This window comes from Microbacterium oleivorans NBRC 103075 (assembly GCF_001552475.1).
GTDB classification, from domain to species: Bacteria; Actinomycetota; Actinomycetes; order Actinomycetales; family Microbacteriaceae; genus Microbacterium; species Microbacterium oleivorans.
On the sequence record NZ_BCRG01000010.1, the window covers coordinates 1 to 113,398 of the forward strand.

The window sequence follows — 113,398 nt, forward strand, 5'->3', positions numbered from 1 at the left end:
CGCGAACGAGGTTCGACCTATCCCCGCGATGAGAGCGAGAAGGGCGCCGAGGGATCCCGCTGCGGCGCCGATCCGGACGAGTGGCGCGCCGGCATCCCACCCCGCGGCGAGCACGACGTCGACGAGGGGCGCGGGGGAGGCGGCGAGACCGTCGGGGCCGAGGGTGCGGAGCGCGACGACACCGATGACGGCATAGACGATGAGCGCTCCGGTGAAGGCGAGGATGATCGCGCGGGGGATGGTTCGCGCGGGGTCGCGCACCTCCTCTCCGAGCGTCGCGATGCGGGCATAGCCGGCGAAGGCGAAGAACAGCAGCCCTGCCGCTTGGAGGATGCCGACAGGCCCCGCGCCGAGAACGCCGTCGCTCCACGTCGCGGTCCCGGCGCGGGGGGCGGCGAATCCCACGACGGCGACGACGGCGAGCACCACGAGGACGATGGCGATGAGGACACGGGCGAGCTGAGCCGTACGGGTGATGCCGAAGAGGTTGACGGCGCCGAGGGCGAGGGCTGCCGCTGCGGCGAGCGGTCGCTCCCATCCGGCGGGAGCGACGTAGGCGGCGAAGGTGAGAGCCATCGCCGCGCAGCTCGCTGTCTTTCCGATCACGAAGCCCCATCCCGCGAGGAATCCCCACCACGGGCCGAGCTCGGCGCGGCCGTAGGCATACACACCGCCGGATGTCGGATGAACCGCGGCGAGCTGCGCCGTGGAGGTGGCATTGCCGAATGCCACGACGGCTGCGATCCCGAGCCCGAAGAGCAGGCCCGTCCCCGCGGCCTGCGCAGCGGGCGCGAAAGCCGCGAAGACGCCGGCGCCGATCATCGCACCGAGACCGATCACGACGGCGTCGCCGAGGCCGAGTCGGCGGGCGAGGGTGGGGATGGACACGGCGAGAGCGTACCCAACTCGTCGAAACACTCCGATAGTTATAGTTGCACTATAATTAGTGCATGTTGATCCGCGTCGACCCTCAGAGCACGGTGCCCCTGTTCGCGCAGATCGCCGACGCGCTGCGTACCGAGATCACTGGTGGTCGGCTTGTGGCCGGCGAGCGGATTCCGTCGGCGAGAGAAGTTGCCGAGGCGCTCCAGGTGAACCTCCACACCGTGCTCCACGCCTACCAGGACCTCCGTGATGAAGGCTTGATCGACCTCCGCCGCGGTCGTGGCGCCGTCGTCACCTCGACCGGTGCCGCTCTCGCCGGGCTGCAGGCGGAGATCACCGCCCTCGTCGACAAAGCACGATCCCTGGGCGTCTCGCCCGACACCCTGTCCGCTCTCGTCAAGGAGGCCGCTCGTGATCACTGACACCCCCGCCGTCGTCCGTCGCCAATTCACCCTCACCGCGCTCGTGCTCCCGGCGATCGTGTCGCTCGTGTCCTTGATCGTGCAGGGAATCCTCCTGCCGCAGCTCCCCGAGACCATCGCGACCCACTGGGCGTGGAACGGAACGCCCGACGGTGTCGGCCCCGCGTGGACGATGCTGCTCACGACTCTCCTCATCGGCCTCGGCATCCCGGCAGCGATCTTCGCAATGGGCCGCAGCGGCCTCCGCCGCGGTGATCACGGTGCGGGGTACCGATCGCTCGGAGCCGTCGCACTCTCGGTCGCCGTCCTCATCGGCGGGCTCGGCGTGGCGACCCTCGGCATCCAGCTCGGCCGGACGGACGCCGCGGCCACCCTGCCCCCGCTCCTTCTGCCGGGCGTGCTCGTCGCCGCGCTCGCCGCCGGCATCGTGGGGTGGATGCTGCAGCCGCACGTGCCGTGGCAGCCCACCGCGTCGAGCAGCTCCGCCGACGTCCCCGTGCGACCGGGGGAGCGCGTCGTCTGGCTTCAGGGCGTCTCCCTCGCTCGCGGCGGCATCGTCGTCTTGTCGATCGCCCTGATGATCGGCGTGGCCGTCGGCGTTCCCGTCGTCCTCCTCGCCGACCCGGCAGCCTCGTGGGTCTCGCTCGGCGTCGTTGTCCTGCTGGTGATGATCCTCGTGACGACTGTCCGCTTCCACATCCGGGTCGACCCCGACGGGCTGACCGCCGTGTCGGCCGTGGGGTGGCCGCGCATCCACGTCCCCATCGCGGACGTCGCCGCCGCAGAGGTCGTGGAGGTTTCGCCGATGGGGGAGTTCGGGGGATGGGGCATCCGCTGGTCCTCGCAGGGAAAAGGGCTCGTGCTCCGGACCGGCGAAGGCGTGCGCGTCCAACGTCGCGACGGGCGCACGCTCACCGTGACGGTCGACGACGCGGCCACGGCCGCGGGACTCCTCAATGCCTACGCGTCGTTGACGCCCGGACCGCGGCGCGATTGAGTGGCCGCATGGCTCATCCCGCACCGCACGAACCGACCTCCGACCGGTGGAGCGCCGTCGACGCGTACCTGACGAGCACCCTCGTCACCCACGACGACGCCCTCACCGCGTCGATCGACTCGCTCACGGAAGAGGGGATGCCGGAGATCGAGGTGTCCCCGCTGACGGGCAAGCTCCTGCACCTGCTGGCGCGGCTGGCCGGTGCGCACCGTGTTCTGGAGATCGGCACGCTAGGTGCGTACTCCACCATCTGGCTCGCCCGCGCCCTTCCCGACGGTGGTCGCGTCGTGACGATCGAGGCCGAGCCCCACAACGCGGCCGTCGCGCGTCGGAACCTCGAGCGCGCCGGCGTCGCCGATCGGGTGGAGGTGCGCGAGGGGCGCGGTGAGGACGTGCTCCCGACCCTGTCGGGCACGGAGCCCTTCGACTTCGTCTTCATCGACGCCGACAAGGAGTCGAACACCCTCTACCTCGACTGGGCCGCCCGCCTCGGCAGGCCCGGCACCGTCGTCGTCGTCGACAACATCGTCCGGTCGGGTCACGTCGTGGAGACGGATGCCGGAGCCCAGATCGACGGTGTCCGTGCGGGGCTCGAGATGCTCCAGGGCGACCCGCGGTTCGACGCGACGGCGCTGCAGACGCTCGACCGCAAGGGCTGGGACGGCATCGCGATCGCGCTTCTCGTGTGACGCCCGGTCCTGTGCGGCATCCCTCGCCTCACTAGACTCGACCACGGACCGACGACGCTCCCGTTCCATCCTCCACAAGCAAGGAGAAACCCCCGTGGCATTGATCGATGCAGTAGGCGCACGCGAGATCCTGGATTCGCGCGGCAACCCGACCGTCGAGGTGGAGGTCCTGCTCGACGACGGGATCGTCCAGCGCGCAGCCGTTCCCTCCGGCGCCTCCACCGGCGCCTTCGAGGCGTACGAGCTCCGCGACGGCGACAAGAACCGCTACGGCGGCAAGGGCGTGCTGAAGGCCGTCAACGCCGTCATCGACGAGCTGGGACCTGCGATCGAGGGCATTGATGCCAGCGAGCAGCGCGTCATCGACGAGATCCTCATCGCGACCGACGGCACCGAGAACAAGTCGCGCACCGGCGCGAACGCCATTCTCGGCGTCTCGCTCGCCGTCGCGAAGGCCGCCGCTGACAGCGCCGACCTGCCGCTCTACCGTTACCTCGGCGGCCCGAACGCACGCGTTCTGCCCGTGCCGCTGTTCAACGTCATCAACGGCGGCTCGCACGCCGACAACGGCATCGACATGCAGGAGTTCTTCCTTGCGCCCATCGGCGCCGAGTCGTTCTCCGAGTCGCTTCGCTGGGGTGCCGAGGTCTACCAGGTCCTGAAGAAGGAACTGCAGGCGGCCGGTTACGCGACCGGCCTGGGCGACGAGGGCGGCTTCGCCCCCGACCTCCCCAGCAACCGGGAGGGCCTCGACTTCCTGGTGAAGGCGATCGAGAAGGCCGGGTTCACCCCGGGCTCGGAGATCGCCCTCGGTCTCGATGTCGCCGCCACCGAGTTCTTCAACGACGGTGTCTACCGCCTCGAGAACAAGGACTGGACCGCCGAGCAGCTCGTCGACTACTACGCCGACCTCGTCGACTCGTTCCCGATCGTCACGATCGAGGACGCCCTGGCGGAGGACGACTGGGACAACTGGACCGCCCTCACGGAGCGCCTCGGCAAGAAGGTGCAGCTCGTCGGCGACGACCTGTTCGTCACCAACCCGCAGCGCCTGTCCGACGGCATCAAGCGGGGCGCGGCGAACTCGCTCCTCGTCAAGGTGAACCAGATCGGCACGCTCAGCGAGACGCTCGACGCGATCGAGGTCGCGCACCGCGCCGGCTACACCACGATGCTCTCGCACCGTTCGGGCGAGACCGAAGACACCACGATCGCCGACCTCGCGGTCGCGGTGAACTCGGGGCAGATCAAGTCGGGCGCGCCCGCTCGCAGCGAGCGCGTCGCGAAGTACAATCAGCTTCTGCGCATCGAGGAAGACCTCGGCGAAGCCGCGGAGTTCATCGGCGCTGCTGCCTTCCCGCGCTTCAGCGCCTGACACAGCAAGAACGCGTCAGCACGGAGATCTAACGAGAGGGGGAGCCATGGACAGACCATCGGCTCCCCCTTCTCGTGTGTCCCGATCTCCTCGTCGCGACGGATCGGCTCCGCGGGCAGGCCGCCGTGTCGACGTGCGCGACTGGGTCGGCGGCATCCGGATGTCGGGGTTCATGGCGATCATGCTCGGTCTCGTCATCCTCGCCGCACTCGTCCTCGTTCCGACGATCGGCACCTACGTCGACCAGCGCCAGCAGATCGCGGCGTTGAAGCACGACGTGCAGGCGACAGAGGACGACATCTCGCAGCTCACGACCGAGCGCGAGCGGTGGCGGGATGAGGCGTACATCGTCGCCCAAGCACGCGAGCGCCTGTACTACCGCCGCCCCGGCGAAGTGGTCTACCTCGTCGCCGACGACCGCCCGTCGGACGCGATCGAGCCGCAGCAGCGCCCCGTCAGCGGGAGCGTCCAGGAGACGCACCGCGACTGGATGACGCAGTTCCTCCGCTCGGTGACCGAGGCGGGACTCGCCAAGACCGTCGCCCCGGGCTGACGCCCAGCCCCCGCGCACATCGCCGGGTACCCTTGAGCGGTGCCCCATCCGACACTCTCGCCCGCGTCAGCCGCCGATCACGACACCATGCGCGAGCAGCTCGGTCGGCCCATGCGCGGCGTCGTCGGCATCGCGGCGCGTTGCGTCTGCGGGAACCCGACGGTCGTGGCGACCGAGCCGCGCCTGCCCGACGGCACCCCGTTCCCGACGTTCTACTATCTGACGCATCCCGGCGCGACAGCCGCCATGTCCGCCCTCGAAGCCACACAGGTCATGCGTGAGCTCAACGACGACCTGGCGGAGGATGAGGAGCTGGCCGCGTCCTACGGGGCCGCCCACGCTGCCTATCTCGCCGACCGCGACGTCCACGGCACCGTCCCGGAGATCGCGGGCGTCTCCGCGGGTGGGATGCCCACCCGCGTGAAATGCTTGCACGCTCTGGCCGCGCACTCGCTGGCGGCCGGACCAGGTGTCAACCCGATCGGCGACCTCGCTCTCGCACGCGGCACGTGGTCGCCGGATCGCTGCACGTGCGCGACACCCAGGACGACCGGATGAGGGGTGTCCGCGTCGCTCTCGCCGCCGCGATCGTCTTCCTCACTGCGGCGCTGACCGCGGCCGCACCTGCCCCGACGCCCACTCCCACCCCGGACCCGGTCGACCCGGTGCGGAACATGGAGTACTGGCTGAAGGAATACGGCATCTCCGACGCCTGGAAGACGACGAAGGGGGCCGGCACGACCATCGCGGTGATCGACACCGGGATCGGGCGCGGTCCGAAAGAGCTCGACGGAGCTGTCGTGGGCGGTGCCGACTTCTCCGGAGTGGGCAAGGCCGACGGCAGAGCGCCCGTCGGCGACAGCGACCGCAACCACGGCAGCTGGGTCGCGTCGCTCGCCGCCGGACGCGGCACGGCCGCAGACAAGGGGATGATCGGCGTCGCGCCCGAGGCCGACCTGTTGTCGCTCTCCATCGGTTTCGGTGACAACGCGAGCGTTCCCTTCGTCGACCAGGTGGCCGAAGCGATCCGGTGGGCCGTCGACCACGGCGCCGACGTCATCAACCTGTCCTTCACGACGAACACGCTCGACTGGGACCCGTCGTGGGATGACGCCTTCCTCTACGCGTTCGACCACGACGTGGTCGTGGTCGTCGCCGCCGGCAACCGCGAAAGCGGCACCGAGGAGGTCGGCGCTCCGGCGACGATCCCCGGTGTCCTCACCGTCGGCGGCGTCGATCGCGAGGGTCGCGCCAGCAACACGGCATCCACTCAAGGCATCACGATCGGCATCTCCGCGCCCAGCGAGGAGCTGCTGGGTGTCTCCGCCAACGGCGATCTCGTCATCTGGGATGGGACGAGCGGCGCCGCTCCGATCGTGGCCGGTGTCGCGGCTCTGGTTCGCTCCGCCCACCCCGAGCTGAGCGCGGGCAATGTCATCAACCGGCTGATCAAGACGGCGACCCCTTCGGACCGCGTGAAGAAGGTGCCCAGCGCGCTGTACGGATACGGCCTCATCAACGCCGCCAAAGCGGTGACCGCTTCCGTCCCCGCGGTCTCCGCCAACCCTGCGGATGACCTCCGGGAGTGGATCCGGCTGTACCGGCGCGCCGAGTCCTCTCCCGCGCCGAGCGCCACACCGACGCCGTTCACCGTCGCGCCGCTGCCCGAGGCCGAACCTCCGAGCGGGGCTGTGTCGCCGCTCCTGCCGAGCAGCGAGACACTTCGCTACGGCACGGTGCCGCTGGTCGTTCTGAGTCTGGGGACTATACTTATAGTGCTCGGGGTCACCGCTGCTGCCCGGCGCATCCGATCGGCGCGCACCCCGCGACCGCCGAGCCGTTGAATCAAGGAGCTCTTCCGACCGTGACTACCACTGTGCCCAAGATCCTCGTCGTCGGAGGCGGCTACGCAGGTTTCTACACCGCGTGGAAGCTCGAGAAGCACCTGCGCAAGGGTGAGGCCGAGGTCACGATCGTCGACCCGCTTCCCTACATGACGTACCAGCCCTTCCTCCCCGAGGTCGCAGCCGGGGAGATCGAAGCCCGCCACGTCGTGGTCGGTCTCCGTCGCCACCTCAAGCGCACCCGGGTCGTCATCGCCAAGATCACCGGGATCGACCACGCCACCAAGACGGCGACGATCACCCCCGAGGTCGGTGAGCCGTGGCAGGAGCAGTACGACCAGATCGTCGTCACGGCCGGTGCCGTCTCCCGCACCTTCCCGATTCCGGGTATCGCGGAGAACGCGATCGGCCTGAAGACGATCGAAGAGGCCGTCGCGATCCGCGACCGCATTCTCACGAACTTCGACCGCGCCGCCAGCCTCCCGCCCGGCCCCGAGCGCGAGCGTCTGCTGACGGTCGTCGTCGTCGGCGGTGGCTTCGCCGGTATCGAGGTGCTCGCCGAGACCCGCGCGTTCGCGAGCGCCCTGCTCAAGAGCTACCCGAACCTCACTTTCGACGAGACGCACTTCCACCTCATCGAGGCGATGGGCCGGATCATGCCCGAGGTGTCGCTGAAGACGAGCGAGTGGGTCCTCAAGGACCTCGCGAAGCGCGGCGCCTACGTGCACCTCGACACGCAGGTGAAGGGGGCCGTCGACAGCAATGTCGAGCTGTCCACCGGTGTCGTCATTCCGACCGACCTGATCATCTGGACCGCCGGTGTCATGGCGAACCCGACCGTCGTCCGCGGCGGTGACCTCCCCGTGGAGGAGCGTGGTCGCATCCAGACTCGTGCCGACCTCCGTGTCGGAACCCCCGAGGACTTCGTCGAGGGCGCCTGGGCTGCCGGTGATGTCGCGGCCGTGCCCGATCTGACGGGTGGCGGCGTCGGCGGATTCTGCGTCCCCAACGCTCAGCACGCCGTCCGTCAGGGCAAGCTGCTGGCGAAGAACGTCGTCGCCGTGCTCCGAGGCGAGGACCCCAAGGAGTACTTCCACAAGAACCTCGGCGCCGTCGCAGGCCTGGGCCTCTACAACGGCGTGTTCCAGTCCGGCAAGCTCGCCCTCAAGGGCTTCATCGCCTGGATCGCGCACCGCGGCTACCACGGGCTCGCCATGCCGACCTTCGAGCGCAAGTTCCGGGTCGTGGGCGACTGGTGGCAGAACTTCTGGCTCGGGCGCGACAACGTCTCGACGGAGACGCTGCAGAACCCGCGCCGGGTCTTCGAGGAGTTCGCCGCGCGCCCGCGTCCGGCCGCTCCCGAGACGCCGCCGATCGACCCGAAGTCCGTCGCTGCGGAGAAGACCGGCAAGGTCGCCGCGAGCTGACCCGTCCTGTCGACACGACCCCCACCCGGCGCGAGCCGCGTGGGGGTCGTTCGCGTGATCGCCGGATACCCTGGCCACAAGCCCCCATAGCCCAATGGCAGAGGCAGGCGACTTAAAATCGCTTCAGTCTGGGTTCGAGTCCCAGTGGGGGTACGGCGTCAGGCGGCGAGGATGCTGGGCGGATCGGCGTCCCGCCACCGTTCGACCGTCTGTGTCATCCAGAACACGGCGAACGCCGTGAGTGCGACCGCCTCGCCGATCAGCACGCCGATGGTGTCCGGGTCGGCGATCACGGAGACGATGGCCAGGATCAGCGCGATCGTGATGACGACGGAGACCGCCGCGTAGATCCCCCGATAGACCGGACCCGGACGGGCGTCCCTGCTGAAGACGCTCACGAGCGGGATAGCGGCGAACATCACGAAGAAGCAGACGGTCGCGACGAGGTGCATGTTCACGCCCCCGGGGAAGGGGAACTGTCCGGCCACTCCCGGCGCGAAAGCCAGCACGCCCAGCGCCGCGGCGGTGACGGTCGCGATCCCCCCGACGATCCCGACCCGACGCCAGGCGGTCTCGCCTCGGGACGCGAGCACCATGCTGAGCGCGACGAGAGCCGCGACCATCACGATATACACCCCCACGCCGTTCCGGACGGTGGCGAGGACGTCCTCGGGGACGACCGGCCTCCCGCGGTATCCGGTGGGGACGATCGCGATGAGTGGAGCGAACACGGCGGCGATGTCGAGCATGATTGATTCCGCATCGCGACCCGAGAGCGCGAGGAGCGCGACGGCAGCCGCGACGAGACCGCCGACGAAGACGCCGCGAGCGGGGGAGTAGAAGTAGTCGCTGATCGATGGCAGGGGCACCCACCCGGCCTGGGCCAACTCGACGAGAACGGATGCCGCCAGGGCCACCACGATCCCGACGAGGGCGAGGCGGAGAGAACGATGCGTGCGCAGACCCGTCACACGTGCGACCCTACAAGCCGGTCCCCGTGTGCAACGGCTGGGAACAGACGCGCGGTGTCCGCACGCGCGACGTCCACGTCGTTAGGATGAGGAGGCTATCGATCGGAGATCCATGGAATACCTCATCCCGGTCCTCGTGGTCGTCGCCCTCATCGTCATCGTCGGCGTCTACCTCTGGGCCACGTACAACTCCCTCGTCGCCCTGGCTGTGCGGGTGGATGAGGCGTGGAGCGACATCACGGTGCAGCTCAAGCGACGCGCTGACCTGTTGCCGAACCTCATCGAGACGGTCAAGGGCTACGCGGCCCACGAGAAGGCCGTGTTCGAGAACGTCACCCATGCACGTGCGGAGACGTTGACCGCGACGACCCCGGCAGATGCGGGCGTCGCCGAGGGGCACATGCAGCAGGCGTTGAAGTCGCTGTTCGCCGTCGCTGAGGCCTACCCCCAGCTGCAGGCGAGCCAGAACTTCCTCCAGCTGCAGCAGGCCGTCGTCGACACCGAGGACAAGATCCAGGCCTCCCGGCGCTTTTACAACGGCGGCGTGCGGGAAGTGAACACCAAGATCAAGGTGTTCCCGAACAACCTCTTCGCCCGGCGCCTCGGGTTCGGCGAGCGGGAGTTCTTCGAGGTCGTGGACGGCGCAGCGATCGCCGAGCCGCCGCGGATCCAGTTCTGACGTCGCTGCCTCGGATAGCCGGGCGTCCTAGGATGGCCCAGTGAGCGGTACAGACGACAAGTCCCGGAACGGGTTCTTCGATTCCCTCCGCGCCCGCACGGTGTCCACGGACGTCTCGGGCACGGTTCCGCGCGGTCTGAAGGTCGCGACGGCCTATGCGTGGCGCTTCCTCGTACTGGCTGCGGCGATCGCCGTCATCATCTGGATCGTCATCCAACTGCGGCTGCTCATCATCCCGCTGCTGGCCGCCATCCTCATCACCGCTCTCGTGTGGCCGCTGTTCACACTCCTGCTGCGGCGGTTGCCGCGATGGTTGTCGCTGATCCTCACGCTGCTGCTGACGATCGCGGTGATCGGTGGCCTCCTGTGGGTGGCGATCTGGCAGATCACCCGGGACGCGGCATCCGTGCGGGATCGCACCGTCGCGGGCATCGGACAGTTCCGCGACTACCTCATCGACGGACCCCTGCATCTCACCGGTCGGGAGATCGACGACGGAGTGCGCCAGGCCTTCGGTCTGGTGCAGGAGCAGGCCCAGCTGCTCTGGTCGGGGGCGCTGGCGATCGGCTCCACGCTCGGTCACGTGGCCACCGGCATCCTGCTCACCCTCTTCATCCTCATCTGCGTCCTCGCCGACGGCGGCGGGATCTGGCGCTGGGTCGTCCGACTGTTCCCGAAGCGTGCACGGGCCGCGGTCGACGGAGCCGGTCGCGCCGGGTGGCGGACCGTCATCACGTATGCGCGGACGCAGCTCCTGGTCGCGACGATCGACGCGATCGGCATCGGAGTCGGTGCGGCTCTTCTCGGTGTCCCGCTCGCGGCGCCGATCGGCGTGCTCGTCTTCCTCGGCGCGTTCATCCCCTTCGTGGGTGCGGTCCTCACGGGCGCCCTCGCCGTCTTCCTCGCCCTTGTCTACAACGGGCCATGGATCGCGCTCTGGATGCTCGTCATCGTGCTCGGTGTGCAGCAGATCGAGGGCCACATCCTGCAACCGCTGCTCATGGGCGCGGCCGTCAAGGTCCACCCGCTCGCCGTCGTTCTCGCCGTCGCGGGTGGCGCCATGATCGCCGGCATCGCGGGCGCGGTGTTCGCCGTCCCCATGGCCGCGTTCGTGAACGTCGTCTGGCTCTATCTTTCGCGGCGAGGCTGGGAACGACCGGTCGATCCCGGACCGGATGATCTGATCTGGAGCACCGTGCCGCGAAACAGGAGGATGACCGCGTGAGCGAACAGGCGAAGATCGCCGCCCCGACCCTGGCGGAGTTCGAGGCCGCCGCCGTGGAGCTTGCCGGCGTCGTCTCGCGGACCCCCGTCGAGGACTCGGAATTCCTCTCCAGCGTTCTGGGCGCCCCCGTCCACCTGAAGCTCGAGAACCTGCAGCGGACGGGGTCGTTCAAGATCCGCGGGGCCACGTACCGCCTGTCACGGCTCACCGCGGAAGAGCGCGCTCGCGGCGTCGTGGCGGCGTCAGCGGGAAATCATGCGCAGGGCGTCGCGCTCGGCGCTCAGACCCTCGGCATCGCCGCGACCATCTTCATGCCCCTCGGGGTCCCGGTGCCCAAGCTCCTCGCGACGCGTGGCTACGGCGCCGATGTGATCCTCGAGGGCGCGACCTTCGAGACGCCGCTGCGGTTGGCGCAGGAGTTCGCCGAGCGAACCGGTGCGGTGTTCATTCCGCCGTACGACAACCACGACATCATCATCGGCCAGGGGACGCTCGGCCTCGAGCTGATGGATGAGATCCCGGGGCTCGAGACCATCGTCGTCGGCATCGGTGGGGGAGGCCTCGCGGCCGGCGTCGCGGCGGCCGTCAAGGCCCGCGCCGCGGCCGAGGGGCGCACCATCCGCGTCATCGGCGTGCAGGCCGAGAACTCCGCGGGCTACCCCGGCTCACTCATTGCCGGTCGGCCCCTCGATGCCGAGCACACGTCGCCCACCATTGCCGACGGAATCGCCGTCAAGCGGCCCGGGACGATCCCGTTCGACATCATCCGCGACCTCGTCGACGAGGTGGTCACCGTCAGCGACGACGACATCGCGCGCGCGATCCTCGTCCTCATCGAGCGCGCGAAGCAGGTCGTGGAGCCGGCCGGCGCCGTCGGCGTCGCCGCGATCCTCACGGGCAAGATCACTGCGTCAGGGCCGACCGCCGCCATCCTGTCGGGTGGCAACATCGACCCGCTCCTGCTGCAGCGTGTCGTCGCTCACGGGCTCGCGGCATCCGGCCGCTACATGACGCTCCAGGTCCCGTTGCCCGACCGGCCGGGTCAGCTCGCGCGGGTGTCGGAGCTGTTATCGGTCGTCGGGGCCAACGTCATCGAGGTCCTGCACACCCGGCACGGCCAGGGCCTGCAGATCAGCGAGGTGATCTTGCAGCTCAGCGTCGAGACGCGAGGAGAGGAGCACCGTGCCCAGGTGCTGGCGATCCTGCAGGATGCCGGCTACGCCCCCACGGTGGTCCCCAACTGAAGAGCCGAGTTCACCGGGTGGATTCCGCGGGTCACTGACCCGTGTACGTCTCGACCTTCACGATCTCGACGGCGATCTCGCGGCCGTTCGGTGCCGTGTAGCTCGTCTTCTCCCCCTCACGGAGACCGAGGATGGCCTCACCGAGCGGCGATGCCTCGCTGTAGACGTCGAGTTCGCTGTTGGCGCCGATCTCACGGTTGCCGAGCAGGAAGACCTCTTCTCCGCCGGCGACGACGGCGGTGACGACGGTGCCCGAGAGCACGGTGCCGTCGGACTCGGGGGCGACGCCCACCTTGGCGTCCTTCAAAAGCTGCTGCAGCGTGCGGATGCGGGCTTCCTGCTTGCCCTGCTCGTCCTTCGCCGCGTGGTAGCCGCCGTTCTCCTTGAGATCGCCCTCTTCGCGAGCGGACTCGATGCGCTTGGCGATCTCCTCGCGACCCGTCGTCGAGAGGTGCTCGAGTTCGGCGGCGAGGCGGTCGTAGGCCTCCTGGGTCAGGAACGTATCGGACACGTGATCTCCTGGTGCGGTCGAGGGGTAAGCCAAACGCCCCGGCAAGTCACCGGGGCGCGAGAATCTTCAGCTTAGAGGATCCAGCAGGAGCGGACAAAACCCGTCGTGGCCTCGGCGATCGTCGGGATCCGCTCCGTCACGGATCGGGTGTGATCGTCGGATGCCGTCAACTCGACGACCCTGAACCCGACGATCCCGTGCTCCGGGTCCTGTGCCTCGAGCGAGCAGGCCACCCGGGTGTCCGGCCGGATCGACACCTGGAAACGGACCTCGACGGCGTGCTCGTCGACGAGGGTGAATCCGGTGGTGTCGGCGTCCACAGTGTTGATCGCGTTCGCAACGGTCGACCATCCCAGCAGCCCGGTCGCGGCGACGGCGATGACGCCGACGAGGACCCATGACCAGCGACGAGATGCCGCCGACCGGGTGCGCCCGTACCGCTCGGCGAGCTTGCGGTCGACGTCGGTCAGGGTCATGCGGCATCCGTTCTAGGCTGGTATCCCAGGCTATTCGCTCTGGCTGAGGAATGAGGTCACATGCCGGATCTGCGATGGCTCGCAGCCACACCGTCCCCCACGCCCACGGGGCCTCCGGCCGAGTTGGTGACGCCCGGTGTCGCCGGTTTCATCGCGATTGCGGTCGTGGCGATCGTGATCGTCCTCCTCGCCATCGACATGCTCCGCCGCATCCGTCGTGCCCAGTACCGGACCGACGTCAACGAGATGCTCGACGCCGAAGAGGCCGCCGCCGCCCGCGGTGACGACAACCCGGACGACGGTGACGGACCGAGCGCCGTCAGCCCGGAAGGCCCAGCGAAGGGCTGAGCGGGGAGACCGAGATCAGCAGACATGCGGTCCAGTGGCAGAGGAAGGCCAGGACCGTGCAGACGTGGAAGATCTCGTGGAACCCGAAGTGTCCGGGCCAGGGGTTCGGCCGCTTCATCGCGTAAACGATCGCGCCGCCGGTGTAGAGCAGTCCGCCGACGACGACGAGCACCATCATGGTGACGCTGGCGCGGAGAAGGTCACCGAGGTACATGACCGCGGCCCAGCCGAGCAGGAGATACAGCGCGACGTAGAGCCACCGGGGCGCGTTGATCCAGAACACCCGGAAGAGGATGCCGACGAACGCCCCGGACCACACCAGCACCAGGAGCAGGGCGCCCTGCGACGGCGCGAGGGCGAGGGTGGCTATCGGCGTGTACGTTCCGGCGATCAGCAAGAGGATGTTGGCGTGATCAATACGCTTCAGCACCGACTTCGTCCGCGGGCCCCAATCGAACCGGTGGTAAAGCGCGGAGTTCCCGAACAGGAGGAGCGACGTCGCCATGAACACGGCGGCTGCCCACTTCGCGGGAGCTCCCTCGGCGAGCAGGATGAGCGCGATGCCCGCGATCAGAGCAACGGGGAAGGTTCCGGCGTGGATCCACCCGCGCCAGGTCGGTCTGATCTCCACCTGACTGTCGACGGCGGCCGCCTCGAGCAGGGGCAGCTGAGGCATTTCGGCTTCGTCATCGGAATGCGGTCGAGTCACGTCGTCGAGCCTACGCGCGCCGTCATACCGGGTGCTGAATACGCGTCTCTGCCATCTCTTCGTCTCGGCCGGAGTAGCGTATCCCTGTGACTCGCGCCCCCTCCACTCAAGGACGCGGACTGCTCTATCGGCTCTACAGCTCGAGGTTGCGGCGCGAGATCGAGGCGAGGACGGTCCCGCACCACGTCGCCATGATGATCGACGGCAATCGCCGCTGGGCGCGTCAGCTCGGCTACACGACCGTCTCGCACGGTCACCGAGCGGGCGCCGCCAAGATGCATGAGTTCCTTCGCTGGTGCGACGAACTCGGCATCCAGGTCGTCTCCCTGTACCTCCTCTCGAGCGACAACCTCGTCAAGCGCGATTCGCAGGAACTCACGGACCTCATCGAGATCATCGCCGACCTCGCCGAAACCCTGTCCCACGAGCCCGGGTGGCGCGTCAAGCACGTCGGCCGGGCGGAAGTCCTCCCGCCCGAGCTGGCGAGCAGCCTCCGGACGGTCGAGGAGAGGACACGGGAGAATACGGGCCTCCACGTGAACCTGGCCGTGGCCTACGGCGGGCGCGGTGAGATCGTCGACGCGGTGCGGAGCATCATCGCGAAGCACAACGACAAGGGCGGTTCGCTCGAGGAGCTCGCCGAGAGTCTCACACCCGAGCAGATCGGCGAGCACCTCTACACCGGAGGCCAGCCCGACCCCGACCTCGTCATCCGCACCTCGGGGGAGCAGCGCCTCAGTGACTTCCTCCTGTGGCAGTCGGCGCACAGCGAGTTCTACTTCGTGGAGGCCCTGGGCCCCGATCTCAGAGAAGTCGATTTCCTCCGGGCGATCCGTGACTTCGGCGACCGCGATCGGCGCTTCGGCAGCTGACCTCGCAGCGGGCGGATGCCGCTGGCACCGGCGACACGGAGAGTTCACGTCGCCGACACATCCGGCGGCGTGTCGTGGCGGCGGAGAGTCGCCGGCGAAGCCTACGTTCATCCCAACGGGCAAAGCGCCCGTCGAGTCGGCCTCTCACGACTCGTGACCCCAGGTCGACTCGTGACTGCCGGGTGGGTTCCCACCCGGGGCGGGAGTGGGTTGTGACCACACGAGCACCTGAGAAGCAGCGTTACCAGGAAGAGTCCGCGGAAGCGGCAGAGGACCAGGATCTCCGCACCTACGTGCTGGACACCTCCGTCCTTCTGAGCGATCCGCGCGCACTGTTCCGCTTCGCTGAGCACTCCGTCGTGCTGCCGGTCGTCGTCATCACCGAGTTGGAGCGCAAGCGCCACGATCCGGAGATCGGCTACTTCGCCCGGCAAGCCCTGCGCCACCTCGACGAACTGCGCGTCGAGCATGGCCGTCTCGACTTTCCGGTTCCGGTCGGCGAGGACGGGACCCTCCGCGTCGAACTCACGAACACCGATCCGACCGTCCTCCCGGCCGGCATGCGCCTCGGCGACAACGACACCCGCATCCTGTCGGTCGCGATGCACCTCAGCCAGGAGGGACAGTCCGTCACGGTCGTGTCCAAGGATCTGCCGATGCGCGTCAAAGCAGCGTCGCTCGGTCTCCACGCGGAGGAGTATCTCGCCGAGCAGGCCGTCGACTCGGGGTGGACAGGGATCGCATCGATCGATCTGTCCGGCGACGAGGTGAGCGATCTCTACGACAGCGAGGTGGGGGTCAGCGAGGACGTCCGCGGGCTCCCCGTCAACACGGGTCTCGTGATCCACTCCGAGCGCGGCTCCGCCCTCGGGCGGGTGACCGGCGACGGTTCGTACAAGCTCGTCCGCGGCGATCGCGACGTCTTCGGTCTGCACGGTCGTTCGGCCGAGCAGCGGATCGCCATCGACCTGCTGTCCGATCCCGAGGTTGGCATCGTCTCCCTCGGTGGACGCGCCGGCACCGGGAAGTCGGCGCTCGCCCTCTGCGCCGGTCTCCAGTCGGTGCTCGAGCAGCAGCAGCAGAAGAAGATCATCGTCTTCCGTCCGCTGTTCGCCGTCGGCGGTCAGGAGCTCGGCTACCTGCCGGGCGACCAGCAGGAGAAGATGAACCCCTGGGGGCAGGCGGTGTTCGACACGCTGGGATCCGTCGTGACGGGCAACGTCCTCGAGGAGGTCGTCGCACGGGGCCTGCTCGAGGTGATGCCCCTCACCCACATCCGCGGCCGGTCGCTCCACGACGCGTTCGTGATCGTCGACGAAGCGCAGTCACTCGAGCGGAACGTCCTGCTCACCGTCCTCAGCCGCATCGGGCAGAACTCCCGTGTCGTGCTGACCCATGACGTCGGCCAGCGCGACAACCTGCGAGTAGGGCGTCACGACGGCATCGCGTCGGTCATCGAGACCCTCAAGGGGCACGACCTGTTCGGTCACGTGACGCTCATGCGGTCGGAGCGCTCGGCGATCGCGGCCCTCGTCACCGACCTGTTGGAGGCAGGCGAGCTCAGCTGAGCGGACATTCCCCGCAGGACGGCCCCGATCGGAAGACCGGGGCCGTCCTGCGAACAGGGGCTCAGTCCCAGCGGTACCCCTCGCCGCGCACCGTGACGATGTGGTCGGCGCCGAGCTTGGCGCGAAGGTAGCGGACGTACACATCGACGACATTCGACCCGGGGTCGAAGTCGAGACCCCACACCCGGCTGAGGAGGACCTCGCGGGTGAGCACGTCGCCGGGGTTGCGGAGGAACTGCTCGGCGAGGGCGAACTCACGCGTGGACAGCTCGACCTCGCGGCCGTCGACGGTCGCTCGCCGGGACAGGATGTCGAGGGTCACCCCGCCACGGGTCAGCGATGTCGGTGCGAGGGCCGCGCTGTCGCGGAGCCGCGAACGCACGCGTGCCATCAGCTCGGCCACCGCGAACGGCTTGGGGACGTAGTCGCTCGCCCCGGCATCCAGTCCTTCGATCGTGTCACTCGTGCCGCTGCGGGCCGTCAGCATGATCACGGGCGTCGTGTGTCCCGCGCCGCGAAGCTCGCGGAGGACATCGAAGCCGTCCATCGTCGGGAGGCCGACATCCAGGACGATGAGGTCGATGTCACCCGCGAGCGCGATCTCGAGGGCATCGGGGCCGTCGTCGACGCCGATGGCCTCGAATCCCTCGGCGTGCACGGCACGCGAGACGAGCGACACGATGTGGGGTTCGTCGTCGACGATCAGGATGCGGGTCATTCAGTGGCCTCTCGCTGCAGGAGCACGTCGCCGGCGCGGATCGGGGACGGCAACGCCCCCCGGGTGCCGATCGGTATCTCCAGGGTGAACGTAGCACCGCCGCCGGGAGTGTCGGCGACCGCGCAGTGACCGCCGTGCGCCTTCGCGATCGCGTCGACGATCGCGAGGCCCAGACCGGACCCCCCGACGTGACGCTTGCCGACCCCGCGGTCGAAACGGCGGAAGATCCGGTGACGCACCGCGGGAGGGATGCCGGGACCATGGTCGCGGACCCAGAGCTGCGCGCCGGCGGAGTGGATCGCGCTGCCGATCTCGATGGCGGTCCCGGCGGGGGAGTACTTCGCGGCGTTGTCTGCGAGCTGCACCCAGGCTTGCAGCAGTCGGTCGCCGTCGGCGCGGATGACGCCGTCGGCGGTCTGCTCGACGCGCCACACGTGGTTGCCGATGACGCCGACCATCTCGGACACCCGCTGCGTGAGCGCGGCGAGGTCCACTTCGCCCGCCGAGATCTGACCGCTCTCCACGGCCGCGAGGACGTCGATGTCGCCGATCAGCCGCGTCATGCGGTCGAGTTCGGCCATTCCGAGCGAGCGGATCGCCTCGACGTCGTCGGTGTCCGCGGCATCCATCATCTCGAGGTGACCGCGCACGATCGTGATGGGCGTCTTCAACTCGTGGCGGACATCGTCGAGGAGTCGCTGTTGCGCCTCGAAGGCGCCCTCGACCGTATCGCCCGCACTCAGCGCAGCCAGGCCGCGTCGTTCGAGCACCGCCCAGCCCACCACGCCGATCCCGGCGAGGGCGGGGACGGCGGCGACCAGCCAGGCGATCGCCGTCCAGCCGGCCGCCTGCGGCGCGGTCAGCAAGACGACGACGAACGCCGCCGCACCCACGCCGACGAGGCCCGCCGAGGACACTGCGAGAAGGATCCCGAGTCCCGGCGTACCCCGTCGCGGTGGTGCGGCGGCGCTGTTCACGCTCTGATTATCAACCAGGGTGGGTCATCGAGAGGAGGTCGAGCTTCTCATCGAGCTGCTGCTCGGTGAGTTCACCCCGCTCGACGTATCCGAGTTCGATGACCGCGTCCCGGACGGTGATGCCCTTCGAGACGGAGTACTTCGCGATCTTGGCAGCCGCTTCGTAGCCGATCAGCTTGTTCAGCGGAGTGACGATCGAGGGCGACATGCCGGCGTAGGCCGCGGCCCGCTCGACGTTCGCCTCGAGGCCCGACACCGTCTTGTCGGCGAGGACCCGCATCGCGTTGGAGAGAAGCCGGATCGACTCGAGAAGCGCCGTGCCCATGACGGGGATCGCGACGTTGAGCTCGAACGAACCGGATGCCCCGGCCCACGCGACCGTCGCATCGTTGCCGATGACGCGGGCAGCCACCATGAGCGTCGCCTCGGGGACGACGGGGTTGACCTTGCCGGGCATGATCGAGGAGCCGGGCTGCAGGTCGGGGATGTGGAGCTCGCCGAGGCCCGTGTTGGGACCCGAGCCCATCCAGCGGATGTCGTTGTTGATCTTCGTGAGCGAGACGGCGATCGTGCGGAGCGCGCCGGAGGCCTCGACGAGGCCGTCGCGGTTGGCCTGTGCCTCGAAGTGGTCCTTCGCCTCCGTGATCGGCAGCTCGGTCTCCGCGGCGAGGATCTCGATGACCTTCTGCGGGAACCCGAGCGGCGTGTTGATGCCCGTGCCGACGGCCGTGCCGCCGAGCGGCACCTCGCCGACTCGGGGGAGGACGGACTGCACGCGCTCGATGCCGAGGCGCATCTGCCGCGCGTACCCGCCGAACTCCTGGCCCAGGGTCACGGGAGTGGCGTCCATCAGGTGCGTGCGGCCGCTCTTGACGACGCTCTTCCAGGCATCGGCCTTCTCCTCGAGCGCCACGGCGAGGTGGTCGAGAGCGGGGATGAGGTCGTCGATGAGGGCCTGCGTCACAGCGATGTGCACGGAGGTGGGGAAGACATCGTTGGAGGACTGCGACGCGTTGACGTGATCGTTCGGGTGCACCGTGGCGCCGAGCCGGCGCGTCGCGAGAGTCGCGAGGACCTCGTTCATGTTCATGTTCGACGAGGTGCCCGAACCGGTCTGGTAGGTGTCGACCGGGAAGTGCGCGTCGTACGCGCCGGTGACGACCTCGTCGGCCGCCCAGGCGATGGCGTCCGCGATCGCGCCGTCGAGCGTGCCAAGGTCCTTGTTGGCCAGGGCTGCCGCCTTCTTGATGCGTGCCAGGGCAGCGATCTGCGTCGACTCGAGGCCCGACCCGGAGATGGGGAAGTTCTCCACGGCTCGCTGGGTCTGTGCGGCGTAGAGCGCGTCTTTGGGCACTCGCACCTCACCCATCGTGTCGTGCTCGATGCGGTAGTCGGTCTCGTCAGTCATGGTCGTTCACGTCCTCGTTTCACGTGTCTGCGGTAGGGGAAGAGAAGTGTCAGCCGGCTTCGCCGACGACGACGTCGGGAATCGCGGTGCCGTCGGCGAGACGGTAGTTCGCGCCGACCACCGCGAGCCGGCCCTCGGCGACGGCGTCGCTGATGAGCTCGGATGAGTGGAGGATGCCGGCGACGGTGTCGCGCAGGTGTTCGCGGCCGACTTCTTCCGCGTCGACCGTTGCTGAGGTCGCCCCCGGAGACGCCTGCAAGACGCGTCGGACGGCGGGGACGATTGGAGCGACCTGACGCCAGATCCCGGCGGGCAGCGCGGGGGCATCCGGGGCGGTGGAGTCGATCGCGGCGCGCACGGCGCCGCACTCGTCGTGACCGAGGACGACGATGAGGGGGACGCCCAGGACGGCGACGGCATACTCGAGGCTGCCGGTGACGGAGTCCGAGATCACCTGGCCGGCATTTCGGATGACGAAGAGATCGCCGAGTCCTTCGTCGAAGATGATCTCGGCCGCCAGGCGGGAGTCGGAGCAACCGAACAGAGCCGCCGTCGGCCGCTGCGAGTGCGCGAGCTCGTGTCGACGCTCGGCGTCCTGGCGGGGGTGCTCTGGCTCACCGGCGACGAACCGGCGGTTGCCCGCCAGCATCGCGGACCACACATCGGACGGGGACGGGCTTGTGCTCATCGCGCCTCTTCTCGCAGGGTACGGATCTGGTCGCCGAGTCCTTCGGCGACCGTCGTGGCGGCCGTGCGCTCGGTCGACTCCGCGAGACCGATGATGACGGTGTCGGAGCCGATCGTCGTGGCCAGGGCGTAGTCGATCTTCTGGACGTCGGCGGGGAGGTCGTAGACGTCCCATTCGATCCCCGCGATCGTCGTCGTCTTCGTCGGCGCGTATCCGCCCAACTGGCGGGACACCCAGCCGTCCGGAGCGCTGAAGGCTTGGGTCACCTCGACGAAACCGCGCGGCGGCGCGTAGACCACGCGCCACTCGCCACCTTCGACGAGCGCAGAGTTGGCGCGCCAGTCGCTCGGCACCTTCGGGACGACCACGCCGTGGCCGGCCGTCGACTCGGCCTCGGCGGCGGAGCCGGCGACGTCCGCTTCGGGGATGTCGGCGGGGGTGCCACGAGGTACGCCCAGGTAGACCACGGCCATGATGCCGACGCAGACGATGAGAGCGGCGATGAGGTTACGGAACGTCTTACTCGAGCGGTAGCGCTGGGATGACGCGGCCTTCCGGGCGGCGGTCTCCTCGGGCGTCTCGGGGCGGCCGAGCTCGGCGACGACGCGGGGTCTCGCCATCAGGACACGGTCCCGCCATCGGGGCGCGCTTCGTCGAGTCGACGTTTCGCGCCGAGCAGCCACTCCTCGCAGCGTGCCGCCAGAGCCTCGCCGCGGGTCCACAGGCTGAGCGACTCCTCGAGGGTGGGAGAGCCCTGTTCGAGCTGCGCGACCACCTGGACGAGCTCATCGCGGGCCTGTTCGAAGGTGAGGGTCGACACTTCTCCCGCGTCGGTCGTCATGGCACCCATCCTAGTTCGCGGAGGAGGCGGCATCCGCCCCCGTCTCGGCGATCTCGCCCGCCGAGCGAGCCGCGAACGAGCCGCGACCCACGGTCACCACGACGTCCGCACCGGCGGGTGCCTGCGCGGCGTCGCGGACGATGCCCCCTCCGGGCAGATGAGCGATCGCGTACCCCCGGTCGAGCGTTGCGCCGGGTGACAGGGCCCGAAGGGAGGCCCGGAGCTCCGCCGTCGCGCGGGCTGCGGCATCCCATCGCCGCGCCATCACGTCGCGACCCCGCGACGACAGTGCGACGACCTCCTGCGCACGACCGGTGAGCATCGATTCCGGGTCTCGGAGGACGGGACGCGACCGCAGCTGCCCGAGCGCCGCGATGTCGTGCCCGACACGCTGCGTGAGGCGCGTGCGCGCGCGGCTGCGGAGCTGCTGCACGAGCGCCCGTTGCTCGGTCACATCCGGCACGACGCGCTTCGCCGCGTCAGTCGGAGTCGACGCGCGGAGGTCGGCGACCTCGTCGAGCAGCGGGTGGTCGTTCTCGTGCCCGATGGCCGAGACGACCGGAGTGGATGCCGCGGCCACCGCGCGGACGAGTCGCTCGTCGCTGAAGCCCAGGAGCGACTGGGGGTCGCCGCCGCCGCGGGCGATGATGATGACGTCCACCTCGGGATCGGCGTCGAGCGTCGCGAGCGCTGCGAGTGTCTCGGGGACGCAGCGGTCGCCCTGGACCGCCGCGTGGACCGTCCGGAAGCGCACGTGCGGCCAGCGCAGCTCGGCGTTGCGGTGGACGTCCTTCTCCGCGTCGCTGCGCTCACCCGTGATCAGGCCGATGACGTGGGGGAGGAAGGGAAGAGCCTTCTTCCTCGCCGGATCGAACAGGCCTTCTGCGCGGAGCGCGGACCGCAGCCGCTCCAGCCGCTCGAGCTGGTCGCCGAGACCGGTGTGGCGCATCGCAGAAACGGTGAAGCTGAAGTCGCCCGTCTTGACGAAGTAGTCGGCCTTCACGCAGGCGACGACACGATCGCCGACCTTCAGGTCGCCGGGGGTGCGCTGCAGGGTCGAGGACCACATGCGGAAAGACAGCAAGCCGTCGCCGGCGGCATCCTTCAAACGTCCGAAGACGTGACCGCCCCGCAGGTTCCAGGCGGTGATCTCACCCTCGACCCAGACGGCCCCCCACTTCTGGACGAAGTCGCGGATGGTCTCGTTGAGGCGGGAGACCGAGGTCGGGGTGTCGGGAGAGGAGTCCCGCGGATGCACGGCATCCGGCGGAGGAACAGCGCCGGCCTCGGTCTGGAAAGTCGTCACGGACACCCATCTTGGTGCACACGTCCCCCACCCAGCCGGGGGTTCGTACAATCAAGGAGTGACTTCACCTGCCGTTTCGCTGCCGATGCCCCGTATCCCGGGTGCACGCGGGCGGCTCGTCGACCTTCCCGTCCAGGGCGCCAAGCGCGTCCTCCTCGCCGCTCCGCGCGGCTACTGCGCGGGAGTCGACCGCGCGGTCATCGCCGTCGAGAAGGCGCTGGAGCGCTACGGTGCGCCGGTCTACGTCCGCAAGCAGATCGTCCACAACATCCACGTCGTGACCGAGCTCGAATCGATGGGCGCGATCTTCGTCGATGAGGTCGACGAGGTTCCCGAGGGTGCGCACGTCGTCTTCAGCGCGCACGGCGTCTCGCCTGCTGTCGTGAACGCGGCGGCCGATCGCGGACTTCAGGCGATCGACGCGACCTGCCCGCTCGTGACGAAGGTCCACCGCGAAGCGGTGCGTTTCGCCCGCGACGACTTCGAGATCCTCCTCATCGGGCACGACGGACACGAAGAGGTCGAGGGCACCGCAGGAGAGGCCCCCGACCACGTCACCGTCGTCAACTCGCCCGAAGAGGCTGACACGGTCGTCGTCAAGGACCCCGACAAGGTCGTGTGGCTGTCGCAGACGACGCTGTCGGTCGACGAGACGATGGACACCGTCCGCCGACTCCGCGAGCGCTTCCCGAATCTGCAGGACCCGCCTTCCGACGACATCTGCTACGCGACGCAGAACCGTCAGGTGGCGATCAAGAAGGTGTCGAAGGATGCCGACCTCGTGATCGTCGTCGGATCGGCGAACTCGTCGAACAGCGTGCGTCTGGTCGAGGTCGCCCTCGAGTACGGCGCGAAGGCCGCCTATCGCGTGGACTACTCGCACGAGATCAAGCAGGAATGGCTCGACGGTGTCGAGACCGTCGGCGTCACGTCGGGCGCGTCGGTCCCCGAGGTCCTCGTGACCGAAGTGCTCGAAGATCTCGCCGGTGCCGGATATCGCGACGTCGCCGAGGTGAAGACCGCGGAGGAGGACCTCATGTTCTCACTCCCCAAGGAGCTCCGCCAGGACCTCGAAGGTCGCCGCGACGAGCGCGCCCTCGGGGGGCGGAACCGCCCGTGAGCGACGAACCCCGTCCGCGCCCGCAGTACGGGGAGTACGCGACGCCCGAGCAGCAGCGCGCGGCGATCCAGCAGCCCGAGGCGGCACCGACGGCATCCGCTGACCCGCCGCACCCGCCGACGGCGCCCGCCACGACCGTCGCAGCGCGCCCCACGCGGACGGCGGATCGCGTCATCACGCTGGCGTTGCTCATCTACGGGCTGGTCACGGTGATCAGCGCGGTCCCACAGCTGGTCGATTTCAGCGAGTTCGCGAAGACCTGGATGACGGTGGCCGGCGTCGACGGCGAATTCACCAACACCGCGCAGGGCGCTCTGTGGGGCGGCATCGCCGCCACGGTCTTCGCCGTCGGATGGCTGATGACCGCCGGATTCGCCTGGTGGTCGCTCGCCCGGGGCCGGCTCAGCTGGTGGATTCCGCTGGTCGGAGCGATCGTGACGTTCGTGATCGTCAGCGTCTGCCTCGTCGTGCCCCTCTTCGGCGATGCCGGGCTCATGCGCGGTCTCGCCGTCGTCGGCTGACATCAGCCGCACCCGCATTCGCGCAAGCAGTTGAGTGAGAATCCTCTCACCTGGTATTTTTGAGCTACTGCGGGTGCTTCCTCGCGTGTTCCATTCGGGAGGAAACCGTGCACCGCACATCGCCCCGGAGGCTTGCCTCCTTCGTCGTCGTCACCGCGGCGACCCTCGCGCTGATCCTGTCCGGGCCGAACGCCGCGTCCGCCGCCTCGGTTCGCGCCGCTCCGACGTCCCCTGCGCCGACGCCGACAGCCACCCGCACACCGACGCCCACACCGACCCAGACCCCGGTGCGCGCCTTCACGTCGGCGCCCCGGCCGACGATCACGGGCACTCTGCGGGTGGGAAGCACGGTGACGGCCGTATCCGGCGCATGGGCTCCGACGGCGACGATCCGGTATCAGTGGCGACTCGACGGCGCCGCCGTGTCGGGCGCGACCTCGCGCACCTTCGCGCTTCCGGCCGGATCGCTCGGCAAGCGGGTCACCGTCACGGTGACCGCGACGCGGGCCGGGTACCGGACGACGAGCACGACGTCGGCTGCCTCAGTGGCGGTGGCGCGGGGAACGCTCGTGCGTGGGAGTCTCAAGGTCGCGGGCGCGCCCACCGTCGGCTCCACCCTGACCGCCTCGGCTCCGGGATTCGGGCCCGCGCCGGTCTCCTTCGCGTGGCAGTGGTCGCGCGATGGGAAGGCGATCCCGGGGGCGACGCGCCACACGTATGCCCCCGTGACCGCCGACCTCGATCGGAAGCTTACCGTTCGTGTCTCGCTGACGAAGCCCGGATACACCGGGGTCGCCCTCACGTCGGCGGCCGTCACCGTCGGCCGGGCCTTCACCGCTGCGCCGACTCCGACGATCTCGGGGACGGTCTCCGTGGGCTCGACCGTCAAGGTCGCCTCCGCGGCATGGAAGCCGACCCCCGCGACCCTCACCTATCAGTGGCTGCGCGGGGGCAAGGCGATCGCCGGAGCGACCGGCTCCTCGTACAAGATCGTCGCTGCGGATGCCGGGGTCGCGCTCTCCGTCCGCGTCCGTGCGGCGAAGGGCGGGTACACCCCGGTGTCCCGCACCAGTGCGGGAGTCGCCGTGCCGCGCGTGCTCACCGTGCCCGGCACCGTGACGATCTCCGGCACCGGCACAGTGAGGGAGACGCTGACCGCACAACCCGGCGCCTGGGGGCCGGGCACCGTGACGTTCGCCTACCAGTGGCTTCGCGGCGGCTCGCCGATCGCCGGTGCGACGGCTCGCACCTATCGTCCGGTCGCGGCGGATGCCGGGAAGGTCGTCTCGGTCCGCATCACGGGCGCGCGTTCCGGCTACACGACGGTGGTGCGGACCTCGGCGGGGACATCCGTCTTCGCAGCCTTCACCGCCACCCCGACTCCGACGATCAGCGGAACGCTGAAGGCCGGGAGCACCTTGAGCGTGCAGACGGGCCAGTGGCAGCCGTCCTCGACAGCGCTGCGCGTGCAGTGGCGAGTCGACGGCGGTGCGATCGCCGGTGCGACTGGTCAGGCCTGGCAGGTTCCGACCTGGGCCGCGGGTCGCTCCGTCACCGTGTCGGTCACGGCCACCAAGAAGGACTACCGGACGGTGACGAAGACATCGGCTGCGAAGAAGGTCTCGTGGTCGCTCGGCGACACCATCACGCCGGGGACGACGCTTCGCACCGGCGTGCAGCTCACCTCACCGGATGGTCGATACGCGTTCAAGATGCTGGGCGACGGGAACGTCGCTGTGACCCGCGGCTACGCGCTCGTCCGGACGGCCAAGACGACGGGAACCCTCGACGGGACGCTGGTGTTCACCGGCGACGGCGAGCTCATGCTGCTGAACGAGAACGACGTCGCGCTGTGGTCGTCGAAGACCGCCGGGCTGGGGGCGACCGCGCTGCGGCTCGGGAACGACGGCATCCTCCGTCTGCTGGACGGCGAGGGCAAGGCCGTCTGGACCAGCTTGCGGATGCCGGTGGTCTCCGACGCCACCGCCGCGGGGTCGTCTGTGCCGGGGCGCTATGGCTGGGCCTACCCGCTGCGACCCAACGGCTCGTTCACAACGTACGCGGGCCACAGCGGCGACGACATCGCCGCGCCGACGGGCACACCGGTCTACACGATGCGCGGAGGGACGGTGTCGCTTCGCGAAGTCTGGATCACGTCGGGGTGCCCGTCCTGGGCCCCGAACAAGTCGAAGCAGAAAGAGGTCGTCGTCACCTCGACGGTCGACGGCACCAAAATCGTGCAGGTCTACGCCCACCTCAGCGCATTCTCCGTGAAGGCCGGTCAGACGGTCGCCGCCGGTCAGCGCATCGGTGCGGTCGGTTCGACGGGCTGCTCGACGGGTCCCCACCTCCACACCGCATTCACGGTCGACGGGGTGAGGTACGCCCTCTATCCGCGGGATGTCCTCGGTACCGCGTCCTACTGACACGAACGACGAAGCCCCGGTCCGAAAGGGACCGGGGCTTCGTCGTTCACTGGAGGATCAGACGCCGAGCGACTTGCCCGCCGAACCGAGCTGCTGTGTGGCGGCGACGACGCGCTCGGCCATCGAGGACTCGGCGACCTTGCCCCAGGCGCGGGGGTCGTACTGCTTCTTGTTGCCGACCTCGCCGTCGAGCTTCAGCACACCCTCGTAGTTGGCGAACATGAAGCCGGCCACCGAACGGGTGAAGGCGTACTGCGTGTCGGTGTCGATGTTCATCTTGACGACGCCGTTGCTCACCGCGACCGCGATCTCCTCGTCCGACGAACCGCTGCCACCGTGGAAGACCAGGTCGAGGGGCTTCGCGCCGGTACCGAAGTGCGCGGCGATGCCCTCCTGGATCTCGCCGAGCAGTTCGGGGCGGAGCTTGACGCCGCCGGGCTTGTACACACCGTGGACGTTGCCGAAGGTCAGAGCGGAGATGTACCGGCCGTTCTCTCCGAGACCGAGGGCCTCGACGGCCTTCGTGACGTCTGCGACGGTCGTGTAGAGGGCGTCGTTCGAGCCCTCGTGCTGGACGCCGTCCTCTTCGCCGCCGACGACACCGACCTCGATCTCGAGGATCGCGTTGATGTTCTTCATGCGGGGGAGGAGATCCTTGGCGATCTCGATGTTTTCGCCGAGGGGAACAGCCGAACCGTCCCACATGTGCGACTGGAAGATCGGGTTGCGGCCGGCCTTGACCTCGGCCTCGGACGCCTCGATGAGCGGGAGGACGAAGCCGGGGAGGGCATCCTTCGGGCAGTGGTCGGTGTGGAGGGCGACCGTGATCGGGTAGTTCTTCGCCACCTCGGTGACGTAGGCGGCGAACGCCAGCGCGCCCGTGGCGCGGCCCTTGACCGTGTGCCCGGCGAAGTAGTCCGCACCGCCGGTCGTGACCTGGAGGATGCCGTCGGAGCCGGCCTCGGTCAGGCCCTGGAGGACGGCGTTGATGGTCTGCGAGCTCGAGACGTTGATCGCGGGGTAGGCGAAGCCGCCTGCCTTCGCGCGGTCCAGCATGTCGGCGTACTGGTCGGGTGTGGCGACGGGCATGTCAGCTCCTCGGAGAAGTCAATGATTCCCCGCAACTCTATCGAAGGGATGCCGTCTCCTCCGGTGCCGCCAACGGGAGGGAGATGCGCCGCTCTCTTCCTGAGCGGAAAGATTCGGTGTTCCTTCCTCGGATCGACACCGGAAACAGGGAGTGGACGGAGCGGGCCGTCCTAGGCTGTGCCCATGGTGAGCCTGACTGCCGACATGAGTCCGCTGCATCCCGACCGAAACCTCGCGCTGGAGCTCGTCCGCGCGACGGAGGCGGCCGCGATCCGATCCGTCCCCTTCATCGGGCGGGGGAAGAAAGAGCTTGCCGACGGAGCGGCGGTCGATGCGATGCGGGCGTTCCTCACGACCGTGAACTTCGACGGCGTGATCGTCATCGGCGAGGGCGAGAAGGACAACGCTCCGATGCTGTTCAACGGCGAGCGCGTCGGCACGGGGCGCGGTCCGCAGTGCGACATCGCTGTGGACCCCATCGACGGCACGACCCTCACCGCGGAAGGGCGCAACAACGCGCTCTCGGTGATCGCTGTCGCAGATCGGGGGGCGATGCTCGACGCATCCACCGTCTTCTACATGGACAAGATCGTGACGGGGCCGGAGGGTGTCGGCGTCGTCGACATCCGTCTTCCCATCGCGGAGAACATCACGCGCCTCGCGAGGGCCCTCGACAAGCCCGTGGACGAGCTCGTCGTCTCGGTCCTGAACCGTCCGCGGCACGCGAAGCTCATCGAGGAGATCCGGGACGCGGGCGCGGGTACCCGTCTGATGAGCGACGGCGATGTCGCCGGGGGTATCAACGCGGCCCGACACAATGCACGCACCGACATGTGCGTGGGCGTCGGCGGCAGCCCCGAGGGCATCGTCACCGCCTGCGCGATCAAGGCGCTCGGCGGGCACATCCAGGGGCGGTTGTGGGCGCGCGACGACGACGAGAAGCAGCGCGGGATCGATGCGGGTCTGAAACTGGACGACCACGTCTACGAAGCCGACGATCTCGTCCGCGGGAGCAACACGCTCTTCGTCGCGACGGGCGTCACCAACGGCGAACTCGTGGGTGGCGTGCGACGCGCCGGAGACTTCGTCTACACGGAGAGTGTCGTCCTGCGCGGCGCCTCGGGGACGCTTCGGCGCATCTCTTCGGAGCACCTGACGTCGAAGTGGCTGTGACGGTCGTCTGACCAATCCGGGCCCGGGGACACGCGCGGAAGGCGCCAACCCAGGATCACGGGCGACCCCTCTGGCACAATGGGCCGTGGTGTCAGCGATCCCCGGCACTCGCCACCGCCCCCCAGGAGTCTCCATGTCCACCGCATCAAGCGATCCGCGTACGGGTCAGCTTTCGCTCACTGGTCACCTGCCTGTCACACCGACGGGGCAGATCCCGATCGTGGGTCAGACGGCCACGGGGCCTCGTCCTGTCACGGCTCAGATCCCCGTGATCGACGACCCCGCGCGTCGGCCCGACGTGCTCCTGCGGCGACGGATGCCTCCCGGCCACGAGGTCAACGCATGGTGGCTGATCGGCGCGTTCGTCGCCGTGTCGCTCGGCGTCGTCGGCCTCATGACGTTCTTCCCCTCCTGACCCGCTCCTCTTCAGAGAGGCGCTCGCGCAGTTCGCCGAGGTCGGCGGAGTGGTCGAGATCGTCCAGCAGCTCGGGCGCCGTGAGGCGACGCGTGGTGGATTCGATCGGCGAAGGCGTCGAAAGCGTGTCGAGCTGGGTGTCATCGATACCGGGGAAGCGTCGCGCGCTGACGAGCACGCGGGTCTCGAGCGAACCGGCGAATCGGTTGTAGCTGTCGACCGTCCGCTCGATGGCGCGGCGGAGGTCGTCCGCGTGACCGGCGAGAGAGCCCAAGCGGTGGTAGAGCTCGTTGCCGAGATCGAACAACCTGCGGGCTTCGGTGGACACGTCCTGCTGCGTCCAGGTGTAGGCCACCGTCTTCAGCACCGCCCAGAGGTTCACAGGCGACGCGAGAGCCACCCGCTGGCCGAAGGCGTACTCGAGCAGTGACGGGTCCTCTTCGAGAGCGGCCGCAAGCAGAGACTCGCTGGGGATGAAGCAGACCACGAACTCGGGGCTCGACGGCATCCCCGCCCAGTAGCGTTTCTTCGCCAGCGCATCGATGTGCGTACGCACCGCGGCGACGTGCTTCGCCAGAAGGCGAGATCGACGAGCGCCTTCCTCTCCGACAGCGGTGACGGGGATCGCGCTCGCTTCGAGGTAGGCGTCGAACGGGGCCTTGGCATCGACAGCCAGCGCCTTCTCCCCGGGCAGACGCACGATCAGGTCGGGGCGTCCGCCGCCCGCATCCGAGGTGATGGATGCCTGCGTGTCGAAATCGACGTAGCGGAGGAGGCCCGCGGATTCGACGATCCGCCGCAGTTGCGTCTCGCCCCAGACCCCTCGCGTCCCGTTCGAGCGGAGGGCACCGGCGAGCGACTCCGTCGTGGCGCGCAGCGTCTCGTCGGACTCCTGTGAACGACGCAATTGCTCGGCGAGGGAGCCGAACTGCTCCTGACGGTCGCGCTCGAGGTGGTCCACCTTCTGCTGCATCGCGGCCAGGGTCTCCTGGACCGGTGCCAGCGCCCGGAGCACCGTCTGCTCGCGCCGTTCCCGCTCGTCGCGAGCAGCCTGCTCGGCGTGGACCCGGCTCGTCACCTCGCGGTGCAGAGCCCGCTGCTGGTCGAGCTGCGCCTGCAGGGCGTCACGCGCGGCCTCTGCGGCTGATGCCCGCGCCAGCAGGTCGCTGCGGCGGTTGGCTTCGCGCGTGGTGACGAGCGCGCCGGCCGCGAGGGCGCCGGCGACGAGGCAGACCAGGGCGAGCGCAGTGACGAAGGTGGCATCCATGCCCTCATCGTGCCCGAGCCCTCCGACATCGGCGGGCGCCGCGCGGCGGCGACGCGCTCAGGCGGCGGAGGCGGGGACGGGCTGGGGGATCTGCGGGATGCGAACGCCGAGCAGCATCGCCAACTCGACGAGGTCACCCGCGCCGGCGCGTGCTGCCGCGTCGATGACGATCTGCGCGCAGGCGAGCGCGTCGGCGGTCGCATCGTGGTGCGCGAAGTCGAGGTGCCCCGCGGCTGCAGCGACGAACGGCAGGCGGTACGAGGGCAGGTCGTAGGTCTTCCGGGCGACGTGCACGCTGCAGACGTAACGCGCGGACGGCGCCACGTGGCCGGTGGCCTCGCACGCGCTTCGGAGCACTCGCATGTCAAACCCGGCGTTGTGGGCGACGAGCACATCGTCGCCCACGAAGTCGAGCAGGCGGGGGAGCTGCTCCGGCCACGTCTCGGCGGTTGCGACATCGGATTCACGGATGCCGTGGATGCCGACATTGATCTCGAAGAAGCGATCGTGACCGGCAGGCGGGCGGATGAGCCAGCCCTCGGAGGCGACGACACGGCCGTCCCGCACTCGCGCCAGGCCCACCGCGCAGGCGGAAGCGTTCGAGGAGTTCGCCGTTTCGAAGTCGATCGCGGTGAAGTCCAAGCCCATGACCCCACCCTCTCCGCCGACGGCGCCGTCGCCGCGGAGGCGCGCCGTCGCCGTTTCGACAGGCCGGGGGCGCAGCCAGGCGGCGTCCGCCGCGTAGAGTGGATGCCCGTGGCTCTCACCATCGGAATCGTCGGACTGCCCAACGTCGGCAAGTCCACCCTCTTCAACGCTCTCACCAAGAACGACGTGCTCGCGGCGAACTACCCGTTCGCGACGATCGAGCCCAACGTCGGCGTGGTGAACCTGCCCGACCCGCGGCTGGACGTTCTGGCGGAGATCTTCTCCTCGGAGCGCATCCTCCCGGCGACCGTGTCGTTCGTCGACATCGCCGGGATCGTCCGCGGCGCGAGTGAGGGCGAGGGACTCGGCAACAAGTTCCTCGCGAACATCCGCGAGGCGGACGCCATCGCTCAGGTCGTCCGCGGCTTCGCCGACGACGACGTCGTCCACGTCGACGGGGCTGTGAACCCGAAGAACGACATGGAGACGATCAACGCCGAGCTGCAGCTCGCCGACCTCGAGACGCTCGAGAAGGCGATCGTGCGGTACGAGAAGGAAGTCCGTGGGAAAAAGCTCGACCCCGCAGTCCTCGAGGCCGCGAAGGCCGCTCAGGAGGCGCTGCAGCGCGGCGAGCTGCTCGCGGCATCCGGCATCGACCTCGCCCCCATCCGCGAGCTCGGTCTCCTCAGCGCGAAGCCGTTCATCTTCGTCTTCAACGTCGACGAGGCCGTTTTGACGGATGCCGCCCGCAAGGCGGAACTCGCCGCGCTCGTCGCGCCCGCACACGCCGTCTTCCTCGACGCGAAGATCGAATCCGAACTCGCCGAGCTCGACCCGGAGGATGCTGCCGAGATGCTGGCCTCGACGGGCCAGGAGGAGTCTGGTCTCGACCAGCTCGCCCGTGTCGGGTTCGACACCCTCGGTCTTCAGACGTACCTGACCGCCGGCCCCAAGGAAGCGCGCGCGTGGACCATCGGCAAGGGGTGGAAGGCTCCGCAGGCCGCGGGCGTCATCCACACCGACTTCGAAAAGGGTTTCATCAAGGCGGAGGTCATCTCCTTCGAGGATCTCGTTGCCACCGGCTCGGTGCAGGAAGCGCGCGCCAAGGGCAAGGCTCGCCTCGAGGGCAAGGACTACGTCATGCAGGACGGCGACGTCGTCGAGTTCCGTTTCAACAACTGAGGATTCCCATGACACAGATCCAGCGCCAGGTGTTCGACGCCGAGGCCCGTGCCATTCCGTTCATCGACGAGGGTGAGGGCCCTGCTCTCGTCCTCATCCCCGCGCAGGGGCTCGACGTCGCCTACCTCGGCGGGCTCGCGAGCATCCTCGAGGAGGAGGGCTTCCGGATCGTCCGCATCGGATCGCGGCGCTCCGGCGGCCCCGCTGCCTCGATGCACGACCTCGCGCAGGACGTCGTCGACGTGCTCGATCACCTCGGCGTCGGTTCGGCCTGGATCGGCGGTCACGCCTTCGGTGGCGCGGTCGCCCGAACCGTGGCCCTCGATCACCCCGGTCGTGCGAGCGGCGTGCTGCTGATGGGCGTGGAAGCCACGCGGGCACTCTCGGACGATGCAGCGCGGGCTCTCCGTATCGCCTTCTCGGCACCCGTGGACGCGCCGGACACGGACGCCGTCCGTCTGCTCGTGGGCCCCGGCATCGACGTCGCCCTGGCGTGGGACGTCTTCGCGCGCTCCCGTGACCTCGATGTCGAGGAGCTGCAGAGCGCGGCTCTCGCGTCGACGCCCGTCACCGAGTGGGCGACTCTCGCGTCGTCGCTGCCGATCCTGATCATCCAGGGCGCTGACGACCCCATCACCCCACCCGCCAACGGCGACGACCTGAAGGCGACCGCGGCCGATCGCGCGAGCGTCGTCCGCCTGCCCGACGCGGGGCACCTGTTCCCGATGACGCACCCGGGTGAAACCGCGTTCCAGATCGAGGACTACCTCGGCTGGGATTGACCGTTCTCCGGCGTCAGCGCCGAAGGGTCTCATGGGGGAGTTCACCGAATTCCGTCCGATAATGCTGCGCGAACCTCGGCAGGTGGGCGAAGCCCCAGCGCCGGGCGATCTCGGCGACCGTCGTGCCGTCGGCATCCGCTTTCTGGAGGTCGCGGTGCACGGCTGCGAGCCGCGCCGTGCGGACGTACGAGGCCGGCGTCACGCCGAGCGTCCGCTGGAACGCGCTCTGGAGGCCCCGCACGCTGAGCCGCGCCGCTGCGGCGATGTCTGCGACGCTCAGCGGTTCGCCGAGGTGGTCGTCGACGAAGTCGGTCGCCCGCGCGACGGCGGCAGAGCCGCCGACGGCGTCGGCTGTTTCGGCTTCGATGCCGAAGGTGCTGACCGTCGCGGCGAAGACGGCGTCCACGGCCGCTTGCCGGATGAGGTCGTTGCGGAGGAGCGTGTCGTCGTCGAAGATTCGGCCGACGTGGGCGATCGTCGATTCCCAGTGGTCCTGGAGATCACGCGACAGTGCACCCGAGTGGGGGAACCGCCCGGTGGCGGTGAGATCCCTCCCCGTGAACATTCCGAGCGCGGCGAGGTCGAGGCCGATCGCGTCGGCCTCGACGGTCGATGACCACGTCTCCGCGGAGCCGGGTGTAAGCAGGAACGGGGCGCTGACATCGAGGGGGGAATCGTTGCACCGCGCCCGGACACCACCGCTGCTGATGCGTCCCACCGCGACGTATCCCGAGACGTCGACGTGCGCGTGCAGGAAGCCCGTGGTCCGCAGGCGCGTCAGCCGCAGCCGCTCGTCGCCGAGGGTCCGCTGATACAGCGAAAAAGCGGAGTCAGCCTCGCGGATGGTCACGCCTGAGGCGACCTGCCGCAGCACATCCCCGGCGGAATCGATGTCGAACGCCTCTCGCGTCGTGTCGAGGACGGGAGACGCGTTGTCAACGGCCATGCCTCATCTTCCCCGACTCACTCCACGGTTTCGCTGGATGAGCGTGCACCGGTGGCCTGCGGCTCTGGGACGACGTACAGCCCCGTGGGCGAGTTCGCGACATGGCTCAGAGCATCCAGCCAGGCCGGGTTGAGCGACGGCTGGCGACTGCCGAAGTACTGCCAGTTCAGATCGGCGCCGGGATGCAGCCAGACGACCTGCCGGCCATCGCCGATGCTCTGGTCGTTGCGCCACATGAACGTGAAAGCCTCGCCGCGACGGAGCTTCGTCGTGATCACCAATTGCAGATGCGCAAGCAGCCGATCTTCGAAATCGGTTCGGATGCGGTCGTTGTAGATGAACTTGCCCACAAGGTCCTCTCGTCGTTCGTAATATCCATTATGCGCAGAACATCCGGAATGCGCATGATGCGCGCGGGGGCGCGCGGCATGATGGAAGCGGAGAGGGACTGTCGGTTGTGTCCCGGGTGCGGGAGAAGGAGTCAGGGTGCCAGTTGTTCGCGAGCACTTCAGGTCTGATGACGTCAGCGAAGCGGAGACCTATATTCACCGCAGCTACGGCAGGGTGGAGCTCGATGCCCAGGACCTCGTGTTCGAGGAGTCGAGCGTCGGCGATGAGCGGTTCGGTCTGCGTCGCCTGGACATCCGGGGTGGCTACAGCGCCGAGTGCGATCTCGACGCCGTCATCGTCGTCCACAGCGATGCGCAGTACGAGTGGGAGATCGACGGCGAACGGGGGGATGCCGCGGAACCGGTGCTCTTCCAGCCCGGATACACCCTGGCCTGTCGTCTGGAGGACACCCGCGTCCGAGTCGTCGCACTCCCGTTGGGGGCGTTGACCGAGCTGGCTCGTACGGTCTACAACGACGAGACACTCGCGGTCCGCTTCGACGGCGGCAGAGCCGTCGACCCGGCGCTCCTCCGGGCATGGCGGTCGGCGTCCACGCTTGCCTTCACCGCGGAGGAGTCCCTCGACAACGATCTGGCACGGGCGTCGCTGTTCCGCTCGATTGCCGTGTCGACCCTGGAGGCTTTCCCACTCCTGGGCGATAGGCGCGAGCGCGCCGAGACGGTCGCCCAGCAGCAGCGGGCCTACCGGAGCGCCGTCTCGTTCTTCGAACAGAACGCGTCGCTGCCCATCACCGTCGACGACGCGGCCGCAGCAGCGGGCGTGGGGAGCGCCGCTCTCCGCCGCGCCTTCCTTGCGCACTCGGCAGCAGGTCGCACACCCCTCCAGCACCTGACGGCTGTTCGACTGGACGCCGCCCGCGCCGACATCGTCGCGACCGCGATCGGTTCGCTCGACGATCTCGGAGAGATCGCCTCCCGGTGGGGATTCACGGTGTCGTCCCTGACGCGGCAGCACCTCGACGTGTACGGCATCCGGCCGCAGGAGCTGCTGGGCCTCTGACCTGCTCGCGGTTCAGCCGGTCTCGGCCTCGGGTTGCCCCTGCCCGGGGCCTGGCCGGAAGAGCGCGTCGTCCGCGATGTCGACGCGGGTCACGCCCTCATGCTCGGTGACGACGTAGTGGGATTCGGCGGAGGGAGCACCTCGATCCTCCGGACCTTCGATCTCCCCTGCATCTGCGGGGGAGTCACCCTGCTCGGCCATCTCGGCTCCTTTGCTGTGGTCCTTCGGTCGCTTTGCTGCGGCCAGCGTATGCGCGGGTTCCGCCCGAAGCGGCGGGGCTTGCTGTCGAGGGAACCGGTCGCTAGGTTCCGGCGCAGCCGACCCATAACGAGCGATGGCAAGGTGGAGGTATGACTGCTGCGCTGCTCCGCTCGACCCGCCTCCGCTCCGCGCTGTCCCGCATTGCGATCGTCTCCGCGGGGATCGCAGCATTGCTGGTGCTCGGAGTGTCGGCGCCGGCCTCAGCGCACGACGAGCTGCTCGGCAGCACGCCGTCGGCCGATGAGAAGCTCGCCAGCTCGCCGGCATCCGTCGTTCTGACGTACTCGGCCGCGATCATGCCCGAGGGCGCGAAGGTTGTGGTGTGGGACGCCGACGGCAAAGACTGGACCTCGGGTGACCCGGTCATCGACACGAACACGCTGACCGTGCCCCTCGACTCGAGCATGCCGGATGCCGGCTACCTCGTGGAATGGCGCGTGGTCTCGAGCGACGGCCACCCGATCAGCGGCAAGATCCCCTTCGCGATCGGGGACGCCGCGCCCCTGCAATCGGTGACGTCAGCGCCCGAGGCGACCGACGATGCGTCATCCGTCGTGCCTCTCGTCGTCGGCGGCATCGTGATTGTGGTCGTCGTCGTCGCGGTGATCGCCGTCGTCGTGGTGCGGCGACGCGCGACGCCCCCCACACGCGACTGAGTCACGGCGGAGGGCGTCGGGTGCCGGCGCTCAGACGGTCTGCGCAGGCTGGCGTCCTTCGGCGATCGCCTCGACGAGCTTCTCGTTGAACGCAGGCAGATCGTCGGGAGTGCGGCTCGACACGAGTCCGGCGTCGACGACGACCTCGTCGTCTCGCCAGGTCGCCCCGGCGTTCACGAGGTCGGTGTGCAGGCTCGGGTAGCTCGTGAGAGTGCGGCCGCCGAGGACGTCGGCTTCGACCAGCAGCCACGCGGCGTGACAGATGGCGCCGACCGGCTTGTGCTGGGCGAAGAAATCGCGGGCGAAACGCACCGCGGCGGTGTCGAGGCGGAGATCGTCCGCGTTGACCACGCCGCCGGGAAGGACCAGCGCGTCGTAATCCGCTGCCTCGGCCTCCGCGGAGGTGGCGTCAACGGGCTGCTCGTGCCCGTTCTTCCCGGTGATGGTGCCGGCGCCGGGCGCGATGAGGACCGCCGTCGCTCCCGCATCCGTCACGGCGAGCCAGGGCGAGGTCAGTTCGCTGTCTTCGAATCCGTCGGTCGCGAGGAACGCGACGCGCTTTCCGGTCAAGGTGCTCATGTTCTCGACGGTAAGCGGCGGGGCGGGCGGTCTTCAGGCCCTTGACCGCCGAGCCGGTCCCGGATAGGCGGCGTAGCATGGACGCCATGGCCACCTCGAACCTGCCGACCCCGTCCCTGCAGCCGATCTCGACGCTGACGAACTCGACCGAGGACAAGGTCGTCGTCGAGCTCGTGGACGAGGGTGCCTCGTGCTGCGGCGGGGGCTGCTGCAGCACCAACTGACGACCTGATCGCTCAGCGAGCACTCAGTGTGCGAGTGCGGGTGTCTCCGCCTCGTCGACCGGGGCGGGCTTGCGCACGAACAGTGCCAGCACGACCGCCGCGGTGGCGACGATCGCGCCGACGAGGAACGCCGCGTGCACGCCGTCTGCCTTCGCCAAGATCTCGTCGCTTCCCTCGGCGAGACGGGAAGCCGTCGTGACCGTCATGATCGTGACGAACAGTGCTGTGCCGGCGGCTCCCGCGACCTGCTGCAGCGTTCCCACCGTTGCCGATCCGTACGGGTAGTAGCGGCGCGGGAGTGACCCGAGCGCCGAGGTGAGCAGTGGGGTGAACGTCAGGCCGAGCCCGAGGTTCAGAGCCAGGTGCACGGCGATGACGAAGGGCACTCCGGTGTTCGCATCGAACATGGTCATGCCCCACAGCGCGCCGGCCGCGATGATCATGCCCGGGATCACGAGGGGTGTCGGTCCGAAGCGGTCGAAGGCGTTGCCGACGAAGGGCGCCATGACGCCCATGAGGATGCCGCCGGGCAGCAGCATCAGACCGATGCCGAGGACGTCGAGCCCGAGCACCTGCTGCAGGTAGATGGGGAGCAGGACGATCGACCCGAACAGCGCCGCGAACACGACGACCACGAGCACGACCGCGAGGGAGAAGGCGCGGGTCTGGAACGTGCGGAGGTCGAGCAGCGCACTGTCCGTCTTCTGGAGGTGCAGCTGACGGAGGACGAAGAGGACCAGCGCCACCGCGCCGACTGCGAGCGGGATGCCGACGGGAACAGATGAGTGCCCCGAGGCCGACTCGCCGATGGCGCTGAAGCCGTAGATCAGTCCGCCGAAGCCGAGGGCCGCGAGGGGGACCGACAGGATGTCGAAGCGCGCGTCGGGTCGTGTCTGGGTGACGTTCTTGACCCAGACCGCCCCGAGCGCGATGGCGAGAAGCGAGATGGGCAGCATGACCCAGAAGATGGCGTGCCACGTCAGCGTCGACAGGATCAGCCCTGACACGGTCGGACCGATCGCAGGAGCGACCGCGATGACGACCGTGATGGTGCCCATCATCCGGCCGCGGTGCGACGGCGGCACGATGTTGAGCACGGTCGTGAACAGGAGCGGCATCATGATCGCGGTGCCGCTGGCCTGCACGATCCGACCCGCGAGGAGGACCTCGAAGCCGGGGGCGAGGGCGGCGATCAGCGTGCCGGCGGCGAACAGGCTCATCGCCGTGAAGAACACGGCGCGGAGAGTGAAGCGCTCGAGGAGGTACCCGGTCAACGGGATGACGACGGCCATGGTCAAGAGGAATCCGGTCGTCAGCCACTGGCCGGTGGCGACCGTGATGCCGAGGTCGGCCACGATGTCGGTGAGCGCGACGCTCATGGTCGTCTCGTTCAGGATGACGACGAACGCCGCGACGACGAGCAGCGCGATGACCGGTCCGGTCCTCGTGGGCGCCGGAGCGGGGGAGGCGATGGGGGTGGAGGCGGTGTCCGAGAGGGGCACGGGAGTCCTTCGAGTGGGAGAGGTGCGGAAAGCGGCTGTGCGGGAACCCGGCGATGTGGCCAGGGTACGGGCGGAAGGCAGTCGGCGCAGCAGAGAGCACGCGACGCGAGTCGTTCAGCTTAACCGGCGGGCGGAGCCGCGCATTCCCCGCGAGGCCGCCGACCTCGGCGCGGGGTTATGGTGACGAGATGAGTATGGGCGGACCCGGGGGCGGTCGGGGCGGGTTCCGCGCGGTCGACGAAGAGGCGCAGCGCCGACGCAACGCCTCGGCCCCGGAGGTGCCGGATCTCGGCCGACGGGTCGTGGCTCTGTTCCGTCCCTATCGTGCTCGCCTGGCGGTGACGGCGGTGCTCGTCGTCGCGGGCGCGGCCATCGGCGTGATCCCGCCGCTGCTCGTTCAGCGGATCTTCGACGACGCCCTGTTCCCCGTCGACGGGTCGTCGCCGCAGCTCGGACTGCTCGGCATCCTCGTGCTGTCGATGATCGGACTGTTCGTGCTCGGCGCCGGCCTCGGCATCGCGCAGACGTGGTTCACCTCGACGGTCGGAAATCGCGTGACGGGCGATCTGCGGGTGCGCCTGTTCGCCCACCTGCAGGCGATGGACCTCGGCTTCTTCACCCGAACGAAGACGGGAGTCATCCAGTCCCGGCTGCAGAACGATGTCGGCGGGGTATCCGGGGTCCTCACCAACACGGTCACGAGCATCCTCGGCAACACCGTCACGGTCATCTCGGCACTCGTCGCGATGCTCCTGATCGACGTGCGACTGACGCTCATCGCCGTCGTCATGATGCCCGTGCTGATCCTCGTTCAGCGCCGGGTCGGTCAGGTGCGCGCCCGAATCGCGGGGCAGACCCAGGAGTCGTTGTCCGAGCTCAGCGCGATCACGCAGGAGACGCTGAGCGTCTCCGGCATCCTGCTGTCGAAGTCGTTCAACCGCCAGCGCGCCGAGTCCGACCGATACGCCGCCGAGAACCGCACCCAGATCGGTCTGCAGGTGCGGCAGGCGATGAGCGGTCAGGGTTTCTTCGCCGTCGTGCAGATCATCATGTCGTCGGTCCCCGCGATCATCTACCTCGTCGCGGGCTTCTTCATCACGGGCGATGCCGTCCCCATCACGGCGGGTGCGGTCGTCGCGTTCACGACGGTCCAGGCCCGGTTGCTCATGCCGCTCATGGGACTCATGCGGGTCGCCCTCGACGTCCAGACCTCCCGTGCCCTGTTCGCCCGGATCTTCGAATACCTGGACCTCCGCCCCGCGATCGCCGACACGGCTGACGCGATGGACGTCGCCGACGCGCCGGGCCCCGTCGGTCGGATCGAGTTCCGCGGGGTGTCGTTCCGGTATCCGGATGCCGGGCCGCAGAGCCCCGCGACCCTCGACGGGGTGTCGTTCGTCGCCGAGCCTGGCCAGCACATCGCCTTCGTCGGACCGTCCGGCGCCGGGAAGACGACGATTCTGTACCTCGCGCCGCGCCTGTACGAGCCGGTGGCGGGGGCGGTCCTCTTCGCCGGGGCCGACGTCCGTTCGCTGACACAGGCGTCGGTCATCGATCGCATCGGCATCGTCTCGCAGGAGACCTACCTCTTCCACGCGTCGATCCGCGACAACCTCCGCTACGCGAGACCCGATGCGACGGATGCCGAGATCGAAGCCGCCTGCATCGCCGCCAACATCCACCACGTCGTCGCGGGCTTCGAGGACGGCTACGACACGATCGTGGGGGAGCGCGGGTACCGCCTCTCCGGCGGGGAGAAGCAGCGGATCGCGATCGCCCGTGTGCTCTTGAAGGATCCGCCCGTCCTGCTGCTCGATGAGGCGACCTCTGCGCTCGACACCGTCTCGGAGCGTGTGGTGCAGGAGGCGATCGACGAGGCCGCTCGGGGCCGGACGACGCTGTCGATCGCGCACCGGCTGTCGACGGTGATCGCGGCCGACGTCATCCACGTCGTCGAGGCGGGCCGCATCGTGGAGTCGGGGACGCACGCCGAGCTCCTCGCCGCGGGGGGCCTGTACGCCGAGCTCGCCGCGCAGCAGGTCGCCGCCGGCCGGATCGAGGGTGCGAGCTAGGCGGAGCTCACCAGGCGCGTGCTTCGGCGAGGAGCGAAGCGGATGCCCCTTCGAGCGCGACGTCTTCGCGTACGGCGCGGTCGGTGAGGTCGCGGGTGAACGCGCCGAGCAGCTGCCGGTATGCATCGTCGGGATGGTGCTCGGCGACCCGGACGAGAGCGGGGACGTCCATGTCGAGGATGAGGCGTACGCGCGAGCGTGCCGCGGCGGGGTGGCCGGCGGCATCCAGCACGGCGAGGCCATCCCGCATCCCGTCGAGGTAGTCCCGCAGGACCGGTACGGCGTGACGGCGCTGCGTGATCGAGGTTCCGTCGGCGCGCTCGCGCCACTGCACGACCACGTCGGGGAGGACGTCGATCGCGTCCGCCGCGGCGTACAGCTGCTGCGCGACGATCTGGTCCTCGTACGCCTTGTCTTCCGTGAACCGGAGGCCTTCGCGACGCCAGAGGTCGGTCCGGCTGACCTTCGACCAGGCGACGATGTTCCCCGACACGTCGGGGTGCTCCGCGAGCGTCGTCCGTCGCCGGGCGGGGGAGGTGGATGCCGCGACCCACGGCTGGACGACGCCCGGGGCGTAGTGACCGGCGGCATCCGCTCGGAGGCGTACATAGGCGCCGACCGCGATATCGCTGTCGGACTCCTCGAGACTGCCGACCAGGGCGTCCAGGGCGCCGGGTGTCATGATGTCGTCGGCGTCGAAGAACCCGACGTAAGGGGTGTCGACGAGGTCGAGTGCCTCGTTCCGGGAGGCGCCGAGACCCCGAGCCACCTCGTGTCGGAGGAGGGTGACGCGCGGGTCCTGTGCGGCTGCGGCGGCGAAGATCTCCGACGTCGCGTCGCGGGACGCATCGTCGACCAGGATCACGCGGAAGTCGGTGCGGGTCTGGGCGCGGAGAGACGCGAGGGCTTCTTCTGCGAAAGCGCCGACGTCGCGTCCGGGCACGATCACGGTGACGGTCGGGGTGCTCATCATCGCGATCGTACCGCCGCCACCGATTCAGCCACCGCATCGGCGAGCCGGGCCGGATCGACCGCCGCGTGGTGTCCGAAGCTGAAGCGCACGGAGGTCTGCGCGACCTCGGGAGCGACACCCAGCGCGAGTAGCACGTGCGAGGGCTCGTCGCTGCCGGCGGCGCAGGCGGACCCGCTCGAGGAGACGACGCCGCGCCGCTCGAGCTCGAGGAGGACCGCTTCGCCGCTGACACCCGCGAAGGTGAAGCTCGCTGTCCCCGGAAGCCGGCGCGACGGGTGTCCTGTCAATCTCGCCTCGGGCACGAGGGTCATCACACGGGCCGTGACGTCGTCGCGGAGCGCGCTGACGCGTTCGGCGGCCACGCTGCGCTCCGCCTCGGCGAGTTCGAGCGCGACGGCGAGCCCCACCGCGCCGGCGACGTTCTCGGTGCCGCTGCGCCGATCGCGTTCCTGGCCGCCACCGTGCAGGAGCGGTTCGAGGGGGACCCGCCCGCGAATCGCGAGCACCCCGATGCCCTGCGGGGCGCCGATTTTGTGCCCCGCGATCGACAGCGCATCCGCCCCGGTGCCCGCCAAGGGAAGCCAGCCGGCCGCCTGGACGGCGTCGAGGTGGAGCGGGATGCGGGCCGCCGCCGCGACGGCGGCGAGGGCCGCGGCATCCTGCACCGTCCCGATCTCGTTGTTGGCGTACCCGAGCGAGACGAGCACGGTGTCCTCGCGCAGGGCCTCGGCGAGAGTGGCGGGCGAGACGAGGCCGTCCGCGTCGACGTCGAGACGCGTCGCGGCGACGCCGTGGACCCGTTCGAGGAAGTCCACGGACGCGAGCACCGACTCGTGCTCGATCGCGCTCGTGACGACGTGACCGGGGCGGCCGCGGCGGAGGAGCGACGCGATGGCGATGCCCTTGATCGCGAGGTTGTTCGCCTCGGTCGCCCCCGACGTGAAGACGACGTCACCCGGACGCATCCCGACGACGGCCGCGACGCGGCGGCGGGCGTCGTCGAGGGCGGCGGCGGCGTCCTCTCCCACCGTGTGATGGCTCGAGGGGTTGCCGTAGCGATCGCCGAGGAACGGCAGCATCGCCGCCCGCACCTCCGGGCGTACCGGGCCGGTCGCGGCGTGGTCGAGGTAGAGCACGTCAGGCCTCGTCGATGCGGACGTCCAGCCCCAGGTCGAGCGCCCGTGCGGAGTGGGTCAGGGCGCCGACCGAGATGACGTCGACTCCCGTCTCGGCGATCGCGCGGACCGTCTCGAGCGAGACGCCGCCCGACGCTTCCACGGTGGCACGACCGTCGACCTGTGCGACACCGGTTCGGAGGTCGTCGAGCGAGAAGTTGTCGAGCATGATCGTGCCGATCCCCGCGGCCAGGACTGCCTCGATCTGATCGAGCCGATCGACCTCGACCTCGATGTGCGCCGTGTGGGAAAGGCGGGTCTTCGCGTCTCGAAGAGCTTCGGTGACGGACATCCCCGAGCGGGTCAGGACGGCGAGGTGGTTGTCCTTCGCCATGACGGCATCGGACAGGGAGTAGCGGTGGTTCGCACCGCCGCCGCTCCGGACGGCGTGGCGTTCGAAGGCACGCAGACCCGGCGTCGTCTTGCGGGTGTCGGCGATGCGGACTCCCGTGCCGGCGATCGCGTCGACGTAGCGTGCGGCCATCGTCGCGATGCCCGACATGCGCTGCGCGAAGTTCAGGCCGATCCGCTCGGCGGTGAGGATCGCGCGGGCGGGGCCCGTCACGACCGCGAGGACGTCTCCGACGGTGAAACGCCCGCCGTCTTCGACCCGCACGTCGACGTCCATTCGATCGTCGGTCAGGGCGAAGGCGGCGGCGAACACGGCGCCCCCGCTGAACACGCCCTCTTCGCGCGCGACGAGTTCCGCGGTGGCGGTGGCGGATGCCGGGATCAGCGCCTCGCTCGTGATGTCACCCCACGGGGCGTCCTCGAGGAGCGCGGCGCGGACGGTGGTCTCGATGACGGCGGGTGAGAGCATCACGCAGCCCCCTCCAGGTCGGAATGGACATGAGCGATTGCGGGATCGTCCGTGCGCAGGTGGGCGCCGACGGAGCCGGTGCGGGCGGCCGCGGCAGCGACCATGAGCTCCGCGACCTGCAGCAGGTTCGCGTCCTCGTGCTCGCGGAGCGCGCGCGGCGGGGTGGCCTCGGACCGCCACGCGGCGAGCGTGCGAGCCGCATGGCGAAGACCCTCCCCGTCGCGGGAGACACCGGCATCCGTCCACATGAGCTCCTGCAGAGCCTGTCGACTGAACGGGGTGTGCGGGATGCCGCCGGTCGCCGATGTCACCCTGGGGTCCGACGTGGGGGGAGGGACGGGCCACGGCGCGCCGGCATCCGAAGCGACCGCGGCGCCCGCCCGGGCCCCGAAGACGGCGCCCTCGAGCAGGGAGTTCGACGCGAGGCGGTTCGCCCCGTGGACGCCGGTGCGGGCGACCTCGCCGACCGCGTACAGGCCGGGCAGGTCGGTGCGGCCGTCCAGATCGGTGACGATCCCGCCCATGAGGTAATGGGCAGCCGGAGTCACCGGGAGGGGGTCGCGAGCCCAGTCGAGGCCGCGAGTGCGAACGGCGGCGTCGATCGTCGGGAATCGCCCGGCAAGGAAGGCCGCGCGTTCGCCCGCATCGGCGCTGTGGACGACGGTCGCGTCGAGGAGGACGGGCCGACCGCCCTGACGCGACATCGCGTCCGTGATCGCCCGGGCGACCACGTCACGAGGCGCGAGCTCACCGTCGGGGTGCACGTCGAGGGCGAATCTGCGCCCGCTTTCGTCGCGCAGCACGGCGCCCTCGCCTCGGACGGCTTCGGAGACGAGAAAGGCGTCGCCGACGGCGAGGACGGTGGGGTGGAACTGCATGAACTCGAGGTCCCGGACGCTCGCCCCGGCCCGCGCCGCCAGTGCGATGCCGTCGCCGGTCGCCCCCGCGGGATTCGTGGAGTGCGCGAAGAGCTCGCCCGCGCCGCCCGTGGCGAGCACCACCGCATCCGTCTCGATCCGCTCGCCGTCGAGGAGCGCAACACCGATGACGCGACCTTCACGAAGCACGAGGTCGGTGACGAAGGCATGCTCGCGGATGTCGACACTGCTCGCCCGCACCCGGCGGACGAGGGCGCGTTCGATCTCGGCGCCGGTGGCGTCCCCACCGGCGTGCAGGATGCGCGGGAATGAGTGGGCACCCTCGAGACCCGCGCGGAGGGCGCCGTCGGCGTCTCGATCGAACTGCACACCCGCGGCGATGAGGTCGCGGATGCGATCGGGTCCCTCGGTGACGAGGACCTCGACGGCATCCGGGTCGGCGAGGCCCGCTCCCGCGACGAGCGTGTCGTGTGCATGATCGGCGGCGCGGTCGGCGGGGGAGAGGACCCCCGCGATCCCGCCCTGGGCGTAGCGGGTGTTCGCCTCGGAGAGCGCGCCCTTCGTGACGAGTGTGACCGCGCACCCCGTGGCCTCGGCCCGGAGCGCGGCGGTCAACCCGGCGATGCCGGAGCCGACGACGACGACCGTGGTCATGGCTTGGCCGCCAGCATCCGCTCAAGTGCGACCCGCGCCGGAACGGCGACGTCGGCGGTCACCGTGATGCGATTGCGGACCTCACCGGCGACAAGGCCTTCGAGGACCCAGGCGAGGTATCCGGGGTGGATGCGGTACATCGTGGAGCAAGGGCAGACGACGGGGTCGAGGCAGAAGATCTCGTGCTGGGGGAATTGCGCCGCCAGACGCTGCACGAGGTTGATCTCCGTGCCGATCGCGAACGTCGTCGGCTCGGTGGCCGCGGCGATGGCTTTTCGGATGTAGTCCGTCGACCCCGCCTCGTCTGCGGCGTCCACGACGTCCATCGGGCACTCGGGGTGCACGATGACGCGGACGCCCGAGTGCTCGGCGCGGGCAGCGGCGATCTGATCGACCGTGAACCGGCGGTGCACCGAGCAGAAGCCGTGCCAGAGGATGACGCGGGCATCCGCGAGCTCCGCCTCGGTCGATCCGCCGAAAGCCTTGCGGGGGTTCCACATCGGCATCTGCTCGAGGGGGACCCCCATCGCCTTCGCGGTGTTGCGTCCGAGGTGCTGGTCGGGGAAGAAGAGCACCCGCCGCCCTCGTGCAAACGCCCACTCGAGAACGGTCCGCGCATTGGAGGACGTGCAGACGATCCCACCGTGCCGTCCGACGAATCCTTTGATCGCGGCGGAGGAGTTCATGTAGGTCACGGGGATGACGGGGACCAGGCCGTCGGCATCCGGTGTCTCCATGTCGCCGTACACGTCGGCGAGCTGCTCCCAGCAGTCCTCGACCTGATCGATGTCGGCCATGTCGGCCATCGAGCAGCCGGCGGCCAGGTTGGGGAGGATGACAGCCTGTTCGGGACGGGAGAGGAGGTCGGCGGTCTCTGCCATGAAGTGCACGCCGCAGAACACGATCGCCTCGGCATCCGGGTGCTCCAGTGCGGCGTTCGCCAGCTGGAACGAATCGCCGACGTAGTCCGCGTGGACGACGACCTCCTCGCGCTGATAGAAGTGCCCGAGCACGACGACGCGCTCGCCGAGGGTCGCCTTCGCGGCGACGATGCGGGCGGCGAGTTCGGCCTCATCCGCCTCCCGGTACTCCGCCGGGAGCTGTCCCTGTCGCGGGGCGCCCGTCGGGATGACGTCGCCCATGGAGGAGCCGGGACCGTACCCGGGCCGCGAGTCGAACGTCCAGGGGCCGGCGGCGAGATCGGTGTTGCAGGTTGCGGTCGTCGTCTCGCCGGCGACGATCGCCTGGATCTCGTGATCGACGCTGGGATCGACCGGGTGATCGACGGCGCGCGGCTGCAGGGTGAGGGGAGTGGCGGTCATGACGGATCCTTCACTGCGGGAGCGGGCCACGATCGGCCAGCTCGACGTCCTGGTTGTAGCGGTAGAGACGGGCCGGCCGGTGGCTGCCGGTGCGGAAGTCGTCGGTGGGAATGAGGGTGCCCGAGCCTTCGACCTGTCGACGGAAGTTGGCCGGGTCGAGGCGTCGGCCGAGGATGGCCTCGTACACCTCGCGGAGCTCCGCGAGCGTGAACCGGTCGGGGAGGAAGCCGTGTGCGATGCGGCTGTAGCCCACCTTGTTCCGAAGGCGCCACAGGGCGTAGTCGACGATGTGGTTGTGGTCGAAGGCGAGGTCCGGCAGATCGGTCGCATCGAACCACGCGACGTTGTGCTGCTCGGTCGCGGCCGTGACGTCTTCGCGTACCAGCGCCCAGTAGACGATCGAGACGACGCGTCCGGGGGAGCGGCCGACGTCTCCGAACGCGTACAGCTGTTCGAGGTAGCTCGGCGCGAGCCCCGTCGTCTCGGCGAGGGTGCGGGATGCCGTCGCGTCGATGTTCTCGGCGGGGTCGACCCAGCCTCCCGGGAGCGCCCAATGGCCCTCGTGCGGGTCGCGGGTCCGGCGCACGAGCGGCAGCTCGATGCGCGCGTCGTCGGAGTCTCGGCGCAGCCGGAAGATGACCGTCGAGACCGCGACGCCGATGGGGGTGGGGGGAGTTGTTCTTGTCATGGTGACCTTAAGTGGTGATCCCATCTTAAGGTCATGATGACCAGAAGCGCAAAGCGTGAGCCGATTCCCAGCAGCCGCCGCCTAGTCTGATCGAGAGGTACCGCCGGCACTCCCGGGTGGACTCGCCCAGGAAGGATCGCCGTGCTCGTCGTCGACATCATCGTCGTGCTCGTCCTCATCGCCGCGCTCTTCGGCGGCCTCCTGCGCGGTCTGGTAGCCACCGCCGGGACGCTCATCGGTATCGTCCTCGGCGCGGTCCTGGCGGTGTGGCTCACCCCCGTCATCGCACCGACATTCTCGGGTTGGGAGTACCGGAGCCTCGTCCTCGCCCTCATCGCCCTCGGCATCGTCGTCGCCCTCGCCTCGATCGGCACGGCTGTCGGGGCGCGGCTCCGCCGCGGCGTCGACCGGGCGAAGCTCGGCCCCGTCGACCGCATCCTCGGAGGTGTGGTGAACACCGGCGCCGCGGCCATCGTGCTGCTGCTCGCGAGCGGTGCGATCGTCGGATCCGGGATGCCGGGTGTCGCCCCCGCGGTCGCCTCTTCGCGCGTGCTGGGTGTCATCGACGCCCTCACGCCGCCGGGTGTCGACTCCGCGCTCGCCGAGTTCCGGGGGTTCATCGTCGACGAGGGCATCCCGCGCGTCGGCGAACTGCTCGCGCCCGAGGTGGAGCCGACGGCACCGCCGGTGTCGCTCGACGATCCGCAGCTGCAGCGGGCCGCGGCATCCGTCGCGCGCATCAGCGGCAACGCCTACGCGTGCGGCGCCTCGCTGACCGGCTCCGGATTCGTCGTGGCGAAGGACCTTGTCGTCACCAACGCGCACGTCGTCGCGGGCGTCGACACTCCGCTCGTCGAGCTTCCCGGACGGGATGCCGAGGAGGGGCGCATCGTCTACTTCGACCCCATCGACGACCTCGCCGTCATCAGCGTCTCCGGTCTGAATGCCACGCCGCTGCAGATCGTCGGCGACGTCGCGGCCGGCACACCCGTCGCGGTGCAGGGCTACCCGCTCGGTGGACCCTTCACGAGCAGCGCGGCCTACGTGCTCTCCGTCGGCGATGCGATCGTGTCCGACATCTACGAGAAAAGTTCGCAGCCCCGTGAGATCTACGCGCTCGAGGCCGAGGTCCGCCCCGGCAACTCCGGGGGTCCGCTCCTGACAGAGGCAGGCGAGGTGACAGGCGTCGTCTTCGCCCGCGGTCAGGATGACGACACTCGCGGATACGCCATGACCACTGACGAGCTGAGTCCCGCCCTGAAGGTCTCGCCGGACGCCGCAACCGTCTCCTCGGGAGAGTGCACGACCGACTGACGCCGTATCGGGGCAGCAGGGCCCGGTGATAGGCTCGCGCTCACAATCGCACACCGGACCATCGCGTCTGCTCGGGAGAAGCCCTCGTGGCTGCCGAAGGAGCAATCCCTCCCCGGAATCTCTCAGGCCCCCGTACCGAGCCGACATGGTCACTCTGAAAAGCGGCATCCTCTGCGGATGCCCGCCGACGGGGCAAGCGGGCATCGCCCGTGAAATCTCTCAGGCCGATGACAGAGGGGGAGGAACTCACCCGCATCCCGCTGCGCCGTCAGGAGTTCCGTTGTTCCCACTGTCACACCTCTTCCCCCTGTCACACCCACCCGCTCGATCGCCGCGATGTCTGTGAGCATCGGCGTCTTCGACCTCTTCACCGTGGGCATCGGGCCGTCCAGCTCCCACACGGTGGGGCCGATGCGCGCCGCCGCGGACTTCGTATCGCGGATCGATGCCGATCTCGCGACCCGTGTGCAGGTCGATCTGTACGGTTCGCTCGCAGCGACCGGTCGAGGTCACGGCACGCTGACCGCCGTCCTGCTCGGACTCGAGGGGCTGCAGCCGGATGAGGTGCTTCCTGCACAGGTCGAGGAGCGCACCGCCGCTATCCGCGATGAGCGTCGGGTCCGCGTGGGCGGGACCGGCGGCGTCCCTCTCTGCGAGGACGACGTCATCCTCCACCCGCTGACCATCCTCCCGGGGCACACGAACGGACTCCGCCTGAAGGCGTGGGATGCCGCGGGTGAGCTCCTCGATGACGCGGTCTACTATTCGACCGGCGGTGGCTTCATCGTCCGCGACGGCGAGCAGGCGGAGGCGATCTCCTCCACTCCCGTGCCGTTCCCGTTCGAGACGGCGGCCGAGCTCCTCGCCCACTGCGAACGCCAGGGCGTCTCGATGGCCGAGATCCAGCGTCGGAACGAACGCGCCTCGCGCAGCGACGACGAGATCACCGGCGGCATCCTGCATCTCGCCGACGTCATGGCGGATAGTGTCGCGTCCGGCGCCGCCCGTGAGGGGATGCTGCCCGGCGGCCTGCGTGTGCCGCGTCGCGCGCCCGCGTGGCAGGACCGGCTGCGGCGTGACGACCCGCGCGGCGACGACCCCGCGTTCTGGCAGGAGTGGGTGAACTTCGTGGCGCTGGCCGTCAACGAGGAGAACGCGTCGGGAGGACGCATCGTCACCGCCCCCACGAACGGGGCCGCGGGGATCATCCCGGCGGTGCTGCACTACGCGACGCACTACGCCGCCCGCGGCCGCTCGCGCGAGGAGATCGTCGTGCCCTACCTGCTCACCGCCGCAGCGGTCGGCGTCCTCTACAAGGCTCGAGCGTCGATCTCGGGCGCCGAGGTCGGCTGTCAGGGCGAGGTGGGCTCGGCCTCGTCGATGGCGGCGGCGGGACTCGCGGAGGTCCTCGGCGGGACGCCCCGCCAGGTCGAGAACGCGGCGGAGATCGCGATGGAGCACAACCTCGGCCTCACGTGCGACCCGATCGGCGGGCTCGTGCAGATCCCGTGCATCGAACGCAACGCGATCGCGGCGGCGAAGGCGATCAACGCCGCCAAGATGGCGCTGTGGGGCGACGGCACTCATCGCGTCTCGCTCGACGAGGTCATCGTGACCATGCGAGAGACGGGACGCGACATGAGCAGTAAGTACAAGGAGACGGCGCTCGGCGGCCTCGCGGTCAGCGTCGTGGAATGTTGAGCGGAGACGGCATGACCGGGACCACGACCGAGCCGCGGCAGTCGCCGCTGCACGAGCTGCATGAGCGGCTCGGAGCATCCTTCACCGATTTCGGCGGCTGGCTCATGCCGGTCCGCTACACGTCCGACCTCGCCGAGCACCACGCAGTGCGGCAGGCCGCGGGGATCTTCGACATCTCGCACATGGCGGAGTTCCGGATCGAGGGTGACGGCGCGGCCGACTTCCTCGACCGTGCCCTCGCCGGTCGCATCGGGGCGATGAAGATCGGCAAGGCCAAGTACTCGCTCGTGCTGGCCGGCGATGGCGGGATCGTAGACGACGTCATCGTCTACCGGATCACCGACGAGGAATTCCTCGTCATCTCCAACGCCGGCAACCGCGCCGAGGTCGCGGCCTCCTTCGCCGCCGTGGAGACCGGAGACGCCCGCGTCCAGGACATCACCGACAAAATGTCGCTCATCGCCGTCCAGGGCCCCGCGGCGCGCGGCATCCTCGAGGCCACTGCCGGCATAGCGGGCGTCCAACCGGCTCTCGCCGACATGACCTATTACTCGTGGGCGCTCGGATCGTTCCAGGACCGCAGCCTCTTCGCCGCGCGCACCGGGTACACCGGCGAGGACGGCTTCGAGCTCATGGTTCCGAACGAGACCGCCGCCGACCTCTGGCAGGCCGTCGCCGACGCCGGCGCCGCGCATGGCCTCGTGCCCGCCGGCCTCGCCGCGCGCGACACGCTCCGCCTGGAGGCGGGGATGCCGCTGTACGGCCACGAGCTCTCGCGCGACATCGTGCCCGCCCAGGCCGGCCTCGGTCGTGTCGTCGCCGCCGACAAGGCGGAGTTCGTCGGTAAGGACGGCCTCGCCGCCCGGGACACGACGGGCGCGCGCGTCCTCGTGGGCCTCAGCGCCGAGGGCCGTCGGGCCGGACGCGCCGGATACGCCGTGCTCTCCGGTGACGACACCGTCGGCGAGATCACCTCGGGAGCCCTCAGCCCGACCCTCGGCCATCCCATCGCGATGGCCTTCGTCCACCCCTCGGCATCCGCTGAGGGCACCGCCCTGACCATCGACGTCCGGGGGACCCGCATCCCCGCGACCGTCACCGCCCTGCCCTTCTACCGGAGACAGAAATGACCGACCTCACCGCACTCTCGTACACCGCCGAGCACGAGTGGATCGCCTTCGACGGCGATGTCGCCACCGTCGGCATCACCGACTACGCCGCCGAGAAGCTTGGTGACGTCGTCTTCGTCGAGCTCCCCGCCGTCGGCACGACCGTCACCGCGGGCGAGACCTGCGGCGAGATCGAATCCACGAAATCGGTGGGCGACCTCTACGCCCCGCTCACGGGCGAGGTCGTCGAGATCAACGACGCCGTCGTGGACGACCCGTCATCGGTCAACGCGGGCGCGTTCGACGCGTGGCTTGTGAGGATCAAGACCGACGGGACCCCCGCGGCCGACCTCCTCGACCGTAACGCCTACGTCGCACTGACGGGCGGCGAGGCGTGAGCTCGGCCTTCCGCGACCGCCACATCGGCACCGACTCGGCCGCCCAGGCCGAGATGCTCCGCGTGCTCGGGCGCGGCTCCGTCGAGGAGCTCATGGGCACTGCTGTTCCCGATGCGATCCACGTCGCCGAGCGGGAGAGCATCATCCCGCCCGCCGCGACCGAGGCGGAAGCCCTCGCGGAGCTTCGTGAGCTCGCGTCGCAGAACCGCTCGGCGCGGGCGATGATCGGCCTCGGCTACTACGACACGCTGACCCCGTCGGTCATCCAGCGGAACGTCCTCGAGAACCCGTCCTGGTACACGGCGTACACGCCGTACCAGCCCGAGATCTCGCAGGGTCGGCTCGAAGCGCTCATCAACTTCCAGACGATGGTGACCGATCTCACCGGCCTTGCGACGGCGAATGCCTCGATGCTCGACGAGTCGACCGCCGTGGTCGAGGGGATGCTGGTGGCCCGCCGCGCCTCGAAGTCCGCGTCGAACGTGTTCCTCGTCGACGCCGACGCGCTCCCGCAGACGAAGGCGCTGCTGCACCACCGCGCCGCCGCGATCGGGGTCTCGATCCACGAGACGTCGTTCGACGACGTCGCGGGGCTTCCCGAGTCGTTCGGCGCGTTCGTGCAGTACCCCGGCGCGACCGGACGCGTGTGGGACCCGACCCAGGTCATCGCCGCAGTCCAGGCCCAGAAGGGTCTCGTCGTGGTAGCGGCCGATCTGCTCGCTCTGACCCTCCTCCGCTCGCCGGGATCGATGGGCGCTGATGTCGCCGTCGGGACGACGCAGCGCTTCGGCGTGCCGATGGGCTTCGGCGGACCGCACGCCGGCTACATGGCGGTCCGTGCCGGCCTCGAGCGTCAGCTCCCCGGCCGCCTGGTCGGAGTGTCGATGGATGCCGCGGGTCACCCCGCGTACCGCCTGTCACTGCAGACCCGTGAGCAGCACATCCGCCGGGAGAAGGCGACGTCCAACATCTGCACCGCCCAGGTGCTGCTGGCCGTCATGGCCGCGATGTACGCCGTCTACCATGGCCCGGACGGGCTGAAGCGGATCGCCGAGGAGACCACCGCCAAGGCGTCGCTCCTGCGGGATTGGCTCGTCGAGTCCGGCACCGAGGTGCTGCACGACGCCTTCTTCGACACGCTCGTCGTGCGCACACCCGGCCGAGCCGACGACGTCATCGCCGATGCGCGCCGCCGCGGGTACCAGCTGTGGTTCCGCGACAGCGATTCCGTCGGCATCTCGATCGACGAGACGACGACGGTGGCCGACCTGCAGGCGGTCGCCGCGGTGTTCGGCGTCGAGACCTCGAAGGTGTTCGTGCCGCTCCGCGACCGCAACGCCCACCTGCCCGCGGCGCTCCACCGCACGGACGAGTATCTGACGCATCCGGTGTTCAACACGCACCGTTCCGAGACGGCCATGATGCGTTACCTCAAGCAGCTCGCCGACCGTGACTACGCGCTGGATCGCGGCATGATCCCGCTCGGCTCTTGCACGATGAAGCTCAACGCGGCCACCGAGATGGCGGCGGTCTCGTGGCCGGAGTTCGCCCGCGTGCACCCGTTCGCTCCCGCGGACGACGTCGTCGGCTACCTCGTCATGATCGAGCAGCTCGAGGCCTGGCTGGCAGAAGTCACCGGCTACGACGCGGTCTCCCTGCAGCCGAACGCCGGCTCGCAGGGTGAGCTGGCGGGCCTGCTCGCCATCCGCGGATACCACCACTCCCGCGGCGACGTGCACCGTGACGTCTGCCTCATCCCGTCGTCTGCGCACGGCACCAATGCGGCATCCGCGGTCCTCGCGGGGATGCGGGTCGTCGTCGTCGCGTGCGACGAGGCGGGCAACGTCGACCTGGCCGATCTACGGGCCAAGGTGGCAGCCCACGCCGACAATCTCGCGGCGCTCATGATCACGTACCCGTCGACGCACGGCGTCTACGAGCACGACGTCATGGACATCACCGGCGCGGTTCACGAGGCCGGCGGTCAGGTATACGTCGACGGCGCGAACCTGAACGCCCTGCTGGGCTTCGCGCGGTTCGGGGACCTCGGCGGCGACGTGTCGCACCTGAACCTCCACAAGACCTTCGCGATCCCGCACGGCGGTGGCGGTCCCGGCGTGGGCCCTGTGGCGTCAAAGGCGCACCTGGCGCCGTTCCTGCCCTCGCACCCGATGGCGCAGCGCGCCGAGCACGCGGGCGGATACGTCTTCGACGGCGGACCGGTGTCGGCGGCGCCCTACGGTTCCGCGTCGATCTTGCCGATCTCGTGGGCGTACGTGCGAATGATGGGCGCAGAGGGTCTCCGGCAGGCCACCGCGGCGGCCGTCCTCTCGGCGAACTACGTCGCGCGACGCCTGGAAGCTCACTACCCGGTGCTGTACGCCGGGGAGGGCGGGCTTGTCGCGCACGAGTGCATCCTCGACCTGCGTCCGCTCAAGGAGGCAACCGGTGTGACGGTCGACGACGTCGCCAAGCGGCTCATCGACTACGGCTTCCACGCCCCGACCATGTCGTTCCCCGTCGCGGGGACGCTCATGGTGGAGCCGACGGAGTCCGAGGACCTCGCCGAGCTCGACCGGTTCGTCGAGGCGATGATCGCCATCCGCGCGGAGGCCGACGCCGTTGCGGCGGGGGAGTGGCCGGCGAACGACAACCCGCTCGTGAACGCGCCGCACTCCGCGGCATCCGTCGTCACGAGCGAGTGGGCGCACCCCTACCCTCGCGAGACGGCCGTGTACCCCGTCCCCGGGATCGTGCGCACCAAGTACTGGCCGCCCGTCCGCCGCATCGACAACGCTTACGGTGACCGCAACCTCGTGTGCGCCTGCCCGCCGATCGAGGCCTTCGCCTGAGGATCGCGTGGCCTGCTCTTCTCCGCGAGACTGCACACGGCCGTCGAGACCGCGGGTTCAGACCCTGGTCTCGCCGCGCTCGTGCAGTCTCGCGGCGGGGTGGCGCGGGGCGAGCGCGGTCCGGGCGGTCGCGAGGCGGTACGGGTCAGGCAGCGTGACGCGCTGGAGGCCCGCGCCGCGGAGGATGCCGTCCAGTGACTCCGAGTCGACGAGATCGGACCACCCCCAGTGCACGACGGATCGGATGCCTCGTGACCGGAGACGGTGATCCCGCTCGCGGCGCGCCCGCAGCAAGGGACCCGGGTCGCCGAATCGACCGTCGTATTTGAGATCACCGTCCGCCTCGCCGGCGACCCCCGATCCCGGCCACCAGAAGTCTGTGCGGTCGGTTGCCGCGGGTCCGGTCCACTCGGTTTGCAGCTCGGGCTCCTCGTAGCCGAGCAGCTCGATGATCGCCCGGCTCGCGGACTCGAGCGTGGACTCCGCTTCAGCCCTGGCGCGACGCAGGGGCCATCGGGCGATGCGGCGGCCCCGCGAACTCGGTCGCTGCTCGTTCCGTTCGACGAGCGACTCGATGGATGCCGCTGCGTCCAGGCGCAGCGCCGCGTCCGCTGCGATGAGCCCCACCACCACGTGCCGAGCCCGCGCGAGATCGACAGCGCAGTCCGAGGGTGCGACTGCGGCGAACCCGCCGAGGTCGACGACGTCTCGCGCGCCGATCGTCGTGTGCATCCGGAGACCGGCGTGCAGGCGCGAGGTGCTGTTCTGGCCGCCAAGAGCGTGAACCACGACGGGGTCGCCGAGAACCGGCATCCCCCAGATCGCCGCGGCCGACTCGTGGCTCAGGACGAGCCCCGGGTGTACGAGGAGTGTCGCGTGGATGCGCGCGAGGTATCGGTCCCAGGGGGCGAGTCCCCGCCACAACGCCGTCGGCGCGTACACCCCGCGCACGACGGACACGAGCTCGCCGCGCGCAGACAGGCGGGCGGCGTTCGGCACATCCCGCGCCCGGAGGAGCGGCACGGGGCAGGCGACGGGCGCGGGGCGGACGACGGCTAGGGGGTCAACGCTCGTGGGCATGCCCCCGATGGTCTCGAGCCGGCCCCGGTGCCGCCTCCATCGCGCCCCGCCCGGTGGACACCTCATCGGCGGCGCCGTTCGGTGGAGAAGCCGTCGCCTCGCCGCGTCGCCCCGACGATCCCGCCGATCCCTGATCCCGCCGCGAGACTGCACCCGACGCTCGAGACAGCGGCGTCACGCCGCCGTCTCGGCCTGCACGTGCAGCTCGCGAAATGGAGCCCCGCACTCCCGCGAGCACGCCCGGAGCTACTGCGGCGGGCCGAACACCCCCGGCCACCACGCGGCCGCGAGCGGGTACCCCACGAACGCGATGATGTCGATCAGCACGTGTGCCACGACAAGCGGCATCACCCGGCCCCAGCGCGAATAGACCCAGCCGAACACGACGCCCATCGCCATGTTGCCGACGAGCGGACCGAAGCCCTGGTAGGCGTGATAAGAGCCGCGGAGGACCGCGGTGGACAGGATGATCGTCCATGTGTTCCAGCCCAGCAGGCGCAGCCGATCGAAGAGGTAGCCGACCATGATGACCTCTTCGAGAAGACCCGCCCGCAGCGCCGCGAGCAGGAGGAGCGGCACCGTCCACCACGACGAGTCGATCGGTGAGGCATCCACCTGGACAGTGATCCCCAGCTCGCGCCCCACCGCGTAGAGGGCGAGTCCCGGTACGCCGATGACCAGCACCAGCAGCGCGCCCGACCCGAGGTTGCGTCCGAATTTCTCGAAAGTCAGGCCGATCTTCGAGAACCCCGACCGTGCCGGCTCCCAGAGGAAGTAGACGGCGAGTGCGACGGGTGCGAAGGCGAAGATCGCGGCGAGGAACTGATCGATGACGTCCCACACCGCAGACGGTGCAGCGCCGGGGTTGAGGGACGTCTGCTGGTCGCCGAGGGGCGCCCGAGTCAGCGCCTCGATGAGCGAGAGGACGGAGTAGACAGCCGACCTCCCGAGCGAGAGGGCGAGGATGATCGCGATCTCCCACCACAGCCGTGCGCGGCTCGGAACGGATGACGCTGCGGGAGCGTCCGTGAAGGCTGCCATCCGGTCAGAATGCCACGCGAATGTATGTGACGGATGCCGCGGGGCCGGACAGATCAGAGTGCTTCATCCTGAGCTTCCCAAGTAAAGGCTGTGTAACGGTCTTGCGAGGGATTTGTCGCATTGCGCTCAGCCTGCCTAGTGTGCTTCTCATCACGCCTGGGTCGCTAAGCCTCGACCCGGGCTTTCATTAGGTCTCATGGAGGACACTTTGAAGCGCAACAAGATCGGCGTGGCGAGTCTCGCCCTGCTCGGCGCCACCAGCCTGCTTCTCGCCGGCTGCGCCAGCAGCGGTGGCGGCGACAACACCGACGACAACAGCTCCGGCGGCACGACGACCGAGGTCATCACGACCAACGGTTCGGAGCCCCAGAACCCGCTCGTCCCCACGAACACCAACGAGACCGGTGGCGGCAAGGTCGTCGACTCGATCTTCGCGGGCCTCATCTCCTACAAGGCCGATGGTGCAGTCGAGAACGACGTCGCTGAAGACATCTCCGTCGACTCGCCGACGCAGCTGACCGTCAAGATCCGCAAGGACGCGACGTTCACCAACGGTGACGATGTGACGGCGGACAGCTTCATCGACGCGTGGAACTACGGTGCGCGCCTGTCGAACAAGCAGAACGCCTCGTACTTCTTCGCGGACATCGAGGGCTACAGCGACGCGGAGGACGTCGAGACGCTCTCCGGCCTCAAGAAGGTCGACGACAAGACGTTCACGATCACGCTGAACAAGCCTGCCGGTGACTTCGCGCAGCGCCTCGGCTACTCCGCGTTCTTCCCGCTTCCCAAGGTCGCGTTCGAGGACATGAAGGCGTTCGGAGAGAACCCGATCGGCAACGGCCCCTACAAGCTCGCGAAGGAGGGCGCGTGGGAGCACAACATCCGCATCGACCTCGTTCCCAACGAGTCCTACGAGGGCCCGCGTAAGCCGAAGAACGGTGGCCTCGGCATCGTCTTCTACTCGAGCCAGGATGCCGCGTACACAGACCTCATCAGCGGCAACCTCGATGTGCTGGACGCCATCCCGGACAGCTCGCTCGAGTCCTACGAGTCCGACCTCGACGGTCGCTCGGTCAACCAGCCCGCTGCGATCTTCCAGTCGCTGACGATCCCCGAGTGGCTCGACGGCTTCCAGACCGACGAAGAGGGCAAGCTCCGCCGCGCCGCGATCTCGCACTCGATCAACCGTGACCAGATCACGGAGGTCGTCTTCAAGGGCACCCGTACCCCGGCGAAGGACTTCACGTCGCCCGTTATCGACGGCTGGAGCGACTCCGTTCCCGGAAACGACGTGCTCGCCTACGACCCGAAGCTCGCCAAGGAGCTGTGGGACCAGGCAGACGCGATCAAGCCCTACAGCGGCGAGGACTTCACGATCTCGTACAACGCTGACGGCGGCCACCAGACGTGGGTCGACGCAGTGGCGAACTCCATCTCCAAGACGCTCGGCATCACCGCGGTCGGCAAGCCCTTCCCGGACTTCGCCACCTACCTCGATGCTCGCGACAACGAGAAGGTCGACGCGTTCCGCTCCGGTTGGCAGGCCGACTACCCCGGTCTGTACAACTTCCTCGCCCCGCTCTACGCGACCGGCGCCGGCTCGAACGACGGCAAGTACTCGGACAAGAAGTTCGACGACCTGCTCGCCAAGGGCATCAGTGAGACGGATGAGGCAGCGCGCAACGCCACGCTCCTCGAGGCTCAGTCGGTCCTCTTCGAGGACCTCCCCGCCGTCCCGCTCTGGTACTCGAACGTCAACGGCGGTTGGGCTGACGGCGTGAAGAACGTCAAGTTCGGCTGGAACTCTGTGCCGCTGTACAACGAGATCACCAAGTAATCTCCTCAACAGCATCACCTCACACGAGGCGGTGACGGTCACCCGTCACCGCCTCGTGGCGTGACCCGTCCATCTCACCTTTCTCCCAGGAGTCAGGTCTGAGGATGGGAACCTCAGGGGCGCCGCGCAGCGGGGCCCTTCTTCGTGCGTCAGCACAGATACGTCTTTTCCCTGAAAGGGGGCCGAGGGTGGCCTTTTACATCCTCCGACGGATCGTGCAGGTGATCCCCGTGTTCCTCGGGGCGACCCTGCTGATCTATTTCATGGTCTTCGGCCTGCCCGGAGACCCCATCGCCTCGCTCTTCGGCGACAAGCAGCCGCCGCAGGCCGTCATCGACGCGCTCCGCGAGCAGTACAAGCTCAACGAGCCGTTCATCGTCCAGTACGCGAACTACCTGAGTGGCATCTTCCGTCTCGATTTCGGGACCACGTTCTCGGGTCAGAGCGTCAATGACGTCCTCGCCCGCACGGTGCCCGTCACGATGCGCCTCGCGGTGATGTCCGTCGCGATCGCCTTCGTTCTGGCGCTCGTCGTCGGCGCCCTCTCGGCGATCTGGAAGGGTTCCTTCTTCGACAACGGCGCCCTCGTGACCGCGCTCATCTTCATCGCGATCCCGATCTTCGTCCTCTGCTTCCTCGCCCAGTACTTCCTCGGCGTGCAGCTGCAGTGGTTCCGTCCCACCGTCGGGGGCCGCAACGACTGGGGAGACCTGTGGCTCCCCGCGATCGTGCTGGGGCTCAGCATCTACGCGTCGAGCATGCGCCTCACCCGCGCATCCATGATCGAGACCCTCGGACAGGACTGGGTCCGCACGGCCTACTCGAAGGGCCTCTCGCGCCGCCGCGTCATCCCCGTGCACGTCCTGCGCAACTCGATGATCCCGATGGTGACCGACACGGCGACACAGTTCGGTGTCCTCATGGTCGGCGCGACGGTGACGGAGGGCATCTTCAACGTCCCCGGTGTGGGAAACACGCTGTTCCACGCGATCAACCAGCGGGAGAACCCGACGATCGTCTCGTTCGTCACCATCTTCGTGGTGATCTACGTACTGGTGAACCTGGTCGTCGACCTTCTCTACGGCCTGCTCGACCCGAGGATCCGCTATGTCAAGTAACTCCACGCACTACGTCGCCCCCACCAACACCGAGACGGTGATGGTGGACCAGGTCCGCCTGAGCGAGAAGAAGAGCAACCTGTGGATCGATGCGTGGCGTGATCTGCGTCGCCGCCCGACTTTCTGGGTGTCCGTCGTCCTCTGTGCCGTCATCATCGTCATGGCCGTCGTGCCGACCCTGTTCACATCCGTCGGTCCTTCCGGGGCCGCCTGCGACCTGAGCAACAGCAACGGTGACGCATCGGCCGGGCACCCGCTCGGGTACAACTTCCTCGGCTGCGACATCTGGTCGCGGCTGGTACACGGAACGCGTACCTCGATGCTGGTCGGTGTGATGGCCACCCTGATCTCGACCGTCATCGGTGTGATCATGGGCGCCCTCGCCGGCTTCTACGGCGGATTCCTCGACTCGCTGCTGTCGCGGGTCGGCGACATCTTCTTCACGATTCCCTACATCATCGCGGCTGTCGTGGTGATGTCGGTCCTGGCCGACTACCGGAACGAGTTCGTCCTCGCTCTCGCCATCGGTGGATTCTCTTGGGCGAGCACAGCCCGCATCGCCCGCGCCGAGGTCCTTCGCGTGAAGCAGGCGGATTACGTCACGGCGTCGATCTCGATCGGTCTCTCGCGCTTCCGCACCATGATCACCCACGTTCTGCCGAACGCCATGGCGCCCGTCATCGTCGTGACCACCCTCAGCCTCGGAACGGCCATCGTCGCGGAGTCGACGCTGTCCTTCCTCGGTGTGGGCCTCGGGGGCTCGACGGTGTCCTGGGGTGCGGACATCAGCCAGGCGCAGACGCAGATCAGGACCGCGCCGCTCGCGCTGTTCTGGCCGTCGCTCGCTCTCACCGTCACCGTGCTCGCGTTCATCACCCTCGGTGAGCTCCTCCGCGACGCCGTCGACCCGAAGTCGAGGGCACAGCGATGAGCGACGCACACGAGACCGAGACCCCCATCAGCCGCGCGAGCCTGCGCGGCGGCCACAAGGAGAGCGTCGTGTCGCAGCCCCTTCTGCAGATCCGTGACCTGAAGGTCGCGTTCGGCACCGGCAAGAAGGCGCGCGAGGTGCTCCACGGAGTGGACCTCGACATCTTCCCGGGCGAGACCGTCGCCATCGTCGGTGAATCCGGGTCGGGAAAGTCGACGACCGCCGCCGCGGTCATCGATCTGCTCCCGGGCACGGGCGCCGTCACCGGTGGTTCGATCACGCTGGACGGCGTGGATCTGCTCTCCGCCAGTCGGCGGGAGATGGAATCCATCCGCGGGCGCGACATCGGATACGTCCCGCAGGACCCGATGTCCAACCTGAACCCGGTCTGGTCGATCGGTTTCCAGGTGGAAGAAGCGGTCCGGGCCAACGGACTGGCGTCGAACCGCAAGGAAGCACGCGCACGTGCCATCGAGGTGCTGAAGCAGGCGGGGCTCGCCGACGCGGAGCGTCGCATGCACCAGTTCCCGCACCAGTTCTCCGGAGGTATGCGTCAGCGCGCCCTCATCGGCATCGGTCTCGCGGCCGACCCCAAGCTCCTGATCGCCGATGAGCCCACCAGCGCGCTCGACGTGACGGTGCAGCGGGTCATCCTGGATCACCTCGCCACCCTGACGCGCGAGAAGAACACGGCCGTGCTCTTCATCACGCATGACCTGGGCCTGGCCGCCGAGCGCGCCGACCGCATCATCGTGATGAACCAGGGCGAGATCGTCGAGTCCGGTCCGAGCCGCGCCATCCTCGAGTCGCCGCAGCATCCGTACACGCAGCGACTCGTCGCCGCGGCTCCGAGCATCGCCTCGCAGCGCATCCAGGCGGTCGCCGAGAACCGCGGTGTCGAGCACCTCGACGAGGTTGTGGACACGAAGCCGGTCGTGGAAGTCCGGGACCTCGTCAAGGAGTACAAGATCCGCTCCGGGGGGTTCCGCAGCGAATCGTTCCGCGCTGTCGACAACGTGTCGTTCCAGATCCCGCGCGGCAAGACGCTGGCGCTGGTGGGGGAGTCGGGTTCCGGCAAGTCCACCGTCGCGAAGATGGTCCTCCAGCTCGAGAACCCGACGAGCGGGTCGGTGTTCATCGACGGCGCCGACACGTCGAGCATGGGTCGTGCCGAGGTGTTCGGCCTCCGCAGTCGCATGCAGCCGGTCTTCCAGGACCCGTACGGCTCCCTCGACCCGCTCCGGAGCATCGGCGCCCTCATCGCCGAACCGCTCCGCGTACACGGCGTGGGCGACGAGAAGTCGCGTCGCGAGCGCGTCTACGAGCTGCTCGAACAGGTGTCGCTGCCCCGCGAGGTGGCTTGGCGTTATCCGAACGAGCTGTCCGGTGGCCAGCGTCAGCGCATCGCGATCGCTCGTGCCCTCGCGCTGAAGCCGTCGATCGTCGTCCTCGACGAGGCGGTGTCGGCGCTCGACGTGCTCGTTCAGGATCAGATCCTGCGTCTGCTCGCCGAGCTGCAGTCGGAGCTCGACCTGACGTACCTGTTCATCACCCACGACCTCGCGGTGGTGCGTGTGGCGGCGGACCTCGTCTGCGTCATGGAGCAGGGGCGCGTCGTCGAGCAGGGCACGGTCGATGAGATCTTCGCCTCGCCCACCGAGGAGTACACCCAGCGACTCCTCGCGGCCATCCCCGGAGCGGACATCCCGCTCGGCGGAGCCCGGTGAGCACTGGCCCTCTCAACGGTGAGGCGAGCTCGGGACGTTCCCGGGCCGCCTCACCGCGGGTCTTCCGTGCCGCTTCCGGCACGGTCGCACTGATCCTGGCGTCGCTCGTGACGCTTCTCCTCCTCGTCGATGCCGTGATTCGCGCCGGCTGGGGGGAGATGCTCCTCATCGCTCCGTGGCTGTTGTTGGTCCTCTGGTTCATCTACGTCGGGACGTTCGTCTCCCACGTGGCGATCGATGCCGACGGAGCGACGGTCCAGAACCTCCTGCGCGTCGTGCGGGTCCCTTGGGCGCGCGTGACGGATATCGGCATCCGCTATCAGGTCAGATTCAGTCTGGATGACGGTCGCATCGTGAATGCGTTCGGTGGACCCGTCGCCGGACGCCCCGCCCGCCCTGGCCTGAGAGAGGATCGGAACCCGCGGGCGCGGATCCCTCCCGCGCTCCGCGATCTGGAGCTGATCCGCGAGCAGTGGCTCGACGCGACTGAAACCGGTTCCGACGGGGGGCCGGTCGTCCGAAGGTGGGATCTGCCCGCGCTCGGCGTGTTGCTGCTTATTCTCGTCTGGGGGCTGAGCGCGGTGCTCATCAGCGGGGCTGTGGGCTGAGCGTACTGGCGGTTTTGCGGCGTGTTCACAGTCATTTTGCGAGCACGTCACGCAATGTTACGTTCATACAAAGAGTTATCCAGACGGTCTTGTCAGCGTTGATGAGCGAGTTAGGGTCGTTGAGGCCGGACCCGGTTCCGGCACTTCGAACGCAACGCAAGAGCGCGTAAGCCCGAGAAAGAGCACCACTTATGTTTGTGCCAGCGACCCGAACGACTGGGATCTCCCGGTGACGCTGTACGTCCTCCGCCGGTTCGTCAACTACGCGATCCTGAGCCTGATCGCCACCTGCATGGCCTATGTGCTGGCCAGCTCGATCTTCAGGCCGGGCGACGCGTTCTACGGCAGGAACCCCCGACCTCCGCAATCGTCCATCGACGCCTCCCTCGCTCAGCTCGGCCAGAGCCCGGACGTTCCGGTTATCGCCCGTCTGTGGCACTGGCTCGTCGGTCTCTTCACGCAGGGGTCGCTCGGCATCACGATCGGCAAGCAACCGGTCGTCGAGGAGATCATCGCCCGGTCCGGCGCCAGCCTTCGGCTCCTCCTGATCGGTTCGCTCATCGGAGCCGTGGTCGGCGTTCTGCTCGGGGTGTGGGGCGCCGTCCGCCAGTACCGCGCAAGCGACCAGATCGTCACCTACGGCTCGTTCCTGATCTTCGCGACGCCGACCTTCGTCGTCGGTGTGCTCCTGATGATCGGTGCGACCGCCCTCAACAACTCGATCGGCGTGCAGTTGATCACCTTCACGGGTGAATACAGCGCAGGCATCAGCGGAAGCTGGTGGGATCTGACCCTTGACCGGGCGGTTCATCTTCTGTTGCCGACTCTGGCGCTCATACTCATGAGCGCAGCCAGCTATTCGCGCTACCAGCGCAGCGTCATGCTGGACGTCCTCGGAGCCGACTACATCCGCACGGCCCGGTCAAAGGGACTCGAGCGCGGACCGGCGCTTTTCCGCCACGGCGTGCGCATCGCGCTCATCCCGATGTCGACCTTTTTCGCGTACAGCTTCGGCACACTCGTCGCGGGCTCCGCCATGCTCGAGATCGTTTTCAGCTGGCGCGGCATGGGGCAGTTCCTGCTCCAGGCCGTCAACACGAACGACGTCAACGCGGCAGCGGGAAGCACCCTCTTCGTCGCCATCCTCGTGCTGCTCTCCTCGACGTTCTCGGAGATCATCTACGCCGCCCTCGACCCCCGTGTGAGGAGCTGACATGGTCATCGCTCAGCAAGAAGCCGTCGAGGTGAGCCTCGATGACGAACAGACCATCACCAAGCAGCGCCGTCCGCTCTCCAGAAACGGTCTCGTCTGGCGGCGTCTGCGCGGAATGCCGCGGTTCTGGGTCGGCGCCATCGCCTTCGCCGCCATCGTGCTGCTGTCGATCGTCGGGCCGTTCCTGACGCCGTGGTCGATCACCGATCGCGACATCTACAACATGGGCATGGGGCCGACCCTCCGCCACTGGTTTGGCACCAACAGCATCGGGCAGGACATCTTCGCCCAGACGATGGCGGGGCTGCAGAAGTCCCTCATCATCGGTCTCGTCGCCGGCATCCTCGGGACGCTGCTCGCGGCCGTCATCGGCTCCGTCGCAGGCTACGTCGGAGGAGTCACCGACAAGGTCATCAGCTGGTTCACCCACCTGCTGCTCGTCGTGCCGTCGTTCTTCATCCTCATCCTGCTGAGCCCGCTGTTCAAAAGCCTCTCTTGGGTCGCGTTGACGTTCTTCCTCGCGATCTTCAGCTGGATGATCATGGCGCAGGTCGTCCGCAACCAGACGCGCTCGCTGCGCAACCGCGACTTCGTGCGGGCCGCACGCTACATGGGTCTGCCGACGCGGAAGATCCTGAGCCGCCACATCCTCCCGAACATCGCGTCCCTGCTCATCATCGACGTGACCCTCGGAATCGTCTCGATGATCATGTCCGAGACGTCTCTGAGCTATTTCGGGTTCGGCGTGCAGAAACCAGACGTCTCGCTCGGCACCTTGCTCGCGGACGGCACGTCGGCTGCGCTGACACGCCCGTGGCTGTTCGTCTTCCCGGCGGGTGTCCTCATCGTCCTTCTTTTCGCCATCAGTCTCATCGGCGACGCCCTTCGCGATGCGATCGACCCGACCTCGGGGGCCAACCGTGCCTGAATCCCTTTTCTCTTCGCCGCAGTCCCACCGCACACCACTCCTCTCGGTCCGCGACCTCAGCGTCACCTTCCCCCAACGGGGTTCGGGCGACGTGCAAGCCGTCCGCGGCATCTCGTACGACGTCCACCCGGGGGAGTTCCTCGGCATCGTCGGCGAGTCCGGCTCCGGCAAGTCCGTGTCGTCCCTCGCCGTCATGGGCCTCCTGCCCACCAACGCGCAGGTAACCGGCTCGATCGAATTCGAGGGCAAGTCGCTTCTCGGCATGGACGACAAGAAGCTGTCGCGTATCCGTGGCAAGCACCTTTCGATGGTCTTCCAGGACCCGCTGTCGGCTCTGACTCCCGTCTACACCGTCGGTGATCAGATTGCCGAGGCGCTCCGTCTCCATGATTCGAAGCTGTCGGCTCAGGCGGCGGCAGCTCGCGCCGTCGAGCTGCTGAAGACCGTCGGCATCCCCGATCCCGAGCGGCGCGCCAAGGCGTTCCCGCATGAGTTCTCGGGCGGTATGCGCCAGCGCGCGATGATCGCGATGGCGATCGCGAACGACCCGAAGGTGATCATCGCCGACGAGCCCACGACGGCTCTCGACGTCACCATCCAGGCACAGATCCTCGAGGTCCTCGAAAAAGCCAAGGACATCACCGGTGCGGCGGTCGTGCTCATCACGCACGACCTGGGTGTAGTCGCAGGTCACGCCGACCGCGTGGGCGTCATGTACGCCGGCAAGCTCGTCGAACTCGGCACGACGGATCAGGTTTTCCACGAGCCGCAGATGCCGTACTCGATCGGTCTGCTGCGTTCGGTTCCCAACATGCTCACTGCGGGAACGCAACGGCTCGTTCCGCTCGAAGGTCGCCCGCCCTCTCTGGCGGCGCTGCCCAAGGGGTGCCCCTTCGCAGCCCGTTGCCCCATCGCCGTGGACGCGTGCCGGGACGTCGAGCCCGACCTGGTCGCGCACGATCCCGCCTCGGGACCGGATCACGTCGCGGCCTGCATCCGCGGCGGCGAGATCGCCCGTGGCGAGATCCCGCGCGGCGAGGTCTTCACCGTCGCGGATCCGATCATCGAGGGCGAGCTCGTCGACTCCGGTGCGGCGCCAGTCGTCGAGGTCACGGACCTGCGCCGACACTTCCCGCTCATGAAGGGTGCGATCTTTCCGCGCCGTGTGGGCACGGTGCGTGCCGTCGACGGCGTGTCGTTCACACTGAAGCCGGGGCGCACGATGGGCCTCGTAGGGGAGTCGGGCTGCGGCAAGACGACGACGATCCTCGAGATCATGGAGATGACCGCTCCGCAGTCGGGATCGATCAAGATCAACGGCAAGGATGTCGGTTCGCTCAGCCCCCGCGAGCGCCATGCGCTCCGTCGCGACGTGCAGATCGTCTTCCAGGATCCGATGGGCGCCATCGACCCCCGCCTTCCGATCAGCGAGGTCATCACCGAGCCGCTCTGGGCGATCGGCGCCAAGAAGGCGGACCGCGACAAGCGTGCGCTCGAACTGCTGGACCTCGTCGGGCTCGACCCGTCGATGTCCGACCGCTACCCGCATGAGTTCTCGGGTGGTCAGCGTCAGCGCATCGGCATCGCGCGCGCCCTCGCGACGAATCCGTCGGTCATCGTGCTCGACGAGCCGGTGTCCGCGCTCGACGTGTCCATCCAGGCGGGCGTCATCAACCTGCTCGAGGATCTGAAGGCCCGATTGGGACTGTCGTACCTCTTCGTCGCTCACGACCTGGCTGTCGTGCGTCAGATCGCCGACGACGTCGCGGTGATGTATCTCGGTTCCGTCGTGGAGCAGGGGCCGGTGTCGACGGTGTTCGGCAACCCGCAGCACCCTTACACGAAGGCGCTCATCTCCGCGGCTCCCATCCCCGACCCCCGCATCGAGCGCGGTCGCACGCGGGTGCTTCTGCAGGGCGATCTGCCGAGCCCGACGCAGGAGATCAGCGGATGCCGGTTCCGTACCCGCTGCCCCCTGTACAAGCTTCTCGACGAGACGCGCCAGGAGATGTGTCGCTCCGCCGAGCCGGAGCTGACAGCCCACGGCCGTGCGCGCGTCGCCTGCCACCACGTCGAGGAATCGACGCTGGTCGACGAGGTCGCGTTGTCGGCCGCATCCTGAACCCCCTCCGGCGGGCGCACCATTCCGCCGGTGGTCACCAAAAGGTAAACGAGAGGAACAATCACATGAAGATTCGAGGTGCAAAGCCGTTCGGGTCTTTGGCGCTGCTCGGCGTCGCCGCACTCGTGATCTCTGGTTGTGCTGCCGGCAACACCGGTGCGCCCACCCAGAGTGCGTCTGCGGCTCCGGAACTCCCTGCCACGGCATGGACCCGGGCCGATGCGGCCAAGGTCAAGGACGGCGGCACGCTGACCCTCGCGGTCGGATCGCTGCCCGTGCAGTTCAACATCAACCAGGTCGACGGCAACGAGTCCGACACGGTGAGCATCGTCTCGGGCACCACCGGCGGACCTTTCAAGATCAAGGAAGACGGCACTCCGGTCGTCGACGAGAACTACGCCTCCTCGGCCGAGATCACCAGCGACGACCCGCAGATCGTCGAGATCAAGCTGAACCCGGACGCCAAGTGGGAAGACGGCACGCCGATCACGGCCGCCGACTACATCGCGTACTGGAAGGCGCAGAACGGCTCCAACGAGGCGTTCACCCCGGCGTCCACCGCCGGCTGGGAGGACATCTCCTCGGTCGAGCAGGGCGCCGACGAGTACGACGTCAAGATCACGTTCTCGAAGATCTACGCCGACTGGCAGGCGTTGTTCACGGGCGGGCTGCTTCCGGCATCCATCTCGAGCGACCCCAAGGCGTACAACGACGGCTACCGCACGAAGGCGGTCCCGTCGGCTGGTCCGTTCAAGATCTCGAAGATCGACTCGACCGGTCAGGTCGTCACCCTCGAGCGCAACCCGCAGTGGTGGGGAGCGACCCCGAAGCTCGAGACCGTCCTGTACCGCGCGGTCAGCCAGGACCAGCAGGGTGCCTCGTTCGCCAACTCGGAGCTCGACGCTCTGTACATCTCGGCCAACGCCGACCTGTACCAGACGGCCAAGACGCGCTCCGACGCCAAGATCGAGACGTCGGGTGGCACGACCTGGACTCACGTCACGATGAACGCGAAGGAGGGCCCGCTCTCCGACGTCAACGTCCGTAAGGCCGTCGAGTCGATCGTGAGCCGCGAGCAGATCGCCGCCTCGGCGAACACGCCCGTCGACGCCCCTCCGATCACGCAGGGAGATTACATCTTCATGCCGGGTCAGAACGGCTACGAGGACAAGGCTCCCAAGACCGACACGAAGAAGGCGGCGGAGTACCTCAAGGAAGCCGGATACGAGGGCAGCGAGGGCGAGAGCTGGACCAAGGACGGCAAGGCGCTCACGCTCAGCGTCACGGTTCCCGCCGACACGGCGACGAACATCCAGCGCTCCGAGCAGGTCCAGGCGGACCTCAACGCGTTCGGCATCCCGGTCAAGCTCGAGACCGTTCCCGCTGCGACCTACTTCAGCGACTACGTCATCCCGGGCAACTTCGAGATGGTGTCGTTCTCGTGGGTCGGCACGCCGTTCCCGATCTCTTCGTCGGAGGCGCTGTACTACCCGCTCGACTCCGAGTCGAACTTCACGGGCACGACGGATGACAAGCTCGGCGACCTGTACGACCAGGCCAACTCCGAGCTCGACCCCGCGGCGCGCATCGAGATCGCGAAGAAGATCAACGATGTGATCTGGGACTACATGCCGATGTTCCCGATCGCGCCGCTTCCGAACGTTTACGCCGTCAAGGAAGGTCTCGTCAACTGGGGTGCCACCCAGTTCGAGACCATCGACTGGACGATCGTCGGCTGGGCTGCCGAGTAAGCAGTCCGCACACACAGCACCGGCGGGGCGGGGACCGAAAGGTCCTCGCCCCGTCGGCGTTCAGCAGGCTGCGGTAAAGTGGACTGCCGGCATCCCGGCGACACCCTCTCTGCAAGGAATCCCCTTCATGGCGCACGCCCTCCGTCCTGACCTCCGCAACGTCGCGATCGTCGCGCACGTCGACCACGGCAAGACGACGCTCGTCGACGCCATGCTCCGCCAGACCGGCTCGTTCGGCTCGCACGAGCACATGGAAGAACGCGCCATGGACTCGAACGACCTCGAGCGCGAAAAGGGCATCACGATCCTCGCGAAGAACACGACGATCACCTACAAGGGCCTCCACTCCGAGGAGCCCGTGACGATCAACGTCATCGACACCCCCGGCCACGCCGACTTCGGCGGCGAGGTCGAGCGCGGTCTGTCGATGGTCGACGGTGTCGTTCTTCTCGTCGACGCCAGTGAGGGCCCGCTCCCGCAGACGCGGTTCGTTCTCCGCAAGGCGCTCGAGGCGAAGCTCCCCGTCATCCTCCTGGTCAACAAGACCGACCGACCCGACGCCCGCATCGCCGAGGTCGAGGAAGAAGCCCACGACCTGCTGCTCGGTCTCGCGTCCGACCTCCAGGACGACGTGCCCGACCTCGACGTCGACGCCCTGCTCGACGTTCCCGTCGTCTACGCCTCGGGCCGCGCCGGCGCCGCATCGCGGAACCGTCCCGACAACGGATCGCTTCCCGACAACGACGACCTCGAGCCGCTCTTCGGTGCGATCCTCGAGCACGTCCCCGCTCCGGCCTACGACGACGAGGCGCCTCTCCAGGCCTGGGTCACGAACCTCGACTCCTCGCCGTTCCTCGGGCGTCTCGCACTCCTGCGTGTCTTCAACGGCACCCTGAAGAAGGGTCAGACCGTTGCCTGGGTGCGTGCCGACGGCACCACCAGCAACGCTCGCATCACGGAGCTCCTGAAGACCCGCGCCCTCGAGCGCTACCCGGCCGAGTCGGCCGGCCCCGGCGACATCGTCGCCATCGCCGGCTTCGAGGACATCACGATCGGCGAGACCATCGCCGACCCCGAGGACGTCCGCCCGCTGCCGCAGATCCACGTCGACGATCCCGCGATCTCGATGACGATCGGCACGAACACCTCGCCCCTCATGGGCAAGGTCAAGGGTCACAAGCTGACGGCGCGCATGGTCAAGGACCGCCTCGACCGCGAGCTCATCGGTAACGTCTCGATCCGCGTCGTCGACATCGGTCGTCCGGACGCCTGGGAAGTTCAGGGCCGTGGCGAGCTCGCTCTGGCGATCCTCGTCGAGAACATGCGTCGCGAAGGCTTCGAGCTGACAGTCGGCAAGCCGCAGGTCGTCACCAAGCAGGTCGACGGCAAGACCCACGAGCCCTTCGAGCACCTGACGATTGATGCGCCCGAAGAGTACCTCGGAGCGATCACGCAGCTCCTCGCCGCCCGCAAGGGCCGCATGGACAACATGACGAACCACGGCACCGGCTGGGTCCGCATGGAGTTCATCGTCCCCTCGCGCGGTCTCATCGGCTTCCGTACCGAGTTCCTCACCACGACCCGTGGCACAGGCATCGCGAACGCGATCTCGCACGGCTACGAGCCGTGGGCCGGCCACATCTCGACGCGCCAGAACGGCTCCATCGTCGCCGACCGCTCCGGCGTCGTGACCCCCTTCGCGATCATCGGCCTCCAGGAGCGCATGTCGTTCTTCGTCCAGCCGACGCAGGAGGTCTACGAAGGCATGGTCGTCGGCGAGAACTCGCGTGCCGACGACATGGACGTGAACATCACGCGTGAGAAGAAGCTGACGAACATGCGAGCGGCCAGCTCCGACTCGTTCGAGTCGATGACGCCGCCCCGTCTTCTCACGCTCGAGGAGAGCCTCGAGTTCGCGCGTGACGACGAATGCGTCGAGGTCACGCCCGAGGTCGTCCGCATCCGCAAGGTGAGCCTGGCTGCAACGGACCGCGCGCGTGCGACCGCGCGTCTGAAGCGCCAAGACGCCAACTCCTGATCCCGCGGTGACACCCCAATGACGGGTGACGAGACGCCGACCCGGCGCGCATGGCGCGACGCGGTCGGCGTCGTCGTTGCGACCAGCGCCTACGGCGTCTCCTTCGGCGCGTTATCTGTGGCGTCCGGGCTCGACGTCTGGCAGACCTGCGTGCTCAGCCTGCTGATGTTCACCGGCGGATCGCAGTTCGCTTTCGTCGGTGTCATCGGCGGCGGGGGAGTGCTCGGCGCGGCGATCGCGTCGGCGGGTCTCCTCGGTATCCGGAACGTCGCCTACGGCCTCAGGATGTCGCCCGTGGTGGGCGTCGGCTTCTGGCGGCGAGCCGCGGCATCCCACTTCACGATCGATGAGTCGACCGCGGTCGCTCTCGCTCAGACGGATGCCGATGCCCGCCGCGTCGGCTTCTGGGTGACCGGCATCGGCATCTACGTCGGCTGGAACCTGACGACCCTGGCTGGCGCCCTCCTCGGCGATGTCCTCGGCGATGTGAAGACTTACGGGTTGGATGCCGCGGCCGCAGCGGCGTTCCTCGCATTGCTGTGGCCTCGCCTGAAGCGGCGTCAGGCGGTTGCGGTGGCCGCGGCTGCCGCGGTCGTCGCCGCAGTCCTCACTCCCGCTCTCATGCCAGGGCTCCCGGTCCTCGTCGCGGCTCTCGTCGCCGTGGTCGTGGGATGGACGAACTGGTTCGCGGGCCGTTCTTCGACGGCGGAGGTGACGTCATGACTCTGTGGCATGCGGTGCTCGTCGCCTCGATCGTCTGCGTGGCGCTCAAGACGGTGGGTTACCTCGTCCCGCCGGCGTGGTTCGAAACGCCCCGGTCGTCGCGCACGATCGACCTGCTGACCGTCGCTCTTCTGGCCGCTCTGGTCGTCGTGCAGACCCTCGGAGTCGGGCAGGCGATCGTCGTGGACGCGAGAGTCCCGGCACTTCTGGTGGCCGGCGGTCTCCTGGCGATCCGCGCCCCTTTCCTCGTCGTCGTGGCGGCCGCGGCCGCCGTCGCGGCTCTCCTCCGCCTCTGGGGGTGGGCGGCATGATCCTCTCGGGAACGCGCGCCTAGACTGTGGAGGTGAACGTCCTCCTCGCCCGCATCGCCACGTGGGTGCTCGCCGCCATCATCGGCGTCGTCTACGGAGTGGCCGGCACGATCGGTCAATCCGCGGTCTGGGGCGTCCTTCCCGTGGGGCTCCTCGTCGCCTCGATCGGCTTCCTCGCGCTGCTGATCGCCGTCCGCATCCTCACGGGGGAGCGGGCCTCCGCCCTCGCGTGCGGTCTCGGCGCCCTGCTCGCCACTCTCGTCTTCGCGAACGAAGGGCCCGGCGGCTCCGTCGTGGTTCCTGCGCCGCCGGTGGGCGCGGTCATCACCCCGGGTCTCATCTGGACGTTCGTGGTCCCCCTGGTCGCGGCCCTCGTCGTGGCGTGGCCGTCGGCGTCCCGCCTCCGATCCACGAACTAGACTCATTCCGTGACGTATGTGATCGCCCTCCCGTGCGTGGATGTCAAGGATCGAGCCTGCATCGACGAGTGTCCTGTCGACTGCATATACGAAGGCGAGCGGTCGCTCTACATCCACCCCGATGAGTGCGTCGACTGCGGCGCCTGCGAGCCGGTGTGCCCTGTCGAGGCCATCTACTACGAAGACGACCTCCCCGCCGAGTGGCAGGACTACTACACGGCGAACGTCGAGTTCTTCGAGGACCTCGGCTCTCCCGGCGGCGCCGCCAAGGTCGGCGTCATCGCGAAGGACCACCCCGTGATCGCGGGTCTTCCTCCGCAGGCCCACTGACCGTCTCATGAGCGTCCGCGACCTCGCTGACTACCCGTGGGACGCCGTCGCTCCGTACGCGGAGCGTGCGCGACAGCATCCCGGCGGCATCGTCGACCTCTCGATCGGCTCGCCCGTCGACCCGACCCCCGACGTCGTCGCCGACGCCCTGCGCCGGGCCACCGACGCACATGCGTACCCGCAGACGGTCGGGACGCCGGCCCTGCGTGAGGCCATCGTGGCCTGGTACGCCCGGCGCCGCGGCGTGACGGGGCTGACTCCGTCCCATGTCGTGCCGACCGTGGGGTCGAAAGAACTCGTCGCACTTCTCCCGCTGCTCCTGGGCCTCGGTCCCGACGACACGGTCGTCCATCCTCGTGCCGCCTATCCCTCGTACGAGGTCGGTGCGCGTCTCGTCGGAGCTGCTCCGCTCGCCTCCGACGATCCTGACGAGTGGCCTGTCGGCACGCGCCTCGTCTGGCTCAACACGCCCGGAAATCCCGATGGCGGTGTTCTGGGAGTCACCGACCTCCGCCGCGCCGTCGAGCGGGCCCGCGAGCTCGGAGCGGTGCTGGCCTCCGACGAGTGCTACGCCGAACTCGGCTGGGACGGGCCGTGGGCGGATGCCGCCGTGCCCAGCATCCTCGATCCGAGCGTGACGGACGGTGACGTCGCCGGGGTTGTGTCCGTCTACTCCCTGAGCAAGCAGTCGAACCTCGCCGGCTATCGGGCGGCCTTCCTCGCGGGCGATCCTGCGCTCGTCGAACGCCTCGTCACCGCACGCAAGCATCTCGGGCTCATGGTCCCCGGTCCCGTGCAGGCTGCCATGATCGCCGCTCTCGGCGACGATGCGCACGTCGAGCATCAGCGCGAGCTGTACCGGTCCCGCCGGAACACCCTGAAGCCCGCGGTGGAAGCTGCCGGCTTCCGCATAGACCGGAGTGAAGCCGGGCTGTACCTGTGGGCGACCGCGGGGGAGGAGGCGTGGGACTCGCTGGGACGCCTCTCCGAACTCGGCATCCTGGCCGGACCCGGACACTTCTACGGGACTCATTTCCCGCAGCACGTGCGCTTCTCGCTCACGGCGACCGACGAGCGCATCGCGGAGGCCGCACGCCGACTGAGGGCATCCGTCTCGTCGTAGCTGATTCGTAGGATTCCTCCCATGGATCGCGAGATCCGTTGGGCGCGTCAGGAGACGCGCCATCTCCCCAGTAGGCTGTAAAAACCGCTCCGACGACCGCAAGGAGGCTTCGTGACCAACGCGGACACCCCTCAGATCGCTACCGTGACCATCGGTGACACGACGGCAGAACTCCCGCTCATCTCGGGAAGTGAAGGGGTGCCGAGCGTCGACTTCTCCTCCTTCACGAAGCAGACGGGTCACACCTCGCTCGACTACGGGTTCGTCAACACGGCGTCCACGAAGTCGTCCATCACCTACATCGACGGTGATCAGGGCATCCTGCGCTACCGCGGCTACCCGATCGAGCAGCTCGCACAGCACAGCACGTACCTCGAGGTCGCCTGGCTCCTGCTCTACGGAGAGCTGCCGACGGCCGACGAGCTCGCGGGGTGGGACGAGAAGATCCGTCGCCACACGCTCCTCCACGAAGATCTCAAGCACTTCTTCTCCGCGCTTCCGCACACGGCGCACCCGATGTCGGTGCTCTCCGCTGCGACCGCTGCGCTCTCGACCTACTACGAGGGCCAGAGCGACCCGCACAACCCCGAGCACGTCGAGCTCAACACGATCCGGATGCTCGCGAAGCTTCCTGTCATCGCGGCGTACGCGCACAAGAAGAGCATCGGGCACGCGTTCCTCTACCCGGACAACTCGCTGAGCTTCGTCGACAACTTCCTCAAGCTGAACTTCGGCAACAACGCGGAGCCGTACGAGATCAACCCCGTGATGTCGCGCGCGCTCGAGCGCCTGCTCATCCTGCACGCGGACCACGAGCAGAACGCGTCGACCTCGACGGTGCGCCTCGTCGGATCGACGGGCGCGAACCAGTTCTCGTCCATCTCCGCTGGAATCAACGCGCTCTACGGGCCGCTTCACGGTGGCGCCAACGAGGCAGTCCTCGACATGCTCGGTCGCATTCGCGACTCCGGCGAGAGCGTCCAGCGCTTCGTCGAGCGGGTCAAGAACAAGGAAGACGGTGTCAAGCTCATGGGCTTCGGGCACCGCGTCTACAAGAACTACGACCCGCGCGCGAAGCTCGTGAAGGAGTCCGCTGACGAGGTGCTCCGCGAACTGGGCGTCGAGGATCCGCTGCTGGCCCTCGCGAACGAGCTCGAAGAGATCGCCCTCAGCGACGATTATTTCAAGGAACGGCGTCTGTACCCCAACGTCGACTTCTACACCGGCGTCATCTACAAGGCGATGGGCTTTCCGACCCGGATGTTCACGCCCCTGTTCGCGATCGGACGCCTGCCGGGCTGGCTGGCGCACTGGCGCGAGATGCAGAACGACCCGCAGACCAAGATCGGGCGTCCGCAGCAGTTGTACACCGGCGCCGGCGAGCGCGACTACCCGACGGCGCACTGAGGCTGAGGGGCTCGCCCGCGAGGGTGAGCCCATGAGTCTCAGAGCGGGCATGACGGGTTCGACGTCAGCCGCAGGTGTGGGCATTTTCGGTCCCGGCGGTGTCACCGAGTTCTTCCGCCGGAGCCATGTGCTCTCGTCCTCGGCTAACGCTGCGCAAGGCCCACGTTCCATCGAGCAGCGACTCGCCGAGCTCGACGATCTCCGCACCCGCGGCGTCATCAGTGACGATGAGCACCGGGATGCGCGTGCGGCGATCCTGAAGGGCTGAACCTCAGGCGTGCAGGTCGGCGTTCAACGTGACGCCGACGCCTTCGCGCCGCACCGCTTCCACAGCTCCGGAGAGGGAGTTCCGCCGGAACAGAATGCCGTCCCGGCCGGAGAGCTCGGCGCCCTTCGCCGTGGGCCGCGTGCCGTCGTGGCGCACGGGTTCGCCGGCGAGGACGATCTTCGTGCCGGCAGTGACGTAGAGACCTGCTTCGACGATGCAGTCGTCGCCGAGCGAGATCCCGATGCCCGCGTTCGCGCCGAGGAGCGTGCGTCGGCCGATCGACACGCGGTGGTTCCCGCCCCCGGAGAGGGTGCCCATGATCGAGGCACCGCCGCCCACATCGCTGCCGTCGCCGACGACGACGCCCTGCGAGATGCGCCCTTCCACCATGGATGCGCCGAGCGTGCCGGCGTTGAAGTTCACGAAGCCTTCGTGCATCACGGTGGTCCCGGGCGCGAGGTGGGCGCCCAGGCGCACGCGCGAAGCGTCGGCGATGCGCACTCCCGGCGGCACGACGTAGTCGGTGAGGCGCGGGAACTTGTCGAGGCCGTTCACCTGGATGCCGGCGCGCTGCAGGCCCGGGCGGATCCGGGTCACATCGTCGGGGTGCACCGGGCCCGCACTCGTCCACGCGACGTTCGGCAGGTGGCCGAAGATACCGGTGAGGTCGAGCTCGTTGGGGGCGACGAGGCAGTGCGACAGAGCATGCAGGCGCAGATAGGCGTCGGACGTCCCGGTCGGAGGGGCATCCAGATCGATCTCGACGACCACGACCTCGACGGTGACGGCGCGACGCTCGTCCGGACCGGCGAACGCGGCGAGCTCGGAGGTGTCGGCGTCGGCCGGTGCGCGACCGAGGGCGGGCGACGGGTACCAGGTGTCGAGCACGGTTCCGTCCGCGCTCGTCGTTGCCAGACCGATGCCCCAGACCCACCGTGCGTCACTCATGGTTCCAGGCTATCGGGCCGTCGTTAGACTCGACGTCATGCCCCGGCTCGACCTCCGCTCCAGCGCCGTCGACCTGACGCGCACCATCTGCGACATTCCGAGTGTGTCGGACGACGAGACCGTCCTCGCCGACGCGATCTTCGAAGCGGTGTCCGCGCTCCCTCATCTCGACGTCTACCGCGACGGCGACACGATCGTCGCGCGCACCTCACTCGGGCGGGCCCAGCGCGTCGCCATCGCAGGCCACATCGACACGGTACCCATCAACGACAACGTCCCCACGCGTGACATCGACGTCGACGGCGCGGCCTACCTGTGGGGGCGGGGCACCGTCGACATGAAGGCGGGCGTCGCCGTCCAGCTGAAGCTCGCGGCGGAGCTGACGGATCCTCGCGTCGACATCACGTGGATGTGGTACGACCACGAGGAGGTCGCTGCAGAGCTCAATGGGTTGACCCGGCTCGCGGCATCTCGGCCCGATCTCTTCGAAGCCGACTTCGCGATCCTCGGAGAGCCGTCGAACGGGCAGGTCGAGGGGGGCTGTAACGGCAACCTCCGCGCTGTCGTGCGCACGTCGGGTGTCCGCGCCCACAGCGCACGGGCGTGGATCGGTGAGAACGCCATCCACAAGGCGGCGCCGATCCTCGCGCGCCTCGCCGAGTACCGTCCGCGCGAGGTCGAGGTCGACGGGCTCGTCTACCGTGAGGGACTGAACGCCGTCCGGATCAGCGGCGGTATCGCAGGCAACGTCATCCCCGACGCGTGCGAGGTCGAAGTCAACTACCGCTTCGCGCCGAGCAAGGATGCCGCGGCCGCCGAGGCGCACGTGCGCGACGTGCTCGCCGGCTTCGAGGTCGAGGTCGTCGATCTCTCCGAGGGCGCCCGCCCTGGGCTCGACGCCCCGTTGGCGCAGGAGTTCGTGGCCGCCGTCGGTGCGGAGCCGAAGCCCAAATACGGCTGGACGGACGTCGCGCGCTTCTCCGCGATGGGCGTGCCCGCCGTCAACTACGGTCCCGGCGACCCGCACCTCGCCCACCACGACGAGGAGCGCGTTCTGCTCGCGCAGATCGAGGACGTGGAACGGGGCCTGCGGTCATGGCTGAGCGGCGACTGAGGACCGCAGCCTCCGTCGCCGGCACTGTCGCCGCCGTCTACTTCTCGGCTCGCCTCGTCACCACCGTCTTCTTCTGGATCGCAGCCGAGCTGTCCGGAACCCACTCGCGGTTCGGGCCTGACGCGACGATCTCCTCCCTGGCCATGGGCTGGGACGCCCAGTGGTACTGGGTCATCGCCGACCAGGGGTATCCGTCGCAGTTGCCGGTCGACGACACCGGCCGGGTCACCCAGAACGCGTGGGCGTTCCTGCCGCTCTTCCCCTGGACGGCCCGGGCGCTCGGCACTGTGCTCGGCGGGTACCCCGCCGGGGCGATCGTGCTGGCAGCCGTCGCCGGGTACGCGGCATCCGTGGTCTTCTTCCTACTGCTGCGAGATCGCCTCGGCGACACCGCGGCGCTGTGGGCCGTCGTCTTCTTCGCGAACGGGCCGTTGGCCGCGATGTTCCAGATGGGGTACGCGGAGCCACTCGGGCTGCTGTGGCTGTTCTTGGCGCTCTGGGCGCTGCTGCGGAGACGATTCGTGTGGATGTACCCGCTCGTCGTACTCCTGGGGTTCACCCGTCCCGGCGTCCTCGCCTTCGCCCTGCTCCTCGGGCTGTACGGCATCCATCGATGGATCCGGCGGCGAGATGATCCGCTCCCCGGCTCGCACATCGCTCACATCATCGCCCTCGGCGCGCTGGCGACGATCGTCGGGTTCGCGTGGCAGGTCATCGCGGGGCTGGCGACGGGTGACCCGTCGGCCTACCTCGAGACCGAACTGGCATGGCGTCGCGACTGGGTCGGTTCTGAAGAGCAGTTCGTCCCCTTCGCCGGCTTCGTGACGGCGGCGCGGGTCTGGTTCGGGATCTGGGGTCTTCCGCCGATCTGGGGACCGATCGCGCTCGTGATCCTCGTCGTCGGGGCGGCTGCCGTGCTGATCCGCTCGTCACAGGTCCGTCGGCTGGGGCCGGAGATCCGCCTGTGGGGCGCCAGCTACCTCGTGTACCTGTTGGCGGTCTTCTTCCCGCAGTCGAGCACCTTCCGACTTCTCCTCCCGTTGAGCCCCGTCGCTGCGGCCGTCGCCGTGCCGCGTTCTCGGTGGTGGCGGATCGGCGTACTCGTGATCTGCCTCGCCGGACAGTGGGTGTGGATCCACGAGATGCTGGCGCTGGGGGACACGTTCTACCGGATTCCGTGACGATAAGCGTCTCCTGAGAGCCGCGCGCGCCGAAGGCGTTCACCCCATTGGGTAGACTAATGAGGTAGGCCGAAGACGAAAAGGAGCCCCACAATGGCAGCCATGAAGCCGCGCACTGGAGACGGACCTATGGAGGCCGTCAAGGAGGGCCGCCTGATCATCGTTCGTGTTCCGCTCGAGGGGGGCGGTCGACTTGTCGTGTCGGTGAACGACGACGAGGCGAAGGAACTCCACAGCGTTCTCAGCGGGGTCGTCGGCGCCGCCTGACCTCGGCTCGATGCGAAAGGCCGGTCCCCACGGGACCGGCCTTTCTGTGTTCGAGTGCTCAGCCGGCGTCGGCGACCGTCGTCAGCTGAAGAAGGCCTTCACCGACGATCGACAGGGCGCCGAGGACAGCAGGGGATGTCTGCGTCTCCTGGATCAGGGAGCGATAGGCGCTTTCGATCGGGCCGCGCTTGACCGGATCGGCGACGGCGCCGCCGGCGAGGACGCGCGGTACGAGGACGGTCCCGCCGGCCCGCGCGAGTCGGAGCCCATGCTCGACGTATTCGATGACGCCTTCGGGGTCGGCGTCGATGAGGACGATGTCGTAGGACGCCTCGTTCATCCGCGGCAGGACGTCGGCGGCGCGACCTGTGATGAAACGTACGCGAGCAGCGGGAACACGGGCATCCGTGAACGCCTTCCGCGCAACGGCGAGGTGCTCGGGCTCTTTGTCGATGGTGGTCAGCGTGGCGCGCGGCGAACCGTGCAACAGCCACAGACCCGAGACGCCGCCGCCCGTGCCGATCTCGACGATGTTCAGCGCTCGGCCCGCCGCAGCGATCACCGCGCACTGCGCACCGACTTCAGGGCTGATCGGGTTGGCGCCGATCTCGAGGGCGTGTGCGCGCGCCCGCGCGATGGCGTCGGTCTCGACCGTCGCCTCGGCAGCGAACCTGCGAACCGCCTCGTGATCTCCCATGTGGTGAACCTCCACGCCTCAGCCTAGGCGGGTCGACGCTCCGCAACCCCCAGGCGCACGGGTAACCTGGGAACCATGTCATTCGGGCTCGATCTGGAGAAGATCCTCCTCATCGGGCTCATCGCCGCCCTGCTGCTGGGACCCGAGCGACTGCCCGGTTACGCGGCGTCTCTCGCTCGGCTGACTCGACGAGTGCGCGAGTGGCTCGATGGGGCCCGCACCCGCGTCAAAGAGGAGATGGGCGACGACTTCGACGACATCGAGTGGCGAAAGCTCGATCCGCGTCAGTACGACCCTCGTCGCATCATCCGCGAGGCGCTGATCGACGAGGCTCCGGTGAAGCCGGTGTCGGCGGGCGCTCCGACCGCCGTCGCCGTCGCCGAGTCACCCGCAACTGTCACCACGGCTGCGGACGAGGCCTCGGAGGACGCTCTGACGGTGCCCTTCGACTCCGAGGCGACCTGATTCGCCGACCTCGGTCGTCCGACGGGCGTCAGGTCCGTGAGACGGGCAGTGAGCGCCCCGCGAGGGAACGTCGCGTCGTCGTGATCGCGTCGGCGATCGACGAGATCGCCTGAGCCGCGACGTCGCCGGGGGAGCCGACCACGACGGGGACGCCGACGTCGCCGCCCTGGCGGAGCGCCGGGCTGAGAGCGACGGAACCCAGCAGGGGCACCGTGTCGTCGTCGGTGGAGAGCGCGGCGGCCACGGCCGCTCCGCCACCCTCGCCGAACAGATCGACGACGGTGCCGTCGGGCAGTGTGAAGGCGGCCATGTTCTCGATGACGCCGAGGAGCGACTGGCCGGTCTGCCGTGCGACCACGCCGCTGCGGACGGCCACATCCGCCGCCGCCGCCTGCGGCGTCGTCACCACGAGGACCTCCGCGTGAGGGAGGAGTTGTCCCACCGAGATCGCGACGTCCCCGGTGCCGGGAGGCATGTCGATCAGGAGGACGTCCAGGTCACCGAAGTGCACGTCGGTGAGGAACTGCTGCACGGTCCGGTGCAGCATAGGGCCGCGCCACGCGACGGCAGGAGAGGCATCCGGCGGGAGGAACATGCCGATCGAGATCGTCTTCACGCCGTATGCGACGGGAGGGAGCATGAGGTCGTCGAGGCGCGTCGGCTGCGGGGGGCGACCGTCATCGCCGACGAGACCCAGAAGTCCCGGGATCGAGAACCCGTGGACGTCGGCGTCGATGAGACCGACCGCGAGCCCGCGCGCGGCGAGGGCGACAGCGAGGTTGGCGGTCACCGTCGACTTCCCGACACCGCCTTTCCCGCTCGTGACGGCGATGACCCGGGTCAGCGAGTCCGCCGTGAACGCCATTCGCTTCACACCTCGGATCCGCTCGACGAGGGCCGAGCGCTCGGCGGGGGTCATGACGCCGACGTCCACCGACACCTCTGCGATGCCGGCGACGGCTGCCGCGGCTTCCCGCACCTCGCGCTCGATGCGGTCGGCGGCGGGGCATCCGACGATCGTCAGCGCGATTCCGACGTGGGCCACGGTGCCCTCGACACTGATGTCTCGCACCATGTCGAGCTCACCGATCGGCCGCCGGAGCTCGGGGTCGATGACGGCCGACACGGCGCGCCGGACCTCTTCCGCGTGCACGCTCACGAGGTCGGAGCGTCGTCGCCGTGACGATCCTGATCGCGCTCGTCGAGCCGTTCCAGCAGCGTCTTGAGCTCCTGTCGGAGCACATCGCGGCTGAGGACCTCGTCCTGCATATCGGTCAGGGCCATGCGAAGCGCCACCACCTCGCGCGCGAGGTACTCGGTGTCGGCGAGGTTGCGCTCCGCGCGTTGGCGGTCCTGTTCGATCTGCACGCGGTCACGGTCGTCCTGACGGTTCTGCGCGAGAAGGATGAGGGGAGCCGCGTACGATGCCTGGAGCGACAGCATGAGGGTGAGCGCAGTGAAGCCGAGCGCCGCGTCGTCGAAGCGGAGATTGTCGGGGCCGACCGTGTTCCAGAGGATCCAGGCGACGCAGAACAGCGTCAGGATCAGGAGGAACGTGGGCGTGCCCATCGCGCGCGCGATCCACTCGGTGAACCGTCCGAACCGGTCGCGTGACGGCTGCGGCGTGCGGCTCAGCACCGTCGCGCGTCGTCCGCGGGGTGCCTCGAAGCCGGACTTGGGCGCGCGTGCCATCATCGGCGACCTCCCGAGACCGCTCGCGGCGCATCCTGCGAGCGCCAGTCATCGGGAAGCAGGTAGTCGATGACGTCGTCGACGGTTACCGTTCCGACGAGGTGGCGCGCCTGGTCGACGACGGGGAGCGAGACGAGGTTGTAGCTCGCGAGGAGGCGGGCGACCTCGGCCGCGCTGGCCGACACGGTCACGGGCTCCACGGTGTCGTCGATGATGGCGCCGAGTCGCTCCTGGGGCGGGTAGCGGAGCATCCGCTGGAAGTGGACGACGCCCAGGAGACGGCCGGTGGGCGTCTCGTACGGCGGGAGGGTGACGAACACCGCCGCAGCGAGCGCGGGGTGGAGTTCGTGTCGTCGGATGAGCGCGAGCGCTTCGGCCACCGTCGCGTCGGCGGACAGCACGATCGGCTCGCTGGTCATGAGGCCACCGGCCGTGTCGGGACCGTGCTCGAGAAGGGCGCGGACGTCCTCGGCCTCCTCGGGCTCCATGAGGTCGAGGAGCTGGCCGGCCCGGACGTCGGACAGCTGCCCGAGCACGTCGGCCGCGTCATCCGGTTCCATCGCGTCGAGGACGTCGGCGGCGCGCTCATCACCCAGTGCCTCGAGGATGTGGACCTGGTCGTCTTCGGGCATCTCCTCGAGCGCATCGGCGAGCCGGGCGTCCGGAAGCTCTTCCGCGACCTCGAGCAGACGCTCCTCGGGAAGGTCGAGGAGGGTGTTGGCGAGGTCTGCCGGCTTGAGCTCGGAGTACGACGCGACCAGCTGTTCGGCGGACTGGGTCTGCCCGGCCACCTGCTCGTCACGGACGTCGTTCCACTGGGCGAAGGTCGTCGGGCCCTTGGCGAAGGGCGAGGCGCTCGTCTTCGGCCGACGAAGGAACAATTGGCCGACGTGCCACTCGCCGAGACGGTCGCGCTCGATCGCGACGTCTTCGATGACAGCCGATCCCGACCCGTCGCGGAGATGCACGCGTCGCCCGATGAGTTCGGTCATGACGCGGACTTCACCGCCGCGCTGCTCGAAGCGGCGGACGTTGATGAGGCCGGTCGTGATGACCTGCCCGCTCGCGATGGAGGTGACCCGACCGATGGAGAGGAAGACGTTGCGTCTGCCGGGGATCTCGACCACGAGGCCCACGACCCGCGGAGGATCGTCCTTCCGATAGATGACGACCACGTCGCGGACCCGCCCCAGGCGGTCGCCTGACGGGTCGAAGACGGCGCACCCGGTCAGGCGCGCGACGAACACCCGCTGCGTACTCACCTGACCAGCGTAGTCGGCGTATCCCTTCCCGTTCCTGCGCAGACGCAAAGGCCCGCGTGCGAGACTGAAGCCATGAGCATGATGGGCGGAGCCCCGAAAGAACACGGCGCGACGGTTGCGGAGTACACGGCGTACGAAGCGGCGCAGAAGGCCGTGTCGACGTTGATCGCCTCCGACGTCCCCGCGCAGGACATCGCCATCGTCGGGCGCGGGTTGCGCTCCGTCGAACGCGTCACCGGACGGCTCGGGTACGCGACTGCCGCCCGTTCGGGCGCGATCAACGGCGTTCTGCTCGGACTCCTGTTCGCGGCGATCTTCGTGCTGGGAAGCCCGGGTGCGGTCCTTCAGCTCTTCGTCGGCGTCATGCTGGTCGGCATCGCCCTCGGCATGCTCCTGAGCATCATCAGCTACTCGATCCTTCGTCGACGCCGCGACTTCACCTCGGTGACGCAGGTCATCGCCGACCACTACGACGTGACGGTCCTGCCGCGGAGCATCGGCCGGGCGAAGGAGCTCCTGGGAGCCGCGAGCGCCCCGGCCGCGCCGACCGTGCCCCCGACGGATCTGACCGCCCCGCCCCGCTACGGAGAACGGGTCGATCCCGGTGGTCCCGTTCCGCCGTCCGGCGAGCGCGTGGATCCCGCCCCGACGCCTGCGGCGGGAGAGCGCGTCGACCCCAGCGCTCCGCCCCGCTACGGCGAGCGGGTGGATCCAGCGCCCGCGCCGCCCGTCACCCCGCCTCTCACGCAGCCGCAGGACGGCGACGCCCCCGCGGCACCGCCCACCCCCGACTCTCCGCGATGATCCCTGTCGCCCTGCCCTCGGGCGGGGTAGAGCTCGGCGCCTGGATCGACGAGGCGGACCACCCGATCGGCGTGATCGCGTTGGCGCACGGTGCGGGGGCCGGGCACGAGCATCCCTTCCTCGTTGGGGCTGCTCAGGCCTGGGCGACTGCGGGTTTCACGACGGTGCGATTCGACTTCCCCTACCGGCACTCCGGCCGACGGATGCCGGGGCCCGCCGCTCACGCGATCGCGACGTTGACCGCGGTCGAGGCCTTCTGCCGCGCGGCGGCACCCGGCATCCCGTTCGTGGCGGCGGGCAAGTCCTACGGCGGACGCATGGCGTCGATGGCCGCGGCGGAGGGCCGGATCACCCCGGACGCACTCGTGTACCTCGGGTACCCGCTGCATCCGCCGGGGCGGCCGGACAACGCCCGTACGGCGCACTTGCCTGCCGTGAGGGCCCCGCAGCTCTTCCTCGCTGGCACGAAGGACCCGTTCCTGCAGCCGCTCGCCGACCTCGACGAGGCGGTCGCCTCGTGTCAGCGCGCTGAGATCGTCTGGTTCGACGGCGGCGGTCATTCGTTCGAGGTGGCGGGCCGGAAGCTTCCTGCTGACGACGTGGGGGCTGCGACCGCGACGACCGCGGTGCCCTGGCTGGTCGAGCGGCTTCAGCGACCCGCCGCGTAGCCCTGCATGCCGCGCGCGTTGGCAGCGCCCCACAGGATGCCGGTGTCACCGTCGATGGCGACCGCCGAGAGGCGGCCGAGCGACCAGTCCCCGACCCGCGTGACTCGGTGGCCGCGTTCGGCGAGACCCCGCAGCACGCTCTCGCCCACCCGGGCTTCGACGACGACTCCCGTGGGGTCCCAGGTGCGGGGCCAGAAGGAGTCCACCATCGCCGTCGTGTGGAGGGTCGGCGCGTCGATGGCCTCCTGCGCGGTGTACCCGCCGACGATCATCCGGAGGAGCATCGGCAACTGCCACTGATCCTGCTGGTCGCCGCCGGGGGTGCCGAGAGCGATGCGGGTGTTCCCGTCGTGGACGAGCGTCGGGGACAGCGTGGTCCGCGGCCGGTGGCCCGGACGGAGCGCTGCCGGTGACGAGTCGTCGAGCCAGCACATCTGCAGACGCGTGCCGAGGCAGAAGCCGAGCGACGGGATCACGGGGGAGGACTGCAGCCACCCGCCGGACGGTGTGACCGAGACGATGTTCCCCCACCGGTCGACGACGTCGATGTGGCACGTGTCACCGCGGGTGTCTCCCGTGCGGGCGACCGTCGGCTCGCCGGTCCCGGCGGCAATGCCGCCCTCGCGACGGAGTGGCGGCACCCATGGCTCCGCTCCGGAGAGCCGGACAGGTCGCCACTCCGACGACGCCTGTTCGCCGATGGCGGCCCGCCGTGCAAGCACGACCGCGTCGGAGAGGAGGGGCGCGGCATCCGCTCCGTCACCGAAGTACGCGTCGCGGTCGGCGAGGACGAGTTTCAGCACCTCGACCACCGTGTGTGCGCCCCAGGCGGTCGACGGGTCGAGGTGATCGTCCGGGAGGGGGTCGAGGATGCGGAGAGCCTCGAGCAAGGCGGGACCCTGAGACCAGGCATCCGCCTTGAACACCTTGCGCCCGCGGAACGATGCCGACAGCGGCTCCTCATACGACGCGGGCGCCTCGATCAGATCTTCCGGGCGGATCACAGCGGCGTGGTCGGCCCCGCTCGAGTGCCGGTGCGGCTGGGCGAGGAACTCGCAGGCGTCGGCGAGCAGGCGACGCCACTCGCCGCGAGCGGCGTCGATGCCGGCGGTGCGATCGTCGCTCTCGTCTGCGACGGCAGCCAGGCGGCGAAGCACGTTCGCATACGCGGGGTTCCGGTGCAGCGCCCCCGCGGGCGGCACGGCGCCGCCGGGGAGCCACACGTCCGCGGACGACGGCCAGTGTTCACGGAAGAGGTCGGCGACGCGGCCGATTGTGGCCGCTGCGGCGGGAAGAAGCGGATGCCCGTTGTCGGCATACGAGATCGCGTACGACAGCACGTCGGTCACCGCCCACGTGCCGTGGTCGCGCAGGAGCAGCAGCCACGCGTCGACCGCCGCCGGGATCGCTGCGGCGAGGCCACCGGCTCCCGGGACGAGATCGAGGCCCTCGCGCTGGAAGTGCGCGATCGTGGCACCGGCGGGAGCCGCGCCCTGACCCATGAGGACCGTGGGGGCCTCGGCATCCGCCGGCTGGAAGAGACCGACCAGGTCGCCGCCGGGACCGTTGAGGTGCGGCTCCACGAGGTGGAGCACGAACCCGCCCGCGCAGGCGGCGTCGAACGCGTTACCGCCGCGCTCGAGCACCGCCTGCGCCACGGCGGTCGCCGTGGCATGCGTGGAGGCGGCCATCCCGAACGTCCCCGTCAGCTGGGGTCGCGTCGTGAAGGCGGGCGGGGGCGTGTACGCCGACACGGCTCAGGAGCGCGCCCGGGCGATCCAGGCCTCGATCTCGTCCGCGGTCCGCGGGATGTCGGCGGACAGGTTCACGGGGCCGTCCTCGGTCATGAGGATGTCGTCCTCGATCCGCACACCGATGCCGCGATACTCCTCGGGCACGGTGAGGTCGTCGATCTGGAAGTACAGGCCGGGCTCGATCGTGAACACCATGCCGGGTTCGAGCTCTCCGTCGTAATACATCTCCCGCCGCGCCTGGGCGCAGTCGTGCACGTCGATGCCGAGGTGATGGCTCGTGCCGTGGACCATGTACCGGCGGTGTTGACCACCGCGGTCGGCGTCGAGTGCTTCTTCTGCCGTGACGGGGAGGAGGCCCCACTCGGCAGTCCGGGCGGCGATGACCTCCATCGCGGCCTCGTGCACGGCACGGAACCTGACGCCCGGCCGCGCGACCGCGAACGCCGCGTCCGCAGCTTCGCGTACGGTCTCGTAGATCCGTCGCTGGACGGGGGAGAAGGTCCCCGAAACGGGCAGCGTGCGGGTGATGTCCGCGGTATAGAGGCTGTCGACCTCGACACCCGCGTCGATCAGGACGAGGTCGCCCGGGACGACCGCGCCGTCGTTGCGCGTCCAGTGCAGGTAACAGGCGTGCGGGCCGGAGGCGGCGATCGTGTCGTAGCCTTCGCCGTTCCCGTCGGTGCGGGCCCGCAGGTGGAACACACCCTCGATCGCACGCTCACCGCGGGGCGTGTCGATGATGCGCGGGAGCTCCGCGACGATGTCGTCGAAACCGCGACCGGTCGCCTCGACCGCGAGGCGCAGCTGCGCGATCTCGTACGGGTCCTTCACGAGGCGCAGTTCCGACACGAACCGCGTGAGGGTGTTGTCGTCGTCGACCACGAGGTCGTGGTCGGTGCTCGTGAAGTCGTCGATGTGCGCGGTGCGAAGACCCAGATCCGCCGCGACACCGTCGAGGGAGGGTCGCGGTCCGATCCAGAATTCACCGATCGTGGCGTCGGCGTAGAACTCCGTCGTGGTCCGGTCGGCGCGCTCGCGCAGGTGGAGGGTGATCTCGTGTCCACGGTCGGTCGGCTCGAACACGAGCACGGAGTCGGGGACGGCATCGGCGCCCCAACCGGTCAGGTGGGAGAACGCGGAGTGGGCGCGGAACGGGTAATCGGTGTCGTTGGAGCGCTGCTTGAACGATCCTGCAGGGATGACCAGCCGTGCGCCCGGGAACGCCGCGGAGACGGTGGCGCGGCGAGCAGCCGCGTACGGGGCCTCCGCGCGCTGCGGCGGGAGGGACTCGGGCCGCTCGGCCCATCCGGTCGAGATCGACTCGAGGAAGCCCGCGGGGAAGGGCTGCTTGCGATTCGTGGTCGCTGCGGCCGGGGTCTCGGTGGTCTCCTGGGCGAGGGTGTCGCGCTCATCGGTGGTCATCGTCCCAGTCTCCCACTCACCGTCCGAGACGTCAGCCCACCGGCTCCAGCTGGACGATGACGGGGCGGTGGTCGCCGCCGGATCCGTCGAGGGACGTCACGACGACCGAGCCGGTCGGACGCCAGGCATCCGTCGTCATCACGTGGTCGATGGGGGCGCCCAACAGAGCCGGCCACGCCGTGTCCCACGTGCCCACCCCGCCGTTGCCGGTGAGGGATGCCGCATCGTGGCAGCGGCCGAGGGTTCCGCCGTCCGCTCCCAGGCGGCTCATGTGATCGATCGTCGCGTTGAAGTCACCGGCCATGATGACGTTCGCGCTCGCGCACTGGTCGGCGATCCAGCGGAGGTCGCTCCGCCAATGGTCCATGTCGTTCTGCCGCGGTGCGACGGCGTGGACGGCGACGACGGTCGGTCCCTCGCCGTTCACGGGCATCGCGACGACGCTCGGCACGACCGATGTGTTCTTCGTGCCTGCGGAGTCGGACTCGACGACGGCGTAGTCGCCCAGCTTGGGCGAGATGAGAAGCGTCGTGTAGGTGGCATCCCACCCCTGGTAGTTCTCTTCGTGCACCCACATCGGATTACCGCGCTCGCGCATCGCGACGGCGATCGCCTTGCCCGTTTCGTCGGTCGTCTCGGGAAGGGCGACGATGTCGACGTCCATCGCAATGGCGGTCGTCACGATCGCGTCGACGTCGGTGGCCTCACCGGCCGTGTTCCACGTCATGACGCGCACGCTGTCGGCGGTCGGCTCGGGAAGCCCCGACGTACCGAGACCCCGGAAGACGAGGATGCCGACGTTCGCCGCGCACGCGAGGATGCCGATCATCGCGATACCGGCGCCGAATCCGCGGCTGCGGCGTCCGAGGCAGAGGAGCAGCCCGACGAGCGCGATCACAGCGAAGCCGACGGCGACGATGGGCCGCAACGAGACGAGCTGAGCGATCGGGAAGGTCTGCTCCAGCCGGAAGAACTGCGGCCAGGTGACGATCGCGGCGGCGATGGCGGCGGCGATCGTGATCAGGATCCCCGTCAGTCGCAGCACATCACGACCCTAGGCGGGGAGGCTGGGGAGTTTCTGCGCGCGGTACGCTCGTCACCATGTCCGCAGGGTCCTCCGCTCCATCGGCCCCGTTCGGGCCCGGCGACCTGCACCTGCACTCGGATCATTCCGACGGCACCGAGCCGCCCGCCGCTGTCATGGCCGCGGCGCATCGTCACGGCATCCGGACGGCCGCCCTCACCGACCACGACACGACATCGGGATGGGCGGAGGCCGCGGAAGCAGCGGTGTCGCTCGGGATGTCCTTCCTCCCGGGGATGGAACTCTCGGCCCGTCACGAGTGGCGGAGCGTGCACGTACTCGCCTACCTCATCGACCCGGACGACACGGGTCTGCGTGGCCTCACCGACCGCATCCGCGAGTCACGTCTGACCCGTGCGCGGACGATGGCCGAGCGGATCGGCCGCGATTACGACCTCACGTGGGAGGACATCGAGGAGCAGACGGCGGAGGGCGCGACGATCGGTCGTCCGCACATCGCCGACGCGCTCATCGCCCGCGGCCACGCGCGCGATCGCGGGGAGGCTTTCGGCGGAATCCTGTCGCCCGCCAGCGACTACTACGTCGCCCTGTACGCTCCAGATCCGGTGACGGCCGTGGCCGCCGTGGCGGGAGCGGGTGGCGTACCCGTCATCGCCCATCCGGCGGGACGGGCGGGGCTCCTGCCCGGCCGCGTCGTCCGGGGCATGCTCGACGCGGGCCTCGCCGGATTCGAACTCGGCCACCGAGAGAACGTCGAGCCGGCTCTGGGGGAGCTCCGCCGTCTGGTTGCGGAGCGCGACCTGATCGCCACCGGGTCGAGCGACTACCACGGTCGCGGTAAGCCCAACATTCCCGGCGAGAACACCACGCCCGAGGAGACGATCGCACGGATCGTCGCCCTCGGGACGGGGAGCTCGGTCGTCACGCCGTAGCGCGACGTGCTGGTTCAGGCGCCGGCGACAGGTGCTCCCGCACCCGATCCGCCGCGGCGGCGACGGCGGCGACGCGCCGGAGCGGGCTTGCCGTCGTGGTGCTCTTTGCCTGCGCCGTCATGGGTGCCGGCACCGTCGACGGAGCGGTCAGACGTCTCGCCCGACGCGTCAGTGGACCCGGATGCCGCGGCTCCGTCGCCCTCGAAGGTCGAGCCGACCTTGGCGTCGTCCGCACCGGTGCGGCGCCGGCGACGGCGACGGGTGCCTTCCTCCGTCGACTGCTCCGCAGCGGCATCGGCCGCGCGCGCAGGGGCTGCCGAGGATCGGGCGGGTGCAGCCTTGGGGGCCGTCGTGATCCGTCCCTTGGTCCCGGCGGGGATGTCGAGCTGTTCGAAGAGGTGCGGGCTCGACGAGTAGGTCTCGAGGGGCTCGGGCTGACCGAAGTCCAGGGCGCGGTTGATGAGCGCCCACTTGTGCAGGTCGTCCCAGTCGACGAACGTCACCGCGATACCGGTCTTGCCGGCGCGGCCGGTACGGCCGGCACGGTGCAGGTAGGTCTGCTCGTCGTCGGGGATCGTGTGGTTGATGACGTGGGTGACGTCGTCGACGTCGATGCCGCGCGCGGCGACGTCGGTCGCGATCAGCACGTCGCGCTTGCCCGCCTTGAAGGCTGCCATCGAGCGCTCGCGCGCTTCCTGGCTCATGTCACCGTGCACGGCGCCGGTGTTGAACCCGCGGTCGCTCAGCTCGTCGACGAGGCGCTGGGCGGCGCGCTTGGTGCGCGTGAAGATGACGGTCTTACCGCGGCCCTCGGCCTGCAGGATGCGCGCGATGACCTCGTCCTTGTCGAGCGAGTGAGCGCGGTAGACGAGGTGCTTGATGTTGGCCTGCGTGAGGCCCTCGTCGGGGTCGCTCGCGCGGATGTGGATCGGGTTCGACATGAACCGACGCGCGAGGGCGACGATCGGTCCCGGCATCGTCGCCGAGTAGAGCATCGTGTGGCGGACGGGAGCGACCTTCTGGAAGATCTTCTCGATGTCGGGGAGGAAGCCGAGGTCGAGCATCTTGTCGGCTTCGTCGAGGACGACCTCCGTCGCGTGCGACAGGTCGAGCAGACGCTGGTTGTTCAGGTCGATGAGGCGGCCGGGGGTGCCGACGACGATCTGCGCGCCGGCCTTCAGCTGATCGATCTGTCCCTCGTAGGCCTTGCCGCCGTAGATGGCGACGACGCTCGTGGCGCGGCCAGAGGTCAGCATGTCCATGTCTTCGTAGACCTGCACGGCGAGCTCGCGCGTGGGAACGACGATGAGCGCCTTGACGCCCGGCTCGGGGTTCAGCCCGAGGCGCTGGACGACGGGGATCCCGAAGCCGAAGGTCTTGCCGGTACCGGTCTTCGCCTGGCCGATGATGTCCTGGCCGGGAAGGCCGAGGGGGATCGTCTGCTCCTGGATCGGGAAGGTGTCGACGATGCCCTTGGCGGCGAGAGTGTCGACGATGTCCTGGTCGACGCCGAGGTCTGCGAACGTGGTCATGTTTTTCCGTGCCTGTCTGGCGGTGAGATGCCGCCGGGATGAGGGTCCACGCCCTTCACTCAGCCACAGGCGCGGGGTCCCGATCCGACGCCGGGACGGACCCACCCTACCGGAGGGGGGCTTCGAGACCCGTAGGCTGGGCCCGTGGTGAGGTGGTTCTGGCAACGACGGCGGCCCCCCGGTCGCATCCTCCGGTTGCGATCGCGTGATGAGGCGAGCGACGTCCGTCGTGTCGACTTCCAGCAGCTCGCCCCCGATGTCTCGACCTATCTCGGGCAGGCGGCCTACCTTCAGCTCGGATACGCCGAGACGCTGAGCTCCGTCATCGAGCGGAGCCCGGAGCTCGCCCACAAGGAGTCCCTCTCGCGTGCGGCCGGTGCCGCGCTGTTCAAGCACCAGGCCCTCGTCGCCCTCATCCGTGACCGCGGGCAGGACCCGCTCGAGCTCATGCTGCCGTTCCGCGAGCCGCTTGACTCCTTCCGGCAGGCGACCCACGGCATCCGTCCCCTCGAGACGATGCTGACCGTCCACGTCACCGCGGGGCTGCTCGACGACTTCTACCTCTCGCTGTCGGGCAGCTACGGCGAGACGGGACGGCGCGCCGCCGGCATCCTCCGAGCGGATGCCGATCGGTCGCCGCTGGTCGCGATCATCACCGACGCCATCGCCGGAGACGACGAGATGCGCTCGCTCCTGAGCCTGTGGGGTCGCCGACTCGTGGGGGACACGCTGCTCGTCGCGCGGGGGGCACTTCGTCCGAGTGCGACGGAACGACCGGGAGCGCTCGGCCGCGACGACGAGAAACAGGTCGAGCCGGTCTTCACCCAACTGCTCGGCGCGCACTCGCGACGGATGACGAGCATCGGCCTCGACGCCTGAGCGCAGCCTCTTCGCCGTCGGGACTGACCGCCTGGCAGCGTCAGGCGATGCCGAGCTCCACTCGCGTCCGCGCGTCGCGTGTCCGGCGGAGCCGCGACAGAACCAGCAGGACGAGCGGGGTCACGACCACGGGGACGGCGATGCTGGCGACCCAGAGGGCGGCGTGATCAGTTCCCACGCCGGCCCACGTGAGAGCCGTCCAGGTCGCCGTGCCGAGCACACTTCCGAGAAGGGGCCCGACGGCGGCACCGCGAAGCGAGCGGAGCGGAAGCGCGTAGTGCGCCGCGGCTCCGACGATCGCTCCGAAGACCAGCGCCAGAACGACGAGCATGTCAGGCGACGAAGCCCACGCGCCGGGACTGGTCGGTCCCGACCTCGACGAAGGTGATGCCGGCCGTCGGGATGAGGTAGGTCGCGCCCTTCGCGTCGGCGAGGGTCACGTGATTCGCGCCGTTGTCGAGAGCGGTGACGATCGTCTGCTTCACGGCGTCGGCCGTCTCGTTCGAGTCGAAGCTGAGCTCGCGCGAGTTCGCGATGCCGATGCGGATCTCCACGGTGATGCCTGCCTTTCCCGGCCCGGGTCTCCGGGCGCTTCTCGAGCCTACGACACCCGTTCGGCAGGGGACGCGGCGGTCCGCTCGCTGTGGGCGAACGTCGCCGCCGCCGACGCGCGGAGGGAACGAGAGCCGGTGTCGCCGGTGCCGGTTAGCGTGGAGCGCATGCCCGCCGCGCCCTCCCGTCTCGATCCGGCGCAGGAGGCGGTCGCCGCTCTCCCCGCTGAGGCTTCGGGCGTGGTGATCGGAGCTCCGGGATCGGGGAAGACGGAGACGCTCGTGCGCCGTGTGGTCGCCCTCGTCGAGGGCGGGATGCCGCCCGAGCAGCTCCTCGTGCTGACCCCGACACGGACCGCAGCCACGGCGCTTCGCGACCGACTCGCGGTGGGAGTGGGTGTCGCGACGAGCGGCCCGCTCGCGCGATCGGTGGCCGCCTTCGCCTACCAGGTGGTGCGCTCGCACGCTGTCCACCGAGGCGAGGAGCCCCCGCAGCTGCTGACCGGACCCGACGAGGACCGCATCATCGGCGACCTGCTCGCTGGCGATGCAGAGGATGAGAAGGACGGCCCCTCCCGCTGGCCGGACTGGCTGCCCGCCGACATCCGTTCCAGCGCCGGGCTCCGCGCTGAGATCCGTGCCTTCCTGGCGGAGATGACGACGCTCGGTATCGAGCCGGAGCAGCTCGCCACCCGCGCAGCGGCGACGGACCGGCCGGTGTGGGCGTCGCTGGCGTCGTTCGCGCGCGAGTACCGATCTGTCCGCGCGAGGATGCGGGGGGCGCACCGCGATGCCGCCGGCCTCGTGCGCGAAGCGGTGGGTCTTCTCCGCGACGCCCCGGCCGGCTCGCCGGCACTCGGCGCGGTCGCGGGGCTCCGCGCGATCCTCGTCGACGATGCGCAGGAGGTGACCCTCGGGGGAGTCGAGTTGCTCGAGGCCTGCCGGAAACGGGGGGTGGCGGTGCTCGCATTCGGCGACCCGGACGTCGGGTCGGGATCGTTCCGTGGAGCGCGTCCGGAGAATTTCGCCCGTCTGGCGACGACGACGCACGTCCTCGATCGGGTGCATCGCGGCACGGTAGCGCACCGGGATCTCACCGCTCAAGTCACCTCGCGCATCGGGGCGGCGGGACTCGTATCCCACCGGCATCCCCCGATCGGTGCTGAGCCGGACGAGAGCGTCCGGACCTTCACGCTCCGCTCGGGTGCGGAGGAGTTCGACCTCATCGCGCGCCTCCTGCGCGAGCGTCACGTGCACGACGGCGTCCCGTGGGAGCAGTGCGCCGTCATCGCCCACGACTCTCGTCAGGTGACGGCGCTCGAGGCCGAGCTGTCGGCGCGCGACGTCCCGACCGCGGCCGTCGGACCCGCGCGCGCCCTCGCCGAGACGCTCATCGTCAGAGAGCTCCTGCGCGCCGTCGACCTCGCCGCGGTCGCGGCTGACGCGCGGACCGATGACGACGTGCTCGATGTCCTCATCGGCGGCGGCCTCGACCCGGTGGAGCTCCGTCGATTGCGCGCGGCGCTTCGGCACACGGAGCTCCGAGCGGGTGGCGAGAGGTCGGCCCGGGAGCTGCTGGCGTCGGGGGTGCGGCATCCCGTCGAGTTCGACATCATCGACACACCGGAGGCACGTCGCGCAGCCCGCCTCGCGCGCACCCTCGCCGAGGTGGGGGAGCAGGTGCAGACCGGAGCGACAGCCCACGAACTCCTCTGGACCGTCTGGGAGCAGCGGGGGCTCGAACGCCAGTTGCGGACCCTCGCCGACGGACAGGGACCGCTCGCCGACCAGGCGCGACGCGATCTCGACGCCGTGGTGACGCTCTTCGAAGTGGCGAAACGTCATGGGGAGCGCGAGGACGGCACGGCCCCGATCGACTACCTGCGCGCGCTGCTGCACTCCGAGGTCGCCGAGGATCGCCTGCGCACCGGGACGATCACCAGTGGAGTGCAGATCTCGACACCGGCCGCCGCACTCGGTCTCGAGTTCGACACCGTCGTCGTCGCCGGGGTGCAGGACGGAGTGTGGCCGAATCTGCGCCTGCGCGGCAGTCTTCTCGAGACCTCGCGGCTGGCCGAGGAGGACACCGACATCGACACCGCCGACCGACGGCGCGCCGTCCTGCACGACGAGCTGCGCCTGTTCGCTCGAGCCGTGTCGCGGGCGCGATCACGCCTCGTCGTGACGGCGGTCGACGACGACGACACCGGGCCCAGCGTCCTTTTCGAACTTCTGCCGCCGGCCTCACCGGCGCCTCGCTCCGCGGAACATCCGCTGACGCTCCGCGGACTCGTCGCGGGCCACCGGCGCCGCCTCACGGACCCCCGGACCCCGGAACCCGAACGCGCCGATGCGGCGGGCCAGCTCGCCCTGCTGGCGGCGGCGGGGGTTCCCGGCGCCGACCCGGCTCACTGGTACGGGCTGGGGGAGCCGACCTCGGCGGCGCCGATCCGCGACCTCGACGCAGCGCCGCTGCGCATCTCGCCCTCACGCATCCATGCCCTCGAGCAGTGCCAGCTCGACTGGGTGATCGGCGATCTCGGCGGTGATCCGGGAACAGCCGTAGCAGGTCTCGGCACACTTCTGCACGCCGCGCTCGAGCACGCGGAGGCAGGGGACGCCGACACACTCTGGGCCTTCGTGGAGGACGGGTGGTCGCAGCTCGAATTCGAGGCCGCCTGGATCGACGAAGCCGAGCGCCGGCGGGCCCGCGACCTCGTGACACGACTCGCCGCCTACCTCCGCGACGCAGAGCGTGACGGGACGACTCTCGTGAGCGCGGAGCCGCACTTCGAGGTGCCCCTCCCGGTGGCGGATGCCGCCCACCCCGCGATCCTCTCGGGGTACATCGACCGCGTCGAACGCACCCGTGACGGGCGCGTCGTCATCGTCGACCTCAAGACGGGCCGGAGCGAGGGGACGAGCGACCGCGCGGCCGTCGACAACCCGCAGCTCGCGGCGTACCAGCTCGCGTTCGAGCGCGGCGCGATCACCGAGGTCGCGGGCGCGGAGCCCGGCGGTGCGAAGCTCCTCGTGCTGAAGGGCACCCGGAACGCCCCATACGCAGAACCCCGCCAGGAGCCCTTCGATGAGGACACCCGGGCGGCGTTTCTCGCGCGGGTCGATGAGGCCGTCCGCGTGATGCGGGGGACCTCCTTCGTCGCGCCGTTCGAAGAGCACTGCCGTGACGACCACACGCACGGCCTCTGCCGCATCCATACGATCGGCCCGGTGAGTTCCGCGTGAGTGAGTCCCTGATGAGCCCGGAGACCGTCGCGGCGGCGCTCGGGCAGTTCCCGCCCACGGCCGAACAGTCCGCCGTGATCTCGGCGCCGCTGTCGCCGGCGCTCGTGGTCGCGGGCGCCGGGAGCGGCAAGACCGAGACGATGGCCGGGCGCGTCGTCTGGCTCGTCGCGAACGGCCTGGTCCGGCGGGACGAGGTCCTGGGCCTCACCTTCACCCGAAAGGCCGCGGGAGAGCTCGCCGAGCGGATCGGCTCGCGACTGCGACGTCTCGCCGAGTTCGAGCGGCGTGGGCTCCTCCCGCGCCTCGAACAGCTGCACGGCGAAGGGCGGCTCGCCATCTTCGGCGAACTCGAGCGGGCGGGTGCGCCCGAGTCATCCCGCCGCGCGGCACTCGATGCACTCGCCCCCGATCCCACCGCGCCCGACGCAGGTGATGCGCTGCTCGAGCGGCCTGCGGTGTCCACCTACAACAGCTTCGCCGACGCCATCGTGCGCGAGAACGCCGTCCGCATCGGGCGCGATGCCGAGTCGGTCGTCATGAGCGAGTCCGCGGCGTGGCTCCTCATGCGTCAGGTGGTGCTCTCCTCCGACGACGCTCGGCTTCCCGATCGGCCCGAGCGTCCGTCGACGATCATCGATGCCGCCCTCCGGATCGCACGCGACAGTGTCGACAACCTCGTCGCCCTCGACGACCTCGACGCCTTCGCGAGCGGATTTCAGGACGTCCTCGACCGCCCGAGCCAACGCGCGGCGACGACCGTGTACGCGGACGTCCGGACCGCCGCCGAGAAGGTGTCGGGGTTGTCCGTGCTCACCGCGCTCGCTCGCACCTACGAGGCCGAGAAGCGTCGGCGCGGCCTCATCGACTTCTCCGACCAGGTCGCCGGCGCACTCCAGGTCGTCCGCGCTCACCCCGCCGTCGCCGACGAGCTGCGTCAGCGCTACCGCGTCGTCCTGCTCGACGAGTACCAGGACACCTCCGTCGTGCAAACGGATCTCCTCGCCGCGCTCTTCCGCGGCACGGCCGTCATGGCGGTCGGCGATCCGCACCAGTCGATCTACGGCTGGCGTGGCGCGAGTGCGGGCAACCTCGGCGACTTCGCGCGCTCGTTCGATCCGGATGCCGGTGCTCGCACCTACTCGCTTCTCACCAGCTGGCGGAACGGCGTCGACGTGCTCCGGGCCGCGGGCGCCGTCCTCGAGCCGCTCGACGCTCCCGTCGAGGTCGGGACTCTCCGACCCCGTGAGGGAGCGCCGGCGGGCCGCGTCGACATCGTCGTCGAGTCGGACGTCGACGCGGAGGCGGATGCGGTCGCGGAGTGGTTCCGGACCATCCGCGATGAACGGCACCGCAGCGGGCGATCGACGACGGCAGCCGTGCTGGTCCGCAGCAAGAAGCACATGCTCCGATTCGCGGACGCGCTGGGGCGTCGCGGCATCCCTCATCGCATCCTCGGTCTCGGCGGACTCCTCTCGACGCCCGAAGTGGTCGACGTCGTCTCGGCCCTGCGGGTCATCAGCGATCCGCGCGCGGGGTCCGCGCTCATCCGCCTCCTCGCCGGGCCACGGTGGTCTGTCGGACTCGCGGATCTGCGAGAACTGGCGCAGGTCGCCTCGCGACTCGTCCGCCACGACACGGCCCTTCAGCCCCTGCCGCCCGAGCTGGCCGAGACGATCCGCGCCTCGGCGGGGGACGAGGGGGGATCCCTCGTGGCTGCGCTCGACTTCGTGGCCCGGCAGAAACCCGACCACGGCTGGTTGGCCGGGTTCACCCCAGCAGCGCGCGAGCGCCTCCGGGAGGCGGGAGCCGTCTTCGCGGGCCTCCGCCGCGCCGCCGGTCTGCCGATTCCCGAACTCGTGCGCCTCATCGAGAACGAGCTCCGCCTCGACATCGAGCTCTCCGCGAACGAATCGCGCGGTCCGGCGCGCACGGCCTCCGATCAGCTCCGCGCTTTCATCGACGAGCTGCACGGCTTCCTGCAGACCGACGAGCGCGGGTCGCTTCCGAGTCTGCTGGCCTGGCTCGACCGAGCGGAGCGCATCGACGAATTCGCGCCACGCACAGAGCCGCCGGAGGACGACGTCGTTCAGTTACTCACGATCCACGGGTCGAAAGGACTCGAGTGGGATGCCGTCGCGGTCGTCCGCGGCGTGGAGGAGGAGCTGCCGGCGCGCCTCCAGGATTCGAAGGGCTGGTTGGGATTCGGAGTCCTGCCGTACTCGTTCCGAGGCGACCGGGAGTGGCTTCCCGAGTTGAGGTGGCGGGCGCACGACGCGCCGACCCAGCAGGACCTGAAGACCGCGTTGGCGTCCTTCACGGACGGCATCCGCGAGCGTCACCTCGTTGAGGAGCGCCGTCTCGCCTACGTCGCCGTCACGCGAGCACGCGAGCATCTGCTGATCTCGGCCTCGCCTTGGGCGGGCACGAAGAAGCCGCGCGAGGTCAGCCGGTTCGTCCGGGAGATCGCCGACACCCTTGAACTCCCGCTGCCCGAGACCGATGCCACCGAGAACCCGTACGAGGGCGCCCGGGCCACGCTCCAGTGGCCCATCGACGCGCTCGGCTCTCGCGCTCCACGGGTGCGGGATGCCGCGGCCCGGGTGCGCGAGGCGATGTCCGCGACCCCCGCGCTTCCGACGCGGGATCTTGAGCTCCTCCTCGCCGAACGAGCGGCGCGGGCGGCGGGACGAGAGCGTGTCGCGCCGACGCGTATCCCCGCCTCCCGTTTCAAGGACTTCGTCGCCGACTACGACGCGGCGGCGACGGCGGTCGCCCGGCCGCTGCCCGAGCGTCCCTATCGCCAGACCCGCCTGGGAACTCTCTTCCACGCGTGGGTGGAGCAGCGGTCGGGACTCGTAGGGCGAGCCCGGTCAGCTGATGACGTGCTCTGGGACGATGACGAGGCCGTCGCCATGTCCCCGGCCGATGCCGGCGCGCTCGACGAGTTGCGGGAGGCGTTCCTGGCGTCGGAGTGGGCACCGCTGCAGCCGATCGAGGTCGAGACGGAGATCGACTTCGTCGACCCCGATGCCCTCGGCGACGGGCGCCCGCACATCGTCATCTGCAAGCTCGACGCCGTCTACCGTCGTGGCGATCGCATCGAGATCGTCGACTGGAAGACCGGCCGCCCTCCGCGCACGGCGGCGGAGCGGACCGAGCGGATGCTGCAGCTCGAGCTGTACCGCCGCGCCTACCACAGGAAGCACGGCATCCCGATGGACCAGATCGACGTCGTGTTGTTCTACGTCGCCGACGGTCTCGTCCTCCGGGCCTGAATCGCGTCAGGCGGTTCCCGTCCAACGGCGCAGCGCGTTCTTCGCGGCGTCGTCGGGGTCGCTCTCCTCGGCTGCCGGTGCGTCCTCCGCGCCGGGCCAGTCGCTGAATTCGATGGGCTCGGTCTCGAGGTCGGTCACGGATGCTGTCGCCGGTTCCGCGGGGGTGTCCTCGTCGTCGTACCCGTCGAGCATCCCCGGGTCGTAGGCGTCGGTGTGCATCGACGTGTCGACGGCATCGGTCGTGCCCGCGGGTACACGTCCGAGCGCGGCGATCGCGTCGTCGAGGCTCACGGTGCCGGAACCGAGCGGAGCTTCATCGCGAACACTGTCGTCGAGCGAGTCGAGGAGGGCGACGGCATCCGTCATCACCGATTCGGAACCGGAGTCGTGACCGTGCACGAGCCACTTCGCGAACTCGAGTTCCGCGTGCAGGCGGGCGCGCTCGGCGAGCATGGAGTCGGGGGCGCGACCGGTCGCGGCGGCGTAAGCGACGATGACGTCCGCGGCGGCATCGGGTGCGCTGGCGGTCCAGCGGAGGTCTTCGGCCGGGTCGCCGACGCTCAGGCCGCCCCACGTGAGCAGGCCCGTAACAGTCGGGACCTTGTCGACGTCCGTGAGCAGGAAGGCCGCAGGGTCGACGCCACCGAGGGTGACCGTGGGTTCGACGTTCCAGAGCCCGTCCAGGGCGATTGCGCGACTCCACCTGCGGAGAAGGCCGAAGGGCAGGCGTCCCGTGGCCTCGGCGCGATCGAGGAGGCGTTCCGTGTCGGCGCGCATCTGCGACGCCGTCCGCGCTGGCAGTCCCGCGCTCTGGACGATCGAGGTCGGCAGGTCGTGGATGCCGGCGATGGCCGTCGCGATGGCGGTCGCCACACCGCGCCCGGGGGGAATCTGGGCGGCGTCGACGCGGTAACCGGGAAGGTAGGTCTGCACGCGTGCCGTGCGGCCGCCGATCCGGGCCTGCCCGAGGGTCTCGGGAGCGCGGAAGGGGAGCATCGCGCGGACCCCGGCGGTCAGGCCCGCCAACGCCGTGGTCTCGCGGACCGCATCCGCTTCGGCCTCGTCGGTTTCGGGAACCCGGACGATGAGGAGGCTGTCGTCGTCGAGGTACAACAGCGCGCTGTCGTAGCGGCCGCCGATGCCCTCGCTCAGGGGTGCGGCGCCGGTGATGCTCGTGTGCACGCCCGTCGCCTGCGAGAGAGCTGCCGTGGCGGCCGCGGCTAGAGTGAGAGGAGAGCGTGCCATGCCCCCCAGGGTAGGCGGGGCCCGGCCCCGCGTCCCCACGCCACGCCCGCAAGAGAGGTCCTCGATGACAACGAAGGACGTCCCGCCGCCACTGGCTCGAGCGGTCATCGACCGCGCAGCAGAAGAGCGGCTCGACGAAGGTCTACTCGCCCGCATCCGCGCGGACCGCGCTACGCACGTCTTGCTGCTGCACGGTGACCGTGCGCCGCTCGACGACCAGTCGGCGGTGCGCTGGCTTGCGCCCGATGCCGTCCCCGACGAGGCCGTGTGGGCCTTCCTCGGGCGTGACGCCGAGGGTCGTGCCGTCGCCGTCGCCGCGCTGTCCGCGAAAGTCGACGAGCCGACCGTGGATGCCGACGGGTGGGGGAGTCTCCGCGTCATCGGCGGCGGCCTCGATCCCGATGAGGCGGGGCGCTTCGTCCAGGGCCTCAGTCTCGGCAGGTGGTTGCTCGACGCGCCGTTCTGCCCTGCGTGCGGTGGGGCGACCGAGATCCGGCAGGCCGGATGGTCTCGGCGATGCGTCGTCTGCGGCCGCCAGCACTTCCCGCGGACCGATCCCGCCGTGATCGTGGCGGTGGCCAGCGCGGACGGCGAACGTCTGCTGCTCGGGCGGAACGCCGCGTGGGGCGATATCCCGACGTACTCGACGTTCGCCGGGTTCGTCGAGGCCGGTGAGTCCCTGGAGACGACCGTGGAACGCGAGGTCGCGGAGGAGGCGGGCGTGCGGCTCGATCGGATCGTCTATCGCGGTTCGCAGGCGTGGCCCTACCCGCGGTCGTTGATGCTGGGGTTCACGGCGTACGCGATCTCCGACGACGAGGCCCGCGCCGACGGCGAGGAGATCCTCGACGTCCGCTGGTTCACGCGGGAAGAGATCCGCGAGGCATTGACCGGTGGCGGGGACATCCGACTGCCCGGCCCCGCCTCGATCGCACGGAGCCTGATCCTTCGTTGGGTCGGGGAGTGAGCGCGGACCCGCTCGCCGATCTCGATGACCGTCAACGTGAGGCGGCGAGCACGCTCCGCGGACACGTGTGCGTCCTCGCCGGTGCCGGCACCGGCAAGACCCGCGTCATCACGCACCGCATCGCGCACGGTGTCGACACCGGTGCGTACTCGCCGCAGCGCGTCATGGCGGTCACGTTCACGACGAAAGCCGCCGGCGAGCTCCGCGGCCGGCTCCGTGCCCTCGGCGTCGAGGGCGTTGCTGCCCGCACATTCCATGCCGCGGCGCTTGCACAGCTGAACTTCTTCTGGCCGCAGGTCGCCCGCGACACCGCGCCCGCGATCATCGACAGCAAGGTGCGCCTCCTCTCGCACGCGGCCGACGGGATCGGTCTGAGGCTGGACGCGTCCACGCTCCGTGACGTCGCGTCGCAGATCGAGTGGCGGAAAGTCACGATGCGCTCGATCGAGGACTACGCACAGCTGCGTCCGGGCGGTCTCCCCGGTCTGTCGATAGATCCGCTCGTCGGGCTCCAGCGGGCGTACGAGAAGCTGAAGGACGAGCGCCGGCAGCTCGACTTCGAGGACGTGCTCCTCGCCTGCGCGGGAATGATCGAGTCCGAGCCGCGCGTCGCCACGGCCGTGCACGAGCAGTACCGCCACTTCACCGTCGACGAATATCAGGACGTGTCACCGGTTCAGCACCGGCTGCTCGAACTGTGGCTCGGAGATCGCCGGGATCTGTGCGTCGTCGGTGACGCGAGTCAGACCATCTACTCGTTCGCCGGCGCCGACCCGCGCTACCTGCTCGAGTTCGCCGAGCGCGACGACGACGTGACCGTCGTCCGTCTGGAACGAAACTACCGATCGGATGCCGCGGTCCTCGCCGTCGCGAACGAGCTGATGCGTGGGCGTCCCGGCGCCCTGCAGCTCGTCACGCCGGAACCCGCCGGTCCTGCGCCTGAGGTGACCTCCTACGAGGATGAGGGCGCGGAGGCGAACGGCGTCGCTGCCCGAATCGCCGCCCAGCTGAAGGACGGCGCCGATCCACACGACATCGCCGTGCTGTACCGGTTGAATGCGCAGTCCGCGCCGCTTCTGGCGGCGTTGTCGGCCCGCGGCATCCCCGCGACGGTCCTGGGGGGAAAGCGTTTCTGGGACCTCCCGGAGGTGCGTCAAGCGCTCATGGCCCTTCGCGGAGCCTCGGTCGCGCCGCTGTCCGGTTCCTTCATCGCCACGGTGCGCGACATCCTGCGTTCTCTGGGGCTCACCGACGACGCGCCCCCCGCAGGCGGCGCGCTCCGCGACGCGTGGGAGGCGCGGGCCGCGGTCCTCCGTTTGGCTGAGGAGGCCCCTGAGGACACCACGCTCCGCGGGTTCACCGACGAGTTGACCGCCCGGGCGAAGGCACAGCATGAGCCGGCGATGCGAACGGTCACCCTGGCGACCCTGCACGCGGCCAAGGGCCTCGAGTGGGCTCACGTGCACCTGATGGGTCTGAGCGAGGGGCTCCTCCCGATCTCCTACGCCACGACCTTCGAGCAGGTCGACGAGGAACGACGACTCGCATACGTGGGAGTCACGCGGGCCGCGCGAACGCTGTCGCTGTCGTGGGCGCAACGCTCGGGGAATCGGGAGCGTCAGCGCTCCAGATTCCTTCAGGAGATCGGCAGAGGCACGCTGCGTGAGGGCGGTGCTCGCGGTACTCGCGGTGCGCCTCCGCGGCGCTGAGGACGACCGACCTCCCGACGTCGCTGGTCCGCAGCATCCGTGCGGCGAGGGCTGCCGCCTCCACGAGCAGCAGCGGATCGGTCGGCACCGCCCGTCGCGCCAGGAGCTGCGCCGCCACCAGCGGCCAGCCGGGATCACGGTCGCGTCGTTCGGCGTGGACGCAGGCGATGCACGCCGTCTCTCCGGGTACGACGAGGGGCCCCACGACGACGCGATCACCCGAGAGCTCGAGGGGCAGGTGCGGGACGTCGTCGGCGGTGAGCCGCGCGGCGCGGTGAGGGTCGATCAGGCGTGATGCCACGACGACGACCGGGCTGGGAGTGGGCGGCAACGCCCAGCGGGCCGCCTCGACCACCTCGAGCCCTGCGGCGTGCATGCCGGCGAGCAGCGTGTGCTCGTCGTCGTGGCTGAGATCCGAGGGGAGCTCGACTCGCACCGGCGGGGGAGGCGCGGCATCCGTGTCGAGGGCACGCTCGATGCGGCGGAGGAACCCGTTCGTCTCCTCATCCGTCGCGCCGAGCTCGCGCGCGAGCGGGGCCAGCCGAGCGTTCGGGATGCCGCTGACCAGCGCATCCAGCAGGTGTTCCTGCCAGGGCTGCACGCCGGTGAGGGGACGCTCGTCGTCGATTCCGAGCTGGACGCTGGTCGGGGTCCGCCACAGCGGCGGGTGGGACGGGGCGAGTCGCAGCATGCCGCGATTCTCATCGCGATCCCGCGCCGCCTCACCGCCTCTCCACAGGTGCGCCCCCGCGCACCGGTGGGTGGCGCCTGTGGAGGAGGCTCCGCCTCAGACGGGGCGGGGATCCTCGGGTCCGTCTTCGCCGTCGCCCGCCGAGGAGTCGCGCTCGGTGCCCGACGGCTCGTCCGCCGCGGCCTCCTCGTCGAGCAGGGCCGCGAGGGCATCGTCGAATGCGTCGCGCTCCGGCTCCTCGCCTCGCTCGCTCGCCTGCAGGCGCGCCACGAGAGCGGCCGGATCGTCGATGTCCTCGGCGGTGGGGATGAGGTCGGGATAGTCCCAGAGCCGGTCGCGGACGGCCGGACCGACGGCATCCGTCACCGCGCGCCACATCGCCGCGGCCTCACGGAGTCGCCGGGGGCGCAATTCCAGCCCCACGAGCGAGGCCATGGCCTGCTCGCCGGGCCCGCCGACTGCGCGACGGCGACGAACGGCCTCGGCGATCCGATCGGCGGAGGGAACGCGCGCCGTCGCATCGGCCGTGACGACGTCGACCCACCCCTCGATCGTGGCGAGGAGGTTCTCCAACCGTGTCAGCGCGGCGACCTGCGCCTCGGATCGCTGCGGGAGGAGCGCGCCACTCTCGATGGCGGCCTTCAGCTCTTCCGGAGCCGACGGATCGAATCGCGAGGCGAGCTCTTCGAGCGCGTCGGTGTCGACGTGCACACCGCGGGCGAAGTCGGTCACCTGCGAGATGACGTGGAGGCGCAGCCACTTCGCGTGGCGGAAGAGCCGCGCGTGAGCGAGCTCGCGGGTCGCGAGGACCAGGGCGAGCTGGTCTTCCTCGATCTCGAGGTCGCGTCCGAAGTCGGCGAAGTTCTGCGGGAGGATCGCGGCTTCGCCCGTCGGCATGAGTGGGATGCCGACATCGCCCCCACTCACGACCTCGAGCGACAGTCGTCCGATCACCGCGCCCAACTGACCCGCGAACAGGGCTCCGCCGACACGGCGCATGAGGCGGCCGGCCCCCTGGATCGCAGAGCGCATCTCCTCGGGGGTCTGCGACTCCAGCGCGGCCATAAGTGCGTCGCTGATCGAGGTGGCGACCGGTTCGGCGAGTTCCTGCCACACCGGCAAGGTCGCCTCGACCCACTGGCCGCGCGTGATCGGCTGGGGCGTCTGAGCGAGCTCGGCGATCGTGGTGACCTCGCTGAGCCAGAGCGATGCGAGAGCGAACGCCTGGTCGAACTCCGTCCGTGCACCCGCGCTGATCCCGAGACCGTCGCGGTTGGCGATGTGCAGCGCCTGCGTCTTCGCGGCAGACCAGTCGAGGCTCTCATCGCCATCGTCGCCCGCCATCGCGGCCTGCATCTGCCGCATGATGTTCTGCATCATCGCGGGGTCGATGCCCATCGCGGACAGCTGCTGGAGCTGCTCGGGATCGATCCCGCCCTGACCCCCGAGCATCCGTCGGAGCATCTCGGCGAAGTCGTCGTCGCCGGGCAGATCGTGGTCCGAGGGATCGGTCATGTCAGGCGCCTTTCAGCAGGGGGGAGACGTCTCGATCTACGCTAGTCGCAGGTTTTCTCCGCCCGGTCCGAGCGGGAGACGTCCCGTGTACGCCGGTCGCGAACGAGCGCCGGAGGAAGGACCCGTGTGTCGCTCTTCGACGATGCCTCCACCCCGGCGGCCCCGCGCACGACACCCCGCTCCCGACGGTTCTCCGCGGGCGTGTGGGCACTCGTGATCGCCCTTGTGGCGCTCCTGGTCCTCAGCTTCCTGCCGACCGGATACGTGATCCAGCGGCAGGGCCCGGTGGTGAACACCCTCGGCTCGGCGGAGAACGCGGACGGCAAGGACGTCCCGCTCATCTCCGTGAACGGCGCGAAGACGTACCCGACCGCAGGCGCGCTCGACCTCACGACCGTGCAGGTCGTCGGCAACCGCGAGCGCACGCCCTCATGGTTCGAGCTCGCCCAGGCGTGGTTCGACCCGGCCGAAGCGGTCCTGCCGATCGACAACGTCTTCCCGCAGGGGACGACGACCGAGCAGCGGAACGAGGAGAACGCCGCGCTCATGGTCGACTCGCAGAAGGAAGCCACAGCCGCCGCACTCACCGAGCTCGGCTACGAGGTGCGGGCGCACGTCGGAGTCGGAGCCCTCAGCGAGGACTCCGCCGCCAAGGGCATCCTCGACGTCGGCGACGAGATCGTCTCCGCGAGCGGGTCGCCGATCACCGACACCGAGAAGCTGCGCTCCCTCATCAACGAGCGCAAGGGTCAGCCCGTGGAGCTCGTCGTCCGTCGGAACGGGACGGAGCGCACCGTGAGCATCACGCCGACGCGCACCGAGTCCACCGACGGGCCCGTGTGGATCATCGGGATCACGACTCAGCGCGACTTCGACTTCCCGATCGACGTGAAGATCCAGCTCGACCGCATCGGCGGCCCGAGCGCCGGGCAGATGTTCGCCCTCGGCATCATCGACACCCTCACCCCCGGCGAGCTCAACGGTGGCAAGCAGATCGCCGGTACCGGCACGATAGACTCCGCCGGCGCGATCGGGCCGATCGGCGGCATCCGTCAGAAGCTCTACGGAGCACGGGATGCCGGGGCCAAGTACTTCCTGGCGCCCACGGACAACTGCGACGAAGTGGTCGGTCACATTCCGGGGGACCTCCGGGTCATCCCCGTCTCGACCCTCGACGACTCCCTGACGGCGCTCACCGCGATCCGCTCCGGCAAGGGCGTGGACAAGCTCCCCGCCTGCGCGGCGGGCTGACCGCGGCATCCGCCCCTGCGATTCCGCCCAGAGCGCATCACCCCCGCGACCGGCGGACGACGGCCCCCGCTTAGGATGAGGGGGTGACCTCGACACCTGCCGGACCGGCCACGTCCACCCCTCCGAATCCCGTCCGCCGCGCGATCGCCATCACGGTCGGCGTGCTGGTTGTGCTGGTGATCGCGTTCTTCGCGTTCGCGAGCCTCTACACCGATTGGTTGTGGTTCCGGCAACTCGGGTTCGACGGCGTCCTCGTGACGCAGTGGACGGCCCGTGTGGTGATGTTCATCATCGGCTTCGTCGCGATGGCGGCTCCGGTCTTCGCCGCGATTCAGCTCGCCTATCGGCTCCGGCCGGTGTACGCGCGGTTGAGCTCGCAGCTCGACCACTACCAGGAAGTTGTCGAGCCCCTACGCCGCCTCGCAATGTGGGGCATCCCCGTCTTCTTCGGCTTCTTCGCCGGCTTCGCCGCCTCGGCGCAGTGGGAGACCGCCTGGCTCTGGGCAAACGGGGTCACGACCGGTCAGAACGACCCGCAGTTCGGTCTCGACACGGGCTTCTACCTGTTCCAGATGCCGTTCTACAGCGTCGTCCTCGGATTCGTTTCCGCCGTCCTTCTGATCTGCCTTCTCGTTACGGTCGTGGTCGCCTACCTCTACGGATCGGTGCGCGTCGGGCAGCGGGAGCTTCGCATCTCGAAGGCGGCCCGCATCCAGCTGGCGATCGTCGCCGCGCTCTACCTCGCAGTGCAGGCCGTCAGCCTCTGGTTCGACCGTTACAAGACCCTCACGACGCAGGGCGACCGGTTCACCGGCGCCAGCTACGTCGACGTCAACGCGGTCATCCCGGGCCTCGCGATCCTCTCGATCGCGGCTGCGATCGTCGCCTTGCTGTTCGTCGTCACGGCGATCATCGGCCGCTGGCGGTTCCCCCTCATCGGCACGGCTCTTCTCATCGTGTCGTCGCTCGTCGTCGGCGTCGCCTACCCGTGGGCCGTCAGCCAGTTCCAGGTCGCGCCGAACCTCGAGACCTACGAAGCAAAGTACGTCGAGCGCAACCTCGCGGCGACCAAGTTCGCCTACGGCATCGACGGGCTCGAGAAGACCGAGTACGAAGCGGTCACGACAGCGGAGAAGGGCCAGCTGCGCGCTGATGCGGAGACCACCGCGTCGTTGCGCATCATGGACCCCGCCATCATCGGACCCACGGTCCGCCAGCTCGAGCAGTACCGGTCCTACTACCAGTTCCAGAACCCGCTCGACGTCGACCGATACCAGATCGAGGGCAAGACGCAGGATGCCGTGGTCGCCGTGCGCGAGCTGAACCTGGGCCAGCTCGGGAGCGCGCAGTCCTGGTACAACAACACGCTCGTCTACACGCACGGCTACGGCGTGGTCGCGGCAAAGGGCAACGACCGCACGGCGGACGGTGACCCGGTCTTCCTCGAGCGGGGGATCCCGACGGCAGGAGCACTGACCGACGGATCGAAGTACGAACCGCGGATCTACTTCGGTGAGTCTTCGCCGCCGTATTCGATCGTCGGTGCTCCGGCCGACAGCGACCCCGTCGAGCTCGACTACCCCCGTGGCGAGGACGGCGCGGGCCAGACCCGCACGACCTTCACCGGCAACGGCGGACCCGATGTCGGCAACGCCTTCAACCGCTTGCTGTACGCACTGAAGTTCCAGTCGACGGACATCCTGTTCTCCGACGGCATCAACGACAAGTCGCAGATCCTCTACGACCGGAGCCCGCGGGACCGCGTGCAGAAAGTCGCCCCGTACCTCGAGCTCGACAGCGACCCGTACCCGAGCGTCGTCGACGGTCGCGTCGTCTGGATCCTCGACGGCTACACGCTGAGCAACAACTACCCGTACTCCTCACTCGTGAGCCTGACGGATGCCATCTCGGACACGACGAACCGCTCCCCGCGGGTGGCGCTCGACGACGTCAACTACATCCGCAACTCCGTGAAGGCGACGGTGGATGCCTACGACGGTTCGGTGACGCTCTACGCCTGGGATGAGAAGGACCCGATGCTGCAGGCGTGGCAGAAGATCTACCCCTCCACGCTCAAGCCCGTCAGCGACATGTCGGCCGATCTCATGAGCCACGTGCGTTATCCCACCGACCTGTTCAAGGTTCAGCGCGCGATGCTCGGCACGTATCACGTCGATGACGCCGAGTCCTTCATCCGTCGTGACAACGCCTGGCGTACGCCTCAGGACCCGGTGACGCAGGAGAACCTGCAGCCGCCGTACTACCTCACGATGAAGATGCCGGGTCAGCCGGATCCGACGTACTCGATGTTCACGTCCTTCATCCCGGCAGCCGAGGGCGACCAGGAGCGAAACGTGCTCATGGGGTATCTGGCCGTCGACGCGAACGCAGGCGCCACGAAGGGCCAGAAGGATCCGGACTACGGCAAACTCCGCATGCTGGAGATCAGCGCGGATGTCTCGGTTCCCGGCCCCGGTCAGGTGCAGAACACGTTCAGCTCGAACTCGGCGATCGCGCAGCAGGTCAACCTCCTGCGTCAGGGTCAGTCCCAGGTGCGCAACGGCAACCTGCTGACGCTTCCGGTCGGTGGTGGACTTCTGTACGTGCAGCCGATCTTCGTGCAGGCCTCGAGCGGTACGCAGCTTCCGGCACTCCGAAAGATCTTGGTCGCCTTCGGCGATGAGGTCGCGTTCGAGGACACCCTCCAGGAAGCCCTCGACGAGTTGTTCGGCGGCGACTCCGGTGCGACGACGGGCGACGAAGGCACGACGCCGACGCCGACGCCCGGCGCCACGGGGACCCCGACGCCGAGCCCCACGCCGACCGAGGGTGGAGGTTCGACTGAGCCACCCACCACCGGGACCGGCGACGAGACCGCGCGACTGCTCACGGAGGCTCGACAGGTCATGATGGCTCGCGACGCCGCCATGCAGAAGGGCGACTGGGCCACCTACGGCGAGCAGGATGAGAAGCTCACCAACATCATCAACCGTCTTATCCAGATCGACGGCGAGTGATCACCTGATCTGGTGGGGGCCGTTCACGACAGGAACAGCCCCCACCAGATCAGCAGCAGCGTGACCACGAAGCCGGCGAACTGGTTGAGCCAGAGGAACCGGTCCCATCCTCGGGTGGCGGTGGCGGCATCCGCGTCATCGACCGAACGGTACGGCCAGACCGTCGCGAGGTAGGGCAGCGCGACGATCGCGGCGAGGGGCCCCGGCCACGTGGTGGCGAGCATCGCCACGCCGGATGCCGCGTAGGCGACGAGCGAGAAGCGGACGGTCCACGCGGCCCCGCGTGCGGTGGCGATGGAGGAGATACCCGCCTCGCGATCCGCCACGACGTCCTGCACGGCACCGAAGGCGTGCGAGGCAATTCCCCAGAGCGCGAACGCCACGATGATCAGCACGAGCTGCGGCGTCCATGTCGCGCCCGTGAGGACGAGTGCGTACACCGCGGGGGAAAAGAAATGGATGCTGCTCGTCACCGAGTCGGCGAACGGACGCTCCTTGAACCTCAGTGGCGGCGCGCTGTAAAAGACGACGGCGAACAGGCTGAAGGCCAGGACGAGCCAAGATGCGGGCGGACCGGCGACGACGAGATAGACGACGAACGGCGCGCACAGCAGACCGGACGCCCACAGCGTCGGCGCGTGCAGACTCTTGTCGAGGATCGCGCCGTGTGCGCCGCCCTTTCGGGGGTTCCGGAGATCCGACTCGTAGTCGAAGACGTCGTTGATCCCATACATCGCGACGTTGTACGGGACGAGGAAGAACAGCGTGCCGAGAACGAGCATGAGGTCTATCTCGCGGGTGCTCATCAGGTAGGCCGCCGCGAACGGGTAGGCGGTGTTGATCCAGCTCACCGGGCGCGACGACACGAAGAGCTGGCGGGCGAAGCGAAGGGGCATCACCGGGCATCCCTCCGTTCCGGCAGGAGCGCCGCGATCGACGGCAGCAGGAAGGCGATGCAGACCGGGTAGGCGAAGTCTTCGATCGGCGCGAGGCCGATCCGGATTCCGCTGATGTGCTCGGCAGGGTAGGTGAAGAGGTCGGCGGCGATCATCGCATTGTCGAAGACGGCCGTCAGGACGACGAGGACCACGGTGGTCCACAGCGACGCCACGAGCCGCTCGCGGGCACGCGGTCGGCGCGTCGCCAGGACGGTCACGATGACGGTGACGAGGACGAACGGGATGAGGATCAGCGGATAGGTCATGCTGCCTCCTGCCGCCGGCTCCGACGCTTCCGCAGGCGCACGACGATCGCGTGGACGACGAGCGTGAGGTGGCAGAGGAAGGCGAGGAAGACGGGCTCTTCGAGGGGCAGGTGCGGTGCCAGATCGATCCCCAGCAGCAGCGGGCTGTCACCGCGGACGAAGACGCCCGTCGCGATCCCCACGAGATCCCAGACGAGGAGGAACGCCGTTCCGGATGCGATGAGCAACAGGGCGCGTCCGGGCGCGACGGCGAGGGCGAGTCGATGACGCACATCGATCAGGATGACGCCCAGAACCGAGACAAGGAGGGCGCCCAGGTAGAGCCCCGGCACCTCCGTCAGTGCTCCGACGCGAGGGGCGCGGGCAACCGTCCGGTCGAGATGTCGCCGTCGAGGAGTTTCACCACGAGCTCGGCCGAGATCAGACACATGGGCAGGCCTACGCCGGGGAGCACGGTCTGTCCGGCGTAGAGCAGGTTGTCGACCTTGGAGCGGAGCCCCGGACGGAACATCGCGGATTGTCCGAGGGTGTGCGCGAGGCCGAGAGCGCCGCCGCGGAACGAGCCGAAGTCCTGAGCAAAGTCACCGGGGGAGATGGTCCGTCGAACTCGCACGCGATCGGCCAGGTCGGCGACGCCGGTCCAGGAGGCGATCTGCGCGATGACCGCGTCGGCGGCTGCCTCGATCGCCGCGTCGCCGGCTCCGTCCACGCCACCACGCCCGAGTTCCGGGTCGGCCGGCATCGGGACGAGCACGAACAGGTTCTCGTGGCCGGCGGGCGCGACGTCGTCATCGGTGGCGCTGGGGCGGCACACGTAGAGCGAGGCGGGGTCGGGCAGGGTGCCCGCGCCGTCCTCCCCGAAGATGGCCTCGAAGTTTGCCTTCCAGTCCTTGGTGAAGAGCAGGGTGTGGTGCTCGAGTTCCGGCAGTTCCCCTTCCACGCCGAGGAGGATGAGCAGCGCACCGAACGACGGCACGCGCTTGTCCCACCAGGCGTCCGCGCGCGAGCGCAGCTCCGGCTCGAGCAGCACGGTCTCGGTGTGGTGCATGTCGGCCGTCGAGATGACGTGGTCGGCCTCGATCCGGGTGCCGTCGGCCAAACGGATGCCGGTGGCCGTGCCCCCGACGGTGATGATCCGCTCGACGGGGCTGCTCGTGCGGATCTCGGCGCCGCGTTCCTCGGCGAGGCGCGCGATCGCGCGGATGATCTGCACGAACCCCCCGCGCGGATACAGAACGCCGTCGTCGAGGTCGAGGTGGCTCATGAGGTGGTACAGGCTCGGGGAGTCGTAGGGCGAGCCGCCGAGGAAGACCGCCGGGTAGCCGAGGACCTGCTGCAGGACGGGGTCCGAGAAGCGCTTCTCGACATGTGTGGAAAGCGGGCGGAGCAGCAGCGGCAGGAGAGTTCCCAGCTTGCCGAGGACGTCGGGGTGCGCGAGGCCTTTCAGCGAGACGTACGGGTCGTAGAGGAAGCGAGAGACGGCCAGGTCGTAGATCTCGCCGGCCGAGTCGAGGTAGGTGGCCAGCTTCGCACCGGCACCGGCTTCGCGCGCCTCGAACGCCGCGACGGCGGCATCCCGTCCCGAGACGACATCGAAGGGCTCGCTCTCGCCCTCGTGGTACACGCGGTAGGCGGGATCCAGTCGAACGAGGTCGAGCTGCTCGGCGGCCGTGGTGCCGAGCAGGGCGAAGAAGTGATCGAAGACCTCGGGCATGAGGTACCAGCTGGGGCCCGTGTCGAAACGGAATCCGTCCTTCTCCCAGGTGCCCGCTCGTCCGCCGACGTCGTCGAGCGCCTCGAAGACGGTGACCTCGTCGCCTCGATCGGCGAGGAGGGCGGCGGTGGCGAGACCGGTGATGCCGCCTCCGATGATGGCGATGCGGCGGGTCATGCGGGGGGCCTCCGGGAGGGTGGGGTTCGTCGGGGGGAGAAGGGAGCGCGATGCGCCACGGCGGCGCGGACGGCGATGGCGGCCTTCATCGGGTTCGGGACGCGGACCCGGGTGGTGAGGTCCTCGGTGTGATGGAGCTTGGCGGCCAGCGACGCGAAGAGGCCGTGAGCGGTCGCGACCGCGACGCGGCAGTCCGCGGGGAGGAGCGGGATGGTGGCGGCTGCGGCATCCAGATCGGCATCGATGCGGGCGAGGACTTCCTCGCGTCGCGTGTCGGCGGCACCGACACCGAGGTAGTCGCGGCCC

Annotated in this window: 107 protein-coding genes, 1 tRNA gene, 1 pseudogene and 2 riboswitches (1 of these 111 cut by a window edge); of the genes and pseudogenes, 62 read left to right on the top strand and 47 right to left on the bottom strand. The window is 69.2% G+C overall.

Annotated features, from left to right (window positions below):
• A partial coding sequence (locus tag MO1_RS10420; RefSeq protein ID WP_082724409.1) for an APC family permease occupies positions 1-888 on the bottom strand: 888 nt, incomplete at its 3' end.
• 62 nt (positions 889-950) lie between these two features.
• Between MO1_RS10420 and MO1_RS10425 the strand changes: the two genes are divergently transcribed.
• The 9 genes from MO1_RS10425 (at position 951) to MO1_RS10465 (ending at position 8,345) form a co-directional block, all read left to right on the top strand.
• Entirely contained in the window at positions 951-1,307 is a 357-nt protein-coding gene (locus MO1_RS10425) for a GntR family transcriptional regulator (RefSeq protein ID WP_036312270.1), read from the top strand.
• A complete protein-coding gene (locus tag MO1_RS10430) occupies positions 1,297-2,304 on the top strand; it encodes a DUF1648 domain-containing protein (protein WP_060915997.1) in 1,008 nt (335 codons plus the stop codon). The genes MO1_RS10425 and MO1_RS10430 overlap by 11 nt, the downstream gene beginning before the upstream one ends.
• Positions 2,305-2,312: 8 nt before the next feature.
• A complete protein-coding gene (locus MO1_RS10435) occupies positions 2,313-2,993 on the top strand; it encodes an O-methyltransferase (protein ID WP_036312274.1) in 681 nt (226 codons plus the stop codon).
• A gap of 94 nt (positions 2,994-3,087) precedes the next feature.
• Complete coding sequence (gene eno / locus MO1_RS10440; RefSeq protein ID WP_036312275.1) at positions 3,088-4,368, top strand: phosphopyruvate hydratase; 1,281 nt, start codon at positions 3,088-3,090, stop codon at positions 4,366-4,368.
• A gap of 76 nt (positions 4,369-4,444) precedes the next feature.
• On the top strand, positions 4,445-4,921 hold the full coding sequence (locus MO1_RS10445; RefSeq protein ID WP_235186126.1) for an FtsB family cell division protein: 477 nt from the start codon (positions 4,445-4,447) through the stop codon (positions 4,919-4,921).
• An 87-nt stretch (positions 4,922-5,008) separates the two neighbouring features.
• Positions 5,009-5,479: a DUF501 domain-containing protein gene (locus tag MO1_RS10450; RefSeq protein WP_036312278.1), complete on the top strand. Its 471-nt coding sequence runs from the start codon at positions 5,009-5,011 to the stop codon at positions 5,477-5,479.
• Positions 5,476-6,765: a S8 family serine peptidase gene (locus tag MO1_RS10455; protein WP_060916052.1), complete on the top strand. Its 1,290-nt coding sequence runs from the start codon at positions 5,476-5,478 to the stop codon at positions 6,763-6,765. The genes MO1_RS10450 and MO1_RS10455 overlap by 4 nt, the downstream gene beginning before the upstream one ends.
• A gap of 32 nt (positions 6,766-6,797) precedes the next feature.
• Complete coding sequence (locus MO1_RS10460; protein WP_060915998.1) at positions 6,798-8,192, top strand: NAD(P)/FAD-dependent oxidoreductase; 1,395 nt, start codon at positions 6,798-6,800, stop codon at positions 8,190-8,192.
• Between the two features lie 80 nt (positions 8,193-8,272).
• Positions 8,273-8,345 (top strand) — tRNA-Leu (locus MO1_RS10465).
• Positions 8,346-8,350: 5 nt separating this feature from the next.
• Here MO1_RS10465 and MO1_RS10470 read toward each other — a convergent pair.
• Positions 8,351-9,163, bottom strand: coding sequence for a hypothetical protein (locus MO1_RS10470; RefSeq protein ID WP_060915999.1), 813 nt, complete (start codon positions 9,161-9,163; stop codon positions 8,351-8,353).
• Positions 9,164-9,275: 112 nt separating this feature from the next.
• Between MO1_RS10470 and MO1_RS10475 the strand changes: the two genes are divergently transcribed.
• Genes MO1_RS10475 through ilvA form a run of 3 tightly spaced genes read left to right on the top strand, consistent with a single transcriptional unit; the run spans position 9,276 to position 12,311 of the window.
• Positions 9,276-9,842, top strand: coding sequence for a LemA family protein (locus tag MO1_RS10475; RefSeq protein ID WP_060916000.1), 567 nt, complete (start codon positions 9,276-9,278; stop codon positions 9,840-9,842).
• Positions 9,843-9,882: 40 nt separating this feature from the next.
• Entirely contained in the window at positions 9,883-11,067 is a 1,185-nt protein-coding gene (locus tag MO1_RS10480; protein ID WP_036312286.1) for an AI-2E family transporter, read from the top strand.
• Positions 11,064-12,311: a threonine ammonia-lyase gene (gene ilvA, locus MO1_RS10485; protein WP_036312287.1), complete on the top strand. Its 1,248-nt coding sequence runs from the start codon at positions 11,064-11,066 to the stop codon at positions 12,309-12,311. Before MO1_RS10480 ends, ilvA begins: the two co-directional genes overlap by 4 nt.
• A 31-nt stretch (positions 12,312-12,342) precedes the next feature.
• On the opposite strand, the gene greA is transcribed toward ilvA, so the two are convergent.
• Both greA and MO1_RS10495 read right to left on the bottom strand, forming a co-directional pair.
• A complete protein-coding gene (greA, locus tag MO1_RS10490) occupies positions 12,343-12,822 on the bottom strand; it encodes a transcription elongation factor GreA (RefSeq protein ID WP_036312289.1) in 480 nt (159 codons plus the stop codon).
• Positions 12,823-12,893: 71 nt separating this feature from the next.
• Complete coding sequence (locus tag MO1_RS10495) at positions 12,894-13,298, bottom strand: DUF4307 domain-containing protein (RefSeq protein ID WP_060916001.1); 405 nt, start codon at positions 13,296-13,298, stop codon at positions 12,894-12,896.
• Positions 13,299-13,358: 60 nt separating this feature from the next.
• Between MO1_RS10495 and MO1_RS10500 the strand changes: the two genes are divergently transcribed.
• The gene (locus tag MO1_RS10500; protein ID WP_060916002.1) at positions 13,359-13,646 is read left to right on the top strand and encodes a hypothetical protein; all 288 of its coding nucleotides are present in this window, start codon (positions 13,359-13,361) and stop codon (positions 13,644-13,646) included.
• Here the strand turns inward: MO1_RS10500 and trhA are convergent.
• Complete coding sequence (trhA, locus tag MO1_RS10505) at positions 13,618-14,322, bottom strand: PAQR family membrane homeostasis protein TrhA (RefSeq protein WP_036312295.1); 705 nt, start codon at positions 14,320-14,322, stop codon at positions 13,618-13,620. The genes MO1_RS10500 and trhA overlap by 29 nt on opposite strands.
• Before the next feature lie 119 nt (positions 14,323-14,441).
• Between trhA and MO1_RS10510 the strand changes: the two genes are divergently transcribed.
• Together MO1_RS10510 and phoH2 are read left to right on the top strand one after the other, a co-directional pair.
• Positions 14,442-15,227 carry an isoprenyl transferase gene (locus MO1_RS10510; RefSeq protein ID WP_036312297.1) on the top strand — a complete coding sequence of 262 codons (786 nt, stop codon included), beginning with the start codon at positions 14,442-14,444 and terminating at the stop codon, positions 15,225-15,227.
• Positions 15,228-15,439: 212 nt separating this feature from the next.
• Positions 15,440-16,795 (top strand): RNA 5'-3' helicase PhoH2, encoded by a 1,356-nt coding sequence (gene phoH2, locus MO1_RS10515; RefSeq protein ID WP_060916003.1) that lies wholly within the window; start codon positions 15,440-15,442, stop codon positions 16,793-16,795.
• Between the two features lie 61 nt (positions 16,796-16,856).
• On the opposite strand, the gene MO1_RS10520 is transcribed toward phoH2, so the two are convergent.
• The 7 genes from MO1_RS10520 to xseA are packed head-to-tail and all read right to left on the bottom strand — an operon-like array spanning position 16,857 to position 22,733.
• Positions 16,857-17,513 carry a response regulator transcription factor gene (locus MO1_RS10520; protein WP_036312301.1) on the bottom strand — a complete coding sequence of 219 codons (657 nt, stop codon included), beginning with the start codon at positions 17,511-17,513 and terminating at the stop codon, positions 16,857-16,859.
• Entirely contained in the window at positions 17,510-18,490 is a 981-nt protein-coding gene (locus tag MO1_RS10525; RefSeq protein WP_060916004.1) for a sensor histidine kinase, read from the bottom strand. Before MO1_RS10525 ends, MO1_RS10520 begins: the two co-directional genes overlap by 4 nt.
• A 10-nt stretch (positions 18,491-18,500) precedes the next feature.
• Complete coding sequence (locus MO1_RS10530; RefSeq protein ID WP_036312305.1) at positions 18,501-19,898, bottom strand: class II fumarate hydratase; 1,398 nt, start codon at positions 19,896-19,898, stop codon at positions 18,501-18,503.
• Positions 19,899-19,947: 49 nt separating this feature from the next.
• Positions 19,948-20,586: a carbonic anhydrase gene (locus tag MO1_RS10535; RefSeq protein WP_036312307.1), complete on the bottom strand. Its 639-nt coding sequence runs from the start codon at positions 20,584-20,586 to the stop codon at positions 19,948-19,950.
• Positions 20,583-21,206, bottom strand: a complete 624-nt coding sequence (locus MO1_RS10540) for a DUF4245 family protein (protein WP_060916005.1) — start codon at positions 21,204-21,206, stop codon at positions 20,583-20,585. Before MO1_RS10540 ends, MO1_RS10535 begins: the two co-directional genes overlap by 4 nt.
• The gene (locus MO1_RS10545; RefSeq protein ID WP_036312491.1) at positions 21,206-21,427 is read right to left on the bottom strand and encodes an exodeoxyribonuclease VII small subunit; all 222 of its coding nucleotides are present in this window, start codon (positions 21,425-21,427) and stop codon (positions 21,206-21,208) included. Before MO1_RS10545 ends, MO1_RS10540 begins: the two co-directional genes overlap by 1 nt.
• 10 nt (positions 21,428-21,437) lie before the next feature.
• On the bottom strand, positions 21,438-22,733 hold the full coding sequence (gene xseA, locus MO1_RS10550) for an exodeoxyribonuclease VII large subunit (protein ID WP_036312493.1): 1,296 nt from the start codon (positions 22,731-22,733) through the stop codon (positions 21,438-21,440).
• Positions 22,734-22,818: 85 nt separating this feature from the next.
• Here xseA and MO1_RS10555 point away from each other — a divergent pair, with 85 nt between their 5' ends.
• From MO1_RS10555 to MO1_RS14955, 3 genes are all read left to right on the top strand, one after another.
• On the top strand, positions 22,819-23,853 hold the full coding sequence (locus MO1_RS10555) for a 4-hydroxy-3-methylbut-2-enyl diphosphate reductase (protein WP_036312310.1): 1,035 nt from the start codon (positions 22,819-22,821) through the stop codon (positions 23,851-23,853).
• On the top strand, positions 23,850-24,374 hold the full coding sequence (locus MO1_RS10560) for a DUF6264 family protein (protein ID WP_036312311.1): 525 nt from the start codon (positions 23,850-23,852) through the stop codon (positions 24,372-24,374). Before MO1_RS10555 ends, MO1_RS10560 begins: the two co-directional genes overlap by 4 nt.
• A gap of 107 nt (positions 24,375-24,481) precedes the next feature.
• Positions 24,482-26,800, top strand: a complete 2,319-nt coding sequence (locus MO1_RS14955; protein ID WP_303621050.1) for a peptidoglycan DD-metalloendopeptidase family protein — start codon at positions 24,482-24,484, stop codon at positions 26,798-26,800.
• A gap of 57 nt (positions 26,801-26,857) precedes the next feature.
• Here MO1_RS14955 and fbaA read toward each other — a convergent pair whose 3' ends face one another.
• Positions 26,858-27,889, bottom strand: coding sequence for a class II fructose-bisphosphate aldolase (gene fbaA, locus MO1_RS10575; protein WP_036312313.1), 1,032 nt, complete (start codon positions 27,887-27,889; stop codon positions 26,858-26,860).
• 183 nt (positions 27,890-28,072) lie between these two features.
• Here fbaA and glpX point away from each other — a divergent pair, with 183 nt between their 5' ends.
• A complete protein-coding gene (glpX, locus tag MO1_RS10580) occupies positions 28,073-29,062 on the top strand; it encodes a class II fructose-bisphosphatase (RefSeq protein ID WP_036312314.1) in 990 nt (329 codons plus the stop codon).
• A 133-nt stretch (positions 29,063-29,195) separates the two neighbouring features.
• Complete coding sequence (locus MO1_RS10585; protein WP_036312316.1) at positions 29,196-29,477, top strand: hypothetical protein; 282 nt, start codon at positions 29,196-29,198, stop codon at positions 29,475-29,477.
• Here the strand turns inward: MO1_RS10585 and MO1_RS10590 are convergent.
• Positions 29,455-30,744, bottom strand: a complete 1,290-nt coding sequence (locus tag MO1_RS10590; protein ID WP_060916008.1) for a DNA recombination protein RmuC — start codon at positions 30,742-30,744, stop codon at positions 29,455-29,457. The two genes, MO1_RS10585 and MO1_RS10590, sit on opposite strands and share 23 nt — an antisense overlap.
• A gap of 57 nt (positions 30,745-30,801) precedes the next feature.
• Positions 30,802-31,392, bottom strand: a complete 591-nt coding sequence (locus tag MO1_RS10595) for a 3'-5' exonuclease (protein ID WP_036312319.1) — start codon at positions 31,390-31,392, stop codon at positions 30,802-30,804.
• Between the two features lie 108 nt (positions 31,393-31,500).
• Between MO1_RS10595 and ychF the strand changes: the two genes are divergently transcribed.
• Together ychF and MO1_RS10605 are read left to right on the top strand one after the other, a co-directional pair.
• On the top strand, positions 31,501-32,574 hold the full coding sequence (gene ychF / locus MO1_RS10600) for a redox-regulated ATPase YchF (RefSeq protein ID WP_060916009.1): 1,074 nt from the start codon (positions 31,501-31,503) through the stop codon (positions 32,572-32,574).
• A gap of 8 nt (positions 32,575-32,582) precedes the next feature.
• A complete protein-coding gene (locus MO1_RS10605; RefSeq protein ID WP_036312323.1) occupies positions 32,583-33,356 on the top strand; it encodes an alpha/beta fold hydrolase in 774 nt (257 codons plus the stop codon).
• A 13-nt stretch (positions 33,357-33,369) separates the two neighbouring features.
• Here MO1_RS10605 and MO1_RS10610 read toward each other — a convergent pair whose 3' ends face one another.
• Positions 33,370-34,302: a helix-turn-helix transcriptional regulator gene (locus MO1_RS10610; RefSeq protein ID WP_036312325.1), complete on the bottom strand. Its 933-nt coding sequence runs from the start codon at positions 34,300-34,302 to the stop codon at positions 33,370-33,372.
• 17 nt (positions 34,303-34,319) lie between these two features.
• Positions 34,320-34,652: a DUF7882 family protein gene (locus MO1_RS10615; protein WP_060916010.1), complete on the bottom strand. Its 333-nt coding sequence runs from the start codon at positions 34,650-34,652 to the stop codon at positions 34,320-34,322.
• Positions 34,653-34,788: 136 nt separating this feature from the next.
• Between MO1_RS10615 and MO1_RS10620 the strand changes: the two genes are divergently transcribed.
• Complete coding sequence (locus MO1_RS10620; RefSeq protein ID WP_060916011.1) at positions 34,789-35,712, top strand: helix-turn-helix domain-containing protein; 924 nt, start codon at positions 34,789-34,791, stop codon at positions 35,710-35,712.
• A 12-nt stretch (positions 35,713-35,724) separates the two neighbouring features.
• Here MO1_RS10620 and MO1_RS10625 read toward each other — a convergent pair whose 3' ends face one another.
• Entirely contained in the window at positions 35,725-35,913 is a 189-nt protein-coding gene (locus MO1_RS10625) for a hypothetical protein (protein ID WP_036312331.1), read from the bottom strand.
• Positions 35,914-36,062: 149 nt separating this feature from the next.
• Here MO1_RS10625 and MO1_RS10630 point away from each other — a divergent pair, with 149 nt between their 5' ends.
• Positions 36,063-36,629, top strand: a complete 567-nt coding sequence (locus MO1_RS10630; protein ID WP_036312332.1) for a copper resistance CopC family protein — start codon at positions 36,063-36,065, stop codon at positions 36,627-36,629.
• A 30-nt stretch (positions 36,630-36,659) separates the two neighbouring features.
• On the opposite strand, the gene MO1_RS10635 is transcribed toward MO1_RS10630, so the two are convergent.
• Complete coding sequence (locus MO1_RS10635; protein WP_036312334.1) at positions 36,660-37,208, bottom strand: type 1 glutamine amidotransferase domain-containing protein; 549 nt, start codon at positions 37,206-37,208, stop codon at positions 36,660-36,662.
• An 86-nt stretch (positions 37,209-37,294) separates the two neighbouring features.
• Here MO1_RS10635 and MO1_RS14780 point away from each other — a divergent pair, with 86 nt between their 5' ends.
• Positions 37,295-37,432 carry a hypothetical protein gene (locus MO1_RS14780; protein ID WP_162531345.1) on the top strand — a complete coding sequence of 46 codons (138 nt, stop codon included), beginning with the start codon at positions 37,295-37,297 and terminating at the stop codon, positions 37,430-37,432.
• A 23-nt stretch (positions 37,433-37,455) separates the two neighbouring features.
• Here MO1_RS14780 and MO1_RS10640 read toward each other — a convergent pair whose 3' ends face one another.
• The gene (locus MO1_RS10640) at positions 37,456-38,934 is read right to left on the bottom strand and encodes an MDR family MFS transporter (RefSeq protein WP_036312336.1); all 1,479 of its coding nucleotides are present in this window, start codon (positions 38,932-38,934) and stop codon (positions 37,456-37,458) included.
• Positions 38,935-39,128: 194 nt separating this feature from the next.
• Between MO1_RS10640 and MO1_RS10645 the strand changes: the two genes are divergently transcribed.
• Complete coding sequence (locus MO1_RS10645) at positions 39,129-41,006, top strand: ABC transporter ATP-binding protein (RefSeq protein ID WP_060916012.1); 1,878 nt, start codon at positions 39,129-39,131, stop codon at positions 41,004-41,006.
• Positions 41,007-41,013: 7 nt separating this feature from the next.
• Here MO1_RS10645 and MO1_RS10650 read toward each other — a convergent pair whose 3' ends face one another.
• From MO1_RS10650 to MO1_RS10675, 6 genes are read right to left on the bottom strand one after another with little or no spacing between them, the layout of a single operon-like run.
• Positions 41,014-41,976, bottom strand: coding sequence for a glycosyltransferase family 2 protein (locus MO1_RS10650; RefSeq protein ID WP_036312340.1), 963 nt, complete (start codon positions 41,974-41,976; stop codon positions 41,014-41,016).
• The gene (locus tag MO1_RS10655) at positions 41,976-43,115 is read right to left on the bottom strand and encodes a cysteine desulfurase family protein (RefSeq protein ID WP_060916013.1); all 1,140 of its coding nucleotides are present in this window, start codon (positions 43,113-43,115) and stop codon (positions 41,976-41,978) included. Before MO1_RS10655 ends, MO1_RS10650 begins: the two co-directional genes overlap by 1 nt.
• A 1-nt stretch (position 43,116) precedes the next feature.
• Entirely contained in the window at positions 43,117-43,974 is an 858-nt protein-coding gene (gene nadC, locus MO1_RS10660) for a carboxylating nicotinate-nucleotide diphosphorylase (RefSeq protein WP_036312344.1), read from the bottom strand.
• Positions 43,974-45,506, bottom strand: coding sequence for an L-aspartate oxidase (nadB, locus tag MO1_RS10665; protein ID WP_060916014.1), 1,533 nt, complete (start codon positions 45,504-45,506; stop codon positions 43,974-43,976). The genes nadC and nadB overlap by 1 nt, the downstream gene beginning before the upstream one ends.
• Complete coding sequence (nadA, locus tag MO1_RS10670; protein WP_036312347.1) at positions 45,503-46,828, bottom strand: quinolinate synthase NadA; 1,326 nt, start codon at positions 46,826-46,828, stop codon at positions 45,503-45,505. The genes nadB and nadA overlap by 4 nt, the downstream gene beginning before the upstream one ends.
• Before the next feature lie 10 nt (positions 46,829-46,838).
• A complete protein-coding gene (locus MO1_RS10675; protein ID WP_060916015.1) occupies positions 46,839-47,516 on the bottom strand; it encodes an NUDIX hydrolase in 678 nt (225 codons plus the stop codon).
• Positions 47,517-47,657: 141 nt separating this feature from the next.
• On the opposite strand from MO1_RS10675, the gene MO1_RS10680 reads away from it, so the two are divergent.
• From MO1_RS10680 to gcvP, 5 genes are all read left to right on the top strand, one after another.
• Complete coding sequence (locus MO1_RS10680; protein WP_060916016.1) at positions 47,658-48,830, top strand: MarP family serine protease; 1,173 nt, start codon at positions 47,658-47,660, stop codon at positions 48,828-48,830.
• Positions 48,831-48,892: 62 nt separating this feature from the next.
• Positions 48,893-48,978: riboswitch (glycine riboswitch) on the top strand.
• 1 nt (position 48,979) lies between these two features.
• Positions 48,980-49,074, top strand: a riboswitch (glycine riboswitch).
• A 92-nt stretch (positions 49,075-49,166) separates the two neighbouring features.
• Entirely contained in the window at positions 49,167-50,531 is a 1,365-nt protein-coding gene (locus MO1_RS10685) for an L-serine ammonia-lyase (protein ID WP_060916017.1), read from the top strand.
• Positions 50,532-50,542: 11 nt separating this feature from the next.
• Positions 50,543-51,661: a glycine cleavage system aminomethyltransferase GcvT gene (gene gcvT, locus MO1_RS10690; protein WP_060916018.1), complete on the top strand. Its 1,119-nt coding sequence runs from the start codon at positions 50,543-50,545 to the stop codon at positions 51,659-51,661.
• The gene (gcvH, locus tag MO1_RS10695; RefSeq protein WP_060916019.1) at positions 51,658-52,038 is read left to right on the top strand and encodes a glycine cleavage system protein GcvH; all 381 of its coding nucleotides are present in this window, start codon (positions 51,658-51,660) and stop codon (positions 52,036-52,038) included. Before gcvT ends, gcvH begins: the two co-directional genes overlap by 4 nt.
• 53 nt (positions 52,039-52,091) lie before the next feature.
• The gene (gcvP, locus tag MO1_RS10700; RefSeq protein WP_370670645.1) at positions 52,092-54,890 is read left to right on the top strand and encodes an aminomethyl-transferring glycine dehydrogenase; all 2,799 of its coding nucleotides are present in this window, start codon (positions 52,092-52,094) and stop codon (positions 54,888-54,890) included.
• A gap of 57 nt (positions 54,891-54,947) precedes the next feature.
• Here the strand turns inward: gcvP and MO1_RS10705 are convergent, their stop codons facing one another.
• On the bottom strand, positions 54,948-55,970 hold the full coding sequence (locus MO1_RS10705) for a hypothetical protein (protein WP_036312359.1): 1,023 nt from the start codon (positions 55,968-55,970) through the stop codon (positions 54,948-54,950).
• A gap of 246 nt (positions 55,971-56,216) precedes the next feature.
• Positions 56,217-57,011 carry a CPBP family intramembrane glutamic endopeptidase gene (locus tag MO1_RS10710; RefSeq protein WP_060916021.1) on the bottom strand — a complete coding sequence of 265 codons (795 nt, stop codon included), beginning with the start codon at positions 57,009-57,011 and terminating at the stop codon, positions 56,217-56,219.
• Between the two features lie 196 nt (positions 57,012-57,207).
• On the opposite strand from MO1_RS10710, the gene MO1_RS10715 reads away from it, so the two are divergent.
• From MO1_RS10715 to MO1_RS14805, 17 genes are all read left to right on the top strand, one after another.
• Positions 57,208-58,851: a peptide ABC transporter substrate-binding protein gene (locus tag MO1_RS10715; protein ID WP_236081000.1), complete on the top strand. Its 1,644-nt coding sequence runs from the start codon at positions 57,208-57,210 to the stop codon at positions 58,849-58,851.
• Between the two features lie 188 nt (positions 58,852-59,039).
• Positions 59,040-59,969, top strand: a complete 930-nt coding sequence (locus MO1_RS10720) for an ABC transporter permease (protein ID WP_036312365.1) — start codon at positions 59,040-59,042, stop codon at positions 59,967-59,969.
• A complete protein-coding gene (locus tag MO1_RS10725) occupies positions 59,959-60,900 on the top strand; it encodes an ABC transporter permease (protein ID WP_036312367.1) in 942 nt (313 codons plus the stop codon). The genes MO1_RS10720 and MO1_RS10725 overlap by 11 nt, the downstream gene beginning before the upstream one ends.
• Positions 60,897-62,627, top strand: a complete 1,731-nt coding sequence (locus MO1_RS10730; protein ID WP_060916023.1) for an ABC transporter ATP-binding protein — start codon at positions 60,897-60,899, stop codon at positions 62,625-62,627. The genes MO1_RS10725 and MO1_RS10730 overlap by 4 nt, the downstream gene beginning before the upstream one ends.
• A complete protein-coding gene (locus MO1_RS10735; RefSeq protein ID WP_060916024.1) occupies positions 62,624-63,235 on the top strand; it encodes a PH domain-containing protein in 612 nt (203 codons plus the stop codon). The genes MO1_RS10730 and MO1_RS10735 overlap by 4 nt, the downstream gene beginning before the upstream one ends.
• 229 nt (positions 63,236-63,464) lie before the next feature.
• The gene (locus MO1_RS10740; protein WP_036312373.1) at positions 63,465-64,448 is read left to right on the top strand and encodes an ABC transporter permease; all 984 of its coding nucleotides are present in this window, start codon (positions 63,465-63,467) and stop codon (positions 64,446-64,448) included.
• A gap of 1 nt (position 64,449) precedes the next feature.
• Entirely contained in the window at positions 64,450-65,376 is a 927-nt protein-coding gene (locus tag MO1_RS10745; RefSeq protein ID WP_036312375.1) for an ABC transporter permease, read from the top strand.
• Positions 65,369-67,498 carry an ABC transporter ATP-binding protein gene (locus MO1_RS10750; protein ID WP_036312376.1) on the top strand — a complete coding sequence of 710 codons (2,130 nt, stop codon included), beginning with the start codon at positions 65,369-65,371 and terminating at the stop codon, positions 67,496-67,498. The genes MO1_RS10745 and MO1_RS10750 overlap by 8 nt, the downstream gene beginning before the upstream one ends.
• Before the next feature lie 65 nt (positions 67,499-67,563).
• Positions 67,564-69,249, top strand: a complete 1,686-nt coding sequence (locus MO1_RS10755; RefSeq protein WP_217995488.1) for an ABC transporter family substrate-binding protein — start codon at positions 67,564-67,566, stop codon at positions 69,247-69,249.
• Between the two features lie 127 nt (positions 69,250-69,376).
• On the top strand, positions 69,377-71,287 hold the full coding sequence (gene typA, locus MO1_RS10760; protein WP_036312378.1) for a translational GTPase TypA: 1,911 nt from the start codon (positions 69,377-69,379) through the stop codon (positions 71,285-71,287).
• An 18-nt stretch (positions 71,288-71,305) separates the two neighbouring features.
• Positions 71,306-72,010 carry an AzlC family ABC transporter permease gene (locus tag MO1_RS10765; RefSeq protein WP_060916025.1) on the top strand — a complete coding sequence of 235 codons (705 nt, stop codon included), beginning with the start codon at positions 71,306-71,308 and terminating at the stop codon, positions 72,008-72,010.
• Positions 72,007-72,321: an AzlD domain-containing protein gene (locus tag MO1_RS10770; RefSeq protein ID WP_036312382.1), complete on the top strand. Its 315-nt coding sequence runs from the start codon at positions 72,007-72,009 to the stop codon at positions 72,319-72,321. The genes MO1_RS10765 and MO1_RS10770 overlap by 4 nt, the downstream gene beginning before the upstream one ends.
• A gap of 32 nt (positions 72,322-72,353) precedes the next feature.
• Positions 72,354-72,740: a hypothetical protein gene (locus MO1_RS10775; RefSeq protein ID WP_036312498.1), complete on the top strand. Its 387-nt coding sequence runs from the start codon at positions 72,354-72,356 to the stop codon at positions 72,738-72,740.
• Between the two features lie 9 nt (positions 72,741-72,749).
• Positions 72,750-73,070, top strand: a complete 321-nt coding sequence (gene fdxA / locus MO1_RS10780; RefSeq protein WP_018188277.1) for a ferredoxin — start codon at positions 72,750-72,752, stop codon at positions 73,068-73,070.
• A gap of 7 nt (positions 73,071-73,077) precedes the next feature.
• Complete coding sequence (dapC, locus tag MO1_RS10785; RefSeq protein WP_060916026.1) at positions 73,078-74,193, top strand: succinyldiaminopimelate transaminase; 1,116 nt, start codon at positions 73,078-73,080, stop codon at positions 74,191-74,193.
• Between the two features lie 111 nt (positions 74,194-74,304).
• On the top strand, positions 74,305-75,600 hold the full coding sequence (locus MO1_RS10790) for a citrate synthase (protein ID WP_076707650.1): 1,296 nt from the start codon (positions 74,305-74,307) through the stop codon (positions 75,598-75,600).
• Between the two features lie 31 nt (positions 75,601-75,631).
• Complete coding sequence (locus MO1_RS14805) at positions 75,632-75,868, top strand: SHOCT domain-containing protein (RefSeq protein WP_174520580.1); 237 nt, start codon at positions 75,632-75,634, stop codon at positions 75,866-75,868.
• A gap of 3 nt (positions 75,869-75,871) precedes the next feature.
• On the opposite strand, the gene dapD is transcribed toward MO1_RS14805, so the two are convergent.
• A complete protein-coding gene (gene dapD / locus MO1_RS10800; RefSeq protein ID WP_036312386.1) occupies positions 75,872-76,816 on the bottom strand; it encodes a 2,3,4,5-tetrahydropyridine-2,6-dicarboxylate N-succinyltransferase in 945 nt (314 codons plus the stop codon).
• Positions 76,817-76,853: 37 nt separating this feature from the next.
• On the opposite strand from dapD, the gene dapE reads away from it, so the two are divergent.
• The 3 genes from dapE (at position 76,854) to MO1_RS14510 (ending at position 79,378) form a co-directional block, all read left to right on the top strand.
• Positions 76,854-77,930, top strand: a complete 1,077-nt coding sequence (gene dapE, locus MO1_RS10805; protein WP_060916028.1) for a succinyl-diaminopimelate desuccinylase — start codon at positions 76,854-76,856, stop codon at positions 77,928-77,930.
• Positions 77,912-79,111, top strand: coding sequence for a hypothetical protein (locus tag MO1_RS10810; RefSeq protein WP_060916054.1), 1,200 nt, complete (start codon positions 77,912-77,914; stop codon positions 79,109-79,111). The genes dapE and MO1_RS10810 overlap by 19 nt, the downstream gene beginning before the upstream one ends.
• Positions 79,112-79,204: 93 nt before the next feature.
• Positions 79,205-79,378 carry a DUF3117 domain-containing protein gene (locus tag MO1_RS14510; RefSeq protein ID WP_064506455.1) on the top strand — a complete coding sequence of 58 codons (174 nt, stop codon included), beginning with the start codon at positions 79,205-79,207 and terminating at the stop codon, positions 79,376-79,378.
• 58 nt (positions 79,379-79,436) lie between these two features.
• On the opposite strand, the gene MO1_RS10815 is transcribed toward MO1_RS14510, so the two are convergent.
• A complete protein-coding gene (locus MO1_RS10815) occupies positions 79,437-80,075 on the bottom strand; it encodes an O-methyltransferase (protein ID WP_036312389.1) in 639 nt (212 codons plus the stop codon).
• Between the two features lie 75 nt (positions 80,076-80,150).
• On the opposite strand from MO1_RS10815, the gene MO1_RS10820 reads away from it, so the two are divergent.
• A complete protein-coding gene (locus MO1_RS10820) occupies positions 80,151-80,540 on the top strand; it encodes a twin-arginine translocase TatA/TatE family subunit (protein ID WP_060916029.1) in 390 nt (129 codons plus the stop codon).
• 28 nt (positions 80,541-80,568) lie between these two features.
• On the opposite strand, the gene MO1_RS10825 is transcribed toward MO1_RS10820, so the two are convergent.
• From MO1_RS10825 to MO1_RS10835, 3 genes are read right to left on the bottom strand one after another with little or no spacing between them, the layout of a single operon-like run.
• Positions 80,569-81,699 (bottom strand): P-loop NTPase, encoded by a 1,131-nt coding sequence (locus tag MO1_RS10825; protein ID WP_060916030.1) that lies wholly within the window; start codon positions 81,697-81,699, stop codon positions 80,569-80,571.
• The gene (locus MO1_RS10830) at positions 81,696-82,232 is read right to left on the bottom strand and encodes a DUF1003 domain-containing protein (protein WP_060916031.1); all 537 of its coding nucleotides are present in this window, start codon (positions 82,230-82,232) and stop codon (positions 81,696-81,698) included. Before MO1_RS10830 ends, MO1_RS10825 begins: the two co-directional genes overlap by 4 nt.
• Positions 82,232-83,494 carry a magnesium transporter MgtE N-terminal domain-containing protein gene (locus MO1_RS10835; RefSeq protein WP_036312397.1) on the bottom strand — a complete coding sequence of 421 codons (1,263 nt, stop codon included), beginning with the start codon at positions 83,492-83,494 and terminating at the stop codon, positions 82,232-82,234. The genes MO1_RS10830 and MO1_RS10835 overlap by 1 nt, the downstream gene beginning before the upstream one ends.
• A 72-nt stretch (positions 83,495-83,566) precedes the next feature.
• Between MO1_RS10835 and MO1_RS10840 the strand changes: the two genes are divergently transcribed.
• Positions 83,567-84,298, top strand: coding sequence for a YflT domain-containing protein (locus tag MO1_RS10840; protein ID WP_060916032.1), 732 nt, complete (start codon positions 83,567-83,569; stop codon positions 84,296-84,298).
• Complete coding sequence (locus tag MO1_RS10845) at positions 84,295-84,966, top strand: alpha/beta hydrolase family protein (RefSeq protein ID WP_060916033.1); 672 nt, start codon at positions 84,295-84,297, stop codon at positions 84,964-84,966. Before MO1_RS10840 ends, MO1_RS10845 begins: the two co-directional genes overlap by 4 nt.
• Here the strand turns inward: MO1_RS10845 and MO1_RS10850 are convergent.
• The 3 genes from MO1_RS10850 to MO1_RS10860 all read right to left on the bottom strand — a co-directional run bounded on the left by MO1_RS10850 (position 84,948) and on the right by MO1_RS10860 (position 89,187).
• Complete coding sequence (locus tag MO1_RS10850; protein WP_082724411.1) at positions 84,948-86,657, bottom strand: gamma-glutamyltransferase family protein; 1,710 nt, start codon at positions 86,655-86,657, stop codon at positions 84,948-84,950. The two genes, MO1_RS10845 and MO1_RS10850, sit on opposite strands and share 19 nt — an antisense overlap.
• A 66-nt stretch (positions 86,658-86,723) precedes the next feature.
• Positions 86,724-88,142 (bottom strand): aminopeptidase P family protein, encoded by a 1,419-nt coding sequence (locus tag MO1_RS10855; protein WP_060916035.1) that lies wholly within the window; start codon positions 88,140-88,142, stop codon positions 86,724-86,726.
• A gap of 31 nt (positions 88,143-88,173) precedes the next feature.
• Entirely contained in the window at positions 88,174-89,187 is a 1,014-nt protein-coding gene (locus tag MO1_RS10860; RefSeq protein ID WP_036312405.1) for an endonuclease/exonuclease/phosphatase family protein, read from the bottom strand.
• A gap of 56 nt (positions 89,188-89,243) precedes the next feature.
• Here MO1_RS10860 and MO1_RS10865 point away from each other — a divergent pair, with 56 nt between their 5' ends.
• Positions 89,244-90,119, top strand: a complete 876-nt coding sequence (locus MO1_RS10865) for a PHP domain-containing protein (RefSeq protein WP_060916036.1) — start codon at positions 89,244-89,246, stop codon at positions 90,117-90,119.
• A 14-nt stretch (positions 90,120-90,133) separates the two neighbouring features.
• Here MO1_RS10865 and MO1_RS10870 read toward each other — a convergent pair whose 3' ends face one another.
• Complete coding sequence (locus MO1_RS10870) at positions 90,134-91,651, bottom strand: DEAD/DEAH box helicase (RefSeq protein WP_036312407.1); 1,518 nt, start codon at positions 91,649-91,651, stop codon at positions 90,134-90,136.
• A 144-nt stretch (positions 91,652-91,795) separates the two neighbouring features.
• Here MO1_RS10870 and MO1_RS10875 point away from each other — a divergent pair, with 144 nt between their 5' ends.
• Complete coding sequence (locus MO1_RS10875; RefSeq protein WP_060916037.1) at positions 91,796-92,530, top strand: ferritin-like fold-containing protein; 735 nt, start codon at positions 91,796-91,798, stop codon at positions 92,528-92,530.
• A gap of 40 nt (positions 92,531-92,570) precedes the next feature.
• Here MO1_RS10875 and MO1_RS10880 read toward each other — a convergent pair whose 3' ends face one another.
• Positions 92,571-92,861: a hypothetical protein gene (locus tag MO1_RS10880; RefSeq protein WP_036312410.1), complete on the bottom strand. Its 291-nt coding sequence runs from the start codon at positions 92,859-92,861 to the stop codon at positions 92,571-92,573.
• A 1-nt stretch (position 92,862) separates the two neighbouring features.
• Entirely contained in the window at positions 92,863-93,084 is a 222-nt protein-coding gene (locus tag MO1_RS10885) for a DUF3107 domain-containing protein (protein WP_036312411.1), read from the bottom strand.
• Positions 93,085-93,249: 165 nt separating this feature from the next.
• Between MO1_RS10885 and MO1_RS10890 the strand changes: the two genes are divergently transcribed.
• The gene (locus MO1_RS10890; protein ID WP_060916038.1) at positions 93,250-96,327 is read left to right on the top strand and encodes an ATP-dependent helicase; all 3,078 of its coding nucleotides are present in this window, start codon (positions 93,250-93,252) and stop codon (positions 96,325-96,327) included.
• Positions 96,328-96,338: 11 nt separating this feature from the next.
• A complete protein-coding gene (locus tag MO1_RS10895) occupies positions 96,339-99,602 on the top strand; it encodes an ATP-dependent helicase (RefSeq protein ID WP_370670646.1) in 3,264 nt (1,087 codons plus the stop codon).
• A gap of 6 nt (positions 99,603-99,608) precedes the next feature.
• On the opposite strand, the gene MO1_RS10900 is transcribed toward MO1_RS10895, so the two are convergent.
• Positions 99,609-100,784 (bottom strand): phosphotransferase, encoded by a 1,176-nt coding sequence (locus tag MO1_RS10900; protein WP_060916055.1) that lies wholly within the window; start codon positions 100,782-100,784, stop codon positions 99,609-99,611.
• Positions 100,785-100,911: 127 nt separating this feature from the next.
• On the opposite strand from MO1_RS10900, the gene nudC reads away from it, so the two are divergent.
• Together nudC and MO1_RS10910 are read left to right on the top strand one after the other, a co-directional pair.
• The gene (nudC, locus tag MO1_RS10905; protein WP_036312417.1) at positions 100,912-101,814 is read left to right on the top strand and encodes an NAD(+) diphosphatase; all 903 of its coding nucleotides are present in this window, start codon (positions 100,912-100,914) and stop codon (positions 101,812-101,814) included.
• Positions 101,811-103,523 (top strand): ATP-dependent helicase, encoded by a 1,713-nt coding sequence (locus MO1_RS10910; RefSeq protein ID WP_036312419.1) that lies wholly within the window; start codon positions 101,811-101,813, stop codon positions 103,521-103,523. The genes nudC and MO1_RS10910 overlap by 4 nt, the downstream gene beginning before the upstream one ends.
• Positions 103,524-103,560: 37 nt before the next feature.
• On the opposite strand, the pseudogene MO1_RS14965 reads toward MO1_RS10910, so the two are convergent.
• Positions 103,561-104,214 (bottom strand): annotated as a pseudogene (locus MO1_RS14965) (hypothetical protein); the annotation flags it as partial.
• A gap of 96 nt (positions 104,215-104,310) precedes the next feature.
• Positions 104,311-105,729 carry a zinc-dependent metalloprotease gene (locus MO1_RS10920; protein WP_036312423.1) on the bottom strand — a complete coding sequence of 473 codons (1,419 nt, stop codon included), beginning with the start codon at positions 105,727-105,729 and terminating at the stop codon, positions 104,311-104,313.
• Between the two features lie 126 nt (positions 105,730-105,855).
• Here MO1_RS10920 and MO1_RS10925 point away from each other — a divergent pair, with 126 nt between their 5' ends.
• Positions 105,856-106,980, top strand: coding sequence for a YlbL family protein (locus tag MO1_RS10925; RefSeq protein WP_036312425.1), 1,125 nt, complete (start codon positions 105,856-105,858; stop codon positions 106,978-106,980).
• A gap of 83 nt (positions 106,981-107,063) precedes the next feature.
• Positions 107,064-109,997: a UPF0182 family membrane protein gene (locus tag MO1_RS10930; RefSeq protein WP_036312427.1), complete on the top strand. Its 2,934-nt coding sequence runs from the start codon at positions 107,064-107,066 to the stop codon at positions 109,995-109,997.
• Positions 109,998-110,020: 23 nt separating this feature from the next.
• Here MO1_RS10930 and MO1_RS10935 read toward each other — a convergent pair whose 3' ends face one another.
• The 5 genes in view from MO1_RS10935 to MO1_RS10955 are tightly spaced (at most 5 nt apart) and all read right to left on the bottom strand, a layout consistent with a single transcriptional unit that may run on beyond the window.
• Positions 110,021-110,893, bottom strand: a complete 873-nt coding sequence (locus tag MO1_RS10935) for a prenyltransferase (RefSeq protein ID WP_174520582.1) — start codon at positions 110,891-110,893, stop codon at positions 110,021-110,023.
• Complete coding sequence (locus MO1_RS10940; RefSeq protein WP_060916040.1) at positions 110,893-111,201, bottom strand: lycopene cyclase domain-containing protein; 309 nt, start codon at positions 111,199-111,201, stop codon at positions 110,893-110,895. Before MO1_RS10940 ends, MO1_RS10935 begins: the two co-directional genes overlap by 1 nt.
• Positions 111,198-111,533: a lycopene cyclase domain-containing protein gene (locus MO1_RS10945; RefSeq protein WP_060916041.1), complete on the bottom strand. Its 336-nt coding sequence runs from the start codon at positions 111,531-111,533 to the stop codon at positions 111,198-111,200. Before MO1_RS10945 ends, MO1_RS10940 begins: the two co-directional genes overlap by 4 nt.
• Positions 111,534-111,538: 5 nt before the next feature.
• Complete coding sequence (crtI, locus tag MO1_RS10950; protein ID WP_060916042.1) at positions 111,539-113,092, bottom strand: phytoene desaturase family protein; 1,554 nt, start codon at positions 113,090-113,092, stop codon at positions 111,539-111,541.
• A protein-coding gene (locus MO1_RS10955; protein ID WP_060916043.1) for a phytoene/squalene synthase family protein crosses the window boundary here: on the bottom strand, positions 113,089-113,398 show its 3' portion. 575 nt of this gene lie beyond the right edge of the window; only the last 310 of its 885 coding nucleotides appear in the window; the start codon falls outside the window, past its right edge — the gene reads right to left on this strand; it ends in the stop codon at positions 113,089-113,091. The genes crtI and MO1_RS10955 overlap by 4 nt, the downstream gene beginning before the upstream one ends.

Excerpts from the sequence above, each read along its gene's own strand:
- MO1_RS10425 (WP_036312270.1), top strand. The coding sequence starts at position 951 with ATGTTGATCCGCGTCGACCCTCAGAGCACGGTGCCCCTGTTCGCGCAG.
- MO1_RS10435 (WP_036312274.1), top strand. The coding sequence starts at position 2,313 with ATGGCTCATCCCGCACCGCACGAACCGACCTCCGACCGGTGGAGCGCC.
- MO1_RS10450 (WP_036312278.1), top strand. The coding sequence starts at position 5,009 with ATGCGCGAGCAGCTCGGTCGGCCCATGCGCGGCGTCGTCGGCATCGCG.
- MO1_RS10455 (WP_060916052.1), top strand. The coding sequence starts at position 5,476 with ATGAGGGGTGTCCGCGTCGCTCTCGCCGCCGCGATCGTCTTCCTCACT.
- MO1_RS10475 (WP_060916000.1), top strand. The coding sequence starts at position 9,276 with ATGGAATACCTCATCCCGGTCCTCGTGGTCGTCGCCCTCATCGTCATC.
- MO1_RS10495 (WP_060916001.1), bottom strand. The coding sequence starts at position 13,298 with ATGACCCTGACCGACGTCGACCGCAAGCTCGCCGAGCGGTACGGGCGC.
- MO1_RS10500 (WP_060916002.1), top strand. The coding sequence starts at position 13,359 with ATGCCGGATCTGCGATGGCTCGCAGCCACACCGTCCCCCACGCCCACG.
- trhA (WP_036312295.1), bottom strand. The coding sequence starts at position 14,322 with ATGCCTCAGCTGCCCCTGCTCGAGGCGGCCGCCGTCGACAGTCAGGTG.
- MO1_RS10520 (WP_036312301.1), bottom strand. The coding sequence starts at position 17,513 with ATGACCCGCATCCTGATCGTCGACGACGAACCCCACATCGTGTCGCTC.
- MO1_RS10530 (WP_036312305.1), bottom strand. The coding sequence starts at position 19,898 with ATGACTGACGAGACCGACTACCGCATCGAGCACGACACGATGGGTGAG.
- MO1_RS10535 (WP_036312307.1), bottom strand. The coding sequence starts at position 20,586 with ATGAGCACAAGCCCGTCCCCGTCCGATGTGTGGTCCGCGATGCTGGCG.
- MO1_RS10540 (WP_060916005.1), bottom strand. The coding sequence starts at position 21,206 with ATGGCGAGACCCCGCGTCGTCGCCGAGCTCGGCCGCCCCGAGACGCCC.
- MO1_RS10545 (WP_036312491.1), bottom strand. The coding sequence starts at position 21,427 with ATGACGACCGACGCGGGAGAAGTGTCGACCCTCACCTTCGAACAGGCC.
- MO1_RS10555 (WP_036312310.1), top strand. The coding sequence starts at position 22,819 with ATGCCCCGTATCCCGGGTGCACGCGGGCGGCTCGTCGACCTTCCCGTC.
- fbaA (WP_036312313.1), bottom strand. The coding sequence starts at position 27,889 with ATGCCCGTCGCCACACCCGACCAGTACGCCGACATGCTGGACCGCGCG.
- glpX (WP_036312314.1), top strand. The coding sequence starts at position 28,073 with ATGGTGAGCCTGACTGCCGACATGAGTCCGCTGCATCCCGACCGAAAC.
- MO1_RS10585 (WP_036312316.1), top strand. The coding sequence starts at position 29,196 with ATGTCCACCGCATCAAGCGATCCGCGTACGGGTCAGCTTTCGCTCACT.
- MO1_RS10590 (WP_060916008.1), bottom strand. The coding sequence starts at position 30,744 with ATGGATGCCACCTTCGTCACTGCGCTCGCCCTGGTCTGCCTCGTCGCC.
- MO1_RS10595 (WP_036312319.1), bottom strand. The coding sequence starts at position 31,392 with ATGGGCTTGGACTTCACCGCGATCGACTTCGAAACGGCGAACTCCTCG.
- MO1_RS10605 (WP_036312323.1), top strand. The coding sequence starts at position 32,583 with ATGACACAGATCCAGCGCCAGGTGTTCGACGCCGAGGCCCGTGCCATT.
- MO1_RS10610 (WP_036312325.1), bottom strand. The coding sequence starts at position 34,302 with ATGGCCGTTGACAACGCGTCTCCCGTCCTCGACACGACGCGAGAGGCG.
- MO1_RS10625 (WP_036312331.1), bottom strand. The coding sequence starts at position 35,913 with ATGGCCGAGCAGGGTGACTCCCCCGCAGATGCAGGGGAGATCGAAGGT.
- MO1_RS10630 (WP_036312332.1), top strand. The coding sequence starts at position 36,063 with ATGACTGCTGCGCTGCTCCGCTCGACCCGCCTCCGCTCCGCGCTGTCC.
- MO1_RS10635 (WP_036312334.1), bottom strand. The coding sequence starts at position 37,208 with ATGAGCACCTTGACCGGAAAGCGCGTCGCGTTCCTCGCGACCGACGGA.
- MO1_RS14780 (WP_162531345.1), top strand. The coding sequence starts at position 37,295 with ATGGCCACCTCGAACCTGCCGACCCCGTCCCTGCAGCCGATCTCGACG.
- MO1_RS10645 (WP_060916012.1), top strand. The coding sequence starts at position 39,129 with ATGGGCGGACCCGGGGGCGGTCGGGGCGGGTTCCGCGCGGTCGACGAA.
- MO1_RS10650 (WP_036312340.1), bottom strand. The coding sequence starts at position 41,976 with ATGAGCACCCCGACCGTCACCGTGATCGTGCCCGGACGCGACGTCGGC.
- nadC (WP_036312344.1), bottom strand. The coding sequence starts at position 43,974 with ATGCTCTCACCCGCCGTCATCGAGACCACCGTCCGCGCCGCGCTCCTC.
- nadB (WP_060916014.1), bottom strand. The coding sequence starts at position 45,506 with ATGACCACGGTCGTCGTCGTCGGCTCCGGCATCGCCGGGTTGACCGCC.
- nadA (WP_036312347.1), bottom strand. The coding sequence starts at position 46,828 with ATGACCGCCACTCCCCTCACCCTGCAGCCGCGCGCCGTCGATCACCCG.
- MO1_RS10675 (WP_060916015.1), bottom strand. The coding sequence starts at position 47,516 with ATGACAAGAACAACTCCCCCCACCCCCATCGGCGTCGCGGTCTCGACG.
- MO1_RS10685 (WP_060916017.1), top strand. The coding sequence starts at position 49,167 with ATGTCTGTGAGCATCGGCGTCTTCGACCTCTTCACCGTGGGCATCGGG.
- gcvT (WP_060916018.1), top strand. The coding sequence starts at position 50,543 with ATGACCGGGACCACGACCGAGCCGCGGCAGTCGCCGCTGCACGAGCTG.
- gcvH (WP_060916019.1), top strand. The coding sequence starts at position 51,658 with ATGACCGACCTCACCGCACTCTCGTACACCGCCGAGCACGAGTGGATC.
- gcvP (WP_370670645.1), top strand. The coding sequence starts at position 52,092 with ATGCTCCGCGTGCTCGGGCGCGGCTCCGTCGAGGAGCTCATGGGCACT.
- MO1_RS10705 (WP_036312359.1), bottom strand. The coding sequence starts at position 55,970 with ATGCCCACGAGCGTTGACCCCCTAGCCGTCGTCCGCCCCGCGCCCGTC.
- MO1_RS10710 (WP_060916021.1), bottom strand. The coding sequence starts at position 57,011 with ATGGCAGCCTTCACGGACGCTCCCGCAGCGTCATCCGTTCCGAGCCGC.
- MO1_RS10715 (WP_236081000.1), top strand. The coding sequence starts at position 57,208 with ATGGAGGACACTTTGAAGCGCAACAAGATCGGCGTGGCGAGTCTCGCC.
- MO1_RS10725 (WP_036312367.1), top strand. The coding sequence starts at position 59,959 with ATGTCAAGTAACTCCACGCACTACGTCGCCCCCACCAACACCGAGACG.
- MO1_RS10730 (WP_060916023.1), top strand. The coding sequence starts at position 60,897 with ATGAGCGACGCACACGAGACCGAGACCCCCATCAGCCGCGCGAGCCTG.
- MO1_RS10745 (WP_036312375.1), top strand. The coding sequence starts at position 64,450 with ATGGTCATCGCTCAGCAAGAAGCCGTCGAGGTGAGCCTCGATGACGAA.
- MO1_RS10755 (WP_217995488.1), top strand. The coding sequence starts at position 67,564 with ATGAAGATTCGAGGTGCAAAGCCGTTCGGGTCTTTGGCGCTGCTCGGC.
- typA (WP_036312378.1), top strand. The coding sequence starts at position 69,377 with ATGGCGCACGCCCTCCGTCCTGACCTCCGCAACGTCGCGATCGTCGCG.
- MO1_RS10765 (WP_060916025.1), top strand. The coding sequence starts at position 71,306 with ATGACGGGTGACGAGACGCCGACCCGGCGCGCATGGCGCGACGCGGTC.
- MO1_RS10770 (WP_036312382.1), top strand. The coding sequence starts at position 72,007 with ATGACTCTGTGGCATGCGGTGCTCGTCGCCTCGATCGTCTGCGTGGCG.
- dapC (WP_060916026.1), top strand. The coding sequence starts at position 73,078 with ATGAGCGTCCGCGACCTCGCTGACTACCCGTGGGACGCCGTCGCTCCG.
- MO1_RS14805 (WP_174520580.1), top strand. The coding sequence starts at position 75,632 with ATGAGTCTCAGAGCGGGCATGACGGGTTCGACGTCAGCCGCAGGTGTG.
- dapD (WP_036312386.1), bottom strand. The coding sequence starts at position 76,816 with ATGAGTGACGCACGGTGGGTCTGGGGCATCGGTCTGGCAACGACGAGC.
- dapE (WP_060916028.1), top strand. The coding sequence starts at position 76,854 with ATGCCCCGGCTCGACCTCCGCTCCAGCGCCGTCGACCTGACGCGCACC.
- MO1_RS10810 (WP_060916054.1), top strand. The coding sequence starts at position 77,912 with ATGGCTGAGCGGCGACTGAGGACCGCAGCCTCCGTCGCCGGCACTGTC.
- MO1_RS14510 (WP_064506455.1), top strand. The coding sequence starts at position 79,205 with ATGGCAGCCATGAAGCCGCGCACTGGAGACGGACCTATGGAGGCCGTC.
- MO1_RS10815 (WP_036312389.1), bottom strand. The coding sequence starts at position 80,075 with ATGGGAGATCACGAGGCGGTTCGCAGGTTCGCTGCCGAGGCGACGGTC.
- MO1_RS10820 (WP_060916029.1), top strand. The coding sequence starts at position 80,151 with ATGTCATTCGGGCTCGATCTGGAGAAGATCCTCCTCATCGGGCTCATC.
- MO1_RS10830 (WP_060916031.1), bottom strand. The coding sequence starts at position 82,232 with ATGGCACGCGCGCCCAAGTCCGGCTTCGAGGCACCCCGCGGACGACGC.
- MO1_RS10840 (WP_060916032.1), top strand. The coding sequence starts at position 83,567 with ATGAGCATGATGGGCGGAGCCCCGAAAGAACACGGCGCGACGGTTGCG.
- MO1_RS10845 (WP_060916033.1), top strand. The coding sequence starts at position 84,295 with ATGATCCCTGTCGCCCTGCCCTCGGGCGGGGTAGAGCTCGGCGCCTGG.
- MO1_RS10850 (WP_082724411.1), bottom strand. The coding sequence starts at position 86,657 with ATGGCCGCCTCCACGCATGCCACGGCGACCGCCGTGGCGCAGGCGGTG.
- MO1_RS10855 (WP_060916035.1), bottom strand. The coding sequence starts at position 88,142 with ATGACCACCGATGAGCGCGACACCCTCGCCCAGGAGACCACCGAGACC.
- MO1_RS10865 (WP_060916036.1), top strand. The coding sequence starts at position 89,244 with ATGTCCGCAGGGTCCTCCGCTCCATCGGCCCCGTTCGGGCCCGGCGAC.
- MO1_RS10870 (WP_036312407.1), bottom strand. The coding sequence starts at position 91,651 with ATGACCACGTTCGCAGACCTCGGCGTCGACCAGGACATCGTCGACACT.
- MO1_RS10880 (WP_036312410.1), bottom strand. The coding sequence starts at position 92,861 with ATGCTCGTCGTTCTGGCGCTGGTCTTCGGAGCGATCGTCGGAGCCGCG.
- MO1_RS10890 (WP_060916038.1), top strand. The coding sequence starts at position 93,250 with ATGCCCGCCGCGCCCTCCCGTCTCGATCCGGCGCAGGAGGCGGTCGCC.
- MO1_RS10895 (WP_370670646.1), top strand. The coding sequence starts at position 96,339 with ATGAGCCCGGAGACCGTCGCGGCGGCGCTCGGGCAGTTCCCGCCCACG.
- nudC (WP_036312417.1), top strand. The coding sequence starts at position 100,912 with ATGACAACGAAGGACGTCCCGCCGCCACTGGCTCGAGCGGTCATCGAC.
- MO1_RS10920 (WP_036312423.1), bottom strand. The coding sequence starts at position 105,729 with ATGACCGATCCCTCGGACCACGATCTGCCCGGCGACGACGACTTCGCC.
- MO1_RS10935 (WP_174520582.1), bottom strand. The coding sequence starts at position 110,893 with ATGCCCCTTCGCTTCGCCCGCCAGCTCTTCGTGTCGTCGCGCCCGGTG.
- MO1_RS10940 (WP_060916040.1), bottom strand. The coding sequence starts at position 111,201 with ATGACCTATCCGCTGATCCTCATCCCGTTCGTCCTCGTCACCGTCATC.
- crtI (WP_060916042.1), bottom strand. The coding sequence starts at position 113,092 with ATGACCCGCCGCATCGCCATCATCGGAGGCGGCATCACCGGTCTCGCC.